This window comes from Stenotrophomonas sp. (genome assembly GCF_032103445.1).
Lineage (GTDB): Bacteria > Pseudomonadota > Gammaproteobacteria > Xanthomonadales > Xanthomonadaceae > Stenotrophomonas.
The window spans coordinates 1-100,982 of record NZ_DAMDFR010000008.1 but is presented as its reverse complement, the minus strand read 5'-3'; the positions used below and the strand labels follow the sequence as shown (position 1 = coordinate 100,982).

94 protein-coding genes and 2 pseudogenes are annotated in these 100,982 nt (G+C 65.4%); 34 read left to right on the top strand and 62 right to left on the bottom strand.

Translation table 11 applies throughout. From position 1 onward, the window contains the following. The 7 genes from RT551_RS05300 to RT551_RS05270 all read right to left on the bottom strand — a co-directional run. On the bottom strand, nucleotides 1-844 hold an 844-nt coding region (locus RT551_RS05300), incomplete at its 3' end, for a septal ring lytic transglycosylase RlpA family protein (RefSeq protein ID WP_313456196.1). Further along, the gene (gene mltB, locus RT551_RS05295; protein WP_313456195.1) at nucleotides 841-1,986 is read right to left on the bottom strand and encodes a lytic murein transglycosylase B; all 1,146 of its coding nucleotides are present in this window, start codon (nucleotides 1,984-1,986) and stop codon (nucleotides 841-843) included. The genes RT551_RS05300 and mltB, both read right to left, overlap by 4 nt. 730 nt (nucleotides 1,987-2,716) lie before the next feature. After that, entirely contained in the window at nucleotides 2,717-3,829 is a 1,113-nt protein-coding gene (gene rodA / locus RT551_RS05290) for a rod shape-determining protein RodA (protein WP_313456194.1), read from the bottom strand. Further along, nucleotides 3,826-5,901 (bottom strand): penicillin-binding protein 2, encoded by a 2,076-nt coding sequence (mrdA, locus tag RT551_RS05285; RefSeq protein ID WP_313456193.1) that lies wholly within the window; start codon nucleotides 5,899-5,901, stop codon nucleotides 3,826-3,828. The genes rodA and mrdA overlap by 4 nt, the downstream gene beginning before the upstream one ends. A 1-nt stretch (nucleotide 5,902) precedes the next feature. Further along, nucleotides 5,903-6,388, bottom strand: a complete 486-nt coding sequence (mreD, locus tag RT551_RS05280) for a rod shape-determining protein MreD (RefSeq protein ID WP_313456192.1) — start codon at nucleotides 6,386-6,388, stop codon at nucleotides 5,903-5,905. Next, nucleotides 6,385-7,464 carry a rod shape-determining protein MreC gene (mreC, locus tag RT551_RS05275; protein ID WP_313456191.1) on the bottom strand — a complete coding sequence of 360 codons (1,080 nt, stop codon included), beginning with the start codon at nucleotides 7,462-7,464 and terminating at the stop codon, nucleotides 6,385-6,387. The genes mreD and mreC overlap by 4 nt, the downstream gene beginning before the upstream one ends. 12 nt (nucleotides 7,465-7,476) lie before the next feature. Next, nucleotides 7,477-8,523: a rod shape-determining protein gene (locus tag RT551_RS05270; protein ID WP_102947251.1), complete on the bottom strand. Its 1,047-nt coding sequence runs from the start codon at nucleotides 8,521-8,523 to the stop codon at nucleotides 7,477-7,479. 275 nt (nucleotides 8,524-8,798) lie between these two features. On the opposite strand from RT551_RS05270, the gene RT551_RS05265 reads away from it, so the two are divergent. Then, complete coding sequence (locus RT551_RS05265; protein WP_313456190.1) at nucleotides 8,799-9,737, top strand: carbohydrate kinase family protein; 939 nt, start codon at nucleotides 8,799-8,801, stop codon at nucleotides 9,735-9,737. Nucleotides 9,738-9,844: 107 nt separating this feature from the next. Here the strand turns inward: RT551_RS05265 and RT551_RS05260 are convergent, their stop codons facing one another. From RT551_RS05260 to ubiE, 3 genes are all read right to left on the bottom strand, one after another. Then, the gene (locus RT551_RS05260) at nucleotides 9,845-10,576 is read right to left on the bottom strand and encodes a hypothetical protein (RefSeq protein ID WP_313456189.1); all 732 of its coding nucleotides are present in this window, start codon (nucleotides 10,574-10,576) and stop codon (nucleotides 9,845-9,847) included. A gap of 94 nt (nucleotides 10,577-10,670) precedes the next feature. Further along, a complete protein-coding gene (locus tag RT551_RS05255) occupies nucleotides 10,671-12,632 on the bottom strand; it encodes a M1 family metallopeptidase (protein WP_313456188.1) in 1,962 nt (653 codons plus the stop codon). 184 nt (nucleotides 12,633-12,816) lie between these two features. Beyond that, on the bottom strand, nucleotides 12,817-13,578 hold the full coding sequence (gene ubiE / locus RT551_RS05250) for a bifunctional demethylmenaquinone methyltransferase/2-methoxy-6-polyprenyl-1,4-benzoquinol methylase UbiE (RefSeq protein WP_282298174.1): 762 nt from the start codon (nucleotides 13,576-13,578) through the stop codon (nucleotides 12,817-12,819). Nucleotides 13,579-13,675: 97 nt separating this feature from the next. Between ubiE and RT551_RS05245 the strand changes: the two genes are divergently transcribed. From RT551_RS05245 to RT551_RS05235, 3 genes are all read left to right on the top strand, one after another. Next, a complete protein-coding gene (locus tag RT551_RS05245; protein ID WP_313456187.1) occupies nucleotides 13,676-14,128 on the top strand; it encodes a nucleoside deaminase in 453 nt (150 codons plus the stop codon). A gap of 59 nt (nucleotides 14,129-14,187) precedes the next feature. Continuing rightward, on the top strand, nucleotides 14,188-14,670 hold the full coding sequence (locus tag RT551_RS05240) for a hypothetical protein (protein ID WP_313456186.1): 483 nt from the start codon (nucleotides 14,188-14,190) through the stop codon (nucleotides 14,668-14,670). Between the two features lie 69 nt (nucleotides 14,671-14,739). Next, nucleotides 14,740-15,129: a low affinity iron permease family protein gene (locus tag RT551_RS05235; RefSeq protein ID WP_313456184.1), complete on the top strand. Its 390-nt coding sequence runs from the start codon at nucleotides 14,740-14,742 to the stop codon at nucleotides 15,127-15,129. A 68-nt stretch (nucleotides 15,130-15,197) separates the two neighbouring features. Here the strand turns inward: RT551_RS05235 and RT551_RS05230 are convergent, their stop codons facing one another. From RT551_RS05230 to smeD, 3 genes are all read right to left on the bottom strand, one after another. Continuing rightward, the gene (locus RT551_RS05230; RefSeq protein WP_313456182.1) at nucleotides 15,198-16,586 is read right to left on the bottom strand and encodes an efflux transporter outer membrane subunit; all 1,389 of its coding nucleotides are present in this window, start codon (nucleotides 16,584-16,586) and stop codon (nucleotides 15,198-15,200) included. A gap of 95 nt (nucleotides 16,587-16,681) precedes the next feature. Continuing rightward, complete coding sequence (gene smeE, locus RT551_RS05225) at nucleotides 16,682-19,804, bottom strand: multidrug efflux RND transporter permease subunit SmeE (RefSeq protein WP_313456181.1); 3,123 nt, start codon at nucleotides 19,802-19,804, stop codon at nucleotides 16,682-16,684. Between the two features lie 12 nt (nucleotides 19,805-19,816). Then, nucleotides 19,817-20,986 (bottom strand): multidrug efflux RND transporter periplasmic adaptor subunit SmeD, encoded by a 1,170-nt coding sequence (gene smeD, locus RT551_RS05220; protein WP_313456179.1) that lies wholly within the window; start codon nucleotides 20,984-20,986, stop codon nucleotides 19,817-19,819. A gap of 234 nt (nucleotides 20,987-21,220) precedes the next feature. On the opposite strand from smeD, the gene RT551_RS05215 reads away from it, so the two are divergent. Further along, entirely contained in the window at nucleotides 21,221-21,889 is a 669-nt protein-coding gene (locus RT551_RS05215) for a TetR family transcriptional regulator (protein ID WP_313456177.1), read from the top strand. A 481-nt stretch (nucleotides 21,890-22,370) separates the two neighbouring features. Here the strand turns inward: RT551_RS05215 and hslU are convergent, their stop codons facing one another. The 7 genes from hslU to RT551_RS05180 form a co-directional block, all read right to left on the bottom strand. Continuing rightward, nucleotides 22,371-23,744: an ATP-dependent protease ATPase subunit HslU gene (gene hslU, locus RT551_RS05210; protein WP_313456175.1), complete on the bottom strand. Its 1,374-nt coding sequence runs from the start codon at nucleotides 23,742-23,744 to the stop codon at nucleotides 22,371-22,373. A 2-nt stretch (nucleotides 23,745-23,746) separates the two neighbouring features. Further along, nucleotides 23,747-24,298, bottom strand: coding sequence for an ATP-dependent protease subunit HslV (gene hslV / locus RT551_RS05205; protein WP_070209155.1), 552 nt, complete (start codon nucleotides 24,296-24,298; stop codon nucleotides 23,747-23,749). Nucleotides 24,299-24,359: 61 nt separating this feature from the next. After that, nucleotides 24,360-25,250 (bottom strand): tyrosine recombinase XerC, encoded by an 891-nt coding sequence (gene xerC / locus RT551_RS05200; RefSeq protein ID WP_313456174.1) that lies wholly within the window; start codon nucleotides 25,248-25,250, stop codon nucleotides 24,360-24,362. Nucleotides 25,251-25,269: 19 nt separating this feature from the next. Beyond that, nucleotides 25,270-25,947, bottom strand: a complete 678-nt coding sequence (locus RT551_RS05195; protein WP_313456172.1) for a DUF484 family protein — start codon at nucleotides 25,945-25,947, stop codon at nucleotides 25,270-25,272. Next, nucleotides 25,944-26,795 carry a diaminopimelate epimerase gene (gene dapF / locus RT551_RS05190; protein WP_311192637.1) on the bottom strand — a complete coding sequence of 284 codons (852 nt, stop codon included), beginning with the start codon at nucleotides 26,793-26,795 and terminating at the stop codon, nucleotides 25,944-25,946. The genes RT551_RS05195 and dapF overlap by 4 nt, the downstream gene beginning before the upstream one ends. Continuing rightward, complete coding sequence (locus tag RT551_RS05185; protein WP_313456170.1) at nucleotides 26,788-27,027, bottom strand: lipoprotein; 240 nt, start codon at nucleotides 27,025-27,027, stop codon at nucleotides 26,788-26,790. The genes dapF and RT551_RS05185 overlap by 8 nt, the downstream gene beginning before the upstream one ends. 92 nt (nucleotides 27,028-27,119) lie before the next feature. Beyond that, complete coding sequence (locus RT551_RS05180) at nucleotides 27,120-29,243, bottom strand: S9 family peptidase (protein WP_313456169.1); 2,124 nt, start codon at nucleotides 29,241-29,243, stop codon at nucleotides 27,120-27,122. A 110-nt stretch (nucleotides 29,244-29,353) separates the two neighbouring features. On the opposite strand from RT551_RS05180, the gene RT551_RS05175 reads away from it, so the two are divergent. Further along, nucleotides 29,354-30,538 (top strand): pyridoxal phosphate-dependent aminotransferase, encoded by a 1,185-nt coding sequence (locus RT551_RS05175; RefSeq protein ID WP_313456167.1) that lies wholly within the window; start codon nucleotides 29,354-29,356, stop codon nucleotides 30,536-30,538. A 141-nt stretch (nucleotides 30,539-30,679) separates the two neighbouring features. Here the strand turns inward: RT551_RS05175 and RT551_RS05170 are convergent, their stop codons facing one another. Together RT551_RS05170 and RT551_RS05165 are read right to left on the bottom strand one after the other, a co-directional pair. Then, on the bottom strand, nucleotides 30,680-32,773 hold the full coding sequence (locus RT551_RS05170; RefSeq protein ID WP_313456166.1) for a prolyl oligopeptidase family serine peptidase: 2,094 nt from the start codon (nucleotides 32,771-32,773) through the stop codon (nucleotides 30,680-30,682). A 34-nt stretch (nucleotides 32,774-32,807) separates the two neighbouring features. Continuing rightward, nucleotides 32,808-33,164 (bottom strand): hypothetical protein, encoded by a 357-nt coding sequence (locus tag RT551_RS05165; protein WP_313456164.1) that lies wholly within the window; start codon nucleotides 33,162-33,164, stop codon nucleotides 32,808-32,810. Nucleotides 33,165-33,325: 161 nt separating this feature from the next. Between RT551_RS05165 and RT551_RS05160 the strand changes: the two genes are divergently transcribed. Next, complete coding sequence (locus RT551_RS05160; RefSeq protein WP_313456162.1) at nucleotides 33,326-33,931, top strand: lipocalin family protein; 606 nt, start codon at nucleotides 33,326-33,328, stop codon at nucleotides 33,929-33,931. A 5-nt stretch (nucleotides 33,932-33,936) separates the two neighbouring features. On the opposite strand, the gene RT551_RS05155 is transcribed toward RT551_RS05160, so the two are convergent. The 5 genes from RT551_RS05155 to RT551_RS05135 all read right to left on the bottom strand — a co-directional run bounded on the left by RT551_RS05155 (nucleotide 33,937) and on the right by RT551_RS05135 (nucleotide 37,390). Further along, nucleotides 33,937-34,239, bottom strand: coding sequence for a HigA family addiction module antitoxin (locus RT551_RS05155; protein WP_313456161.1), 303 nt, complete (start codon nucleotides 34,237-34,239; stop codon nucleotides 33,937-33,939). A gap of 10 nt (nucleotides 34,240-34,249) precedes the next feature. Next, nucleotides 34,250-34,528, bottom strand: a complete 279-nt coding sequence (locus RT551_RS05150; RefSeq protein WP_313456159.1) for a type II toxin-antitoxin system RelE/ParE family toxin — start codon at nucleotides 34,526-34,528, stop codon at nucleotides 34,250-34,252. 137 nt (nucleotides 34,529-34,665) lie between these two features. Further along, on the bottom strand, nucleotides 34,666-35,358 hold the full coding sequence (locus RT551_RS05145) for a methionine ABC transporter permease (protein WP_282297296.1): 693 nt from the start codon (nucleotides 35,356-35,358) through the stop codon (nucleotides 34,666-34,668). Continuing rightward, the gene (locus tag RT551_RS05140; protein ID WP_313456157.1) at nucleotides 35,355-36,362 is read right to left on the bottom strand and encodes a methionine ABC transporter ATP-binding protein; all 1,008 of its coding nucleotides are present in this window, start codon (nucleotides 36,360-36,362) and stop codon (nucleotides 35,355-35,357) included. The genes RT551_RS05145 and RT551_RS05140 overlap by 4 nt, the downstream gene beginning before the upstream one ends. 131 nt (nucleotides 36,363-36,493) lie before the next feature. Beyond that, nucleotides 36,494-37,390, bottom strand: coding sequence for a DMT family transporter (locus tag RT551_RS05135; RefSeq protein WP_313456155.1), 897 nt, complete (start codon nucleotides 37,388-37,390; stop codon nucleotides 36,494-36,496). Between the two features lie 78 nt (nucleotides 37,391-37,468). Between RT551_RS05135 and RT551_RS05130 the strand changes: the two genes are divergently transcribed. Genes RT551_RS05130 through RT551_RS05120 form a run of 3 tightly spaced genes read left to right on the top strand, consistent with a single transcriptional unit; the run spans nucleotide 37,469 to nucleotide 39,307 of the window. After that, on the top strand, nucleotides 37,469-37,951 hold the full coding sequence (locus RT551_RS05130) for a YajQ family cyclic di-GMP-binding protein (protein WP_125360636.1): 483 nt from the start codon (nucleotides 37,469-37,471) through the stop codon (nucleotides 37,949-37,951). Between the two features lies 1 nt (nucleotide 37,952). Further along, nucleotides 37,953-38,516, top strand: coding sequence for a DUF1415 domain-containing protein (locus RT551_RS05125; RefSeq protein ID WP_311192649.1), 564 nt, complete (start codon nucleotides 37,953-37,955; stop codon nucleotides 38,514-38,516). Next, complete coding sequence (locus RT551_RS05120) at nucleotides 38,507-39,307, top strand: SDR family oxidoreductase (RefSeq protein ID WP_313456153.1); 801 nt, start codon at nucleotides 38,507-38,509, stop codon at nucleotides 39,305-39,307. The genes RT551_RS05125 and RT551_RS05120 overlap by 10 nt, the downstream gene beginning before the upstream one ends. A 73-nt stretch (nucleotides 39,308-39,380) precedes the next feature. Here RT551_RS05120 and RT551_RS05115 read toward each other — a convergent pair whose 3' ends face one another. Beyond that, nucleotides 39,381-41,417, bottom strand: a complete 2,037-nt coding sequence (locus tag RT551_RS05115; protein WP_313456152.1) for a M3 family metallopeptidase — start codon at nucleotides 41,415-41,417, stop codon at nucleotides 39,381-39,383. Between the two features lie 147 nt (nucleotides 41,418-41,564). Here RT551_RS05115 and RT551_RS05110 point away from each other — a divergent pair, with 147 nt between their 5' ends. Beyond that, on the top strand, nucleotides 41,565-41,957 hold the full coding sequence (locus tag RT551_RS05110) for a hypothetical protein (protein ID WP_313456151.1): 393 nt from the start codon (nucleotides 41,565-41,567) through the stop codon (nucleotides 41,955-41,957). A 7-nt stretch (nucleotides 41,958-41,964) separates the two neighbouring features. On the opposite strand, the gene RT551_RS05105 is transcribed toward RT551_RS05110, so the two are convergent. Continuing rightward, the gene (locus tag RT551_RS05105; RefSeq protein WP_313456149.1) at nucleotides 41,965-43,077 is read right to left on the bottom strand and encodes a PLP-dependent cysteine synthase family protein; all 1,113 of its coding nucleotides are present in this window, start codon (nucleotides 43,075-43,077) and stop codon (nucleotides 41,965-41,967) included. Between the two features lie 102 nt (nucleotides 43,078-43,179). Here RT551_RS05105 and gloA point away from each other — a divergent pair, with 102 nt between their 5' ends. From gloA to RT551_RS05080, 5 genes are all read left to right on the top strand, one after another. Then, nucleotides 43,180-43,704, top strand: a complete 525-nt coding sequence (gloA, locus tag RT551_RS05100; RefSeq protein ID WP_313456147.1) for a lactoylglutathione lyase — start codon at nucleotides 43,180-43,182, stop codon at nucleotides 43,702-43,704. Nucleotides 43,705-43,856: 152 nt separating this feature from the next. Next, nucleotides 43,857-44,285: a VOC family protein gene (locus RT551_RS05095; RefSeq protein WP_313456146.1), complete on the top strand. Its 429-nt coding sequence runs from the start codon at nucleotides 43,857-43,859 to the stop codon at nucleotides 44,283-44,285. Between the two features lie 259 nt (nucleotides 44,286-44,544). Next, nucleotides 44,545-45,843, top strand: a complete 1,299-nt coding sequence (locus RT551_RS05090; RefSeq protein ID WP_313456145.1) for a putative DNA modification/repair radical SAM protein — start codon at nucleotides 44,545-44,547, stop codon at nucleotides 45,841-45,843. A gap of 1 nt (nucleotide 45,844) precedes the next feature. Next, the gene (locus RT551_RS05085) at nucleotides 45,845-47,278 is read left to right on the top strand and encodes a UdgX family uracil-DNA binding protein (protein ID WP_313456144.1); all 1,434 of its coding nucleotides are present in this window, start codon (nucleotides 45,845-45,847) and stop codon (nucleotides 47,276-47,278) included. Between the two features lie 172 nt (nucleotides 47,279-47,450). Next, nucleotides 47,451-47,666, top strand: coding sequence for a hypothetical protein (locus RT551_RS05080; RefSeq protein ID WP_313456143.1), 216 nt, complete (start codon nucleotides 47,451-47,453; stop codon nucleotides 47,664-47,666). Between the two features lie 93 nt (nucleotides 47,667-47,759). On the opposite strand, the gene RT551_RS05075 is transcribed toward RT551_RS05080, so the two are convergent. From RT551_RS05075 to RT551_RS05065, 3 genes are all read right to left on the bottom strand, one after another. Continuing rightward, nucleotides 47,760-49,922: a TonB-dependent siderophore receptor gene (locus RT551_RS05075; RefSeq protein ID WP_313456141.1), complete on the bottom strand. Its 2,163-nt coding sequence runs from the start codon at nucleotides 49,920-49,922 to the stop codon at nucleotides 47,760-47,762. 765 nt (nucleotides 49,923-50,687) lie between these two features. Continuing rightward, nucleotides 50,688-51,281, bottom strand: a complete 594-nt coding sequence (locus tag RT551_RS05070; protein WP_313456140.1) for a hypothetical protein — start codon at nucleotides 51,279-51,281, stop codon at nucleotides 50,688-50,690. Nucleotides 51,282-51,831: 550 nt separating this feature from the next. Next, entirely contained in the window at nucleotides 51,832-52,263 is a 432-nt protein-coding gene (locus RT551_RS05065; protein WP_313456138.1) for a CBS domain-containing protein, read from the bottom strand. 229 nt (nucleotides 52,264-52,492) lie between these two features. Between RT551_RS05065 and RT551_RS05060 the strand changes: the two genes are divergently transcribed. After that, nucleotides 52,493-53,167 carry a hypothetical protein gene (locus RT551_RS05060; protein ID WP_313456136.1) on the top strand — a complete coding sequence of 225 codons (675 nt, stop codon included), beginning with the start codon at nucleotides 52,493-52,495 and terminating at the stop codon, nucleotides 53,165-53,167. A gap of 130 nt (nucleotides 53,168-53,297) precedes the next feature. Further along, the gene (locus RT551_RS05055) at nucleotides 53,298-53,504 is read left to right on the top strand and encodes a type II toxin-antitoxin system HicB family antitoxin (protein WP_313456134.1); all 207 of its coding nucleotides are present in this window, start codon (nucleotides 53,298-53,300) and stop codon (nucleotides 53,502-53,504) included. 67 nt (nucleotides 53,505-53,571) lie between these two features. Here RT551_RS05055 and RT551_RS05050 read toward each other — a convergent pair whose 3' ends face one another. Then, nucleotides 53,572-53,874 (bottom strand): addiction module antidote protein, encoded by a 303-nt coding sequence (locus RT551_RS05050; protein ID WP_313456133.1) that lies wholly within the window; start codon nucleotides 53,872-53,874, stop codon nucleotides 53,572-53,574. Nucleotides 53,875-54,143: 269 nt separating this feature from the next. Here RT551_RS05050 and RT551_RS05045 point away from each other — a divergent pair, with 269 nt between their 5' ends. Next, nucleotides 54,144-54,461: a hypothetical protein gene (locus RT551_RS05045; RefSeq protein ID WP_313456131.1), complete on the top strand. Its 318-nt coding sequence runs from the start codon at nucleotides 54,144-54,146 to the stop codon at nucleotides 54,459-54,461. A 212-nt stretch (nucleotides 54,462-54,673) separates the two neighbouring features. Here the strand turns inward: RT551_RS05045 and glmS are convergent, their stop codons facing one another. Beyond that, nucleotides 54,674-56,515, bottom strand: a complete 1,842-nt coding sequence (gene glmS, locus RT551_RS05040) for a glutamine--fructose-6-phosphate transaminase (isomerizing) (protein WP_313456129.1) — start codon at nucleotides 56,513-56,515, stop codon at nucleotides 54,674-54,676. A 205-nt stretch (nucleotides 56,516-56,720) separates the two neighbouring features. On the opposite strand from glmS, the gene RT551_RS05035 reads away from it, so the two are divergent. The 7 genes from RT551_RS05035 to RT551_RS05005 all read left to right on the top strand — a co-directional run bounded on the left by RT551_RS05035 (nucleotide 56,721) and on the right by RT551_RS05005 (nucleotide 64,463). Beyond that, the gene (locus RT551_RS05035; RefSeq protein ID WP_313456127.1) at nucleotides 56,721-57,989 is read left to right on the top strand and encodes an efflux RND transporter periplasmic adaptor subunit; all 1,269 of its coding nucleotides are present in this window, start codon (nucleotides 56,721-56,723) and stop codon (nucleotides 57,987-57,989) included. Nucleotides 57,990-58,017: 28 nt separating this feature from the next. After that, nucleotides 58,018-58,737 carry an ABC transporter ATP-binding protein gene (locus RT551_RS05030; protein WP_313456125.1) on the top strand — a complete coding sequence of 240 codons (720 nt, stop codon included), beginning with the start codon at nucleotides 58,018-58,020 and terminating at the stop codon, nucleotides 58,735-58,737. An 8-nt stretch (nucleotides 58,738-58,745) separates the two neighbouring features. Next, a complete protein-coding gene (locus RT551_RS05025; protein WP_313456123.1) occupies nucleotides 58,746-60,047 on the top strand; it encodes an ABC transporter permease in 1,302 nt (433 codons plus the stop codon). Nucleotides 60,048-60,063: 16 nt separating this feature from the next. Continuing rightward, nucleotides 60,064-61,284, top strand: a complete 1,221-nt coding sequence (locus RT551_RS05020) for an FtsX-like permease family protein (RefSeq protein ID WP_313456122.1) — start codon at nucleotides 60,064-60,066, stop codon at nucleotides 61,282-61,284. Next, nucleotides 61,284-61,691, top strand: a complete 408-nt coding sequence (locus RT551_RS05015) for a PDZ domain-containing protein (protein ID WP_313456121.1) — start codon at nucleotides 61,284-61,286, stop codon at nucleotides 61,689-61,691. The genes RT551_RS05020 and RT551_RS05015 overlap by 1 nt, the downstream gene beginning before the upstream one ends. 76 nt (nucleotides 61,692-61,767) lie before the next feature. Beyond that, entirely contained in the window at nucleotides 61,768-63,111 is a 1,344-nt protein-coding gene (locus tag RT551_RS05010) for a sigma-54 dependent transcriptional regulator (RefSeq protein WP_313456120.1), read from the top strand. Next, the gene (locus tag RT551_RS05005) at nucleotides 63,108-64,463 is read left to right on the top strand and encodes an ATP-binding protein (protein WP_313456119.1); all 1,356 of its coding nucleotides are present in this window, start codon (nucleotides 63,108-63,110) and stop codon (nucleotides 64,461-64,463) included. The genes RT551_RS05010 and RT551_RS05005 overlap by 4 nt, the downstream gene beginning before the upstream one ends. Nucleotides 64,464-64,527: 64 nt before the next feature. Here RT551_RS05005 and glmU read toward each other — a convergent pair whose 3' ends face one another. Beyond that, nucleotides 64,528-65,892 carry a bifunctional UDP-N-acetylglucosamine diphosphorylase/glucosamine-1-phosphate N-acetyltransferase GlmU gene (gene glmU, locus RT551_RS05000; RefSeq protein ID WP_313456117.1) on the bottom strand — a complete coding sequence of 455 codons (1,365 nt, stop codon included), beginning with the start codon at nucleotides 65,890-65,892 and terminating at the stop codon, nucleotides 64,528-64,530. An 82-nt stretch (nucleotides 65,893-65,974) separates the two neighbouring features. On the opposite strand from glmU, the gene RT551_RS04995 reads away from it, so the two are divergent. Both RT551_RS04995 and RT551_RS04990 read left to right on the top strand, forming a co-directional pair. Further along, a complete protein-coding gene (locus RT551_RS04995) occupies nucleotides 65,975-66,358 on the top strand; it encodes a GtrA family protein (RefSeq protein ID WP_313456115.1) in 384 nt (127 codons plus the stop codon). Nucleotides 66,359-66,442: 84 nt separating this feature from the next. Then, complete coding sequence (locus RT551_RS04990; RefSeq protein WP_313456113.1) at nucleotides 66,443-67,441, top strand: glycosyltransferase family 2 protein; 999 nt, start codon at nucleotides 66,443-66,445, stop codon at nucleotides 67,439-67,441. 58 nt (nucleotides 67,442-67,499) lie between these two features. Here the strand turns inward: RT551_RS04990 and RT551_RS04985 are convergent, their stop codons facing one another. From RT551_RS04985 to RT551_RS04945, 9 genes are all read right to left on the bottom strand, one after another. Next, on the bottom strand, nucleotides 67,500-67,922 hold the full coding sequence (locus tag RT551_RS04985; RefSeq protein WP_313456111.1) for a F0F1 ATP synthase subunit epsilon: 423 nt from the start codon (nucleotides 67,920-67,922) through the stop codon (nucleotides 67,500-67,502). 2 nt (nucleotides 67,923-67,924) lie between these two features. Then, nucleotides 67,925-69,331 (bottom strand): F0F1 ATP synthase subunit beta, encoded by a 1,407-nt coding sequence (gene atpD, locus RT551_RS04980; RefSeq protein WP_125361402.1) that lies wholly within the window; start codon nucleotides 69,329-69,331, stop codon nucleotides 67,925-67,927. 38 nt (nucleotides 69,332-69,369) lie between these two features. Next, complete coding sequence (atpG, locus tag RT551_RS04975) at nucleotides 69,370-70,233, bottom strand: F0F1 ATP synthase subunit gamma (protein ID WP_125361400.1); 864 nt, start codon at nucleotides 70,231-70,233, stop codon at nucleotides 69,370-69,372. A 71-nt stretch (nucleotides 70,234-70,304) separates the two neighbouring features. Next, nucleotides 70,305-71,852 carry a F0F1 ATP synthase subunit alpha gene (gene atpA, locus RT551_RS04970; protein WP_313456110.1) on the bottom strand — a complete coding sequence of 516 codons (1,548 nt, stop codon included), beginning with the start codon at nucleotides 71,850-71,852 and terminating at the stop codon, nucleotides 70,305-70,307. Nucleotides 71,853-71,896: 44 nt separating this feature from the next. Further along, nucleotides 71,897-72,424: a F0F1 ATP synthase subunit delta gene (locus RT551_RS04965; protein WP_313456108.1), complete on the bottom strand. Its 528-nt coding sequence runs from the start codon at nucleotides 72,422-72,424 to the stop codon at nucleotides 71,897-71,899. A 3-nt stretch (nucleotides 72,425-72,427) separates the two neighbouring features. After that, nucleotides 72,428-72,898 (bottom strand): F0F1 ATP synthase subunit B, encoded by a 471-nt coding sequence (locus tag RT551_RS04960; protein ID WP_125361394.1) that lies wholly within the window; start codon nucleotides 72,896-72,898, stop codon nucleotides 72,428-72,430. A gap of 111 nt (nucleotides 72,899-73,009) precedes the next feature. Next, nucleotides 73,010-73,318: a F0F1 ATP synthase subunit C gene (atpE, locus tag RT551_RS04955; RefSeq protein ID WP_311192676.1), complete on the bottom strand. Its 309-nt coding sequence runs from the start codon at nucleotides 73,316-73,318 to the stop codon at nucleotides 73,010-73,012. A gap of 64 nt (nucleotides 73,319-73,382) precedes the next feature. Next, nucleotides 73,383-74,177, bottom strand: a complete 795-nt coding sequence (gene atpB, locus RT551_RS04950) for a F0F1 ATP synthase subunit A (protein ID WP_125361390.1) — start codon at nucleotides 74,175-74,177, stop codon at nucleotides 73,383-73,385. 36 nt (nucleotides 74,178-74,213) lie between these two features. After that, nucleotides 74,214-74,582, bottom strand: a complete 369-nt coding sequence (locus RT551_RS04945; RefSeq protein WP_311192678.1) for a hypothetical protein — start codon at nucleotides 74,580-74,582, stop codon at nucleotides 74,214-74,216. Nucleotides 74,583-75,057: 475 nt separating this feature from the next. Between RT551_RS04945 and RT551_RS04940 the strand changes: the two genes are divergently transcribed. Continuing rightward, a complete protein-coding gene (locus RT551_RS04940) occupies nucleotides 75,058-75,876 on the top strand; it encodes a hypothetical protein (RefSeq protein WP_313456104.1) in 819 nt (272 codons plus the stop codon). Between the two features lie 66 nt (nucleotides 75,877-75,942). Here RT551_RS04940 and lpdA read toward each other — a convergent pair whose 3' ends face one another. From lpdA to RT551_RS04920, 4 genes are all read right to left on the bottom strand, one after another. Further along, on the bottom strand, nucleotides 75,943-77,742 hold the full coding sequence (lpdA, locus tag RT551_RS04935; protein WP_313456103.1) for a dihydrolipoyl dehydrogenase: 1,800 nt from the start codon (nucleotides 77,740-77,742) through the stop codon (nucleotides 75,943-75,945). Nucleotides 77,743-77,759: 17 nt separating this feature from the next. Further along, entirely contained in the window at nucleotides 77,760-78,401 is a 642-nt protein-coding gene (locus tag RT551_RS04930) for a hypothetical protein (RefSeq protein ID WP_313456101.1), read from the bottom strand. Between the two features lie 26 nt (nucleotides 78,402-78,427). Next, nucleotides 78,428-80,161: a dihydrolipoyllysine-residue acetyltransferase gene (gene aceF, locus RT551_RS04925; protein WP_313456099.1), complete on the bottom strand. Its 1,734-nt coding sequence runs from the start codon at nucleotides 80,159-80,161 to the stop codon at nucleotides 78,428-78,430. A gap of 200 nt (nucleotides 80,162-80,361) precedes the next feature. Beyond that, nucleotides 80,362-80,883: a DNA-deoxyinosine glycosylase gene (locus RT551_RS04920; RefSeq protein WP_313456098.1), complete on the bottom strand. Its 522-nt coding sequence runs from the start codon at nucleotides 80,881-80,883 to the stop codon at nucleotides 80,362-80,364. A 191-nt stretch (nucleotides 80,884-81,074) separates the two neighbouring features. Between RT551_RS04920 and RT551_RS04915 the strand changes: the two genes are divergently transcribed. The 3 genes from RT551_RS04915 (at nucleotide 81,075) to glpK (ending at nucleotide 84,925) form a co-directional block, all read left to right on the top strand. Then, nucleotides 81,075-81,707, top strand: a complete 633-nt coding sequence (locus RT551_RS04915) for an OmpW family outer membrane protein (protein ID WP_313456097.1) — start codon at nucleotides 81,075-81,077, stop codon at nucleotides 81,705-81,707. A 127-nt stretch (nucleotides 81,708-81,834) separates the two neighbouring features. Then, nucleotides 81,835-83,340, top strand: a complete 1,506-nt coding sequence (glpD, locus tag RT551_RS04910) for a glycerol-3-phosphate dehydrogenase (protein ID WP_313456095.1) — start codon at nucleotides 81,835-81,837, stop codon at nucleotides 83,338-83,340. A gap of 85 nt (nucleotides 83,341-83,425) precedes the next feature. Then, nucleotides 83,426-84,925 (top strand): glycerol kinase GlpK, encoded by a 1,500-nt coding sequence (glpK, locus tag RT551_RS04905; protein WP_313456093.1) that lies wholly within the window; start codon nucleotides 83,426-83,428, stop codon nucleotides 84,923-84,925. Here glpK and RT551_RS04900 read toward each other — a convergent pair whose 3' ends face one another. Together RT551_RS04900 and RT551_RS04895 are read right to left on the bottom strand one after the other, a co-directional pair. Then, a complete protein-coding gene (locus RT551_RS04900; RefSeq protein ID WP_313456091.1) occupies nucleotides 84,926-85,720 on the bottom strand; it encodes a MetQ/NlpA family ABC transporter substrate-binding protein in 795 nt (264 codons plus the stop codon). Between the two features lie 76 nt (nucleotides 85,721-85,796). Beyond that, on the bottom strand, nucleotides 85,797-86,762 hold the full coding sequence (locus tag RT551_RS04895; protein WP_313456090.1) for a YafY family protein: 966 nt from the start codon (nucleotides 86,760-86,762) through the stop codon (nucleotides 85,797-85,799). A gap of 95 nt (nucleotides 86,763-86,857) precedes the next feature. On the opposite strand from RT551_RS04895, the gene RT551_RS04890 reads away from it, so the two are divergent. Both RT551_RS04890 and RT551_RS04885 read left to right on the top strand, forming a co-directional pair. Further along, the gene (locus tag RT551_RS04890; protein WP_313456088.1) at nucleotides 86,858-87,463 is read left to right on the top strand and encodes a hypothetical protein; all 606 of its coding nucleotides are present in this window, start codon (nucleotides 86,858-86,860) and stop codon (nucleotides 87,461-87,463) included. 115 nt (nucleotides 87,464-87,578) lie between these two features. Then, nucleotides 87,579-88,355 (top strand): DUF481 domain-containing protein, encoded by a 777-nt coding sequence (locus tag RT551_RS04885; RefSeq protein WP_313456087.1) that lies wholly within the window; start codon nucleotides 87,579-87,581, stop codon nucleotides 88,353-88,355. Nucleotides 88,356-88,436: 81 nt separating this feature from the next. Here the strand turns inward: RT551_RS04885 and hemC are convergent, their stop codons facing one another. From hemC to RT551_RS04825, 12 genes and pseudogenes are all read right to left on the bottom strand, one after another. Beyond that, nucleotides 88,437-89,342, bottom strand: coding sequence for a hydroxymethylbilane synthase (gene hemC, locus RT551_RS04880; RefSeq protein ID WP_313456085.1), 906 nt, complete (start codon nucleotides 89,340-89,342; stop codon nucleotides 88,437-88,439). 46 nt (nucleotides 89,343-89,388) lie between these two features. Further along, on the bottom strand, nucleotides 89,389-90,159 hold the full coding sequence (locus RT551_RS04875; protein WP_313456084.1) for a LytTR family DNA-binding domain-containing protein: 771 nt from the start codon (nucleotides 90,157-90,159) through the stop codon (nucleotides 89,389-89,391). Then, nucleotides 90,128-91,174 (bottom strand): histidine kinase, encoded by a 1,047-nt coding sequence (locus RT551_RS04870; RefSeq protein WP_313456082.1) that lies wholly within the window; start codon nucleotides 91,172-91,174, stop codon nucleotides 90,128-90,130. Before RT551_RS04870 ends, RT551_RS04875 begins: the two co-directional genes overlap by 32 nt. Further along, complete coding sequence (locus RT551_RS04865; RefSeq protein ID WP_313456081.1) at nucleotides 91,171-91,839, bottom strand: alpha/beta hydrolase; 669 nt, start codon at nucleotides 91,837-91,839, stop codon at nucleotides 91,171-91,173. Before RT551_RS04865 ends, RT551_RS04870 begins: the two co-directional genes overlap by 4 nt. A 337-nt stretch (nucleotides 91,840-92,176) precedes the next feature. Next, complete coding sequence (locus tag RT551_RS04860; protein WP_313456080.1) at nucleotides 92,177-92,485, bottom strand: hypothetical protein; 309 nt, start codon at nucleotides 92,483-92,485, stop codon at nucleotides 92,177-92,179. Continuing rightward, nucleotides 92,482-92,844, bottom strand: a complete 363-nt coding sequence (locus tag RT551_RS04855) for a hypothetical protein (protein ID WP_313456079.1) — start codon at nucleotides 92,842-92,844, stop codon at nucleotides 92,482-92,484. The genes RT551_RS04860 and RT551_RS04855 overlap by 4 nt, the downstream gene beginning before the upstream one ends. A gap of 824 nt (nucleotides 92,845-93,668) precedes the next feature. Continuing rightward, nucleotides 93,669-95,576: a glucans biosynthesis glucosyltransferase MdoH gene (mdoH, locus tag RT551_RS04850; RefSeq protein WP_313456078.1), complete on the bottom strand. Its 1,908-nt coding sequence runs from the start codon at nucleotides 95,574-95,576 to the stop codon at nucleotides 93,669-93,671. A 248-nt stretch (nucleotides 95,577-95,824) separates the two neighbouring features. After that, complete coding sequence (locus RT551_RS04845; protein ID WP_313456076.1) at nucleotides 95,825-96,004, bottom strand: hypothetical protein; 180 nt, start codon at nucleotides 96,002-96,004, stop codon at nucleotides 95,825-95,827. 123 nt (nucleotides 96,005-96,127) lie between these two features. Beyond that, nucleotides 96,128-97,594 carry a SulP family inorganic anion transporter gene (locus tag RT551_RS04840; protein WP_313456075.1) on the bottom strand — a complete coding sequence of 489 codons (1,467 nt, stop codon included), beginning with the start codon at nucleotides 97,592-97,594 and terminating at the stop codon, nucleotides 96,128-96,130. Nucleotides 97,595-97,763: 169 nt separating this feature from the next. Continuing rightward, nucleotides 97,764-99,708: pseudogene (locus RT551_RS04835) on the bottom strand (response regulator). Further along, the gene (locus RT551_RS04830; RefSeq protein ID WP_313456197.1) at nucleotides 99,695-100,528 is read right to left on the bottom strand and encodes a HAMP domain-containing sensor histidine kinase; all 834 of its coding nucleotides are present in this window, start codon (nucleotides 100,526-100,528) and stop codon (nucleotides 99,695-99,697) included. Before RT551_RS04830 ends, RT551_RS04835 begins: the two are co-directional and overlap by 14 nt. Before the next feature lie 32 nt (nucleotides 100,529-100,560). After that, nucleotides 100,561-100,982, bottom strand: a pseudogene (locus RT551_RS04825) (ATP-binding protein); the annotation flags it as partial.

Sequence of the window (100,982 nt, the reverse complement as noted above, 5' to 3'; positions counted from 1 at the left end):
GGGGGCGATTGCCGGTGGCCGGCGATGCCGCCGGTAACGCGCCCACCAGCCGGTCCATGTCGCTGGGCCGGGCCGGTGCAGGTGCCGCGGCTGCGGTGGCCTGCGCCGCACGTTGCTCGCGACGCGACGGCCTGGCTGCCAGCAAGGGTTCTTCCCCGGGCTGTAATGCGCGCACTTCGACGTTGCCGGTACCGCGCTGGGTGATGCCCAGGCGCACTGCGGCGGCGTAACTGAGGTCGATCACCCGGCCGTCGTGGAATGGGCCGCGGTCATTCACCCGCACCACCACCGACTCGCCATTGTCCAGGTTGGTGACCCGGGCAAAGCTGGGTAATGGCAGGGTCTTATGCGCGGCGGTGAAGGCGTACATGTCGTACACCTCGCGGTTGGAGGTGAGGCGGCCGTGGAACTTGGACCCGTAGTACGAGGCGGTGCCCTTCTCGGCATAGCCCTTGGTCTTGTCCATCACCTGGTACTGCTTGCCGAGCACCACGTAGGGCGACTTGTTGCCCACCGGCGAGCGCGGCAGATCGACTACATCCGGTTCGGGAATGCAGGCCACGTCGGGCACGTACGTGGGGGTGCTGTCATTGACGCCGGGCTTGTACAGGCCACCGGCGCGATAGTTGCCGCGCGTGCTGGGATCTTCAGTGGCCGCCTGGTAGGGCGAGCCCTCCGGGCAATGGCTGGGCCGATTGCTGCTGCCCTTGCCCTGCACCAGCGCGCCGCTGCTCTTGCCGCTGCCACCGGCGCTGGCCGGCTTTTTCGGCGCGCTGCTGCATGCGGCCAGTGCCAGCACCAGCATCCCGACCATCAGTCCCCTGCTCTGCGCGAAGGTATTCATGCCGGCGGCAGCTCCTGACCGGCGATGGCCTGTGACAGCTGGTACACCGCCATCGCGTACATCTTGGAAAGGTTGTAACGGGTAATCGCGTAGTAGTTCTGGAAGCCCAGCCAGTACTGTTTGCCAGTGCTCGCTTCCAGCGTGACCGGGGTGGCGGTCAGACCGGCCGGCACGCTGCCGATGGGCTGGTAACCGCGCTGGGCCAGGTCGGACAGTGTCCAGGTCGGGGTCCAGTCGGTCGGGTCGAACGATTCACGGCCTGGGGCCAGGGTGGCCTGCACCGCGACCGGGCCGCCACGCACCCATCCGCCCTTCTTGACGAAGTAGTTGGCGATCGACGAGAACACGTCGTCGTAGCTGTTGAACAGATCGCGGCGACCATCGCCGTTGCCGTCCACCGCGAAGTCCTGGTAGCTGGACGGCATGAACTGGCCCATGCCCATCGCGCCGGCATAGCTGCCCTTGATTGCGGTGATGTCCAGCTGTTCGTCGCGGGTGAGTGCGAACAGGCGCGACAGTTCATCGCGGAAATACAGTTCGCGGCGCACTTCGCGTTCCAGCTTGGCCGGGTCGCCGCTGCGCGGGTAGTTGAAAGCCAGCGTGTACAGCGCGTCGAGCACGCGGTAGCTGCCGGTGTTGGCCCCGTAGCTGGTTTCCACGCCGATGATGGCCACGATCACTTCGGCCGGCACGCCGGTGCGTTCCTGCACGCGCATCAGCTCGTCACGGTGCTGGGCGAGGAATTTCTTTCCGCCGTCGATGCGCGCCTGGCTGATGAACATCGGCCGGTATTCGTTCCACGGCTTGACCCGCTCGGCCGGGCGCGACATCGCGTTGATGATGGGCTGGCGCACCTGTGCCTGTGCCAGCGTGGCTTCGATCTGCGCAGCGGGAATGTTGTAGCGGGCCGCGGTATCGCGAACGAAGTTGGCGCGGGCTACCTCAAATGGAACCGGGGTCAGATCCACCGGCGGCGCGGTAGCGGCCGCCGCTTCCGGAGCGGCCTCGGCCGGCCCTTTATGCCCCACCCCCGGCTTGTTGGGAGCACCCGACGCCTGCGGCGGCGGTGGCGGAGAAGACGGTTGGGTCGCGCAGGCAACCAAACCGAGCGTAAGCATGCAGGCCAGAGTGCGTCGAATCATCGCCGCAGGTTAGCAGGTCAAAGATGAAATAAAACCCCTAACACCATGAATCCCAACGAATTGCGTAGACAACCGCCAATTCATGAACCCAGCGTGTAGAAATGCATCCGATCATTCCCCGCCAGCCGGGCGATGTTCGTGTAGATCATTTCCGCGTCAGCCGGGCAAGCCCGGCTCTACGATTTCGCCAACCCTTATCCCGTCTGGTGGAGAGCCCCCCTTTGTTAAGGGGGGCGCGCCGAAGGCGCGGGGGATAGGAAACATGCGTGGACGTACCCGGTGCACCTTATGCGCAAGCGCATAAGGTGCGCCGGTTACGTCCCCATCCCCAACGGACGTAACCGGCGTACCGACCCGGTTGATACCGGTGCGACGTGCAACTCCCCAGCGCACGTCTCACCCCCTGTATCGGTTGAGTCAACTGCTATCCCGTTCGGCTCCCCTTCGCGCTTCGCTTGGCTCGATGCGCGGCTGCTGAACGGGCCGCCATTGTGCGTGCCATTTGCGACATGTCCATTGATCCGGATCAAGCGAATTCATTTTTGTGCACTGCATCGCACTTTATTGCCACTTTGTTGACGCGACATGCACCAAAAGCGACGGTTTGGAGGCGTCCAAACGGGGCCGAATGTTAATTTTGCGCAAATCACACTAAATCACAGACGCCTAAAGGCAGTGATTTGACGCGAGGCTTTGTAACTGTCGGAAAGCCGCCAGCACTGGATTTCGCTCAGCTGTAGCCGCCGTGGACCGGCTGGTGCGCGCGTGCGGCCATGACCAGGCCGAACCCTGCCAGCAGCGAGACCGCCGAGGTGCCGCCGTAGCTGATCAGCGGCATCGGCACGCCCACCACCGGCAGCAGGCCGGAGATCATGCCGCCGTTGACCAGCACATAGACGAAGAAGGCCAGGCCGGTGGCTCCGGCGAGCAGGCGGGAGTAGGAATCACGCGACTGCGAGGCGATCCACAGGCAGCGCCCGATCACCACCAGGTACAGGGTCAGCACCACCGCGACGCCGATCCAGCCAAACTCCTCGCTGAGCACGGAGAACGCAAAGTCGGTGGTCTGTTCGGGAATGAAGTTCAGGTGCGACTGCGATCCCTGCCCCCATCCTTTGCCATCAAGGCCGCCCGATCCGATCGCGATCTTGCTCTGGATGATGTTCCAGCCAGCCCCGAGCGCGTCGCTCTCCGGGTCCAGGAACATCATGATGCGATCCTTCTGATAGGGCCGCAGCAGCCAGATCCAGGCCACCGGTGCCGCAGCGGCCACGCCGCCAACCGCCACGCCGACCCACCACCACGGCAGGCCGGCCAGCAGCAGCACGAAGGCACCGCTGGCGGCGATCAGCACGCCGGTACCAAAGTCCGGCTGCAGCATCACCAGGCCGGTGGGCACACCGATGATCACCGCGCTGACCAGCACGGTGTTGAAGCGCGGCGGCAACGGCATGCGGTGCAGGTACCAGGCCACCATCATCGGCAGGCTGACCTTGAGCAGCTCGGCCGGCTGCAGATAGAACAGCTTCAGGTCCAGCCACTGCCGCCCGTACTTGCCGGTGCCGAGCACGAACACGGCCAGCAGCGGGATCATGGAAATGGCATAGATCAGCGGCGTGGCCGAGCGGATGCGCAGGATCGATATCCGCGAGATCGCCCACATCGCGCCGAGGCCGACCGCAAAACGCGCGCCCTGGGCGAACACCAGGCTGTCGCCCCCCGCGCTCTTCAGCACGGCCAGGCCAATCACCATCAGGCTGCCCAAGGCCAGGCACAGCACCCAGTCGAGGGTGCTGACGAAGCGCACGACCATGTCGGTCGCCCAGCGCAGGAATACTTTCATCGGCTGCGCTCCGGTGCGGGTGCGGACGGGGTCGCAGGGGCAGTGGCCGGCGACGGTGCGCCCGGCACAGGCGCAGGCGGTGCCGCCGGCAACTGGGTTCCGACCATCACCGGCAGAACCTCCAGGGCCAGCGCTGCCACATCACCGGCCTCGCGCGCGGCGGTGTCGCCGCCATCAAACGCGGTCAGGCCGATGGCCGTGGTACCGCGCTCGCTGTCCAGCGGCTCCATGCCGTCGGGCATCTTGCCCAGCAGCCACGCGTCGAACAGTTTGCGCGCGATCGGGGCCGCTGCCGAGCCACCATAACCACCGCCTTCCACCGCGATGGCCACCGCAATCACCGGATTCTCGGCCGGTGCAAAGCCGACGAACAGGGAGCGGTGGCGCAGGTGCATGGGCAGGCTCTTGGGGTTCACCGCGGCAGTGCCTCGGCGGCTGATCACCTGCGCGGTACCGGTCTTGCCGGCAATGGTGTACGGCGCGCCAGCGGCGGCGCGCGCGCCACTGCCACCCGGCTGCATGGTGCCCATCATGCCTTCGCGCACGGCCTGCAGATTGCTGGGCGTGGGGCTGATCGGCTTGCTTTTGCCGGCGGGCATGGGCACCCAGTCGGCATCGAAGCCCTCGCGCGACTGCATCACCAGGTGCGGCGTGCGCAGCTGGCCATCGGCAATGCCACCCACGCCGTGCACCAGTTGCAGCGGGGTCACTTTCCAGTCGCCCTGGCCGATGCTGACGTTCACCGTGTCGCCCGGGTACCACCGCTCCTTGCGCGACTTCGCCTTGTTCTGCGGCGACGGCAGGATGCCGCCGATCTCGCCGGTCAGGTCGATGCCGGTCGGCTCGCCGAAACCGTAGTAGCCCATGTAGTGATCGAACTTTTCGATGCCCATGTCCAGGGCAAGCTTGTAGTAATACGTGTTGACCGACTGGGTGATCGACTTGCGCAGGTCGGTCCAGCCATGTCCGCCACGGTTGGCGTCACCCCAGCCACGCGAGGTACCGGGCAGGTAGAACATGCCGGTGGACAGCACCTTGTCCTCGGGCCTGCGCACGCCGCTGTCGAGGCCGGCCAGGCCGATCAGCGGCTTGATGGTGGAACCAGGAGCCACGCCGCCCAGCACCAGGCGGTTGAACTGCGGCCGCGACGGGTTTTCGTTCAACGCCTTGAAGTCGGTGTGCGAGATGCCGTTGACGAACAGGTTGGGGTCATACGAAGGCAAACTGACCATGGCGAGGATCTCACCGGTGCGCGGATCCATCGCCACCGCCGAGCCTTCGAATTCGCCAAAGGCGGCAACCATGGCGCGCTGCAGGTCGGCGTCGATGGACAGGCGCAGGTCGCTGCCGGACTGCGCGGCCACGCGCCCGATGGTGCGGATGGCGCGGCCCTGCACATTGGTTTCGACCTGCTCGTAGCCGACCTTGCCGCGCAGCTCCTGCTCGTAATAGCGCTCCAGCCCGGACTTGCCGATGTGGGTCAGCGCCGCGTTGCCTTCGCCCAGCATTTCCAGGTCTTTGTCGTCGACCCGCCCGACGTAGCCGATGATGTGGGTGAACAGGTCGCCGTACGGGTAGCGACGGGTCAGGTAAGGCTCCAGCTCGACCCCGGGGTAGCGCCAGCGGTCGACCGCGAAGCGGGCCATCTCTTCGTCGCTGACGCGCAGCTTGAGGGTGACCGGCAGGAAGCTGCGGCGTGCCTTGCGCGATTTGTTGAAGGTCTCGATCTCTTCCGGACTGATATCCAGGATCTTTGCCAACCCGGCCAGGGTGGCGTCCATGTCCTTGACCTTGTCCGGGGTGATGTCGAGCCGGAACGCGGGCACGTTCTCGGCCAGCAGGCGGCCGTTGCGGTCGTAGATCATGCCGCGTCCGGGCACCACCGGGCGCGGCTTGATGCGGTTGGCTTCCGAGCGCGTGGCGTAGACGTCGTGGTCAAGCACCTGCAGCTTGAAGTACCAGCCGCCCAGGCCGATCAGGCAGACCAGCACGCCGAGGAAGCCCAGCGCGGCGCGGCGCCGGAACTGCTCAGCTTCGGCGTGGGGGTTCTTGGCCGGACGGCGCATGTACATGTCAGCGCCCGCGACGCCCGAAGCGCACGGCGTCAAGCAGCACGAACGCCGGCGGCCACAGCGCCATGCCCAGCAGCGGTGCCCACCAGTACGACCACGGCAGGGTCGGTTCGCCCACCGCGATGTGAACCACCGCGCTGACGATGCGGTCGTTGAACAGCAGACCGCCAATGGCGAGCATCTGCTGCGACATCGGGAAGAACCGGATGCGCGCGCGGAACCGCTGCAGGATGAAGGTCAGCATGACCAGCCGCAGTGCCTGCTCGCCCAGCACCCCGCCGTACAGCAGGTCGGCGATGACGCCGCAGCTGAAGGCCACGCCCAGGCCGACGCGTTCGGGGGCTTCGATCACCCAGTAGGCCAGCACCAGCGCCAGCCAGTAGGGGCGCAGCGGCTGCAGCAGTTCAGGCAGCGGCAACAGGCCCAGCAGCAGGGCCAGGATGATGCTGACCGGCAGAACCCAGCCTTTGTCGCGCAGGCGGCTCATCGGGTGGGTTCCTGCGGCGGCGTGGTTTGCGGTTGTGGCGGCGTCTGTGCAGGCCGGCCAACGGCCGGCGCTACCGGTGACACTTCTGGAGGAGAGCCCCCTTGTTGTTCAAGGGGGCGCGCCGAAGGCGGGGGGTTAAGGTGGGATGCGCGGGCCGATTGAGCCGCAGGCGCAATCGGCGGTTCGGCGGGGCCGCCTGGCGCGTCGGCGGGGAGGCGGAGGTTCGGCGGGATTCGAATCGCCGCGCCGGGCCTGAGCAACAACACGTCGCGGCCGCGGTCGAGCTTGGCCGCCGGTTCCAGCGAGCCGACCAGGAAGGCGTGGGTGTCGTCGGGGCGCAGGGCGGTGATCCTGCCGACCGGGAAGCCGGCCGGGAAGCGGCCGCCAAGGCCCGAGGTGACGATCTCATCGCCTACTTCGACCCCGGCACTGAGCGGAATGTCGCGCAGCTCCAGGCTGTCGCCCCGCCCGTACACGATCAGGCGCACGCCGTTGCGGGCCACGGTCACCGGCACGGCATGGTCCGGGTCGGTCAGCAGCAGCACGGTGGCGGTACTGCCGGTGGTGGCGATCACCTGCCCCATCAGCCCGCCGGCATCGATCACGGCCTGGCCCATGTGCACGCCGTCGCGGCTGCCGGCGGCCAGCACCAGGCGCTGCTTCACCGGGTCCAGGTCGATATCCAGGATCGGAGCCAGCTGCACGTCCAGGCCACTGCGCTCGGCCACGTTGAGCAACTCGCGCAACTGGGCGTTGTCCAGCGCGGCAGTCTGCAGGCGGGTCAGGCGGGCATTGGCGATCAGCAGCTGGTTGCGCAGCTCGCGGTTCTCGGCGACCAGCTGGCCGTGGCTGGCGGCGTTGTCCTTGACCTGGGTGCCGAGGCGGCCGGGCAGGCCCGCCAGCGCCCACACCGGCTGCACCAGCACGTTGGCCTGCGCGCGCGCGCGCGCCAGCCAGCCGGCCTGGTCGTCCAGCACGATCAAGATGACGGCCAAGGCCAGGTAGGCCAGCAACCGCAACGGGCTGCTGGCGTCTCCCTGGCGGGAGGCTACGGGAGGTCCGGCATAAGGCGGCACAGTGGGAACCGCTTATTCCGGCGCAAAGAACTCATTGCCGTGCATGTCCACCAGCTCCAGCGCGCGGCCACCGCCACGTGCCACGCAGGTGAGCGGGTCGTCGGCCACCTGCACGTGCAGGCCGGTTTCCTCGGAGATCAGGCGGTCCAGGTCACGCAGCAGCGCGCCGCCACCGGTGAGCACGATGCCGCGCTCGGCGACGTCGGCACACAGTTCCGGCGGGGTCTGCTCCAGCGCCAGCTTCACCGCGCTGACGATGCCCGACAGCGGCTCGTGCAGGGCTTCCAGCACCTCGTTGGAGTTGATCTTGATCATCTTCGGCACGCCCTCGGCGAGGTTGCGGCCGGAAATTTCCATCTCGATGACCTCGGCCTGCGGGTAGGCGCAGCCCAGCTCGACCTTGATGCGCTCGGCCGTGGCTTCACCAATCAGCATGCCGTGGTTGCGGCGCACGTAGTTGGTGATCGATTCGTCGAAGCGGTCGCCGCCGATGCGGACCGAGGCCGAATAGACGATGCCGTTCAGCGAGATCACCGCCACTTCGGTGGTGCCGCCGCCGATGTCGATGACCATCGAACCGCGCGCTTCGGTCACCGGCATGCCGGCACCGATGGCGGCGGCCATGGGTTCTTCGATCAGGAACACGTCGCGGGCACCGGCCTCTTCAGCCGATTCCTTGATCGCGCGGCGCTCGACCTGGGTCGAACCGGCCGGCACGCAGACCAGTACGCGCGGGCTCGGGCGCAGCACGCGCGACTTGTGCACCTTCTTGATGAAGTGCTTGAGCATGGCCTCGGTGTAGGTGAAATCGGCGATGACGCCGTCCTTCATCGGGCGGATGGTGGTGATGTGGCCGGGGGTACGGCCCAGCATCTGCTTGGCCTCGGCACCGACCGCGGCGACCGAGCGGGTGCCGCCGATGGCGCGGTCCTGGCGCACGGCCACGACCGACGGCTCGTTCAGCACGATCCCCTGCCCGCGCACGTAGATGAGGGTGTTGGCCGTGCCCAGGTCGATGGACAGGTCATTGGAGAACATGCCACGCAGTTTCTTGAACATCTGAGGAAGGAGTCCTGAGGGGTGTCGTGCCCGCCGCGGGATGGCGAAAAAATGGGCAGAAATCGAGGTGGACAAGCCTAGCAATCCGCCTGTGCGCGAGCAAGGAGAAATCTGCTGGAAAGCTTGTCTTCACGGCCATTCAGCCGATCCGGGTTACGCGGGGTTCTGGCCCTGAGGCCATTCACCCGTTAACCTTTGCGCCATTGGGTGCCGGACGGCGCCGTTTTGATGCCCGGCTGCCGGGCCCCCAGACCCCTTTCGCATAGGCTTATTCGATGTCCGCTTTGATCTGTGGTTCTCTTGCCTTCGACACCATCATGGTGTTCCCGGACCAGTTCAAGAATCACATCCTGCCGGACAAGGTGCACATCCTGAACGTGTCGTTCCTGGTGCCGCGCATGCGCCGCGAGTTCGGCGGCTGCGCCGGCAACATTGCCTACAACCTGCACCTGCTGGGCGGCACGCCGATCCCGATGGGCACGGTGGGTTCGGACTTCGGCCCGTACCGCGAGTACTTCCAGGGCCTGGGCATCGACCTGAGCCGGGTCAAGGTGATCGACGAACTGTTCACCCCGCAGGCGTTCATCACCACCGACCACGACAACAACCAGATCACCGCGTTCCACCCGGGCGCGATGATGCGTTCGTACGAGAACCACGTGAAGGACGTGCCGGGCGTGACCCTGGGCCTGGTGGGCCCGGACGGCCGCGAAGGCATGATCCAGAACGCCGAGGAGTTTTCCGCGGGCGGCGTGCCGTTCATCTTCGACCCGGGCCAGGCCATGCCGCTGTTCAACGGTCCGGAGCTGCGCACCTTCATCGAACAGGCCGACTACGTGGTGGTCAACGACTATGAGTCGAACCTGCTGCAGGAACGCACCGGCTGGGACGAAAAAGAGATCGTGAGCCGGGTCAAGGCCTACATCACCACCCGTGGCCCGAAGGGCGCGGTGATCCACACCCCGGAAAAGACCTACGACATCCCGCCGGCGCACGAACGCCGCGTGGTCGACCCGACCGGCTGTGGCGACGCGTTCCGCGCCGGCCTGATCTACGGCATCGAGAAGGGCTACGACTGGCTGACCATCGGCCGCATGGGCAATTTGATGGGCGCGCTGAAGGTGGAGCACCCGGGTACGCAGAACCAGCGTTTTACGTTCGAAGAATTCAACGAGCAGTTCAAGCAGCAGTTCGGTTACGCGCTGAACGGTTGATCGAGGTTGTGCGTGGTTGCCGGGCATGGCCCGGCACTACGGGGAATGTCGTGTAGGGACACGCCATGCGTGTCCACGGGGCGCCTGATTCGCGGGTGATTCCCCGCTCAATTCCACCAATTGGGCATGCGGCTGGCGTCTACGCCGCCGGTTTCGAAGACGGCGGTGCGGGTGCCGCCGGCCTTGACCGGGAATTCGATGCTGATGTTCTTGCCCTTGCGGGCCAGCTTCCACAGCGCCTTCTGGTCGGTGATGAACATGGCGATGGCCTCGTCGGTCTTGGGCCGCCAGGCGGCCATGCTGACCGGCTTGCCGTCGTCCACGGTGACCTTGACCGTGCACTGCGGGCAGCGGAAATCACCGGCCTGCAGCACCAGATAGGCGTGGCGCTTCCATTCGGGGTGGTCGCGGAACACCAGCTGCACCGGCTTGGGGCCGCTGCCGTCCACGTCCACCCGCTCCTTGCTGTAGATCGACGCGGAGATCTGGCTGCCCTTGGTGCCCACGGGCACCGTGTTGTACTGCCACAGGCCCTGCATGCGGCGCAGGTCGCGCGCAGCCTCGGCCTTGGCCTTCACCTCGGCGAAGCCCGGCTCGATGCGCGCGGCCACGTCGGTGTCCTTGTAGATGTCCAGCAGTGAGCCACCGTGGATGCGGGCCTTTTCCCAGTCCTGCGCCGCGACCGCCATGTCGTACTGCTTGGCCACGCCTTCCGCCTTCTCCTCCTTCGCGGCCTTGGCCGCGGCAGCCGCGGCTTCCTGGGCCTGGCGCTCCTTTTCCGGGTCGGTGCAGGCGGCCAGCGCCAGTGCGCAGGCGGCGATGAGGATCAATTTTTTCATGGGCAGGTCCGGTTTCAAGGCGTCGATGAAGTGTACCGAAACGAAAAACGGCGGGGTTTCCCCCGCCGTCTTCCTTTGCGCGCTACCGATGTTGTTACGGTGCCGGTGCCGGCGCAGGAGCCGCTGCCGGAGCCGGCGACGCCTTGTCCAGCATGTCCTGCACCGAAGCGGTGGTGATCGGGTGGTAGCCCGGCTTGGCCTTCTCGAACGCGGCCTTGGCAAACGCCAGCCCTTCCGGGGTCTTCACCAGTTCGGCGTAGATCGGCAGGATCAGCTTGCGACGGCCCACTCGCTCGATGAACGCACCGGCAGCTTCATTGGCTTCGGCATAACCGCTGCGGATGGCCAGCGGGTACCAGCGCATCGCGATCTCACCGTTGGGGGTACCGGTGAAGTGGTAGGCACGGTCCAGCGCCGCCAGCTGCTCAACCGGCAGGGTCTTGCCCATACCGTCGATGAAGTGGACCCATTCCTGGGTGCCCCATTCGCTGGTGATCTGCGGGCTGGGCAGCTTCTTGCTGCCTTCCCAGCTGATGCGGGCGGTGTCGACGATGGTGAAGTTGCGCGAACGGGCCTTGGTGGCGAACGCCGGAATACCCGGCTCGTCCAGCCATGCCTTCAGCTCGGCCTCGGTGACCGCACCGGGCTTCTTCGACAGCAGGTTCTTCTTCAGGTACTCGACGAACTGGTCGGTGTTGGCGCTCTGGAACGCATGGTCATCGAACCAGCTGCGCAGGAACGGATCGAACACGTCGCGGCCGAAGCGCTGCTCCAGGAACTGCAGGAACCACGAGCCCTTGACGTAGGCGACGTTGCTCAGCGCCTCGTCCGGGTCACGCTCGGTCAGCGGCGGCAGGGCCAGGGCCTGGTCGGCCGGGCTCATGTCCTTGACCTCGGCCAGCAGGTCGTTCTGGTCGATCTCGCGCTCCATCTCGGCCATTTCCTGGCCGTACAGCGCCTCGGTGATGCGGCCCTGCACGTAGGTGGTGAAGCCTTCGTTGAGCCAGATGTCCTTCCAGCTGGAGTTGGTCACCAGGTTGCCCGACCAGCTGTGCGCCAGTTCGTGGGCCACCAGCGAGACCAGCGACTTGTCGCCGACGATCACGGTCGGGGTGGCGAAGGTCAGGCGCGGGTTTTCCATGCCGCCGAACGGGAACGACGGCGGCAACACCAGCATGTCGTAGCGACCCCAGCGGTATTCGCCGTACAGCTTTTCAGCCGCACCGATCATCTTCTCGGTGTCTTCGAATTCCTTCGCAGCCTTGCCGACCATGGTCGGTTCGGCCCACACGCCGGAGCGGCCGGAGATCGGCTCGAACACCAGGTCGCCCGCGGCGATGGCCAGCAGGTACGACGGAATCGGCTGCGGCATCTTGAAGGTGTAGTCACCGTCACGTGCGGCCTTGGGGTCGTTGTCGGCGCTCATCAGCACCATCACGTCCGGACGCGAGGTCACGTGCGCGCTGTAGGTGAAGCGCACGCTCGGCGTGTCCTGCAGCGGCACCCAGGAGCGGGCGTGGATGGCCTGCGATTGGCTGAACATGAAGGGCAGCTGCTTGCCTTCGGTCATCGACGGCTCCAGCCACTGCAGACCCGAGGCGGTCGGGGCGGTGTGGTAGGTGATCGCGACCTTGGCCGGCTGCTCCGGGGTTTCGATGGTCAGCTTGCTGCCGAACACCTTGTCGGCGGCGGCCAGCGCGAACTGCAACGGCGCGGTCTTGCCGTCGGCACCCACGGCCTCGACCTTCTCAATGGTCAGCTCGCGGGTGTCCAGCACCAGCTGCTTGGCGGCCTTGTCCTTCCAGTCCAGCGTATAGGTGGCGGTGCCACCGATCTGCTTGGTGTCGAAGTCCAGCTTCAGATCCAGCGCCAGGTCCTTGATGACGACCTTGTCCGGCTGGGCGTACGAGCTTTCGTCATGGTTGCGGTTTTCAGCTTTCACGGCGTTGGCGGCGGCAGGTTGGGCGGCGGGCGCGGCAGTGGGCGCGGCCGGCTCTTTCGAGCAGCCGGAAGCCAGCGCAACGGCCAGGGGAATCAACAGGAACGGGGATCGCATGAATCGGGACCGGTCTGGGTGAAACCGCCAGTTTACCCCTGTCGCATGCTGAATACGGAGATAAGCCCTGCTGTCAATGCAGCGGGGCAAGCCCCGCTCTACGACAATTGCGGAATGCACCGTAGTGCCGGGCTTGCCCGGCACCGCATCAACCGCAGCGGGGCAGAGCCCCGCTCTACGGTGGTTACACCTTGTAGCCGGAGTGGATCGAGACGATGCCGCCGGTCAGGTTCTTGTAGTGGCAGCGGGCAAAGCCGGCCTCGCCCATCATGGTCTTGAGCTGTTCCTGCGGCGGGTGCTTGCGGATGCTCTCGGCCAGGTACTGGTAGCTGTCGGCGTCGCGCGCGAACAGCTGGCCCAGCTTGGGCAGGATCTTGAACGAGTGGAAGTCGTAGATCGGCTTGAACCAGTCAGCGGTGACTTCCGAGAACTCCAGCACGCGGGCCTGGCCGCCCACCTTCAGTACGCGGTACATCTCGCGCAGGCCAGCGTCCTTGTCGGTGACGTTGCGCAGGCCGAAGGCAATGGTGACCAGGTCGAAGCTGTTGTCCGGGAACGGCAGCGCCTCGGCGTTGCACTGCACGTACTGCAGGCCCGACACCAGGCCGCGGTTGGTCAGCCGGTCGCGGCCCACCGAGAGCATGCCGGCGTTGATGTCGCCCAGCACCACCTCGCCCTCATCCCCTACCCGCTCCTTGATCAGCGCGGCGATATCGCCGGTGCCGCCGGCCAGGTCGAGCACGCGGTCGCCGGGCTTCACGTGCGCGGTGGCCACGTAGTAGCGCTTCCACGCCCGGTGGATGCCCATGCTCATCAGGTCGTTCATCAGGTCGTAGTTGCGCGCGACCGAGGTGAACACTTCGCCCACCAGCTTCTGCTTGTCCTTGGCGGCAACGTCGCGGAAGCCGAAATGGGTGGTGCCAGTCTTGTAGGGGGATTCGCTCATGGCCCGATTATCGCACTGCCGGGGCATTCGCGGCACCCGGGGCAGCCAACCCGGGCGGTGCCGCCTATCATGGCGGTCACTTTGGACAGGAACCGCCATGATCACCACCCCTGACTACGCCGCCCTGCTGCAGACCGCCATCGCCGAAGCCCGCCAGGGCCTGGCCGAAGGCGGCATTCCGATCGGCGCGGCGCTGTACCACAACGACGGCCGCCTGCTCGGCTGCGGCCACAACCGCCGCGTCCAGGAAGGCGACCCGTCGGTGCACGGCGAAACCGACGCCTTCCGCAAGGCCGGCCGCCAGCGTGGCTACCGCAATACCATCATGGTCACCACGCTGGCTCCGTGCTGGTACTGCAGCGGGCTGGTGCGTCAATTCAACATCGGCACGGTGGTGGTGGGCGAATCCGTCACCTTCCAGGGCGGCATCGACTGGCTGCGTGAGAACGGCGTGCAGGTGATCGACCTGCAGAACCAGGAATGCATCGACCTGCTGGGCGGATTCATTTCCGCGCATCCGGAAGTGTGGGACGAAGACATCGGCGAGTAAGCGGCAAGCGCGCAGTCATGAATTCTTCAGAGTCGCGTAGTACCTGAAGCGCATTGGGAATGAAGGAAACTGCACACGCACGGCCGTGTGCAGACAGCGTCAACGCGATGTCGCCACGCGCGCTGCACATCGCCGTTACGTTGCATGCACTGGTCGTTACGCATGCTTGGCACGCGCCCCTCTCCCTTTGCCGAATCGACGCGACCATGCCCTCAGTACAGTTTTCCGTTCCTGCCGTGATCAATGTGGATGCCGAAGTGAACTACTGGCGGCAGCGACATGCCGACGGTCTCATGGGCGAAAAATCGTTCGGCCAGTACATCACGTGGATCAAATTCGCCTGCGACTCGCTGATCTCGCACCCCCGGCACAGCGACAGTGAGCGTTTGGAGGCCTTCCAGACGTTCTACGCGCTGCAGATCATGCCGCGTCTTACCGAGGCTGAGGCGAGCGCCTTCGTGGACCAGGTCTGGGATCACCTGTACATGAGCAGCCGTAGTGATCGCGCCGAGCGTCCGCGATTGATTGCCGCCAGCGCCTGAGCGCAGCTGCACGGGTTCTACACATCGCGCTGCTGAAGATGCCAGCCATTCTGGCCAGTGGTGCGAGCAATGAATCTGCGTGATCTGTTCAACACGGTAGCCAAGAAGGCCGCGCGGGCAACCGGGCGGCCTTGGACGTTTCTGGCAGCGGTTGCCATCGTGGTGATCTGGGGTTTGACCGGGCCGGTGTTCGGGTTCAACGATACCTGGCAGCTGGTGATCAATACCGGCACCACCATCATCACCTTCCTGATGGTCTTCCTGATCCAGCACACCCAGAACGCGGATGCCGCCGCCGTGCAGATCAAGCTGGACGAGCTGATCCGCGCGGTGGCCGAGGCCAACAATGAGCTGCTGGATCTGGAAGAGCTGGATGAGGACCGGCTGGAGCAGATCCGCCGCGAGTACGAGCAGATGGCGCAGGCGGCGCGCAGCATGCTGGAGAAGAAACGGACCTGACACCGGTAGTGACACGCCATGCGTGTCATCGCGGTGCCAGGTCGAGCGAGGACACGCATGGCGTGTCACTACACCCCTCGCTCATGCCAGCCACCGCCCAGCACCTTGTACAGCGACACCTGGTTGGACTGCTGGGCCAGTTGCGTCGTCACCAGCGACTGGCGCGCGCTGTAAGCGGTTCTGCGCGCATCCAGCAGGGTGAGGAAGCTGTCCAACCCCGCGTCATAGCGCGCCTGCGACAGGGTCTGTGCCTGCTCGGCCGCCGCCACCAGGGCCTGCTGCGCCTCCAGCTGGTCATCCAGACTGTCATTGAGCGCCAATGCATCGGCGGCCTCGCGGAAGCCGGACTGGATCGCCTTTTCGTACTGGGCCAGCGCGATATCGCGGTTGGCATTGGCCACGCCCAGTCCGGCGCGCAGCTTGCCGCCCTGGAAGATCGGAATGCTGATCTGCGGCATGAAGCTCCATACCCGGGTGCCGCTGTCGAACAAGCCGGACAACTCGTCCGACGCCGACCCGATGCTCCCGGTCAGGCGGATGGAAGGGAAGAACGCCGCGCGCGCCGCGCCTATGTTGGCGTTGGCCGCCAGCAGCAGATGCTCGGCCGACATCACGTCGGGGCGGCGCAGCAGCACTTCGCCGGGCACACCGGCCGGAATGGCGCGTACGGCGGCAACGTCGAGCACCGCGCCGTCGGGCAAGGCACTGTCATCGACCGGCCCACCTGCCAGAAGCGTCAGCGCGTTGCGGTCCTGCGCCACCTGCCCTTGGTAACGGGCCACATCGGTACGCGCGGTTTCCACCAGCGTACGGGTCTGGCTGAGTTCCAGCGCCGACGCACCGCCCAGCTGATGGCGTGCTTCGGTCAGGCGCAGCGAATCCTGGTGCGCGGCCAGGGTGTCCTGGGCGATGCGCAGCTGTTCGCGGTCCGCGCCGAGCGTCAGCCAGGCATTGGCCACTTCGGCCACCAGTGACAGCTGTGCGCTGCGGCGATTGGCGGCCTCAGCGAAGTACTGCTGCAGGGCCGCCTCGCTGAGGTTGCGCACGCGACCGAACAGGTCCAGCTCGAACTCGGCCACGCCCAGGTTGGCAGTGAACTGCTCGGCCACCGGGGCGTCGCCGCCGGTACGGGTCATCTGACCCTGCGCGGCGATGCCCGGCACGCGGTCGGCGCGCTGGATGCGGTACTGCGCGCGGGCCTTTTCAACGTTGAGCACGGCAACGCGCAGGTCGCGGTTGTTGTCCAGCGCCTGGTCGATGACGGTCTGCAGGCGCGCGTCGACGAAGTAGTCGCGCCAGCCGATGGCATCGACCTCGACGGCCGGAGCGGTGGATGCAGTCGCCGGCCACTGCGCCGGGATCGCCGGGGCGACCTCGGTGCTGCGCGGCTCGAGCATGCTGCAGCCGGAGAGCGCCAGCACGGCCGCAATGGAGAAGGAAAGCGAAAGGGACTTCATGGAACCTCCGAGGTAGTGCCGGCCGCTGGCCGGCAACCACCGGAATGTTGATCAGGCGTTGTCGAGGTTGCCGGCCAGCGGCCGGCACTACCCGGTTACGTGCGGAGCTTCTTGTTGAAGAGCTTCTGCACGACTACGAAGAACAGCGGAATGAAGAACACACCGAGCAGCGTGCCCACCACCATGCCACCCAGCACGCCGGTACCAATCGCACGCTGTGCGCCGGAACCCGCACCCGAGGCAATCGCCAGCGGCAGCACGCCCAGGCCGAAGGCCAGCGAGGTCATGATGATCGGGCGCAGACGGTCGCGCACCGCATGCATGGTGGCTTCGATCAGGCCGACGCCCTTCTCCAGATTTTCCTTGGCAAATTCCACGATCAGGATCGCGTTCTTGCTGGTCAGGCCCACCGTGGTCAGCATCGCCACCTGGAAGTAGATGTCACGCTCCATGCCACGGAAGGTATTGGCCAGCACCGCGCCCAGAATGCCCAGCGGAGCCACCAGCAGCACCGAGGTCGGCACGCTCCAGCTTTCATACAGCGCAGCCAGACACAGGAACACGATCAGCAGCGACAAGGTGTACAGCAGCGGCGTCTGGGAACCGGCCTGACGTTCCTGGTACGAGAGTGCAGTCCACTCGATCTCGAAGCCCGGCGGCAGATCCTTGGCGATACGCTCGATCTCGTTCATCGCATCGCCAGAAGCGACACCCGACGCGGGTTCGCCCTGGATTTCCATCGCCGACACACCGTTGTAGCGCTCCAGACGGGGCGAACCGTAGTCCCAGCGCTTGGAAGCGAAGGCACTGAACGGCACCATCTCGCCGGCCGTGTTCTTCACCGACCAGACGTTGAAGTCGTCCGGGTTCATGCGGAAATCGGCATCGGACTGCACGTACACGCGCTTGACCCGGCCACGGTCGATGAAGTCATCGATGTAGCTGCTGCCCCACGCGGTGGCCAGGGTGTTGTTGATCGAGCTGATCGACAGCCCCAGTGCATTGGCCTTCTCCACGTCCACGTCGATGCGCAGCTGCGGGGTGTCTTCCTGGCCGTTCGGGCGCACGTTGGCCAGCAGCTTGCTCTGGCCGGCGGCCCCGAGCAGCTGATTACGCGCGTTCAACAACGCCTCGTGACCCTGGCCGCTGTTGTCCTTCAGGAAGAAGGTGTAGCCCGAACCGATGCCCAGCTCCGGCATCGCCGGCGGCGGGAACGCGAAGATGAAGGCGTCCTTGATCCCACCCAGTGCGGCCATGGCACGGCCGGTGATCGGGCCCACGCCCTGGTCGGCGTCGCGCTCCTTCCAGTCCTTGAGCTTGACGAAAGCCATGCCGGCGTTCTGCCCCATACCAGCGAAGCTGAAGCCCTGCACCGCGAAGATCGACTCCACGGCTTCGGTTTCATTCTTCAGGAAGTGATCTTCCAGCTTGCTCATGGCCTCCAGCGTGCGTTCCTGGGTGGCACCGACCGGGGTCTGCACCAGCGCCATCAGGATGCCCTGGTCTTCATTGGGCAGGAACGAGCTGGGCAAACGCGCGAACAGCACGCCCATCACCAGCGCGAGCGCAGCGAACACGGCCATGAAGCGGCCCGGGCGCGCAATGATGCCCTTCACGCCGCGCTGGTAGGTTTCACTGGAACGGTCGAAGCCGCGGTTGAAGCCGTTGAAGAAACGACCGGACCAGCCCTTGTGCGCGGTGTGGTGCTCGCCCTTCTTCAGCGGCTTGAGCATGGTGGCGCACAGCGCCGGGGTCAGCACGATGGCGACCAGCACCGACAGCGCCATGGCCGACACAATGGTGGCCGAGAACTGTCGGTAGATGACGCCGGTGGAGCCGGTCATGAAGGCCATCGGCACGAACACCGCCGACAGCACCAGGCCGATGCCGACCAGCGCGCCGGTGATCTGGCTCATCGACTTGCGGGTGGCTTCCAGCGGCGACAGGCCCTCTTCGGACATGATGCGCTCGACGTTCTCCACCACCACAATGGCATCGTCGACCAGCAGACCGATTGCCAGCACCATCGCGAACATGGTCAGCATGTTGATCGAGAAGCCCAGTGCGGCCAGCACACCGAACGTGCCCAGCAACACCACCGGCACCGCGATGGTCGGAATCAGGGTGGCGCGGAAGTTCTGCAGGAACAGATACATCACCACGAACACCAGCACGATGGCTTCAATCAGGGTCTTGATCACGCCCTTGATAGAGACCTGCACGAACGGCGTGGTGTCATACGGCACCACGGTTTCCAGCCCGGCCGGGAAGTTCGCCTTCATGTCTTCCAGTGCCGCGCGCACGCCATTGGCGGTATCCAGCGCGTTCGCGCCGGTGGCCAGGGTGATCGCGATACCGGTCGACGGCTTGCCGTTGTAACGGGTGACGAAGTCGTAGCTTTCCGCGCCCAGCTCGACCCGGGCCACGTCGCCCAGGCGCAGCTCGCTGCCGTCGGTGCCACCACGAACCAGGATGTTGCGGAACTGTTCCGGGGTCTGCAGGCGGTCCTGTGCGTTGATGGTGGCGTTGAGCTGCTGGCCCTTCACCGACGGCGCACCGCCGAGCTGGCCGATGGCGACCTGGGCGTTCTGTGCGGTGATCGCGGCGGTGACTTCATCCACCGACAGCTTGTAGGTGTGCAGCTTGTTCGGGTCCAGCCAGATGCGCATGGCGTACTTGCCGCCGAACACCTGGATGTTGCCCACGCCCGGCACGCGGCTGAGCGTGTCGACGATGTTGGAGCCCACGTAGTCGGCGATGTCGTTGGCGTCCATGCTGCCGTCGTTGGACACGAAGCCGATCACCTGCAGGAAGCCGCTGCTCGACTTGGCCACATTGATGCCCTGCCGCTGGACTTCCTGCGGCAGCAGCGGCATGGCCAGCTGCAGCTTGTTCTGCACCTGCACCTGGGCGATGTCCGGGTTGGTACCGGCCTCGAAGGTGAGGGTGATGGTGGCCATGCCGTTGGCCGAGCTGTTGGACGAGAAGTAGATCAGGCCATCGATGCCCTTCATGTTCTGCTCGATGATCTGGGTCACCGAGTCTTCCACCACCTTGGCCGACGCACCCGGATAGGTGGCGCTGATCTCAACGGCCGGCGGGGCCACTTCGGGGTACATCGACACGGGCAGCTTCACCACCGCCAGCGCACCGGCCAGCATGATGATGATCGCGATCACCCACGCGAAAATGGGTCGATCAATGAAAAAACGAGCCATGGAATTCTCCGCTTACTGCTTGCCGGCGGCGGCAGCTGCCGGCGCAGCCGGAGCTGCGCCCTTCTCGGTGGCCTGCACGGGCATGCCCGGCTGGATCTTCTGCAGGCCTTCGACGATGACCTTGTCGCCCGGCTGCAGGCCGTCCTCGACCAGCCACTTGTCAGCCAATGCACGGCTGACCTTGACCGGGCGGACTTCCACCTTGTTGTCCTTGCCGACCACCATGGCGGTGGTATCGCCCTTGGCATCGCGGGCAATACCCTGCATCGGCACCAGCAGCGCGTTCTCACGCACGCCGCTGCCGACCACGGCACGCACGTACATGCCGGGCATCAGCACCTGGTCGGGGTTGTCGACCTTCACCCGCAGCGCGTAGCTGCCGGTGCTGGGATCAACGCTGACTTCAGAGAACTCCAGCGTACCCTTGTGCGAGAACTCGCTGCCGTCTTCGAGCAGGATGGTGACCGGCAGGGTCTGGTTGTCCTTGAGGCGACCGGCGGCCAGCTCGCGGCGCAGTTCCAGCAGTTCGGCGGCGGACTGGGTCAGGTCGACGTAGATGGGGTCGAGCTGCTGCACGGTGGCCAGCGCGTCAGCCTGGCCGGCGCTGACCAGCGCACCCTGGGTGACGCTGGACTTGCCGATGCGGCCGGCGATCGGCGCGGTGATGCGGGCATAGCCGAGGGTGACGTTGGCGGCGTCCAGCGCGGCCTTGGCGGCACCGACATCGGCGTCGGCCTGCTTCTGTGCGGCGACGGCGTTCTCCAGATCCTGCTGGCTGACCGCGTCGACCTTGGCCAGCTCGGTGATGCGCTTGGCGCTCAGGCGCGCGGCGTTGGCGGTGGCCTCGGCGCGGACCAGCTGGGCGCGGGCGCTGTTGGCCTGGGCGCGGTAGCTGGCGTCATCGATCTGGTACAGGGGCTGGCCGGCACTGACCAGGCCGCCTTCGGTGAACAGGCGCTTGGCCACGATGCCGCTCACCTGGGGACGCACTTCGGCGACCAGGAAAGCGTTGGTACGGCCGGGCAGTTCGCGGGTCAGGCCGACCTGCTCGCTCTTGAGGGTGGCAACGGTGACCTGGCCGGGACCGCCCTGCTGGCCTTCCTGCTCACCGCCGCCACAGGCGGACAGGCTCAGGGCAACCGCCAGGGACAGTGCGAGGTAACGATAACGGGTGGATGACATGGTGGGGGCTCGCAGCAAACAGAAAAAGGAAGGGGCCGGTCTGGGCTCGACGCGCCAGGGCGCGTCAGAACGACAGCTGGACCGCAAAAGGTTGGGATCACCCGCCGGGCCCGCTCTCGTGAAAACGGGCAGACCTCACCGAGGATCAGTGGGGCGTAAATATACATACATGCATGTTTGTTTGTAAACGGGTACAATTCAGGCCGGTTTCATCCAGCACGTGCACAGAGCGCAATGGCCAGAAAAACCAAAGAAGAGGCCATGGCCACCCGCGAGGGCATCCTCGACGCGGCCCAGGCCTGTTTCCATGAGTTCGGGGTCGCCGGCACCAGCCTGGCGATGATTGGCGAGCGCGCGGGTTACACCCGGGGCGCGGTTTACTGGCACTTCAAGAACAAGACGGAAGTGCTGACCGCGATGATCGACCGCGAGCGCATTCCGTTCATCGAGCGCCTGCGCCGCACGGCGTCCTCCAAGCGCACGACGCCGGTACTGGACCTGCGCTCAGCGCTGCTGGTGTCATTCCAGGAGCTGGCCGAAGACGAGCGCCTGCGCAACATGATGGAGATCATGCTGCGCAACGATCTATCGGTGGAAAGCCAGGCCATGCAGGAGCTGCAGCGCGAAGCCTCGCGCGAGGAGCTTGGCATCATCGCCGCAGCGATGCAGCGCGCGCGCGACCTGGGCCAGCTGCGCCCGAACGTGGATGTGGACACGGTGGCGCGCATCATCAGCACCAGCCTGACCGGCGTGCTGTACAGCGCAATGCTGGAACCGGAGCTGTTCGACCTGCAGCGCGACGGTGCCGAGACCCTCGATGCGATCTTCAGCGCCTTCGTGCTGCCGGGCGTGTTCGTGCCGGGCTCGCCGCCGGAAGCCTTGCCGACTGAGGACGAGGCGTAGTACCCAATTTTCGGCACTTGCGTGGGCTACGTAGAGCCGGGCTTGCCCGGCTGCTGTTGGATTCGTGCGAACAGCCCTCGGTTCACGGCATCCTTGGCTTGGCGGATCGGGATGGGCGTTCCGGGGGACGCTGCAAGTACGTCCATGTAAGCTCGATCGCCGCATCCATGCGGCTCACGCCCCCTCCAGCCCATCCAGACCCGCCATCGACAGTGGGTCGGTGGCCATCGGAAATCAAAAGCATGTGGCTGTGGCATTTCCCATGGCCACCGGCCAACTGTCTGGGGCGTGCCGGGGTGGGTTTGCGGGACCGTCAAAAACATGGATGTTTTTGACGAGCCTACAGGGATGTATTCACGGCGTGTCCCGCAAACCCACCCCGGCACGCCCAAACACGGAAACCAGTGACCCCCGGCTGTTCGCCAAAAAGCATGAAGCCGGGCAAAGCCCGGCCCCACGTAATGCATGCAATCCAAGCGGATTACAGGATGTACCGGCTCAGGTCCGGGTCCTTGACCAGCTCGCCGAGGTGCTTGTCCACGTATGCGGCATCGATGGCGATGGTTTCGCCGTCGCGGTCCGGGGCCTCATAGCTGAGCGAATCCAGCAGGCGTTCGAGCACCGTGTGTAAACGGCGGGCACCGATGTTTTCCTGGCGCTCGTTGACCTGGAAGGCGATCTCGGCCAGACGGTCCACTGCGTCGGCAGTGAAGTTCACCGACACGCCTTCGGTCTGCAGCAGTGCTTCGTACTGCTTGGTCAGCGCTGCCTTCGGCTCGGTCAGGATGCGGACGAAATCCTGCTTGCTCAAGGCACCCAGCTCCACCCGGATCGGGAAGCGCCCCTGCAGCTCCGGAATCAGATCGCTGGGCTTGGCCAGGTGGAACGCGCCCGAGGCGATGAACAGGATATGGTCGGTCTTGATCGTGCCGTACTTGGTCGATACGTTCGAGCCTTCCACCAGCGGCAGCAGGTCGCGCTGCACGCCTTCGCGCGAGACGTCACCGCCACCGACGTTGTCGCCGCGCTTGGCCACCTTGTCGATTTCGTCGATGAACACGATGCCGTGCTGTTCGCACGCTTCAATGGCAGCGGTACGGATGTCGTCTTCGTTGACCAGCTTGCCGGCTTCTTCTTCCACCAGCAGCGGGCGCGCGGCCTTGATCGTCAGCGTGCGCTTCTGCGCCTTGCCACCGCCCAGGTTGGAGAACATCTGGCGCAGCTGCTGGCCCATTTCCTCCATGCCCGGCGGGGTCATGATGTCCATGCTGACGTTCGCGGCCAGATCCAGCTCGATCTCGCGCTCGTCCAGCTCGCCATTGCGCAGCATGCGGCGGAACTTGATGCGGGTTTCGTTGTCCTGCGACGATGGCTCGTTGCGTGCGGCTTCCGGATCGAAGCCGATGCCGCCACTGCGGCGCGGCAGCAGCGCGTCCAGGATGCGGTCTTCGGCACGCTCTTCAGCCTGGGTGCGCACGCGCACCTTGGCCTGCTCGCGGTACAGCTTGACCGCGGTGTCGGCCAGATCACGGATGATCTGCTCCACATCCTTGCCCACATACCCCACTTCGGTGAAGCGGGTGGCTTCGACTTTCACGAACGGTGCGTTGGCCAGGGTAGCGAGACGGCGCGCGATTTCGGTCTTGCCGACGCCGGTCGGGCCGATCATCAGGATGTTCTTCGGCATCACTTCATTGCGCAGCGCATCCGGCAGCTGCATGCGCCGCCAGCGGTTACGCAGCGCGATGGCGACTGCGCGCTTGGCGTCGTGCTGGCCGACGATGTGACGATCCAGCTCCTGCACGATTTCGCGCGGGGTCATGGTCGACGAGGAGGAATCATGGGAATGCGGCATGCTCAAAGCTCCTCAACGACAACGTTGCGGTTGGTATAGATGCAGATATCGCCCGCGATGTTGATCGCCTCGCTGGCAATCGTGCGCGCGTCCAGTTCGGTATGCGCCATCAAGGCGCGAGCGGCCGACAGCGCGTACGAACCACCGGAGCCGATGGCGATGATGCCGTCTTCCGGTTCGATCACATCGCCGGTGCCGCTGATGATCAGCGAGGTTTCCTTGTCGGCCACGGCCAGCAGCGCTTCGAGCTTGCCCAGGCGACGTTCGGTACGCCAATCCTTGGCCAGCTCCACCGCCGCACGGGTCAGCTGGCCATGCTTTTCCAGCTTGGCTTCAAACAACTCGAACAGGGTGAAGGCATCGGCGGCGGCACCGGCAAAACCGGCCAGCACCTGGCCATCGCGGCCGAGGCGGCGCACCTTGCGCGCGTTGCCCTTCATCACGGTGTGGCCCAGTGTGACCTGGCCGTCGCCGGCAATGGCCACGTGCTCGCCGCGGCGAACGCAGACGATGGTGGTGGCGTGGAATACGGTGGGGTTCTGACTGGGGTCCATGGAGCCTCCGGGGTGACAAAGACTGAGGTGGGGTCGTTGCCGGAGGCTTCAAGCGCTCGGTTCAGCTTTCGTTGCCACCGCTGCGCCGCTTGGCGCGGGGATGAGCGGCGTCGTACACCTTGGCCAGGTGCTGGAAATCCAGGTGGGTATAGATCTGGGTGGTGGCGATGTCAGCATGCCCCAGCAGCTCCTGCACGCCGCGCAGGTCGCCAGACGATTCAAGGATGTGGCTGGCAAAACTGTGCCGCAGCATGTGCGGGTGCACATGTTTGAACAGGCCTTGGCGCTGGGCCAGCTGACGGATGCGGATCTGCACCGCACGCTGGGTGATGGGGCCGCCCTTGCGCCCCGGGAACACAGGCTGCGCCTCGCCCGCCCCGCTCTCCGCACGCCAGCCCTGCAGGGCTTCACGCGCATGCCGGCCGAACGGCACCCGGCGCTGGCGGTTGCCCTTGCCGAGCACATTGACCAGACCGGTGGCGAAATCGAGGTCGCGCCACACCAGCGCACACAGTTCACTCAGTCGCAGGCCGGAGGAATAGAACAGCTCCAGCAGCGCGCGGTCACGCAGCCCCAATGGCGCATCGGTGGGCAGTTCCACCAGCTGCACGGCTTCGTCAGCGTCGAGCACCTGCGGCAGTTTGCGCGGTGCTTTGGGGGCTTTAAGCGTAGCCGCTGGACTGACGTCAATGCGGTGGTGCTTGAGCAACCAGGCGTAGAAACTGCGGCAGGCCGACAGCCGCCGCTGCAGTGACTTCGGGGCCAGCCCGCGTCGATGCTCAGCCGCAATGAACTGACGCAGGTGCTCAGCGTCCAGACCTTCAGGCTGTGAACCCTGCGCGTCCGCCCACCCGCTCAGGGCCTCCAGATCGCGGCGGTACGCATCCAGCGTGTGCGCCGAGGCGCGGCGCTCCACCTGCAGATGCCCCAGGAACTCCTGTACCGCGCTCATGAGGGCTGCCCCGTGACGTTCAGGCCGGATCGAAGCGCGACAACGCCACGGCCAGCGCCTCGCCCATCATGCGCAGGAACAGCGTGCCCATGCCGGGATAGAAGCGATTGCCGTCATGACTGCCGACCGCGATCAGGCCGATGCCCGGCAGCGGCAGCAGCGCGCTGGACTGCACTTCGTCCACGCGTTCGCCGTACAGCACCGCGTTCTTTTCCGGATGCAGGCGGCCGCAGATCGGCTCGCCATCCTTGAGGCAGTCGCGGAACGCTGCCAGCTTCGGGTTGTCTTCGGCCAGCACCTGCAGCCACGGAGCCTGCTCCAGGCCTTCCACCGGGCGCAGCACCACCAGTCGCACAAGATCGCCGGCGAAATCTTCTTCCAGAGACGCGGCCATTGCCCGCAGCGTGTCAGCGGCCGTGCGCTGCTTCATCAGCGCCAGGGTCAGCTGATGGGTGCGCACCGCCAGCCGCTCATTGATCTGGGCGTTGGCAGCCAGATCGGCGAGCCGCCGCGACAGCTCGCGGTTCTTGTCGCGCAGCACTTCCAGCTGGTAGCTGGCCAGCGACGCGGTGGGGCCATCATCGCGCGGCACCACCAGGGTCAGCGAAAGGTCGGGAAACTGCTTGAGGAAGGTCGGGTGCCGGCGCAGCCAGGAGGCCACTTCATGCGCACCGATCTTCTCGGCGGTGTCACTCATGCGATCCACTCCCCTTCAAAGACAAAGGCGGCCGGGCCGGACATCACCACCGGGGCGTCGTCAGCCGGCCAGCGCAGGCGCAGGTCACCACCGGGCAGCGACATCACGGCGTCACGCTGCAGACGGCCGCGCTGCATCATCACCACCGCCGCGGCGCAGGCACCACTGCCGCAGGCCAGGGTTTCGCCGACGCCACGTTCGTAAACGCGCAGACGTGCATGCTGCGGGTCCAGCACCTGCACGAAGCCCACGTTGACCGACTGCGGGAAACTGGCGTGCTGTTGCAGCAGCGGCCCGAGCCGTTCGACCGGGGCAGCGTCGACCAGACCGACCTCGACCACGGCATGCGGGTTGCCCATCGACACCGCGCCGAAACGCACCTGGTCGCCCTGCAGCGGCAGCAGGTATTCCTCGCGTGCACGGGCAAAGCCCAGCAGCGGCACCTGGGCCGGTTCGAAGCGCGGCACGCCCATGGCCACCGCGTACTGGTCATCGCCAATGCGCTCGATGGCGTGGGTGGTCAGCGGGCTGTCAATGTTGAAGGTGCTGCCTTCGGCGGCACCGTCGCGGACCAGCCACGCGGCGATGCAGCGCGCGCCATTGCCACACTGTTCGGACTGCGAACCGTCCGAATTCCAGATGCGGTAAGCGGCCACCGAACCGGCTTCACGCGGCGGTTCAATGGTGAGGATCTGGTCGCAGCCAACGCCGGTGTGGCGGTTGGCCAGCTGGGCGGCCAGTGCCGGGGTCGGCGCGGGGGTGCCGTCGCGCAGATCCAGCACCACGAAATCGTTGCCGGCACCGTGCATCTTGGTGAAGCGCAGGGCGGAGGAAGCCGACTTACTCATTGCCGTCATCGTCATCCAGCTGCGGTTCGACCGGGTCCGGCACCACCGGCGGGTCCTGGGTGGCGTCGGTGTCGGCCGGCACGGCTTCTTCGGTCGGATCGACCACCTGCTCTTCCACCGGGACCGGCTTCTGCGGCATGACCAGCGGGCCCTTGTTGCCACAGGCCGAAAGGGACAGCAGCGCAAGCGCTGCCAGCGGGATCAGGAGGATTCTGCGATGGGGGATGCTCATGCCCCGAGTATAGCGAGGGGCCGCCGGACCGGTGTGCCGATTGCATGAACGGGCAATGCCGGGGTGCCGGCCAGCGGCCGGCACTACCGTCGTCAGTGGGCCGCAGGCACGGTCACGCCCAGCTGGTCCAGCACGAAGGCATAGGACTCGGCCAGCTCGTGGTAGCGCTGGAAGCGACCGGACTTGCCGCCGTGCCCCGCCTCCATGTTGGTGCGGAACACGATGGGGTGGCTGCCGGTGTTGTCGTCACGCAGCCTGGCCACCCACTTGGCCGGCTCCCAGTACTGCACCTGCGAGTCCCACAGCCCGGTGCCGACGAACATGGCCGGGTAGGCCTGGCGGCTGACGTTGTCGTACGGCGAGTACTTCAGCATGTAGTCGTAGTACTCGCGCTGCTCCGGATTGCCCCACTCGTCGTACTCGTTGGTGGTGAGCGGAATGCTGGCGTCCAGCATGGTGGTGACCACGTCGACGAACGGCACCTGCGCCACCATCACCCGATAGTCCTGCGCGGCCTGGTTGGCCACCGCCCCCATCAGCAGGCCGCCGGCGCTGCCGCCAGAGGCAGCGACACGATCCTTGGCGGCATACCCCTGGCGGACCAGTTCACGGGTGACATCGACAAAGTCGTTGAAGGTGTTCTGCTTGTGCAGCAGCTTGCCGTTCTCGTACCACGCGCGGCCCATTTCCTCACCGCCGCGGATGTGCGCGATGGCGTACACCACGCCGCGGTCGAGCAGGCTGACCACGCTGGAACTGAAGCCCGGGTCCATCGACATGCCGTAGCTGCCGTAGGCGTACTGGTACAGCGCCGCGGTGCCGTCCTTCTTGAAGCCGTTCCGGTAGACCAGCGATACCGGCACCTTGGCACCGTCACGCGCGGTCACCCACACGCGCTCGGTGGTGTACTGCGACGGGTCGTAGCCCAGCACCGGCTGCTGCTTGAGCTGGCGACGCTCACCGGTGGCGGTGTTGAGCTCATAGGTGGTGGTGGGCGTGGTCATCGAATCATAGGCGTAACGCAGCCACACGCTGTCCGCTTCCGGATTGGCGGCAATGCCCATGGAGTACGCCGGCTCGTCGGCCTTCACGTACTCCTGGCGGCCGTCGGCGAACAGCAGCTTGATCCGCTCCAGGCCATTGGAGCGCTCGGCAATCGCGCTGAAGGTATCGAACAACTCGAAGCCCTCCACCAGCACGCTGTCATCATGCGCCACCCAGTCGGTCCACTGGCTGCGGGCGGTACTGTCGGTCGGCGCGGTGACGACCTTGAAGTTCTTCGCGCCGGCGTCATTGGTGCGGATCACCCAGCGGCCGCCGAAATGATCGGCGCTGTATTCCACGTCGCGTGCGCGCGGTGCCAGCACCTTGAAGGTCTGCGGATCGGCAGCCGGGGCGAAACGGGTTTCCGAGCTGACCGTGCTGTCCAGTTCGATGGTCAGGAAGCGGTCGTCGCGGGTGCGGCCGATGCCCATGTAGAAGCTGTCGTCCTTTTCCTCGTAGACCAGCACGTCGCTGCCAGTTGGCGTACCCAGTACGTGCTTCTTCACCCGCACGGTGAGCAGGGTTTCCGGGTCGTTCTCCACGTAGAACAGGGTGCGGTTGTCATCGGCCCAGACCACGTTGGGGGACACATTCTCGATCCGGTCCGGCAACACTTCACCGGTGCGCAGGTCCTTGAAGCGGATCACGTACTGGCGGCGACCGACGTCATCTTCGGCCCAGGCCAGCAGGTGGTTGTCCTGGCTGACGTCGGCGTCGCCGACATTAAAATAGTTCTTGCCTTCGGCCATCTGGTTGACGTCCAGCAGAATCTCTTCCGGTGCGTCCATGCTGCCCTTGCGGCGCGCCTGGATGGGATAGTCCTTGCCGGTCTCGAAACGCGTGTAGTACCAATAGCCGCGATCACGCGCCGGCACGCTGGAATCGTCCTGCTTGATGCGTGCAACGATCTCTTTGTACAGCGTGTCTTCCAGCGGCTTGAGCGGGGCCATCACCTGGTCGGTGTAGGCGTTTTCCGCATTCAGATAGGCCAGCATCGCCTTGTCTTCGCGCTTGTCGTCACGCAGCCAGTAATAGTCATCGCTGCGGGTGGCGCCAAACGGAGCCTTCACCGTGTGCGGGCGCTTCTCGGCGTCAGGCGGGGTCAGCACGGGGGCGGCGTTCGCGGTGGAGGTCATCAGACTGGCTACCAGTAAGCAGAGGGCAGGTTTCACAAGATTGGGGCCTTTCGGGTGATTGCAATGGCATCCCTGTCCCCCGAGTGTGGTTGCACGGACAGCGCGGGGCAAGCCGCGGGCAGCGGCATGCGCCTATCATCACCGGCATGAGCACCTCTTTGCCCCCGGCAGGCTTCAGCCGACGCAGCCACGACATCGCCCCGTTCCACGTCATGTCCCTGTTGGCCCGCGCGCAGGCGCTGGAACAGGCGGGCCACGATGTGATCCACCTGGAAATCGGCGAACCGGACTTCACCACCGCTGAGCCGATCGTGCGTGCCGGCCAGGCCGCACTGGCCGCCGGGCACACCCGCTACACCGCCGCGCGCGGCTTGCCGGCATTGCGCGCAGCCATCGCCGGCTTCTACCGCCAACGCTACAACGTGGACCTGGACCCGGAACGCGTGCTGGTCACGCCCGGCGGCTCAGGCGCACTGCTGCTGGCCAGCAGCCTGCTGGTGGACCCCGACCGGCACTGGCTGCTGGCCGACCCGGGCTACCCGTGCAACCGGCATTTCCTGCGCCTGGTGGAAGGCGCTGCGCAGCTGGTGCCGGTCGGCCCGCAGACCGCCTATCAACTCACCCCGGAACTGGTCGACACGCACTGGAACGCGGCCAGTGTCGGCGCGCTGGTGGCATCACCGGCCAACCCGACCGGCACCGTGCTTGATGCCGCACAGCTGACCGGGCTGTCGCAGGCGTTGAAGGCACGCGGCGGGCATCTGGTGGTGGATGAGATCTATCACGGCCTCACCTACGGCATGGACGCGCCGAGCGTGCTGCAGGTGGACGACGACGCGTTCGTGCTGAACAGTTTCTCCAAGTATTTCGGCATGACCGGCTGGCGGCTGGGCTGGCTGGTGGCTCCGCCGCAGGCCGTGCCGGAGCTGGAGAAGCTGGCGCAGAACCTGTACATCAGCGCGTCCAGCATTGCCCAGCATGCGGCGCTGGCGTGCTTCGAGCCGGAGACGATGGTAATCTTCGAGCAGCGCCGACATGCCTTCCAGGCACGGCGTGATTACCTGCTGCCGGCGTTGCGGGAGCTGGGCTTCCGCATCGAGGTGGAGCCGCAGGGCGCGTTCTATCTGTACTGCGATGTGAGCGCGTTCACCGATGACGCGCAGGCGTTCTGTGCGCACTTCCTGGAAACCGAGCATGTGGCGTTCACGCCGGGGCTGGATTTCGGGCATTACCGCGCGAACCAGCATGTGCGGTTGGCGTACACGCAGGAGATTCCGCGGCTGCAGGAAGCGGTGGCGCGGATCCGGCGTGGCTTGGAGCGTTTGGGTTGACGTAAAAAAACGCCGCGCATCGCTGCGCGGCGTTCAAAATGGGGTGGAGCCAACGTAACGCCCCACCACCCGGAGATGTCCACCGACCAACGGTCGGTGGCTACCCGCCGGTAGGTGCCGACCGTTGGTCGGCACGCGGGTTTATTTCAGGCGTTCCCACAGGAAGCTGTACGCCAGTGCCGACATGTGCGCGGCCTGTGCATTGTTGGCCGCACCGCCGTGACCACCCTCGATGTTCTCGTAGTAGGTCACGTCCTTGTTAGCCTCGATCATCTTCGCCGCCATCTTGCGGGCGTGGCCCGGGTGGACGCGGTCGTCGCGGGTCGAGGTGGTGAACAGCACCGGCGGGTACGACTTCTTCGGGTCAAACAGATGGTACGGCGAGAAGGTCTGGATGTAGGACCAATCCGCCGTGTCCGGGTTCCCGTACTCGGCCATCCACGAGGCACCGGCCAGCAGGTGGCTGTAGCGCTTCATGTCCAGCAGCGGCACCTGGATCACCACCGCACCGAACAACTCCGGATACTGGGTGAGCATGTTGCCGGTGAGCAGGCCCCCGTTGCTGCCACCCTGCACGCCCAGGTGCTTCGGCGAGGTGATCTTGCGGGTGACCAGGTCGCGGGCGACCGCGGCCATGTCCTCATAGGCCTTGTGGCGGTTCTGCTTCAGCGCCGCCTGGTGCCAGCGCGGTCCATATTCGCCGCCGCCACGGATGTTGGCGACGACGTACACACCGCCCTTTTCCAGCCAGGCCCGGCCCATGCCGCCGGAGTACGACGGGGTCAGCGAGATCTCAAAGCCGCCGTAGCCATACAGCAGGGTCGGGTTGGAGCCATCGAGCTTCATGTCCTTGGCATGCACCACGAAGTACGGCACGTGGGTGCCGTCCTTGCTGGTGGCGAAGTGCTGCTCGATCACCTTGCCCTCGGCATCGAAGAACGCCGGCATGGTCTTCAGCACTTCCGGCTGCTTGCCGATCTCGGCCAGCGCCAGCGTGGTCGGGGTCAGGTAGTCGGTGACGGTCATCCACACCGCATCGCTTTCGTCGGCGTCGACCGCGCCCACGGCGACGGTGCCAAACGACGGCGCGCCCACGAAGTCGCTCTTCTCCCAGCCGGTGGCGGTGGGGGTGAGCACCTGCAGGCGGCTCTTGACGTCCTCCAGCACGTTCAGCACCAGATGATTTTTGGTCCAGCTCGAACCGGCCAGCGAGGTGGTGTCGGTCGGGGCGAACAGGACCTCGAAGTCGCGCTTGCCGGCAATGAAATCGTCCAGCTTGGTGATCAGCAGCGAACCGGCGGTGTAGGTCTTGCCCCCCACGGTCCACGGCTCGCGTAGTTCCAGGGTCAGCCACTGCTTGCGCAGGCCCTTTTCCGCCGAGTTCGGCGCGTCGATCTTGGTGAGCTTGCCGTCGTCGCCACGCAGGTACAGTTCGTTGTTGTAGAACGCCAGGGTGCGGCTGACCAGGTTGCGCTCAAAGCCCGGGGTGTCGTCATGCAGCGCGGCGATGTACATGTCATCGGCCTTGCCTTCGTACACCACGCTGGCACTGCTCATCGGCGTGCCGCGCTTCCACAGCTTGGCGATGCGCGGGTAGCCGGAGGTGGTCATGCTGCCGTCGCCGAAATCGGTGTATACGAACACCGTGTCACGGTCGATCCAGCCCAGCCCGCCCTTGGATTCAGGGCGGAAGAAGCCGTCCTTGATCCAGGTCTTGCTGGTCAGGTCGAACTCACGGGTGACGTCGGCGTCGGCCCCGCCGCGCGACAGCGCGATCAGGCAGCGGCTGTAGTCCGGACGCAGGCACTCGGCCCCGTGCCACACCCAGTTTTCGTTCTCGGCCTTGTTCAGCGCGTCCAGGTCCAGCACGGTTTCCCACTTCGGGGCCGGCTTGCGGTACTCGTCCAGCGTGGTGCGCCGCCACAGGCCGCGCTCATGCTGCTTGTCCTTCCAGAAGTTGTAGTAGTAGTCGCCGATCTTCTGCACGCCCGGAATCTTGGCGTCCGAATCGAGCACCTCGCGGATGCTGGCTTCCATCTGCTTGAACGCCGGAGTCTGGGCCAGGCGACCCTCGGATTTGGCGTTCTGCTGCTTTACCCAGTCCAGCGACTTCTCGCCGGTGACGTCTTCCAGCCAGGCGTATGGATCAGCGGGGGATTCAGCGGCCATGGCGGCTCCTGCCGCACCAGCGGACATCAGACCTGCCACCAGGCAGGCGGAAGCGAATCGGGACATTGCGGCTCCAGGCGGTCATATCCCCCCGACGCTATCACACCGCCTGCCCGGCTCCCCCCTGTCGAAGGTCAGGGCGCGCCCGTCGCGCCAGCGTACGGCTGCGACGGCGCGCCTGCGGGCCGCGGCGACGGGTGTTCTGCCGGGCCAGCAGCGCGGCCGGCAGGCGGAACCGGTACAAGGCCCACCAGGCCAGAAGCGGCATGCCGACCAGCCACATCGGCAGCCAGCCCAGCCACTGGCTGTAGCCGCGCGCGGCCGGCCATACCAGCACCAGCGCGAGCCCGGCCAGCGCGACCTGCTGGACCGCCCGCAGGACCTGGGGGTGCGGTGCGTCGAGATGCCGCGCCGTGGAGGGTGAACGCGGGGAACGACGCGAAGAAGACAGGGACATGACACGGCTCCGTGCGAAAGTGATGCGTCACCTTGCCCTGCCCTGATCTCACAGACTGCGACCTTTTTGCGCAATCGGCCACATTGATGCAACAACCGCCATTGACGTTCTCCGCTGTCTTACCCACCATGCCCCTGCACGCCTCTGGAGCCCGCCACCGCATGTCCTCGAACCGCCCGCTTCGCGCTGTCCTGCTGATCTCGCTGGTGTCGTTGTTGTCCGCCTGCGCGTTCGGCGACGCCAAGCCGACGCCGCCGGCGGAGGTCGCCACCACCGGGCCTGGCGCGCCGATCGACCTGCAGCGCTTCATGGGCACCTGGTATGTGATCGGGCGGGTCCCGAACCCGGTCGAGCGCGGCCATGTGGCCAGCGTCAACGAATACGCCCTGCGCGGCGACCAGAAGGTCTCGATCACCTACCGTTATCGCGACGGCTTCTCGCAGCCGCTGCAGGAACTGACCGTGCGCGCCTCGGTGGACGAGAAGAGCGGCAACCACAACTGGCGCACCTGGTTCTACAAGGTCGTGCCCACCCACACCCGCGTGCTGGAAGTGGCCCCGGACTACTCCTGGGCGATGCTGGGCTACCCCGGCCGCGAAATGGCATGGATTTTCGCCCGCCAGCCGGACATGGACAAAGAGCTGTACAAGGAACTGGCCACCCGCCTGCGCGACCAGTACGGGGTCAACACCGACAAGCTCAAGCGCGTGCCGCAGCACAAGGAACAGGTGGACCGGCTGGGCTTTGAGGTTCCGAACGTCCGTTGAGCGGCTCAGGCCGCCACGCGCGGCTGTACGCGACTTTCGATTTCGGCCCAGGTGGCCAGCGTCTTCAGGTCGTACTCGGCTTGCAGCGCCAGCCATGACGCTGCGTCACCGCCAAAGTGACGCGCAAGGCGGGCCGCCGTATCGGCGGTGATGCCACGGGTCTCATGCACGATGGCGTGCAGACGCGTGGCGGGCACATCCAGCGCCCTTGCCAGCGCATTGATGCTCAACTCCAGCGGCAGCAGGAATTCTTCCCGCAGCACCTCGCCCGGATGAATGGCCCGTAGCTTGTTGGTAGGACGGCTCATGGTGGGCACCTCAGTGGTAGTCAACGATCTCGACATCGCAGGCACCGGCATCGGTCCATACGAAGCACACCCGCCATTGCGCATTGATACGGATGCTGTACTGTCCGCGCCGATTGCCTGACAACGCCTCCAGCCGGTTTCCTGGCGGACTGCGCAGAAAGTCCAGGGTCTGCGCCGAATCGAGCATCTGCAGCTTGCGCTCGGCCGCCGCGCGGAAGTTGCGGAACGGCCGAGGGCACCGGCCTTCGAACAAAGATTGCGTATGGCGGCAGCGGAACGACTGGATCATTCCGAATAACGTATTACGTGAAACGGAATATAACACGGACGGCGGTCACGGTATAGACAACATCAATCGCCAATCCCGATAGGGCCGGCCGCTGGCCGGCATATCCACAGCAGCCACGCAGGGCGTGGCTCTACGGGTTATTTGCGGGTGTAACGCGTCACCAGCCAGTCGCCCAGCATCTGCAGGACCTGCACCAGCACCAGCAGCAGGACCACGGTGACCAGGGCCACGTCGGTGTGCGAACGCTGGTAGCCGTCGCGGAAGGCCAGGTCGCCCAGGCCGCCGGAGCCGATTGCACCGCCCATCGCGGTGAAGCCGATCAGGGCGATCACGGTCACCGTGGCACCGGCGATCAGGCCGGGCCGGGCCTCGGGCAGCAGCACCCGGGTGACCAGCTGCCAGGTGGTGGCCCCCATCGCCTGGCTGGCTTCAATCACGCCGCGATCCACTTCACGCAGCGCGGTTTCGACCAGACGGGCGTAGAACGGCGCAGCGCCGATCACCAGCGGCACGATCGCGCCGCGCACGCCCAGCGAGGTGCCCATCATCCACAGGGTGATCGGAATCAGCACGATCATCAGGATGATGAAAGGCACCGAGCGCAGCAGGTTCACCACCAGTGCCAACGCGCCGTACAGCACCGGCTTGCGGTGCAGCTGCGGTGAGCCGGTGAGGAACAGCAGAACGCCCAGCGGCAGGCCGATCAGCAGGGTCAGCGGCAGCGAGCCGCCCAGCATCAGCAGGGTGTCGATCGTGGCCTGGCCGATGTCGCCCCACTTGGCGGCATCCAGATGACGGAAGAAGCCGTCGGCAGCAGCAACAGGGTTCATCGGCGCAGTTCCTCCACGTGAACGCCCGCGGCCACGAAGCCGGCCTGCGCGGCCTGCACGTCACCACCGACAAGCGACACCGTGAGCTGGCCGTACGGGGTGTCCTTGATGCGGTCGATGCGCCCGGACAGGATGTTGTAGTCCACGCCGGTGTCGCGCGCGATGCGCCCCAGCAGCGGTTCGTAGGTGTCGCCGCCGAGGAAGGTCAGGCGCACGATGCGCCCGGCCACGGCTTCGAAGTCCTTGTGCAGCACACCTTCGTCAATGTGTTCGGACTCGCTGACGAAGCGGCGCGTGGTCGGGTGCTGCGGGTGCAGGAACACCTCGGTGACCGGACCGGTTTCCACCAGCGCGCCGGCGTCGAGCACGGCCACGCGGTCGCAGACGCGGCGGATCACGTCCATCTCGTGGGTGATCAGCACGATGGTCAGGCCCAGCTCGCGGTTGATCTGGCCCAGCAGGTTCAGCACCGAGGCGGTGGTCTGTGGATCCAGCGCGCTGGTGGCCTCGTCACACAGCAGGATCTGCGGGCGGGTGGCCAGGGCGCGGGCAATGCCGACGCGCTGCTTCTGACCGCCGCTCAGCTGCGCCGGGTACTTGTTTGCATGTGCTTCCAGGCCGACGGTGTGCAGCAGTTCGGCCACGCGGGCATCGATCTCCGCGCGCGGGGTACCGGCCAGCTCCAGCGGGAACGCCACGTTGCCCGCCACCGTGCGCGAGGACAGCAGGTTGAAGTGCTGGAAGATCATGCCGATGCGCCGGCGCAGCGCGCGCAGCCCGTCGGCGTCCAGCGCGGTGACGTCCTCGCCATTGATCAGCAGGCGCCCGCCACTGGGCTCTTCCAGCCGGTTGATCAGGCGGATCAGGGTCGACTTGCCTGCCCCGGAATGGCCAATGATGCCGAACACCTCACCGGCCTCGATGGTCAGGTCCAGCGGCTGCAGCGCGGCGATCGCGCGGCCGCCGACGGCATAGGATTTGTGCAGGCGCTGGAACTCGATCACGTGGCGATCAACCGGGCATCGATGGGAGGGGGCGTGCAGCCTACCAGCGCAAGACGGTCCTGGCCCGCGTGGCATTGAGGAATCATATTCCGTTTGCTTATAAGGTGACGTCTTCGCCTGTCCGACGGGGCCTACGGGTGGTCCAGCGGGGCCGGGGCGGCCACCTTGCGGACCCGCTCGCGGTGCAGCAGGTACAGCCCGGAGGCGACGATGATGGCCCCGCCCAGCCAGGTATAGCCGTCCGGCAGCACGCCCCAGAACAGCACGTCCCAGCCAATCACCCAGACCAACCCGGTGTATTCCAGTGGCGCGATCAGCGAGGCCTCGCCCAGCTGGAAGGCCCGGGTCAGGGCCACCTGCCCGGCCGCACCGGCCAGCCCCATCCCTGCGATCAGGCCGGCGTGGCCCCACTGCAGCGGCTGCCAGTCGGTGATCGCCAGCAGCCCTGCCCCCAGCGCCAGCAGGGCCAGGAACCAGACCACCATCGACTGCGGGGTATCGGTACGGGTCAGCATGCTCACCGTGATCGCAGCCACGGCATAGGCGGTGGCTGCCAGCAGCACCATCAGGCCGGGGACGGAGATGAAGCCGTCCACGCCTGGGCGCAGCACCACCAGCACCCCGACCAGGCCGATGCCGATCGCCACCCAGCGGCGCGGGCCGACGGTTTCACCCAGCAGCGGCACCGACAATGCGGCGATCAGCAGCGGGGCCACGAAGTAGATGGTGTACGCAGTGGACAACGGCAGGCTGCGCAGCGCGAACACGAAGCAGCCGATCATGGTCATGCCGAGCACGCCGCGCAGCAGGTGCAGGCCCCAGCGCACCGGAATGAGCGAGCGCGGGCCGGCCGTGGCCAGCACCCACACCAGCACGAACGGCAGCGAGGCGGCCCCGCGCAGGAAGGTGACCTGCAAGGTGGCGTAGCTGCCGGACAGCTGCTTCATGCCGGCGTCCATCAGGGAAAAGCAGGCCACCGCGGCCAGCATCCAGAAGACGGCCCGGGTCGGGGATTTGAGCGTGTTCATGGCCCATTATCGCCGGCCTTGGCGGGCCGTCCATGCCCGGGCGGTTAGAATGGCCGCTTCTTCTGCTGGAGTATGCCCATGCCGTCATTTGACGTCGTTTCCGAAGTCGACACCCACGAGCTGACCAATGCCGTCGACCAGGCCAACCGCGAGCTGTCCACCCGCTTCGACTTCAAGGGCGTGGACGCCAAGTTCGTGCTGGAAGACAGCGTGATCAAGCAGAGCGCGCCGAGCGAGTTCCAGCTGGAGCAGATGACCGTGATCCTCCGCCAGCGCCTGACCGCCCGTAAGATCGATGCCGGCTGTCTGGAGTTTGGCGACATCCTCACCAACCTCGGCGGCGCGCGCCAGGACGTCACCGTCAAGCAGGGCATCGAACAGAAGATCGCAAAGAAGATCGCGGCCAAGCTCAAGGAAGCCAAGCTCAAGGTGGAAAGCCAGATCAACGGCGACAAGCTGCGCGTGACCGGCAAGAAGCGCGATGACCTGCAGGATGCAATTGCACTGCTGAAGAAGGAAAACTTCGAGATTCCGCTGCAGTTCGACAATTTCCGTGATTGAGATGAACGACGCCTCCGATCCCATTGCCGACACCCGCAAGTGGCTGGAAAACATCGTGATCGGGCTGAACCTGTGCCCGTTCGCCAAAGCGGTGTACGTGAAGGAACAGGTGCGCTTCGTGCTCAGCGACGCCACCACGCCCGAAGCGCTGCTGGAAGAGCTCGCCGAGGAGCTGGTGCTGCTGCGTGACACCCCGGCCGAGCAGATCGACACCACGCTGATCGTGCATCCGGAGGTCCTGACCGACTTCCTGGACTACAACGACTTTCTGGACAACGCCGACGCCGCCATCGAAGCGCTGGACCTGCAGGGCATCCTGCAGGTGGCCAGCTTCCATCCGCAGTACCAGTTCGCCGGTGTGGCCGCAGACGATGTGAGCAACTACACCAACCGCGCGCCCTACCCCACCCTGCATCTGCTGCGCGAGGACAGCGTGGAGCGTGCGGTCGCAGCGTTCCCGGACCCGGATGTGATCGTGGAGCGCAACATCGCCACGCTCGACAAGCTGGGCGTGGAGGGCTGGACGCGCCTGCTCGGCCGCAAGGACACCCCGCCATGCCACTGACCCCGCCCATTGCCGATTGGCCCGCACAACCGCTGCGCGACCGCGTGGTGGTGGTCACTGGCGGTGCACAGGGTGTGGGCCGTGGCATTGCGCAGGCCGTGCTCGGTGCAGGCGGCAGCGTGATGATTGCCGACCTGGATGCCGATGCCGGCAAGGCCTGCCTGAAGGAGTGGAACCTGCCCGAACGCGCTGCATTCCAGCGCGCGGACGTGGCCAGCGAACGCAGTGTGCAGGCATTGATCAAGGCGACGCTGAAGCGTTTCGGCCGCATCGACGGACTGGTCAACAACGCGGGCATCGCCAGCGCGCACGGCACGCCGCTGGCCGGGATGAGCATGACCGAATGGCAGCGCCGCCTGTCCAGCCTGCATGGGGCGTTCCTGTGCAGCAAGCACGCCCTGCCCGCCTTGAACGCGCAGGGCGGTGCGATCATCAACATCGCCTCGACCCGCGCGTGGCAGTCCGAGGCGAACAGTGAAGCCTATGCGGCCGCCAAAGGTGGGCTGGTGGCGTTCACGCATGCGCTGGCGATCAGCGCCGGGCCGAAGGTGCGGGTGAACAGCATCAGCCCCGGCTGGATCACCACCGATGCATGGCAGGCACCCTCGCGCCGACGCACGCCGAAGCTGTCCAAGCGCGACCACGCGCAGCATGCGGTGGGACGCGTCGGGCAGCCGGAGGATATCGGCGCACTGGCGGTGTTTCTGCTGTCGGACCTGGCCGGCTTCATCACCGGTCAGGACCATATTGTGGATGGCGGCATGAGCCGCACGATGATTTACGAAGAATAGGTAGCGCCGGCCGTTGGCCGGCCCAGACATTGCATGGGCCGGCCAACGGCCGGCGCTACCGGATGCGGTACCGTTACCCCGCCATCCCGTTGTGGCGCAGCAGCGCATCCACCGTCGGTGCACGCCCACGGAACGCAGCGAAGTTCTCCGCCGCACTACGACTGCCACCGCGCGACAGCACCTCGTCGCGGAAACGCTTGCCGGTCTCTGCCACCTCGCCGGGCGTTTCTTCGAACGCGGCGTACGCATCCGCGCTCAGCACTTCAGCCCACTTGTAGCTGTAGTACCCGGCCGCGTAACCGCCGGCGAAGATGTGGCTGAACTGATGCGGGAAGCGATTCCATTCCGGCGGACGGTTTACCGCCACCTCATCACGCACACGCTCCAGCAGCTGCAGCACGCTGTCCTGCGCAGGTGCATATTCGCTGTGCAGCTGCATGTCGAACAGTGCGAATTCCAGCTGACGCACGGTGAACATGCCGCTCTGGAAATTACGCGCGGCCAGCATGCGATCAAACAGCGCGCGCGGCAGCGGTTCGCCGCTGTCCACGTGTGCGGTCATCGCCTGCACGCGATCCCACTCCCAGCAGAAGTTCTCCATGAACTGGCTGGGCAGCTCGACCGCATCCCATTCCACGCCATTGATGCCGGCCACACCCAGCTCGCCCACGCGGGTCAGCAGCTGATGCAGGCCATGGCCCATTTCATGGAACAGGGTAGTCACTTCATCGTGACTGAAAGTGGCGGGCTTGCCGTCGCTGCCGCGCCCGAAGTTGCAGACCAGATACACCAGCGGGGTCTGCACGCCCTGCGCGGTGTCGCGGCGGTTGCGGCAGTCATCCATCCAGGCCCCACCTCGCTTGCCTTCGCGTGCGTACAGGTCCAGATAGAACTGACCGACCAGCCCACCCTGCGCGTCCACCACGCGATAGAAGCGCACGTCCGGATGCCACACCGGAGCCACGTCCGGCTGCACCTCCAGCCCGTACAGGCCACGGATGACGCTGAACAACCCCTCCAGCACCTTCGGTTCGGTGAAGTACTGCTTCACCTCCTGCGCGGAATAGCTGTAGCGGGCCTGCTTCAGCTTTTCGCTGGCATAGGCCAGGTCCCAGGCTTCCAGCGTTTCCAGACCCAGTTCTTCGCGGGCAAAGGCTTCCAGTTCCGCGCGGTCGCGCTGCGCGTAGGGCTTGGCGCGGGCGGCCAGATCCCGCAGGAAGGTCAGCACCTGGGCTGCGTCGTCAGCCATCTTGGTGGCAATGGAATACTCGGCGTAGTTGGCAAAGCCCAGCAGCGATGCCAGCTCGGCGCGCAGCGCCAGCACCCGGTCGATGTTGCCGCTGTTGTCCAATGCGGCATCGCCGAACTCGGAGGCGCGCAGTGCATTGGCGCGGTACAGCGACTCACGCAACGGGCGATGCGACGCATAGGTCTGCACCGGCAGGTAGCACGGCATCTGCAGGGTGAGCTTCCACCCGGCCTTGCCGTCCTTTTCCGCGCCGGCACGGGCCGCAGCCACCACGTCCTCCGGCAGGCCCGCCAGTTCGGCGGCGTCTTCGACGATCAGCGACCACGCGTCGGTGGCATCCAGCACATTCTGTGAGAACTTCGCCGACAACGCCGACAGTTCCTCGCGGATGGCGCTGTAACGGGCCTTGCCAGCGTCATCCAGCTCGGCACCGCCCAGACGGAAATCGCGCAGCGCGTTGTCCAGCACCTTGCGCTGGGCAACGTCGAAGTGCGCGGCTTCGGCACTGGCTGCCAGCGCACGGTACTGCTCGAACAACTTCAGGTTCTGGCCCAGCGCGCTGCCGAAGCGGGTCACCTTGGGCAGATTGGCGTTATAGGCTTCACGCAGTTCCGGCGTGTTCACCACGCCCTGCAGGTGCCCCACCTGGCCCCAGGCCCGCCACAGGCGCTCGGTGGCATCGTCCAGCGGCACCACGAACGTCTCCCAGGTGACCGGGCTCACCGCTTCTGCCTCCTTCACCGCCGCTTCGGCCTGCTCCAGCAAGGCATCGATCGCCGGGCCAATGTGCGCGGGCTGGATGGCATCGAAACGCGGCAGGCTCGAAAAGTCGAGCAGCGGATTGGCGGGGGTCACAGGCATCTCCAGACAGCGGGTCAATGCACACGATATGGCACTGGCTGCGGGCAGGCACAAGGCCCGGATGCAACCTTTTCACATTCATTCACGCCCGGACCACGGCGCGCGGACGACGCTGGAGTCCCAACGAACGCTTTCCCTGGAGGGTTCATGGACGCGGTTCAGGCCATTGCACCGCCTTTCGCCCTGCTTGCCACCGCCAGCCCGCGCGAGCTGGACTGGATTGCCGCCCTCGGCAGAAGCGCCGAGCACGCGCGACACCGCGAGGCGCTGGAACAGGTGCTGGGCGCGCAGCACGGAAGGCTGCACGAGGACCAGATGTGGTTCCCGTATGAGGTGATCGAACGTGGGGCCATGCAGTGCGAAAAGGGACATGAGCGCGAGTTCGTCCTGTGCACGCTGCTGGTGTTCATTGCCGCGCAGGCGGACCAGGCGGACGTGAATCTGGACCTGCATTTCGATGATCACGCGACGGCCTATGAGGATCTGCCGCCGGTGCTGCGGGATGTGGTGCTGGATGCCTACGAGGCCAGTCGGGCGTGATACGGCATCAATACAACGGCTGCAACGACGCCTCCGCCAGCGACGGCAACACCTGCCCGTTCACCGCACCCGCAATCACCGCATCCGACGTGTCCACATCAATGCCCTGCCGCGAGTACCACTCCGGGTTGTAGTAGCTGTGCGCATAGCGCTCGCCGCTGTCACACAGAATGGTGACGATGGAACCACTGCGTCCAGCCCGGCGCATCTGCTGCGCCGCATGCAGCACGCCGATGAAGTTCGTGCCGGTGGATCCTCCCACGCGGCGACCCAGCTGACGGCTGACATGGCGCATGGCCGCCAGGCTCAGCGCATCCGGCACCTTCACCATGGCATCCACGCAGGTCGGAATGAAGCTGGATTCCACGCGTGGGCGGCCAATGCCCTCCACCCGCGAACCGCCGGCACAGGTGAGGTCGCGCCACGGCTCGCCGGCGAGTGCCGCACAGTAGCCGTCGTAGAACACCGAGATCTCCGGGTCCGCACACAGAATGCGGGTGTCATGCCGACGGTAGCTCACGTAACGACCCAGCGTCGCCGCGGTACCGCCGGTGCCGGGGCTGCAGACGATCCATTCCGGCACCGGGTGAGGTTCCTCGGCCATCTGCTTGAAGATGGACTCGGCGATGTTGTTGTTGGCACGCCAGTCGGTGGCGCGCTCGGCGTAGGTGAACTGGTCCATGAAGTGGCCGCCGGTTTCGCGCGCCAGCCGCTCCGATTCGCAGTTCAGATCGCAGGCGCGTTCCACCAGGTGGCAGCGGCCACCATGGAACTCGATGGCGGCGATCTTTTCCGGCGAGGTGCTGGCCGGAATCACCGCGATGAACGGCACCCCCAGCAGGCGGGCGAAATACGCTTCGGACACGGCCGTGGACCCGCTGGAGGCCTCGATGACCGGCCGCCCTTCCCGCAGCCAGCCATTGGCCAGCGCGTACAGGAACAGCGATCGCGCCAGGCGGTGCTTCAGGCTGCCGGTGGGGTGGCTGGATTCGTCTTTGAAGTACAGCTCGATGCCCGGGTAGCCCGGCAGGTCCATCGGGATCAGATGGGTGTCCGCCGAGCGGTTGAAATCGGCTTCGATCTTGCGGATGGCTGCGGCCACCCATTCACGCTGCGACATGTCGACGAACAGTCAAGGAGATGCTGCATTCTACGTCGCCTTGCCGCCGGGCCGCTAAACTGAACGGCCTGACGTTCCGTTTTCATGCACCCGAGGACCCCCATGACCCTTGCCTTCCAGTCCCAGCCCGGCGTGGCCCCCCAGCCGCCGGCCGAAACCACCGGTTTCGTTTTCAACCACACCATGTTGCGGGTGAAGGACATCACCGCCTCGCTGGACTTCTACACCCGAGTGCTGGGCTTCCAGCTGCTGGACCAGCGCGACTTCCCGGAAGCGCAGTTCAGCCTGTACTTCCTGGCCCTGCTGCCCGCCGGCACCGCCATTCCGGAGGGCGATGACGCCCGCCGCGTGTGGATGGCCGGCATTCCCGGCGTGCTGGAGCTTACCCACAACCACGGCACCGAGAAGCAGGACGGCCCGGTGTACCACGACGGCAACTCCGACCCGCGCGGCTTCGGCCACATCTGCGTGTCCGTGCCGGACATCAAGGCGGCCTGCAAGCGCTTCGACGACCTGCAGGTGCCGTACCAGAAGCGCCTGGAAGACGGCCGCATGAAGCATCTGGCCTTCATCAAGGACCCGGACGGCTACTGGGTGGAGATCATCTCGAACACGCCGCTGGCCTGATTGGCACCGCAATGGAGGGCGACGACCAACGGTCGTCGCCTACCGGGCACCCCAACGCCGGTAGATGACGACCGTTGGTCGTCATCCGAACCGCACGTCACCACAACTCGCCCGATGTTATACATGCCCCTCCTCATCACGAAGGACCCGGCATGGAAACCATGGAACTGCATCGCGGCCGCCTGATCGACCATATCCAGCTGGTGGTGCGTGATCTTCCCGCCAGCCGCCGCTTCTACCAGGCGGTGTTCGACACCATCGGCATCCCGATTGCCGGCGAAGGCGACGACTACTTCTGGGCCGATGAATTGTTCATCTCCACCGCCAGCAGTGAGGCGGCCGCCGGCGAGCTGACCGGTCGGCATCATCTGGCATTCCAGGCGCGCGATGCGGCGACGGTGGATGCGTTCCATAGGGCGGCGATTGCAGCAGGCGGGAAGGACAATGGTGCGCCCGGTGAGCGGCCGTATCATCCCGGGTATTACGGCGCGTTCGTGCTGGACCCGGATGGAAACAACATTGAAGTCGTGTATCACGGGCCGGCGACGTACAGCGCGGATTCGGTGAAGGTCAGTTTTTGAGGCACGTGTTGGGCGCTGCCTCGTTTGGGGTCATGCCCCAATGAACGTGGCGGCGCTATCGGCAGTCGACTGTCGTGCGACTCTACCGATCCCATCCCACCGTGCATGCTGGGGCGGTAGCGTCGGTCGACAGACGACGGCCGATAGCGCCCATCGCCCCTTTAACGCATGGACCCACACCGAAGCGACTGCCTGAACCCTTCAGCCACTCACACCCCCAATCTCACACATTGAGACTGAACACCCCTACCGTTTCCATATGGAAACGCTGCGCAAACTCGCCATCCTCGCCGACGCCGCAAAATACGATGCTTCCTGCGCCTCCAGCGGCGCAGGCAAGCGCGACTCGCGCGCCAGCGGCGGCATCGGCAGCACCGATGGCCCGGGCATCTGCCACAGCTACACCCCCGATGGCCGCTGCGTCTCCCTGCTGAAGATCCTGCTCACCAACTTCTGCATCTACGACTGCGCCTATTGCGTGAACCGTGTCTCCAGCAACGTGCAGCGCGCCCGTTTCACGGTCGAAGAGGTGGTCGCCCTGACCATGGACTTCTACAAGCGCAACTACATCGAAGGCCTGTTCCTTTCCAGCGGCATCATCCGCAACGCTGACTACACCATGGAGCGGATGGTCGAAGTAGCACGCCAACTTCGCGAAGAGCACCGCTTCAACGGCTACATCCACCTCAAGACCATCCCCGAAGCCTCGCCCGAGCTTCTGGCCGCGGCCGGTCGTCATGCCGACCGTCTGTCGATCAATGTAGAACTTCCGACCGAAGCGGGGCTGGCCAGCTTTGCGCCAGAGAAGTCGATGCCCTCGATTCGCAGTGCGATGGGTGAACTGCGCTGGCGCATCGAGGAAGCCAAGGAAGCGAAAACAGCGGCCCCGGCCACCGTCGCACCAAGTGCCACGCCGGCCGCCAAAGGCCCCCGACGCCGCCCCCGCGCGCCCCGCTTCGCCCCTGCCGGCCAAAGCACGCAGATGATCGTCGGGGCCGACGGTGCCAGCGATCAACAGATTCTCACCGCCGCCGACAGCCTGTACGGCAACTACCGCACGCGCCGGGTGTACTACTCGGCCTTCAGCCCGATTCCCGACGCCAGCCGCATCCTGCCGGTGCAGGCCCCGCCCCTCGCACGCGAGCACCGGCTGTACCAGGCGGACTGGCTGCTGCGCTTCTATGGCTACGGCGTGGAGGAGATCACCGACACCACCCAGGGCGGCATGCTCGACCTGGACATCGATCCGAAGATGGCCTGGGCGATCCGCCATCCCGAACGCTTCCCGGTGGACCTCAATCGTGCGCCGAAGGAAATGCTGCTGCGGGTGCCCGGCCTGGGCGTGCGCAACGTGAAGCGCGTGCTGATGGCGCGTCGCCACGGCCGCCTGCGCGTGGCTGACGTGGCCCGCCTGCGCGCGCCCATGAGCAAGCTGCTGCCGTTCGTACAGCTCGCCGATCATCATCCACGCAACGCGCTGGACAACCCCGGTGCACTGCGCGCCCGCCTCGCCCCGCCGCCGAAGCAGGCATCTCTGTTCGACGCGTTGGCCGGCTGAGATGAACCGCTGGAGTGTGCGGGTCGATCCGCCGTGGTCGCTGGAGGCGTGGCGCAGCGCCGCGCGTATGGCGTTGCAGTGTGACGTGGCTCCCGAACAAATGGACTGGCTGCAGGGCGACGCAGGCGGGTTGCTGGACGCACCCTCGCTGACGCAGGCCACGCCTTCCCCATCGGCATCCACCGTCGCCGTGCCAAAGGACTTCGTCGAGCTGGCCGCCACCTGCCTGTGCCACCGTGACCCGCAGCGCATGCCGCTGCTGTACCGCATGCTCTGGCGGATCACCCATGGCGAGCGCGCCCTGCTCTCGAACCCCGCCGACCCGGACGTGATCCGCGCGATGGCGCTGGCCCAGGCCGTGCGCCGCGACAGCCACAAGATGAAGGCGTTCGTGCGATTCCGCGAGGTTCCCGGCGAGCCGGACGCTTTCATTGCCTGGTTCGAGCCGGACCATCACATCGTGGATCGGGCCGCCTCGTTCTTCCAGCGTCGTTTCACCGGCATGCGCTGGTCGATTCTCACGCCGTATCGCAGCGTGCATTGGGATGGGCAGCAGCTCGCTTTCGGGCCGGGCGCGCAGCGCAGTGATGCGCCTGCCGAAGACGCGCGCGAGGAGCTGTGGCGGACCTACTACGCGAACATCTTCAATCCCGCGCGTCTGAACACCCGAATGATGCAGCAGGAGATGCCGGCGAAGTACTGGAAGCACCTGCCGGAAGCGTCGCTGTTACCCACACTGGTACGTGACGCCGGCGACCGCGTGCAGGAGATGCACGACCGTCAGGCGCAGGCCCCGCAGCGCCGGATTCCCGCCCACCCTGTTCCGCAGCGCCAGCCCGTCACGGCGCGTGGCGATGACCTGGACCGCCTGCGCACCGCGGCGGCGAGTTGCCGCCAATGCCCGTTATGGGAGCCCGCCACCCAGACGGTGTTCGGCGAAGGTCCGCGCGATGCCCAGATCATGTTGGTGGGCGAGCAGCCCGGTGATAGCGAGGACCTGAGCGGTCATCCGTTTGTCGGCCCAGCCGGCCAGTTGCTCAACCGCGCATTGCAGGAGCTGGGCATTGATCGCAGCACGCTTTACCTCACCAACGCGGTGAAGCATTTCCGATTTGAGCGGCGAGGCAAGAAGCGTATCCATTCGAAACCACAGGTCACTCACATCAATGCCTGCCGCCCCTGGCTGCTCGCCGAGATCGAGCAGGTAAGTCCGAAGGTGATCGTGTGCCTGGGAGCGAGTGCTGCGCGGGCGGTTTTTGGCAGCGGGTTCAACCTGAGCCGTGACCGGGGGCGTTGGCATACGTTGGAAGATGAAACGCGCGGGTTCGCTACCGTGCATCCGTCATGGGTACTGCGACAGGAGGCTGGGAAGCGGGAGGAGGCGTATCGGCTGCTGGTGGATGACCTGATGGCCTTGCGTACGCAGTCGACCTAGCCATCGTCCTGTCATTCGCGACATCACCTGCCCGCTGTTCATGGACCCAGCGCATCATCAGAAATAGTTGTTCGCGTCAGTGAACACCGCCTTTCACACCAAACGGGCTGTAGCTCGTGAACGCGGGTTTCCGAAGACGAATCCAGTCATCCGACTCTCGTATGCTCAGTCCATGACTACCCGAAAGCCCAACCCCAAAGAACGTGCCAACGCCAAGTTGGATGCTCCTCGACAGAAGGGCTATCCGCTGATCGGGCGCTTCAATACAGAGACACCGGAAGAGGAGATCCGACGGATCTACACCATGACGCCGGAGGAAGTAGACGAGGTCATACGCATGTCTGGAATCCTCACTTACTCCGGCAAACTGAAACGCGGCTACCGATGAACGTTGGTCGCCCTCATATCGGCCATTACCGTCGACGCAGAAGCAAAAGCGCCGGGCAGATGCCCGGCGCTTCTAACTCTGTTGACGCTCTGATCAGAACCGGGCGCGCACGCTGAACATCACATTGCGCGGATCTGCATAGTACGTATTGAAGGTGTTCGGACCGTACTTGCGGAAGTAGCTCTTGTCGAACAGATTGTTGACGTTGAGCTGCAGGCTGATCGCTTCGGACAGGTCATAGCCGGCCATCACGCCGTAGACCGCGTAGCCGCCCTGACGCGAGGTCACCCCACGCGAGGTCACGTAGGTCTCGCTCTGGGCCTGCACCGACGCGCCTGCGCGGAGCTTGTTGAGCACACCCGGGAACCGGTAGCTGGTGGACAGGCGCAGCAGGTGGCGGGGATCGGCCGAACGCAGCGGCTGGCCGAGATTCGCTGCGCTGGGGTCGCGCAGGTACTCGGTGCGGGTGTTGGTGTAGCCGGCCATCATCTGCCAGCCCTCGGTCAGCTGGCCGCTGACTTCCGCTTCCCAGCCCTGGCTGCGGGTCTTGCCGCCGTCCACCTTGCAGTAGCCGGTGGTGTAATACGGCAGGCACGGATTGGCGCTGGAAGCGTCGTCCATCGCGCGACCGACGTTATTGATGCGGAACGCCGACAGCGCCGCATTCAACCGGCCGGCGAAGAACTCGCCCTTGATGCCTGCTTCGTAGTCCTGGCCGGTGATCGGCTTCAGCAACTGGCCGTCGGCCTGGTAGGCATTCTGCGGAACGAAGATCTCGCTGTAGCTGGCATACAGGCTCAGCGTGGAGCTCAGGTCGTACACCAGGCCCGCATACGGCATGAACTCACGGTCCACACTGTAGTTGCTGGACGGGTTGGTCGGCACGCTGTATTCCCACCAGTTCAGGCGCGCGCCCACCAGGGCGGTCAGCGGATCGGTGATCGACACACGCGCTACCGCGAACACGCCCTTCTGCTGCGTCTCGTTGTTGATGCCGGCATAGTACGTGCCCACGTCGCCTTCCTGCGGCGGAGCGTAGCTGGTGTACGGGTCCCAGGTGCGCGCGTCGACATTGCGCATGCGGTTGATGCCCCAGTAGCCCGACGAGTTGGCCGTCTTCACGTTGCGGCCTTCCGCGCCCACGGTCAGCTGATGGGTACGCCCGAACAGCTCGATCGGACCTTCAGCGACGAAGTTGACCGCGTTCTGGTGGCTGCCCGCAGGACCGTAGATGGCCGTATCAACGTCGACCAGGTACGGATTGCTGGTGTTCGAACGCGAGAACGAGGTCTGGATGAAGGGGCCGTTGTAGCCGAAACGGGTGAACGCATAGCTGAGCGCCGTGCGCCAGCCGTTGTCAAAGCGGTGCTCCAGCGACAGGAAGGCCTGCTGGTTGTAGCGGTTCCATTGATTCCACGACGCGCCCAGGTAGGTGCTGCGCGGCAGGTCCAGCGCGCGACCGTCGAAATCGCTGGGCATGCCGCCCCAGGAGCCGGTGGCGTCGAGGTCGGTCTGCTGCAGGCTGGCGGTGAGCAGCGTCGAGTCGGTCAGATCGGCCTCGATCACGCCGTACACCGTGCGCTTCTCTTCCTCGCGTGCCTTCTGGAAGAAGTCCTTCTCGTCATAGGCGGCCACCAAGCGGCCACGCACCGTGCCGGCGCTGTTGAGCGGGCCGGACACATCGGCCTCGGCGCGGCGACGGTCCCAGCTGCCCACGCTCAGCGCGCCGCTGGCCTGGAAGGTCTCGGTCGGACGCTTGCGCGCCATGTTGACCGTCGCCGACGGGTTGCCCGCACCCTTCAGCAGGCCTGCGGCACCGCGCAGGATTTCGACGCGGTCGAGCACAGCGGTATCGGGCTGGATGAACACCGAGCCGGACTGGTCGATCGACAGGCCATCGATCTGCAGCGCGTCGATGGAGAAGCCGCGCGAGAAGTAGGTCACGCGCTCGCTGTCGACGTAGTCGACGGTGACGCCGGGGGTGTTCTGCAGCACGTCGTGCAGGTCCAGCAGGGCACGGTCATCCAGCAGCTGACGGGAGATCACGGTGACCGGCTGCGGGGTCTGGCGGATGCTCTGCACGCCCTTGAACAGCGTGGTGGCCTTCGCACCATAGTTGCCCGAGCCTTCCGTATTGGCATCGCGGTCGGCGCGCACGTTCAAGGTGTCCAGGGTCTGGGCCTGGTCAACGCCAGCGGCCACTTCGTCTGCGAAGGCCGGCGTGGCAGCAAGCAGGGCCAGGGACAGCGCGCTCATGCGCAGGACCGGCAGACGCGTGAAGGGCACGCGGGCCGGGTTTAACGTGGGGGAAGGCATCGAACGTAACTCCTGACGGGAAAGCGGTGACCGCATTGGCCAGCGCTGCGTCAGTCGGACGGCCACCAATGCAAATGAGTTGCAATTGCAGGCATTATCGGGTTGCCTTCAGGATTGTGCAAGTTTTGTTAAGGCGCGGTGCCGCCACTTGCTGCGCGTTCGCGCGAGGAGCCAAAACGTAGAGCGGGGGCTCTGCCCCGCTCCCCGCAATCTAGAAGTCGCAGCCGCCTACAGGCACCCAGCGAATGGCATCGCCAAACTTGCAGGGCTCCATCGGCGGCGCCACCGGAGTACCGGGCCCAACCGTTACCACACCGGTTGAACCTCCTCCTCCTCCGCCTCCACCCACGACGCCACCCGGTCCACCGCCGCCGCCAATCGGTGACGCATTGCTCATTGTCCCCCCACCCCAGAAGTCGCCTGTGTCAGTGATGGTGTAAGTAGTGCAGAAGCCGCGGCTGCAAACACTTATGCTGTCGCCAGTGAACAATCGGTCCCGGTTCTCCAGCATTTTTTTCCGATACTGATTCAGGAATGCCAGTGTAGAAGGGTCGGGCATACGTGGCTCGAGCAAGCAGGTGCCGCAGTAGTAAGGCCCAAAGTGGCGCGGCGGTATGACGTTGGTTGCGGCTGCAATCCCTATGCCAAGCGCGGCAATGCCGACGAAAATTATGATTCCATTCCTTTTGACCATTTTTTCTCTCTTCAAGGTTCGCAACAGGACGAGTAGATCCGGCGCGAAAGGGCGATCGCCGATTCCCGCTGCTTGATCGATAGCCCTTCTTCAAGGTCCCGCATCGTGATTGGCGCGGACAAACCGGGTTGAATCCTGTTTGCAGCTAACGCATACGCGTAGGCCATTTCCCGGTTCTTCTGGACGATCAAGCCTCTGTCATAGGCATCGGACAGCCGCAGAACGGCGTCGAGATTGCCTGTTGCAGCAACGTCATGAAGGTAGGTCGCGGCGTTCTCCTTCCACGCGATGATCGACTCGGGGTTGTTCAACCTCTCGAAAGGGTCGCCGAGCACCGTTGCTGTATCGATCGTGTAATAGAGCTTTGCTTCGATGGAGCCTTGTTGTGCGGCGAGCGCCAGCCATTTCCCCTCCATGAACCCCGCATCGCCATAGAGCTCGCTGCACTCTTGAAGTTTTCGCTCCATGGTCCGCAGATCCACCATGCCTAGTGCTGGTGTCCCAACGCCAACTGGCCCGTGGGTTGATCTGACGAGTTGACTCCTGCAATCCATTACGGTCAGGTAGATATCGAAGGTCGCCAGTCCGTCTCCACTGTCCGACATGGCAAGACGTTCCTTCACGTATGCCAACGCGTCCCCAGGAGGGCGGATATCCCCCACCCTGGCGATCTGATATGACTTGGCTCCAAGGCTCTGGAATACCTCAGAATGGATCCGTTCCCGAACCTCCTCCATCGAGAGCCGACGGTCTGGGAGCTGGCGGCTTGGGCTAGGAGGTATTGCCGCAAGGCGTGACCGAGGGTCGTCCCTGCAACGCTCGGCATGGCAGGCCGCGCCTCCAGTTGTACTCATCAGCGCCGGTAGCGCTGCTGTAGCGATGAACCCGACAGCCAGGACTGCTACTACGATGGTCTTGCGGTGCTGCATCCGTGCACTTCCTCTCCGGGGTTCGAAACAGCGCTCGTTCGCCGAGAGCCGATCTTCATCCTGCCGGGAAGAGCGTCGCACCACTTCAAGAAATCAATCAGCTCCGCCAGGATTCACTGCCACGCACCCGTCGCGGGTGCTGACGCATCTACACACCTTGATCAGCAACGCAGACTGGCGGATTCGTAGAGCGGGGCTTGCCCCGCTCCCACGACCGAAGCCGGCGTCAGTGAGCCGCCATGTAAATATCCTGGAGAACCGCCTTCTCCAGCTCCAGCTCCCCAAGCAGGTTCTTGACGATATCGCCCAGACTGAGGATGCCAACCAGACGGTCACCCTCGGTGACCATCAGATGCCGATGCCGCGAGTACGTCATCAACGCCATCGCCTGCTTCAGCGTCGCCTCGGGCGAGATGCCTTCCAGCCCGGCAGACGGTAACGACGAGATGACCCGTCGACCGGCCTGCGGGCCGTCGTCGGCAAGGCTGCGCACGATGTCTTTCTCGGAAATGATCCGGACCGGCACATCGTCGCGGGTGACCACCAGCGCGGCGATCTTGTTTGCGCTCATCTTGTGCGCGGCGGCACCGATGGTGTCCTCCACGTCGATGGTGATGACGGCTTGTTTCTTCAGCTGCAGAAGTTCACGAGCGTTCATTCTGGTTCCTGTTGCAGGGTACTGAGTGAGTCAAGTGACAGTTCGTCGCAGAACTGGTTGACGACTCTGAGAATGGCACCGGGCGTAGAACCGGCGCTGAATGTTCCGGGCAGAGAGGGCTAAAGTTTTTCGAGCAGCCAGCTTTGGCACAGGAGATGCCTATTCATCATTTCCCGAAATGCTTGACCTGCCTCGATCAAACGGGAAATGATCCAGCACCGTCCCGTCAATGGAATTGACCGTGTACCTTCGTGATGTCATGGTGTTGCCTACCGAGCACGGCAGGGAAGGCATTGGTCGCCTTCGCGCCGCCAGCGACCACGTACTGAATACCCTTCGCCATTACCTGCCGAAGAAGTACGACTTCAACGGCATGTGGCGACTGGTCATTTACCTCGGCCCGAACACGGACGGCAAGCGGTTATGGTCGCCAGAGGCCACCGGTGGTGTCGGCGAGTTTCTCGCTGAAAGCTTCGATCTGGATGGCTGGTTCGATGCCCCGCAGGACGAGCAGGACGTGCGCATACTGCAGTGCGTGCAAGACGCGTTGGTCGACCGCGCCGCTGAGTTTGGTACCGATGCAGAGCCGCTACGCACGGCAGCACAGAGCGTCCGCGACGCAGGCTATCGCCTGGACACCGAATTGCCCTGCTCCCGCACCCACCCCAGCCGGAAGTTCCGGGTCCGACTGATCCGGCGTTTCGCACCAGGCGGTACGTTCGTCATTGCCCGGGTGACCACGCCGAAGGGTGAAGTCCTGTACGAAGAGGAACTACTGGCCGGTGAATGGGTGGTCACGGTTGGAGACGACTATCGCGGCGGCCGATGGAACGGAGATACGCTGGAAATACTGGGCGTATCAGGAAAGATGACTGCGAGTGTCCCGTGTGTGCGGTATCTCTAGATCTGTTCTGCGTAGCTCACCGGCAATGTTGTACCGAGCTCTGTACGCGGATGACCGAAAATCGAAATCTCTATTCACGGGTCTGTTCTAGCGTTACCTCGGCTCCCTTCCTCAAGAACGCAGACAAGAAATGAACATCATCAAGTACGCTGGCTACGAGGGCACTGGCGAACTGGATCAGGAGAGCTTGGTCTGCCGGGGAAGGATTCTCTTCATTGACGATCTGGTGACCTATCAGGCCGACTCGCCAAAGGATTTGCAGGCGGCCTTTGAAGAGGCAGTGGATGACTATCTGGCGACCTGTAAGGCGCTGGACCGTCGCCCACAGAGCCATTGAGCGGAACCTTAGAAGTCCGTATCAGGCCCGCACTTCAGAGAGCGGCCCATCTGCGCGAGCTCTCTGCTCACATCGCATTGACCTGAAGTTTCAGGCACAACGCCCTTGTCACTTTCAGAATGGTCGAGAAGTCCGGGCTACGCTCACCCGACAATGCGCGATACAAGATATCACGCGACACACCCGCCTCGCGCGCGACTCTGGTCATGCCTTGTGCACGAGCGATATCGCCCAACGCCCTGGCGATGAACGCGGCATCACCCTCGCTCTCTTCAATGCAGGCATCCAGATAGGCCGCCATCTCCTCCGGAGTACGGAGGTATTCGGAGACGTCGAATGTGCTAAACCCTCTGGCCTTCTTTGACTTCATGAACTCAACTACCGCCTTGGCTTGAAATGATCGAAACCGCACCATCGATCTTGCCATCCGCATGCGAATCCGAGCCAATCAAGACATCAAGCGTCTGATTAGGCACAAAAATATGCCGGTCGACGAACTGTCTATTAGGCTACAGGCGTAGTAGCAATCCTCGCCACGATCTGTGTGAGGAGTGCTCTGGAGCCTGATCTCTCCTCGAACGCGTTTCAACCCAGCTTTCCCGTCGCCCTGACCGGAAGCAATCCAAGAGGAGATTGATGGTGCGCAAGAAGACTGATGGCTCGCTCAACATTAACGCTGCAGACACTGCAGAAGACCAAGAAAGCAAGAAGCCCAGCGCCGGCTGGTACCGACCCAGATATGTACGCGTTGGCGTACTGAATGGCCCGGATGGTCGGCCCGTCATCGTGGACGGAACTTACGTGCCCTACTTCAAGATGCGTGGGATGTGGATACATCGAATGGGTGGCACGGTGCGTAGTCGTCTTCGTATCGATGAAGAGCCTGGGCGGATCATTCTGTCGGTGGATGAGCCGGTGGTTAAGGTGAAGAAGGTTCGGGGGAAGGTGTCGGCGTAGTTGGAGGCGTGGGGCCGGCGCGGAGTGCGGACATGCATGGCGTGTCCGTACGTGCGCGAACGAAAAATGGCCGGTCATTGACCGGCCATTTGCGCGAAGAGCAGCGGGGCAAGCCCCGCTCTACGGGATTTCCATCAGTGCCGGCGTCCCCGACGGCGATGGGATTTCGATCACCATCCACGCAGACATGCGTGGCGGGATCGAGAAGAGCGTTATTCGACGGTGACGCTCTTGGCCAGGTTACGCGGCTTGTCCACGTCGGTGCCGCGTGCGAGTGCGGTGTGGTACGCCAGCAGCTGTACCGGGATGGTGTGCACCACCGGGCTGAGCACGCCGGCGTGGCGCGGGGTGCGGATGACGTGCACGCCTTCGCTTTCGGAGAAATTGCTGTCCTGGTCGGCGAACACGAACAGCTCGCCGCCGCGGGCGCGCACTTCCTGCATGTTCGACTTCACCTTTTCCAACAGGCTGTCGTTGGGGGCGATCACCACCACCGGCATGTCTTCGTCCACCAGCGCCAGCGGGCCGTGCTTGAGCTCCCCGGCCGGGTACGCTTCGGCGTGGATATAGGTGATTTCCTTCAGCTTGAGCGCGCCTTCCAGTGCAATCGGGTAATGCAGGCCACGGCCGAGGAACAGCGCGCTGCTCTTGCGTGCGAAACGTTCCGCCCACGCGGCAATCTGCGGTTCCATGTTCAGCGCATGCTGCACGCTGCCCGGCAGGAAGCGCAGCTGTTCCAGGTACTCGGCTTCCTGCGCGGCATCAACGCGGCCATGCAGCTTGCCCAGCACCACAGTCAGCTGGAACAGCGCAGCCAGCTGGGTGGTAAAGGCCTTGGTCGAGGCCACGCCGATCTCGGCACCGGCACGGGTGTAGCAGACCAGTTCGCTGGCGCGCGGAATAGCGCTTTCCGGCACGTTGCAGATCGACAGCGTGTGCTTGTGACCCAGGCTCTTGGCGTACTTCAGCGCCTCCATGGTGTCCAGGGTTTCGCCGGACTGCGAGATGGTGACGATCAGATGCTTGGGGTTGGCATAGGCGGCGCGGTAGCGGTACTCGCTGGCGATTTCCACGCTGCACGGCAGGCCGGCAATCGCTTCGATCCAGTAGCGCGCGGTCAGGCCGGAGTAATAGCTGGTGCCGCAGGCGAGAATCTGCACGCCTTCAATGCCGGCCAGCACGCTTTCGGCATTCTTTCCGAACAGCTCGGCCGGGAAACCACCGGCGTCGATCGCCGCTTCGATGGTGTCGCCCAGCGCGCGCGGCTGCTCGTGGATTTCCTTCTGCATGAAGTGGCGGTACGGGCCGAGTTCCAGCGAGGCCAGCGACACATCCGACAGGTGCACGTTGCGGACAACCGGCTGGTCGTGCTCGTCGTACACCTGCACGCCGTCGCGGCTGACCTCGGCGGTGTCGCCCTCTTCCAGGAAGATCACCTTGCGGGTGGCCGAAACGATGGCCGACACGTCCGAGGCGACGAAGTTCTCGCCCTCGCCCAGGCCGACCAGCAGCGGGCAGCCCATGCGGGCGCACACGAAGTGGTTGGGTTCGGCGCGGCTCATCACGGCCAGTGCATATGCACCGGTCAGTTCCTTTACGGTGCGCTGCAGGGCAGTGAGCAGGGAATCGCCACCCTTCAGGTGATAGTGCATCAGGTGGGCGATGACTTCGGTGTCGGTCTGCGACTCGAACACATAGCCCAGCGCGCGCAGCTTCTCGCGCTGCTCCTCGTGGTTTTCGATGATGCCGTTGTGCACCAGGGCCACGCCGTGGCTGATGTGCGGGTGGGCATTGGCCTCGGTGACGCCGCCGTGGGTGGCCCAACGGGTGTGGCCGATGCCCAGCTGGGCGTCGAAGCCTTCACTGGCGGCGGCCTTTTCCATTTCGGCCACGCGACCGGTGCGGCGCACGCGGCGCACGTCCGGCTGGGCCTGGGTCTTGTCGATGACGGCAATGCCGGAGGAGTCGTAGCCGCGGTATTCCAGGCGCTTCAGGCCTTCGATCAGAACTGGAACCACATCGCGATCGGCGATCGCACCCACAATGCCGCACATAGCGTCGTATCCCTGCTGTAGAGGCCCGCATTCTAACGTGGCCGCCCGGAAGGCTTGGTGCGTGTCCGCTTAACAAAAGTGTCCGGCACAGTGTCCGCGGACACCCGGACAACCTTGAGGGTTACGCAAGCCATTGTTTTCCAAGGGCTCAAAGTTGGCACGAAGTCTGCTTTGTATTCACGCAGACCCAACGCGAACGAGCCCGATGATCCGCGACACTTCCGCCCAGGACCAATCCTTCGCCCCGACGGCCACCGCCGCGCCCTGGAAACGCTGGCTGTGGCCGGGCCTGGCTGCCCTGGTGGTACTGCTTGCCATCGGCTTCGCGGTGCGCGCCTGGCTGGGGGCCAGCCGCTCGGTGGACAGCAGCCGCGTCCGCATTGCAGAGGTGACCAAAGGCGACCTGGTCCGCGACATCGCCGCCGACGGCCGGGTGATCGCCGCCAACAGCCCGGTGCTGTACGCGATCTCGGCCGGCACCGTGGACCTGAAAGTGGTGGCCGGTGACGTGGTGAAGAAGGGGCAGGAACTGGCAATCATCGACAGCCCGGAACTGCGCAGCAAGCTGGCCCAGGAACAGGCCACCCTGGCCGGCCTGGAGGCCGAAGCCAGTCGCGCCCAGCTCGACGCCACCCTGGCCCGGGCCAAGGCACGCAAGGACACCGACCAGGCCAGCATCGAGCGCCAGGCCGCCGAGCGCGACCTGCAGCGCTATCAGCGCGGCTATGACGGCGGCGCGGTGCCGCAGATCGACCTGGCCAAGGCCAACGACACCTTGAAGAAGGCGGACATCTCGCTGGCCAACGCCCAGACCGACGCGCGCCTGCAGGGCCAGGGTGCGGACCTGGACGCCCGCAACAAGCGCCTGCTGGCCGACCGCCAGCGCGCGGTAGTGGACGAAGTGCAGCGCCAGGTGGATGCGCTGACCCTGCGCGCGCCGTTCGATGGCCAGGTCGGCCAGGTGCAGGCCACCCAGCACACTCAGGTGCCGGCCAACGCACCGGTGCTGGGCGTGGTCGACCTGTCGCGCTTCGAGATCGAGATCAAGGTGCCGGAGAGCTTCGCCCGCGACCTGAGCATCGGCATCCCGGCCCAGCTCACCAGCGGCAACGGTCAGCCGTTCCCGGGCGAGATCAGCGCAGTGTCGCCGGAAGTGGTGGCTGGCGAAGTGAATGCCCGCATCCGCTTCACTGACAAGCAGCCCCAGGGCCTGCGCCAGAGCCAGCGCATGCAGGCCCGGGTGGTGCTCGACACCCGGCGCAATGTGCTGAAGGTGGAGCGTGGCCCGTTCGTTGAACAAGGCAATGGCCAGGCGTACGTGATGGACGGCAGCGTCGCCATCCGTCGTCCGGTGCAACTGGGCGTGAGCAGCCTGGGCGAAGTGGAAATCCTTTCAGGCCTGCAGCCCGGCGAGCGCGTCGTGGTCTCAGGCAGTGATCTGTTCGGCGATGCCGAGCGCGTGTCCGTCAACTAACCCTTACGACTTCCAGAAGGAAACTGTCATGCTTGAGATGCGCTCGGTTGCCAAAGTGTTCCGCACCGAACAGGTGGAAACCCACGCCCTGCGGTCGCTTGACCTGCACGTGAAAGAAGGCGAGTTCGTCGCCGTGACCGGTCCGTCCGGCTCCGGCAAGACGACCTTCCTCAATATCGCCGGCCTGCTGGAGACCTTCACCAGCGGCACCTACCTGCTCGACGGCCAGGACGTGAGCAAGCTCGGCGATGACGCCCGCAGCAAACTGCGCAACCAGAAGATCGGCTTCATCTTCCAGGGCTTCAACCTCATCTCGGATCTGAACCTGTTCGACAACGTCGATGTGCCGCTGCGCTATCGCGGCATGCCGGCGGCCGAACGCCGCCAGCGCATCGAACACGCACTCAAGCAGGTGGGTCTGGGCTCGCGCATGAAGCATTACCCGTCGGAACTGTCCGGCGGCCAGCAGCAGCGCGCCGCGATTGCCCGCGCCCTGGCCGGCAGCCCGCGCCTGCTGCTGGCCGACGAACCGACCGGCAACCTGGACAGCCAGATGGCACGCGGCGTGATGGAACTGCTGGAGGAGATCAACGCGGCCGGCACCACCATCGTGATGGTCACCCATGATCCGGAACTGGCGGCGCGTGCGCAGCGCAACGTGCACATCGTCGATGGCCAGGCCACCGATCTGGTGCGCGAACCGGTGCTGGCCACCCCGCGCCCTGTTGTTGCTTCGGTCAACGAGTGAGGCCTGCCATGATCGCCTACTACTTCCGATTGGCCCTGCGCAGTTTCCGGCGCAACAAGGTGCTGACCGCGCTGATGGTGATCGCCATCGCGCTGGGCATCGGCGCGTCGATGACCACGCTCACGGTGTTCCACGTGCTTTCCGGCGACCCGATTCCGCAGAAGAGCGACCGTCTGTTCAACGTCCAGCTCGACCCGCGTCCGATGATCGGCTACCAGCCCAGCGAGGAACCGGAGGAGCAGGTCACCCGCTTCGACGGCGAAACCCTGCTGCGCGAGAAGAAAGCCAAGCACCAGGCACTGATGACCGGTGGCGGCGTCACGGTGGAGCCGGATAGCAGCACGCTGCGTCCGTTCACCACCGATGCGCGCTACACGTCGACCGACTTCTTCGCGATGTTCGATACGCCATTCCTGTATGGCCAGGGCTGGAAAGCCGACCAGGATGAAGGTCGCGGCCGCGTGGCGGTGATCTCCAAGACCCTCAACGACAAGCTGTTCAATGGACAGAACAGCGTGGGCCGCCCGCTGCGCATGGATGGCCACACCTTCAACGTGGTCGGCGTGCTGGATACCTGGAACCCCAACCCGCACTTCTACGACCTGGAAACCGGTCGCTACGGCGACAGTGAAGACATCTACGTGCCGGTCTCCACCGCGCTGGACCTCAAGTTTGGCCGCAACGGCAACATGAACTGCTGGGGCAATGCGAACGGTGAGGAAACCGCACTCAACGCGCCCTGCGTGTGGATGCAGTACTGGGTGGAGCTGGACTCGGCCAGCGATGCCGCCGACTACCGTGCGTACCTGGAGAACTACTCCGCCCAGCAGAAGGCGGCCGGTCGCTTCCAGCGTCCGTCCAACGTGCGGCTGCGCAACGTGATGGAGTGGCTGGACTTCAAGCAGGTGGTGCCCAGCGACGTGCGGCTGCAGCTGTGGCTGGCACTGGGCTTCCTGGCGGTGTGCCTCATCAACACCGTCGGGCTGCTGCTGGCCAAGTTCCTGCGTCGCAGCGGCGAGATCGGCGTGCGCCGTGCGCTGGGGGCCAGCCGCGGGCAGATCTTCCTGCAGTCGCTGGTCGAGGCCGGCACGGTGGGGCTGGCCGGCGGCATCCTGGGCCTGGGGCTGGCCATGCTGGGCCTGTATGCCGTCCGCCAGCAGCCCGTCGACTACGCCAAGTTGGCCACCTTGGACGGGTCAATGCTGCTGCTCACGTTCGGTCTGACCCTGGCGGCCAGCCTGCTGGCAGGCTTCCTGCCGGCGCTGCGCGCGATGCAGGTCACCCCCGCCATCCAACTCAAGTCGCAGTAAGTATCCGGAGCACACCATGGATATCCGTCCCATTCTGACCACGCTGCGCCGGCACAAAACCGCTGCTGCCCTGATCGTGCTGGAGATCGCCCTCACCTGCGCCATCGTCTGCAACGCACTTTTCCTGATCGGGCAACGGCTGGAGAAGATCAACCAGCCCAGCGGCATCGCCGAGAAGGAATTGCTTGAAGTGCGCCTGGGCGGCATCGGCACGCAGGTGAACGCCACCGCCCGCACCCGTGAAGACCTCGCCGCGCTGCGTGCCATTCCGGGCGTGAAAAACGCGGTTCCACTCAACCAGCTGCCCTTCCGCCGCAACTCGTGGAACACCAGCGTGTCGCTCATTCCCGACCAGGAGCGGCCCAATTTCAATGCCGCGCAGTACATGGTCAGCGAAGGCACCGTCGATACCATGGGACTGGAGCTGGTCGCAGGCCGCGACTTCCAGGCCGACGAGTACGCGGATCTGGAAGACGTGGAAAAGGATCCCACCATCGAACAGCGCGGTTCGGCGGTGATCCTGAGCAGCCGCGCCGCGCTGAAGCTGTTCCCGGACGGGCAGGCGGTCGGCAAGACCATCTACAGTGGCAAGATGCCGCTGCGCATTGTCGGCGTGGTGAAGGAGCTGGCACGCCCGGTGACGGTCGAGTCGGACACTGGCTACTCCATCATGCTGCCGGTGCGGGTGAACTATGACCTGGGCCTCTACCTGATCCGCGTCACCGACCCGTCGCGTCGCCAGGAAGTGCTCAACGCGGCCGTGGCCGCACTGGAAAAGGTGGACACCAACCGCATGGTGCGCGGCAAGCTCACCTATGAAGAACAGCGCGAAAAGTACTTCCAGAACGACCGCGCCATGGTTGGCCTGCTGATCACGGTGTGCGTGGCCCTGCTGGTGGTGACTGCACTGGGCATCGTCGGTCTGGCCAGCTTCTGGGTGCAGCAGCGGACCAAGCAGATCGGCATCCGCCGGGCGCTGGGGGCGACGCGCGGGCAGATCCTGCGCTACTTCCAGACCGAGAACTTCCTGCTCGCCACGGTGGGCATCGTGCTGGGCATGCTGCTGGCCTACTCGATCAACCTGTGGCTGATGAGTGCGTATGAATTGCCGCGCATGCCGGCCAGCTACCTGCCCATCGGTGCGGTGCTGCTGTGGCTGCTGGGTCAGATCGCCGTGTTCGGCCCGGCCCACCGTGCGGCGGCGGTACCGCCTGCGGTTGCCACCCGGAGCGCCTGATGAACACATGCTTCTTCCGCATCGGACTGGCGGCCCTGGCGCTTGCCACCGCCGCCTGCTCGCCGGGCGGACGCACCGAGACCTCGCGCATGGATGTGCGGAGCAACGGCAACCATCTGAGCCTGGAGGCGAGACAGGGCGTGGTCAGCGTACTGGCGGCCAGCCCGGCGGGACGCTTCGGCGTGAATGCGGGCGACCGCGTGCTGCGCGTTGACGGAAAGCCCGTCAGCAGCGTGACCGCATTGACCTCCGCACTGACCGGCAGCCGCGCGCCAACGGTACCGGTGGTGGTGCAGCGCAACGGGAGCGAGCAGACATTGACGGTCAGCACGGCTCCGTGGCTCGCCATTCGGCCCCCCGAGCCGCCCCGCCCGCCCTCTCCGCCCTCTCCGCCCGACCGGCCGTGACCGGTGGCCGGGCCGCACTGCCATGCGGCCCGGCGCTCCGGTACTCTCTGCATTCTGTCCCGTCTTCCGCTGCCGCATGCCTTCGATCCTGATCATTGACGACAATGCCAGCGTGGCCACGGCATTGGACGTGCTGTTTTCGCTGCACGACATCGACACCGCACATGCGCTGTCGCCGGAAGCGGGCCTGGCCCTGCTCGAAGAGCAGCCGGTGGACCTGGTGATCCAGGACATGAACTTCACCGAAGACACCACCTCCGGCGAAGAGGGTGAGGCGCTGTTCCAGCAGATCCGTGCGCGTCACCCGGACCTGCCGGTAATTCTGCTGACCGCGTGGACGCACCTGAGCAGCGCGGTGGACCTGGTCAAGGCCGGTGCGGCCGATTACCTGGCCAAGCCGTGGGACGACCGCAAGCTGCTGACCACGGTCAACAACCTGCTGGAGCTTTCTGAAACGCGGCGCGAACTGGATCGTCGCCGCGAGCGTGAGCAGCGCGCACGCAATCAGCTTGAATCACGCTATGACCTGCGCGGTGCCGTAGTCGCCGACCCGGCCAGCGAGCGCGTGGTCAGCCTGGCCTGCCAGGTGGCACGCTCGGAGCTGCCGGTGCTGATCACCGGCCCGAACGGTGCCGGCAAAGAGAAGATCGCCGAGATCATCCAGGCCAACTCGCTGGTCGCCAAGGGGGCATTTGTCGCGTTGAACTGCGGCGCGATTCCGGCCGAACTGATCGAGGCGGAGTTGTTCGGCAGCGAGGCCGGTGCCTACACCGGCGCGAACAAGGCACGCGAGGGCAAGTTCGAGGCGGCCGATGGCGGCACGCTGTTCCTCGACGAAATCGGCAATCTGTCACTGGGTGGACAGATGAAGCTGCTGCGCGTGCTGGAAACCGGTCGCTTCGAGCGGCTGGGTTCCAATCGCGAACGACAGGTCAAGGTCCGGGTGATCAGCGCGACCAATGCCGACCTGCCGGCGATGATCCGCGATGGCCAGTTCCGCGAAGATCTTTATTACCGGCTCAACACGGTTGAACTGAGCCTGCCGCCATTGGCGGAACGGCCGGGTGACATCCTGCCGCTGGCCGAGCGCTTCCTGGGCGACGGCAAGCCGCTGTCCAGCGCAGCGGCTTCCGCACTGCAGCGTCATCCATGGCCGGGCAACGTGCGCGAACTGCGCAATGTCATCCAGCGTGCCGGCCTGCTGGCGCAGGGCGAGCGCATTGAAGTGGCCGATCTGAATCTGCCACGCGCCGCAGCTGCGCCTCGTGCCGCCGCGCCGACGGTGGACCCCGACCGCAGCCGAATTGAGTCGGCGCTGGCCCACAGCCACGGCATCATTGCCCAGGCCGCCGCGGAACTCGGGCTGAGCCGACAGGCGCTGTACCGGCGCATGGATCGTTACGGTATTCCCCGCGAATGAGCCGGCGCTCGTTCACCCTACGGCTGTTCCTGCGGCTGCTGCCGGTGCTGGCGCTGGCTGCCGCCGGGCCGTGGCTGCTGGCCTACTGGATGGACCACGGCTGGGCGGTGACGCTGATCTCCACCGTCGTGCTGCTGGCGCTGATGTGGTGGACCCTGCGCCGCGCCACCGCGCCGGTGCGTTCATTGCTGCGCGCACTGTCGGGCACCACCAGCAGCTATCGTGACGGCGAGTACAACTTCAGCGTGTACTGGCCCGGCGATGATGAGCTGGGCGACCTGGTGAAAGCGCATCGCGAGCTGGGCGACGTGCTGCGCGAACAGCGCCAGGGACTGGTGCAACGCGAGCTGCTGCTGGACACCATGGTGCAGAACACCCCTGTCTCGATGCTGCTGCTGGCCAATGGCGGCGACGGCATCCAGCGCGTGGTGTTCTCCAACCTGGCCGCGCGCAAGCTGCTGCACAACGGCTGGAAGCTGGAAGGCCAACGCATGGACGACGTGCTGGAGACCATGCCAGTGGAACTGCGCGATGCGATCATGCGCGGCGGCGACAGTCTGTTCGCGGTACGCATGACCGAGGACGACGGGCAGGAGCCGGATGAGGACGACGAACAGGTCTATCACCTGTCACGGCGCAGCTTCCATCTGAACGGCCGCCCGCATGACTTGTTGCTGGTGCGGTTGCTCACCGCCGAGCTGCGCCGCCAGGAGGTGCAGACCTGGAAGAAGGTGATCCGGGTGATCAGCCATGAGTTGAACAACTCGCTGGCACCGATCGCCTCGCTGGCGCACTCCGGCGGCGAACTGGTGCGGCGCGGCAAGACCGAGCGGCTGGAGAATGTGTTCTCCACCATCGAGGAGCGAGCACGGCACCTGGAAGGCTTCATCCGCGGCTACGCACGCTTCGCCAAACTGCCGCAGCCGCAGTTGCAGAACGTGCAGTGGGCGCAGTTCCTGGGTGGGCTGCAGATGCAGATTCCCTTCCAGATGGCAGAGGTGCCGGAAGACCTGCAGGGCCGGATCGACATTGCACAGATGGGCCAGGCGCTGCTGAACCTGCTCAAGAATGCACATGAGGCGTGTGGTGAGGCCGACCCGCCGAATGACGATGTGGAGCTGCGGCTGACGCGCCTGCCGCAGTGGCTGCGCATCGAAGTGCTGGACCGTGGTAAGGGCATGAACGAGGCGGTGCTGCAGAACGCACTGATGCCGTTCTATTCGACCAAGCGCAATGGCACCGGGCTTGGCCTGGCGCTGACGCGCGAGATTGTCGAGGCACACGGTGGGCGGGTGGCGCTGCAGAACCGCCGCGAAGGCGGCCTGTGCGTGTCGATTCTGCTGCCGGGTTGAAGGGGTAACGACCAATGATCGTTACCTACCGAATGGTGGGTGACGACCGCTGGTCGTCACGCCCTCACTTCTTGACCGGACGGTGCCAGCCTTCAATCACCTGCTGGCGTGCACGCGCCACGGTCAGCTGCCCTTCGGGCGCATTGCGGGTGATCACCGAACCGGCGGCAATGGTTGCTCCCGCCCCCACCGTCACCGGAGCCACCAGCGAGCTGTTGGAGCCCACGAACGCGTTGTCGCCTATGGTGGTCTGCGACTTGTTCACGCCGTCGTAGTTGCAGGTGATGGTGCCGGCACCGATGTTGACCTTGCTGCCGATCACTGCGTCACCCAGGTAGGTGAGGTGATTGGCCTTGCTACCCGCCCCCAGGTGCACCTTCTTGGTTTCCACGAAGTTGCCCACGTGCGATCCGTCCTCGAGCACCGTACCCGGGCGCAGCCGCGAGAACGGACCAATATCCGCCGCGCCTTGGCTGACCACGCCGTCCAGATCGCAGTGCGGCTTCACCACCGTGCCGGCGGCCAGCTTCACGTCCTTCAGGCGGGTGAACGCCCCAATGCTGACGCCGTCGCCCAGCTCGACCTCTCCCTCCAGAATGACGTTGACGTCGATCTGCACATCGCGCCCAACACGCACGGTGCCGCGGATATCCAGGCGCGCAGGATCCAGCACGCGCGCGCCCTGCGCGCACAACGCCTTCGCCTCCCTCAGCTGCCACGCCCGCTCCAGCTGCGACAGCTGCCACGGGTCGTTGGCACCTTCGGCCTCCTGCGCATCGTCCACGAACGCCATGTCGGCAGGGGTGTACTCCGCCGCTGCAGATGCAAACACATCGGTCAGGTAGTACTCGCCCTGGGCATTGCTGTTGGACAGCTGGGAGAGCCACATGCGCAGCGCGGTACCGTCGGCGCTGATGATGCCGGTGTTGATGGTGCGTATGGCGCGCTGTTCATCGTTGGCGTCCTTCTGCTCGACGATGGCGGCCACCCGGCCTTCGGCATTGCGCACGATGCGACCGTAGCCGGTGGGATTGGCGACTTCAGCCACCAGCACCGCCAGCCGGCCCGGCTGGGAGAGCAGGTGACGCAGGGTATCGGCGCGGATCAGCGGCACGTCACCGTACAGCACCAGCACCTTGGCATCGTCCGGCACCTGCGGCATGGCCTGTTGCACGGCATGGCCGGTGCCCAGCTGCTCGCGCTGCTCGGCCCACTGCAGGTCGGGCTGGTCGGCAAAAGCGGCGCGCACCGCCTCACCGCCATGTCCATACACCACATGGATGGCGGCCGGCTGCAGGGCGCGCGCGGCATCAATGACGTGCGCCAGCATCGGGCGGCCGGCGATCGGCTGCAGCACCTTGGGCAGATCGGACTTCATGCGCTTGCCAGCGCCGGCGGCGAGGATGATGACGTGCAGGGCTTGGGTCATGGGGCAGCAGGAGTTCAGGGGTGTGACTGCGATTCTAGAACGCATGCAGTTAACATGCTGCGTTTCCCACCCCGGACCCCATGTGAGCCTGATCCGACAAGGCAGCAGCTACCTGATCATCGGCCTGGTGCAGCTTGGCGTGGATTCGGCGCTGTTTGTCGGTGCCACCGCGCTGGGCATGCCGGTCGCGCCGGCCAACCTGCTGGGACGCCTGTGCGGCATGCTGCTTGGCTTCTGGCTCAACGGCCGGCATACGTTTGCTCAGGACGGGCAACACCGCCTGGGCTGGAAGCGCTTTGGCCGCTTCCTGGCATTGTGGGCGGTGATGACCACGCTGAGCACGGTGCTGGTCAGCGCCGTCGCCGATCAGCTCGGGCTGACCCACGCCTGGCTGGCCAAACCCCTGGTCGAGGGTGGGCTGGCCGCGCTCTCGTTCCTGCTGATGCGCTACGTGGTGTTCCGCTGAATGACGGACGATCGCATGCCCGTGCAATTGCGCTGCCGCGCGCATCGACTAGCATGGTCGCCTGTACCTCCAAGGACCTCGACCATGTCACCTGACGCCGCAGACCCGCCACGGATAGCCGTGGTCATCCCCTGCTATCGGGTGCGCGCGCACGTGCTGCAGGTGATTGCGTCGATCGGACCGGAGGCAGGCTGGATCTTCGCGGTGGACGATGCCTGCCCGGAGCAGAGCGGCGCGTGGATCCGCGCGCACTGCGACGACCCGCGGGTCCAGGTGATCGAACACGGCATCAACCAGGGTGTCGGCGGAGCGACCCTGACCGGCTATCGTCACGCGTTGGACAGCGGTGCCGAAGTGGTGGTGAAGCTGGACGGAGATGGTCAGATGGACCCCGCCCTGCTGCGTCGGTTTGCCAGCCCGTTGTTGTCGGGGCACGCCGATTACGCAAAAGGCAACCGCTTCCATCGCATCGGCTTCCTGCGTGGCATGCCCTGGGTACGCCTTGTCGGCAACGCGGCGCTTTCGTTCCTGACCAAGCTGTCCAGCGGTTACTGGCAGGTGACCGATCCAACCAACGGCTATACCGCCATCCGCTGCGAGGTGATACGCGAGCTGGAACTGGAACGGATTGCGCGGCGGTACTTCTTCGAGTCGGACCTGCTGTATCACCTGAACCAGGTGCGTGCGGTAGTCGCCGATGTGCCGATGCAGGCGCGTTACGAGGACGAAACCAGCAGCCTGAGTCCGGCACGGGTGCTGGCACCTTTCCTGGCCGGGCACCTGCGCAACACGGTGCGCCGCCTTGGATACAGCTACCTGGTTCGTGGCTTCTCACTGGCGAGCGTTGAACTGCTGCTGGGAACGCTGCTGCTGCTGGGTGGCACTGCTTTCGGTGTCTTTCACTGGTGGAGCTCGGCGCACACGGGCATTCCAGCGACCGCAGGCACGGTCATGGCAGCCGCACTGCCGGTGATCATTGGCTTCCAGATGCTGCTGTCCTGGCTCAACTTCGACGTCGCCAGCGAACCGCGGCAACCCGTACATCGGCTGTTGGCGGACGAGCAGGCTTTGCGCGCGCGTTGAGGCGCAGCAAAACGCCGGCACTTGGCCGGCGTCTTGAGGTGCACGGTTGAGCCGGGGCTCAGTGCTTGAGGGTCTTGCGCAGGCGCTCAAGCGCCTGCAGCTGGACCACGGCCTCGGCCAGCTTCTGCTGGGCTTCGGCCACGTCCATGGCTTCGCCACGGTTGGCAAGCATGCGCTCGGCTTCTTCCTTGGCCTTGCGGACCTTGGCTTCGTCGATGTCTTCGGCACGGATGGCGGTGTCAGCCAGCACGGTCACGACCTGCGGCTGCACTTCCAGAATGCCGCCGGAGATGGCGAAGTCCAGCTGCTCGCCATTCGGGGTGGTGACCACGACCTTGCCGGGCTTGAGTCGGGTGATCAGCGGGGCGTGCTTGGGCGCAATGCCCAGCTCGCCCAGCTCACCGGTCGCCACGACCAGGGTCGCTTCGCCACGGAAGATTTCCTGTTCAGCGCTGACGATGTCGCAACGAATGGTGCTCATGATCAGGCCTTCTCAGCCATCTTCTTGGCCTTCTCGACCGCTTCTTCAATGCCGCCGACCATGTAGAACGCCTGCTCCGGCAGGTGGTCGTACTCGCCATCGACGATGGCCTTGAAGCCACGGATGGTGTCCTTCAGCGACACGTACTTGCCCGGCGAGCCGGTGAACACTTCGGCCACGTGGAACGGCTGGCTGAAGAAGCGCTCGATCTTGCGGGCGCGCGACACGGCCTGCTTGTCTTCTTCGGACAGTTCGTCCATGCCCAGGATGGCGATGATGTCCTTCAGTTCCTTGTACTTCTGCAGGGTCTGCTGGACGCGCTGGGCGGTGTCGTAATGCTCGGTGCCGATGACCAGCGGGTCCATCTGGCGGCTGGTGGAGTCCAGCGGATCGACGGCCGGGTAGATACCCAGCGAGGCGATCGAACGCGACAGGGTCACGGTCGAGTCCAGGTGGGCGAAGGTGGTCGCCGGCGACGGGTCGGTCAGGTCGTCCGCGGGCACGTACACGGCCTGGATCGAGGTGATCGAACCATTCTTGGTCGAGGTGATGCGTTCCTGCAGAACGCCCATTTCCTCGGCCAGGGTCGGCTGGTAACCCACCGCCGACGGCATACGACCCAGCAGTGCCGACACTTCGGTACCGGCCAGGGTGTAGCGGTAGATGTTGTCGACGAACAGCAGCACGTCCTTGCCCTTGCCGTTTTCGTCCTTCTCATCGCGGAAGTATTCCGCCATGGTCAGGCCGGTCAGGGCCACGCGCAGACGGTTGCCCGGCGGCTCGTTCATCTGGCCGTACACCATCGCCACCTTGTCGAGGACGTTGGAGTCCTTCATTTCGTGGTAGAAGTCGTTGCCCTCACGGGTACGCTCACCCACGCCGGCGAACACGGACAGACCGCTGTGCGCCTTGGCGATGTTGTTGATCAGTTCCATCATGTTGACGGTCTTGCCGACGCCGGCACCGCCGAACAGGCCGACCTTGCCGCCCTTGGCGAACGGGCACATCAGGTCGATGACCTTGATGCCGGTTTCCAGCAGCTCGGTGGCCGGGGACTGGTCTTCGTACGACGGGGCTTCGCGGTGGATTTCCCAGCTGTCGCTGGCGGCCACCGGGCCGGCTTCGTCGATCGGACGGCCCAGCACGTCCATGATGCGGCCCAGGGTGCCCGGACCGACCGGCACCGAGATGGCGCGGTTGGTGTTGGTGGCAACCAGGTTGCGCTTCAGGCCGTCGGTGGAACCGAGGGCGATGGTACGCACCACGCCGTCACCCAGCTGCTGCTGGACTTCGAGGGTGATTTCGGTGTTGTCGACCTTCAGTGCGTCGTACACCTTCGGCACCGACTCACGCGGGAATTCGACGTCGACGACCGCGCCGATGATCTGAACGATCTTGCCCTGACTCATTGCTGCATCCTCTAATTTAAATGCTTTGACTGTGCGCGTCAGACTGCTGCCGCGCCGCCGACGATTTCGGAAATTTCCTGGGTGATCGCTGCCTGGCGGGCCTTGTTGTAGACCAGCTGCAAGGTTCCGATCAGCTTGTTGGCGTTGTCGCTTGCCGCCTTCATCGCCACCATGCGTGCCGCATGTTCGGAAGCGACGTTCTCCAGCACGGCCTGGTACACCAGCGATTCCACGTAGCGGGTCATCACGTGCTCAAGCACGGTGGCCGCGTCGGGTTCGTACAGGTAGTCCCAGTCATGGTGCGCCACCTGCTTTTCAGCCGGCGGCAGCGGCAGCAGCTGATCGAAGCTGGCCTTCTGCACCATCGTGTTGATGAAGCGGTTGTAGACCAGGTAGACGCGGTCGACCTTGCCTTCGGTGAAGGCGTCGAGCATCACCTTGATCACGCCGATCAGCTGTTCCAGGTGCGGCACGTCACCCATGTGGGTCACGCTGCCGACCATGTTGACCTTGATGCGACGGAAGAAGGTCGATGCCTTCTGGCCGATGGTCACCACGTCGATCTCGGCACCCTTTTCCTGGTACTGGCGGACTTCGCCCAGCATCTTGCGGAACAGGTTGTTGTTCAGGCCACCGGCCAGACCACGGTCGGAGGAGATCACGATGTAGCCGACCCGCTTGACCTCGTCACGCTGGACCAGGAACGGGTGCTGGTAATCGGTGCTGGCCTGGGCCAGGTGACCGATCACCTGCTTCATCGCCTGCGCATACGGACGCGAGGTCTTCATGCGATCCTGCGCCTTGCGGATCTTGGAGGCCGACACCATCTCCAGCGCGCGGGTCACCTTGCGGGTGTTCTGCACGCTCTTGATCTTGGTTTTGATTTCGCGACCGCTTGCCATCTCTTATTCCCGTATCGCGGGGCGGGCCCCGCGGTTGTTCGTCGAAGCGGGGCAAGCCCCGCTCTACGCGCTTACCAGCTGCCGGTGGTCTTGAACTCGGCGATGCCCTTCTTGAAGGCACCTTCGATGTCGTTGTCCCAACCGCCGGTGGCGTTGACCTTGCCGATCAGCTCGCCCTGGGTATTGGCGAAGTGCGCGTGCAGGCCTTCTTCGAAGGCCAGCAGCTTGGCGACCGGCACGTCGTCGAGGTAACCCTCGTTGACGGCGTAGATCGACAGCGCCTGGTTGGCGATCGACATCGGGGCGTACTGCTTCTGCTTCATCAGCTCGGTGACGCGCTGACCGCGTTCCAGCTGCTTGCGGGTGGCTTCGTCCAGGTCCGAGGCGAACTGCGCGAACGCCGCCAGCTCACGGTACTGGGCCAGCGAGATACGGATGCCGCCGGACAGCTTCTTGATGATCTTGGTCTGGGCTGCACCACCGACGCGCGACACCGAGATACCGGCGTTCACGGCCGGGCGGATGCCCGAGTTGAACAGGTCGGTTTCCAGGAAGATCTGGCCGTCGGTGATCGAGATCACGTTGGTCGGCACGAACGCCGAGACGTCGCCGGCCTGGGTTTCGATGATCGGCAGTGCGGTCAGCGAACCGGTCTTGCCCTTCACTTCACCCTTGGTGAACTGCTCGACGTACTCTTCCGAGACGCGGGCCGCACGTTCCAGCAGACGGGAGTGCAGGTAGAAGACGTCGCCCGGGTAGGCTTCACGGCCCGGCGGGCGCTTCAGCAGCAGCGAGATCTGGCGGTAGGCCACGGCCTGCTTGGACAGGTCGTCGTACACGATCAGGGCGTCCTGGCCGCGGTCCATGAAGTACTCACCCATGGTGCAGCCCGAGTAGGCGCTGATGTACTGCATGGCAGCCGATTCGGAGGCGGTTGCAGCGACGACCACGGTGTGGGCCAGCGCGCCGTTTTCTTCCAGCTTGCGCACGATGTTGGCGACGGTCGAAGCCTTCTGGCCGATCGCGACGTACACGCACTTGATGCCGGTGTTCTTCTGGTTGATCACCGCGTCGATGGCCAGGGCGGTCTTGCCGGTCTGGCGGTCACCGATGACCAGCTCGCGCTGGCCGCGGCCGATCGGAATCATGGCGTCGACGGACTTGTAACCGGTCTGCACCGGCTCGTCGACCGACTTGCGCCAGATCACGCCCGGAGCCACGCGCTCCACCGGCGCGGTCAGCTGGGCCGCGATCGGGCCCTTGCCGTCGATCGGCTCACCGAGCGCGTTCACGACGCGACCCAGCATTTCCGGGCCGACCGGCACTTCCAGGATGCGGCCGGTGGTCTTGGCCACGTCGCCTTCGCGCAGGTGCTCGTAGCTGCCCAGGACCACGGCGCCGACCGAGTCGCGCTCCAGGTTCAGGGCCAGGGCGAAGGTGTTGTTCGGCAGTTCGATCATTTCGCCCTGCATCACGTCGGCCAGACCGAAGATGCGCACGATGCCGTCGGACACGCTGGTCACGGTGCCTTCGTTGCGCGATTCCGCGGCCAGCTTGACCTTCTCGATGCGGTTCTTGATCAGTTCGCTGATTTCGGAGGGGTTGAGCGTGGTTGCCATCGTCAAGTCCTAGTGCCGGCGGTCAGGCCGGACGTTAAATGAATTCAGTTAGCGAGCGCGGTCTGCAGGCGCGACAGCTTGCCCTTGAGCGAGCCATCGATCACCACGTCGCCGGCGTCGATCACGGCACCGCCGATCAGCGAGGCGTCGACCGCCGTGGTGACGTCCACCTCACGGCCGAAGCGCTTGCGCAGCGCGGCCTTGATGGCGTCCAGTTCAGCGGAGGACAGCTCGGCGGCCGAGGTCACAGTGGCCTTGACCACGTGTTCGGCTTCGGCGCGAAGCTGGTCGTACATGCCAGCGATTTCCGGCAGCAGCGGCAGACGGTGCGCCTCAGCCAGCAGGCTCAGGAAGCGACCGAAGGTTTCGCTGGCCGAGGCCGGAGCGAGCAGCGCGACGGCATCGTCGCGGCCCAGTTCCGGGTTCGACAGCAGGGCCGACACGCGCGGATCGGCGGCCACGTGGGCGGAGAACGCAAGTGCGTCCGACCACGGCGCGAACGTGCCTTCGTCGCGCGCGGTCGCGAACGCGGCGCGGGCATACGGGCGTGCAAGCGTGAGGGCCTGGCTCATCGTTTAGATCTCCGAGGCCAGCTCGTCGAGCAGCGCCTTGTGGGCGTTGGCGTCGATTTCGCGCTTGAGCAGCTTTTCAGCGCCGGTCACGGCCAGAGCGGACACCTGCTTGCGCAGATCTTCGCGGGCACGGTTGGCAGCAGCATCAATCTCGGCCTGGGCCAGTTCTTTCTGGCGGGTGGCTTCGACGATGGCTTCGTTCTTGGCGGCTTCAACGATCTGGTTGGCGCGCGCGTGGGCCTGATCGATGATCTCGTTGGCCTTGGTGCGGGCGTCCTTCAGTGCTTCGTTGACCTTTTCCTGTGCCTGGGCCAGATCCTTCTGGCTGCGGTCAGCAGCGGCGAGGCCTTCAGCGATTTTCTGCTGGCGCTCTTCGATGGCATTCATCAGCGGCGGCCAGATCTTGGTCGCGATGATCCAGATCAGACCGGCGAACGCCAGTGCCTGGGCAACGAGGGTAAAACCGATTTCCATGGGGTTCGCTCAATCTGGGGTGACGGGGTGGATGCGCCACCAAAGCGGCGCATCCGGTCCTTCATCCGCGAGCGGGTGCCGTGTGGCACCCGTTCGTTTCAATCCGCTGGATCAGCCGGCCAGAGCCTTGGTGACGGCTTCGGCGAAGACCGAGCTCAGCGGGTTGGCGAAGGCCAGCAGCAGGCCGACGGCGACCGAGATGATGAACGCGGCGTCGATCAGGCCGGCGGTGATGAACATACGGACCTGCAGCACCGGGATCAGTTCCGGCTGGCGGGCGGCCGACTCCAGGAACTTACCGGCCATGATGGCCAGGCCCAGACCGGCACCCAGCGCGGCCAGGCCGATCATGATGCCGACGGCGAGGGCGGTGGAGCTCTGAATCTGCGCGAAGTTGGTCAGGACGGCGGCAAAGTACATGGTTATCTCCTGGAACTAATTAGTAGCTAAGGGTAATGAAACGGATGAAGGGTGAAGCGAAAACTCAGTGAGCGTCTTCCGACAGGCTCAGGTACACGATGGACAGCATCATGAAGATGAACGCCTGCAGCGGAATCACCAGCAGGTGGAACAGCATCCAGCCCAGGCCGAATGCACCGCCGGCGATGGCACCGACGATACCTGCACTGCCCAGCACCCAGATCAGCAGGAAGACGATTTCGCCGCCGAACATGTTGCCGAACAGTCGCATCGCCAGCGAAATCGGCTTGCTCAGCCATTCGACGATGTTGAGGATCAGGTTGAACGGCATCATCCACTTGCCGAACGGCGCGGTCAGGAATTCCTTGGTGAAACCACCAAAGCCCTTGGCGCGCAGCGAGAAGAACAGCATCAGGAAGAACACGCTGATCGACATGCCCAGGGTGGCATTCACGTCAGCGGTGGGCACCGGCTTCCAGTACGGGATGCCCAGGGCTTCCAGCGGCAGCGCGATGAAATCGGCTGGAATCATCTTGACGAGGTTCATCAAGAGGATCCAGAAGAAGATGGTGATGGCGATCGGGGTCACCAGCTTGCTGGTGCCGTGGTAGGTGTCCTTGGCCTGACGGTCAACGAACTCCAGGCAGATTTCCACGAACGCCTGCCACTTGCCCGGCACGCCGGCGGTGGCCTTGCGGGTGGCCAGCCAGAAGCCGAACACCATCAACAGACCCAGCGCGACCGAGGTCACGATGGTGTCCACGTGGATCGCCCAGAAACCGCCTTCCTGCATGTGGAAGGTCAGGTTGTGCAGGTGATGTTGGATGTAGGAGGTGGGTGTAAGCGCCTCGCCTGCCATGTGTCCGGAACCTTGAGTTAAATAAATAAAGAGGGATCAGAGCCTGGCCATTGCCAGGGCCTGGAACATCAGTCCAACGGCGACTCCGGCCAGCAGCGCCAATGCAGGCAGCTTGAAGACCACGAAACACACCGCCAGGACACCAAAAACCAATACCAGCTTCACCACCATGCCCAGGATCAGGCGCAGCAGCGCCGAACCGGCCGCCTGCACACCGCCCGTGAGCGCCATCCGCGCCGCGATCGAGCCACCAATGGCGATCGCAACACCCGGGGCCAGCGCTCCAAGCGCGGCTTTCGGGCCTGCCAGCAGCAGGAAGATCAGCGCCAGGACAGCCACTGCGGCCAGCGGGTAGACCGCAGCGCGCAGCATCAGTCGCCGACCCGCATCAACGGAGTTCAGCACACGAAGTCCTGCATGTTTGTGAGAAGGATGACCGGGACCAGAACAAGTGCCCCGTCGAGCCGCCAAATTATAGCAACGGGACAATTTGCGAGACAACCGCCCCCTGTTCATCCCGGAAGGCCGCAAGTTGCTGCATCGCCACAGTTTTTGGGGCCTCTGGCGGGCCAATCCCGTCATCCGGTGACGCTTCCGATGCCGCATCGCAGCATATTGAACTTTGGTCGCAGGCGGCGGTCTGTTCAATCGGCCTGTCGCTTCATCCTCGTCGACGCCCTGTTGCAGGCCACATGGGTGGCCCCGAAGCTCTCTCCGGGGCCACCCTTTTGTCAAAGATGCCAAAACGCGGACCCGGTCACATCCCGGCCGCCCGCGACTGAACGGTACACGCCCCGTCCACCATACGTTCACGAATGGTGGACGTCGTCGCAGCGCACAGTGATTCCACTTCTTCGAATCACTTCAAGGATCCTTCCTCATGCGCCTGTCGCTCTCGTTGCTCGCCCTTCCCCTCGCCCTGGCCACGCTGGCACATGCCGGCACTGCGCATGCCGCTGAAGGCGATGACCGTTTCGCGCTGCGCCTGGGTGCGATGAACATCGACTCGGACAACACGATCCGCGGCAGCACCACCATCGCCGGACAGGACCTGAGCTTCTCGGAAGACTTCAAGCTGGGCGGCAAGGAATGGGAGCCGCGCGTGGACGGCCTGTTCCGGATCAGCGACCGTCAGCGCCTGATCTTCAACTACTTCAAGTACGACAAGGACCGCCGTGAAACGCTGGATGAAGGCATCAGCTTCGGTGATGAGAGCGTGCCAGCCGGCAGCTTCATCAAGGGCGAACTGAAGTACCAGGTGGCCAGCCTGGTGTACGACTACTCGGTGGTCGACACCGACACCTTCGATCTGGGCCTGCAGCTGGGTGCTGAGTACGCCAAGGTCAGCACCAAGGGATACGCCTCGGTGGGCACGCTGTATGAAGGCCAGTTCCTGGATGAAAGCACGGACGGTGTGGCACCGGTGGTGGGCGCACGCTTCACCATCACCCCGTCGGAGAAGTGGATGATCACCGCGCAGGGCCAGTACCTGAATACCGACTGGGGCAACTTCGATGACTACGAAGGTGACCTCACCCGTGCCAACGTGATCGTCGACTACCGCATGACCAAGAACTTCGGCCTGTTTGCCGGCTACGACTGGTTCCGTCTGGACGTGGACCAGAAGGGCAGCGACGGCATCATTGGCCTGAAGCAGGAGTTCAAGGGCCCGGTGGCGGGTATCAGCGTGATGTTCTGATCGCGCGTGAAGAGCAGCCGGGCAAGCCCGGCTCTACGAAAAAGCCCGGCTTTCGCCGGGCTTTTTTTACTTCTTCTTCGGAATGTACAGGTCGGTGATGGTGCCGTCGTAGATCTCCGCCGACATTGCCACCGACTCGCTCAGGGTCGGATGCGCATGGATGGTGTGGCCGATGTCTTCTGCTTCCGCACCCATTTCAATCGCCAGGCCGATTTCCGCCAGCAGGTCACCGGCATGCACGCCGACAATGGCACCACCGATGATGCGGTGGGTTTCTTCGTCGAAGATCAGCTTGGTGAAGCCCTCGGTGCGCCCGATGCCGATCGCGCGACCGCTGGCCGCCCACGGGAACTTGGCCACGCCGACCTTCAGGCCCTTGGCCTTGGCTTCGGTTTCGGTCACGCCGACCCAGGCGATTTCCGGGTTGGTGTAGGCCACCGACGGAATCACGCGGGCCACCCACTCCTTCTTCTCGCCCGCCGCCACTTCCGCGGCCAGCTTGCCCTCGTGCGTGGCCTTGTGGGCCAGCATCGGGTTGCCGACGATGTCGCCGATGGCAAAGATGTGCGGCACGTTGGTGCGCATCTGGCGGTCAACCGGAATGAAGCCACGTTCGGTGACCTGCACACCAGCGGTTTCAGCAGCGATCTTCTTGCCGTTCGGCGAGCGGCCCACGGCCACCAGCACGCGGTCGAAGGTGCCCTGCGCCAGCGCCGGGGTTTCGCCTTCAGCAGCGGCTTCGAAGGTCACGGTGATGCCCTTCTTGTCGGCGCTCACGCCGGCTGCCTTGGTCTTCAGGTGCACTTCGATGCCCTGCTTCTTCAGGCGGTCGGCCAGCGGCTTGACCAGATCCTTGTCGGCACCCGGCATCAGCTGGTCCATGAACTCGACCACGGTGACCCTGCTGCCCAGCGCGGCATACACGGTGGCCATTTCCAGGCCGATGATGCCGCCGCCGACGACCAGCAGCGAACCCGGCACTTCGGCCAGTTCCAGCGCGTCGGTGGAATCCATCACGCGCGGGTCGTCCCACGGGAAGTTCGGCAGCTTCACCGCCTGCGAACCGGCGGCGATGATGCATTGTTCAAAACGCAGCAGCTGGGTCTTGCCGTCGTCGCCGACGATCTCCAGCTCGTTGGCCGACACGAAGGTGGCCACGCCCTGCACGGTGCGCACCTTGCGCTGCTTGGCCATGCCGGCCAGGCCCTTGGTCAGCTGGGTGACCACCTTTTCCTTGTAGCCGCGCAGCTTGTCCAGGGTAATGGTCGGCTTGCCGAACTCAACGCCGAAGTCACCCGCGTGGGCCACTTCGTCGATGACGGCGGCCGCGTGCAGCAGCGCCTTGGACGGAATGCAGCCGACGTTGAGGCAGACGCCGCCGAGGCTGGCGTAGCGCTCGATCAGCACGGTGTCCACGCCCAGGTCGGCCGAGCGGAATGCAGCGGTGTAGCCGCCCGGGCCTGCGCCCAGCACCACCATCTTGCACTCGATATCAGCCGGCTTGCCCGACGACAGCGCCGGCTTCGGCGCGGCCGGTTCGGCGGGAGCGCGATGCGACGGAGTCACCGGCGGCTTGCTGGCCGGCGCGGCGGCCTTCGGCGCTTCGGCGGCCGGAGCCGCGGCAGCGCCTTCGGCTTCCAGCACCACCACCACGTCGCCTTCAGACAGGGTGTCGCCCAGCTTGACCTTCAGTTCCTTGACCACGCCGGCGGCCGAGGACGGCACTTCCAGGGTGGCCTTGTCCGATTCCAGCGTGACCAGGCCCTGGTCCTTCTTTACCGTGTCGCCCACGGCAACCAGCAGCTCGATGACCGGCACGTCGCTGTAATCGCCGATGTCGGGAACCTTGATTTCAATAGTGGCCATTCGTCTTCTCCTGGTGCTCAGCCGGCCTTGCCGGCGAGCAGTTCCTGCAGTTCGTCGAGCGACTCGTCCAGATCATTCCAGCGACGGTCGAGCTTCTTTTCCTTGGTGTCGCTGGCTTCGATCAGCAGCGCCACCTGTTTCATCATCAGCTTGCCGGCCCCGCACTCCCAGGGCGAACCGCTGTAGCGCTCGCCGTCCACCTGGAACGACAGCACATCGCCTTCGCTGACCGGAGCCTTGCGCTCGGCGGGCACGGCCGAGTCCAGCGCAGAACGCCAGCTGCGGACCAGGCGCTGCGCCAGCGCGGCCGGGATGCTGACCTGGTACTGGTCCGGCTCCTGGTCCACGCGCAGTTCCAGGCCGCCGCTGCGGGCGCTGTTGTTCCAGTTGTAGACGCGCTTGTCGGCCTTGCTGTAACGCAGGGTCCATTCCTGGTCCTGGGTGCCGGGCAGCAGCACCACGCCGGTTTCCACGCCACTCTTGGGCAGGGTCACCAGCGACAGCATCGGCTGGGCCTGGCCGGTGAACAGCGTTTCCACGGCTTCGCCATAGTTGCTCACCGCCGGCGGCCAGCCATGGCCGAGATCGGTGGTGCATGCCGCCGAAGCGCCAGGGGCAACCACCAGACCCAGCAGCATCACCATGTAGAGCCGGGCCATGCCCGGCTGCACAACCCGCCGGAGCCTCACAGCAGCACGCGCCGCATGTCGGCCAGCACCTGCGACAGGTAGGTGGTGAAGCGTGCGGCCAGCGCGCCGTCAATGACGCGGTGGTCGTAGCTCAGCGACAGCGGCAGCATCAGCTTGGGTTCGAATTCCTTGCCGTTCCAGACCGGCTGGATCGACGACTTGGACACGCCCAGGATGGCCACTTCCGGCGCATTCACGATCGGGGTGAACGCGGTGCCGCCAATGCCACCCAGCGAGCTGATCGAGAAGCAGCCGCCGCTCATGTCGGCCGGACCCAGCTTGCCGTCGCGCGCCTTCTTGGCCAGTTCGCCGGTTTCCTGCGCGATCTGCACCACGCCCTTCTTGTCGACGTCGCGGATCACCGGCACGACCAGGCCGTTCGGGGTGTCGGCAGCGAAGCCGATGTTGAAGTACTTCTTCAGGGTGAGGTTCTCGCCGGCCGCATCGAGCGAGGCGTTGAACTCGGGGAACTTCTTCAGGGCCGCGGCACTGGCCTTGATCAGGAAGGCGAGCATGGTCAGCTTGATGCCGGCCTTCTCGTTTTCCTTGTTCAGGGCCACGCGCAGGGCTTCCAGGTCGCTGATGTCGGCCTGTTCGAACTGGGTGACGTGCGGAATCATGGCCCAGTTGCGGGCCAGGTTGGCACCGGAAATCTTCTTGATGCGCGACAGCGGCTGGGTTTCGACTTCACCGAACTTGCTGAAGTCGACCTTCGGCCACGGCAGCAGGTTGAGGCCACCGCCGGCCGCCACCGGGCCGGCACCGGTGGCCGCGCCACCGCTGGTCAGCACCGACTTGACGAACTTCTGCACGTCGGACTTGGTGATGCGACCGCCCTTTTCCGTGCCGGTCAGCTGGTTCAGGTCGACGCCCAGTTCGCGCGCGAACACACGCACCGCCGGGGTGGCGTACGGCACCTTGGAGGGCAGCACGCTGTCGGCATTGAACTGCACCGGCGGGGTGGCGGGCGCGCCGGCCGACGGGGCGGCGGCGATCTCGCGCGCGGCCAGCTTGTCCGGCTGGGCCGGAACGGCCACCGGCTCGACCTTGGTGGCGGTTTCGGCAGCGGCCGGCGCAGCAGCCGCTGCGGCCTGGGTCGGAGCCGGCGCAGCAGCGCCTTCGGCTTCGATGATGGCCACGACCTTGCCCTGCGACAGGGTGTCGCCGACCTTGACCTTGATTTCCTTGACCACGCCGGCAACCGACGACGGCACTTCCATCGTGGCCTTGTCCGACTCCAGGGTCACCAGGCCCTGGTCCTTCTTGACCGTGTCGCCAACGGCAACCAGCACTTCGATCACCGGAATGTCGGTGTAATCGCCGATATCCGGCACGGTGGCTTCCACCGGTCCTGCCGAGGCAGCCGGGGCAGCGGCCGGAGCCGGAGCGGCGGCGGGTGCAGCCTGGGTCGCCGGGGCCGGGGCGGCAGCCGCAGCGGCCTTGGCCGGCGCGGGGGCTGCGGGAGCCGGGGCCGGCGCAGCTTCGCCTTCGGCCACTTCGATCAGCGCCACGACCTTGCCCTCGGACAGGGTGTCGCCGACCTTGACCTTGATCTCCTTGACCACGCCGGCAACCGACGACGGCACTTCCATCGTGGCCTTGTCCGACTCCAGGGTCACCAGGCCCTGATCCTTCTTGACGGTATCACCAACGGCGACGAGCACCTCGATTACCGGGATATCGCTGTAGTCACCGATATCGGGGACAAGTGCTTCCTTGATTTCGGCCATGGGGATAACTCCGGCAATCTGGTGTAGGGAATCGCCTATTGTGGGGGCAGGAGGCGTCAGCGCCAACTAGATGCGGCAATTTTCAACGCCGCTGTCCCGGGACAGGCTGTTGCAGGTGCCGCCCCTCATGGCCTTTGCCCGGAAATCGGCGGCGCTGCGGATTTTCCAGTCGGTACCGTATTGTCCCGTGCCCAGCGCGGCTACTGCGCCAAGGCGGCCGCCACCGGTTGCCAGGCGGCGGTCAACCGCTGCAGCGACCAGCCGGCATTGGCTGGGCTGGTGGAGGGCAGCGACCACACCGGCAGCGCGGCGGCACGGGGGTCCTGCAATGGCTGCACGTGCCGGCTCCACGACGCGAACGCGGTGCCGCCGTTGCAGGCGATGCCGCGCAGCTGGGGCAACTGTCGGATCAGCGCCGGCAGTGGATTGACCACCTCGCTGCCGCGCACGATGTCCGCATCCAGGCTGCCGCGGCGGTCGCACTGACCGATCACGTCCCAGAGGCCGATCCCGTGTTCGCGCAGCGATTGCAGCCGCTGCAGGTAGGGCAACGTGGGATCCAGCCCACTCAGGGCCGCCATCAGCGGCCAGAAGCGATTGCGTGGATGCGCGTAATACTGCGCTGCCTGCAGCGAGGCCACACCGGGCATGGAACCGAGCACCAGCACGCGGCACTGCGTGTCGGTCTGCGCAGGCAATCCGATGCAGCGGGTGGTTTCCATCACATCTTCTCCAGCTGCGTGAACGTCACTGCAGGCGCCAACGCGCGCCACAGCACGGGCTGCGAACTGCTCGCTGAACAATCACAACTATTTTTTAACGTGCGTCGGATTCGATTCATGTTGCGGGGAATACGTTTGCCTCACCCCGAAACACGGGGCCAAGAACAGAAAATACCTGAGGAGATTCCCCCATGCGCTCCATCCGCACTCTGACTCTGGCTACGCTGACTGCCCTCGCCTTCGCCCCGGCCGCATTCGCGCAGGATTCCACCGCTGACGACACCGCTTCGGGCAAGCATTTTGCCGTGGTGGGCGGCGTGTCGCTGCTGCAGCCGAAGAATGATCCGATTGACGGCATCAAGAAGGTCGATGGTGGCCCGGCTCCGACCGTGAGCTTCAGCTACTACATCAACGACAACTGGGCGGTGGAGATGTGGGGTGCCGCCGACAAGTTCGATCACCGCGTGCGCGGCAATGCCGGCAACCTGGGCACCGTCGAGCAGCAGCCGATCGCACTGAGTGGCCAGTATCACTTCGGCCAGGCTGACAACGTGTTCCGTCCGTTCGTCGGCGTGGGTTACTACGAATCCAACTTCAGCAACGAGAATCTGGCCAGCGATGTCGGCCACGTCGGCCTGGAAACCGCCAAGGGCGCGATCGGTACCGTCGGTGTGGACATGAACATCAACAGCACCTGGTTCGCCCGCGCCGATGCGCGCTACATGCACGCGCGTCCTGACCTGACCGTCAACGGCCGCAGCACCGGCGAAGAAGCCAAGCTGGACCCGTGGACCGTGGGCTTCGGTATCGGTGCCCGCTTCTGATCCAACGCACCTGCGCACACAACGGGCTCCTTCGGGAGCCCGTTGTCGTCTGGGCGGTCTTCATTTGTCCTTGCCTCAGCGCCCCGCATAGTGACTGCAACGACCCCACCGCACCGGGGAGGTGCCGATGGAAGACATGCTGGACCTGCTGGTGGTGGGGGGAGGCATCAACGGGGCGGGCATTGCCCGCGACGCGGCTGGACGGGGCTGGTCTGTATGCCTGTGCGAACAGGACGACCTGGCCGCACATACGTCCAGCGCCAGCACCAAGCTGATTCATGGCGGGCTGCGCTATCTGCAGTACGGACAGTTCGCGCTGGTGCGCAAAGCGCTGCGCGAACGCGACGTGGTGCACCGGCTGGCCCCGCATCTGGTCACCCCGACGTCGTTCATCGTGCCGCAGGCATCGCCGGGACGACCGGCGTGGATGGTGCGCGCCGGGCTATGGCTTTATGACCATCTGGCCGACGCAGGCCCGGCGTTCCCGCACGCGCGGCGACTGGATCTGCGGCGCGACCCGCGCGGCGCGGTGCTGCGGGAGCCCTTGCGCACCGCCTTCAGCTATAGCGATGCGCGCGTCGATGACGCACGGCTGGTGCTGTTGAACGCGCTGGACGCGCAGGAACGCGGCGCGCAGATCCGCACCCGCACCCGCTGCGAACAGCTGATCCGCCATCGAGACCATTGGTATGCGGTACTTCGACAACAGGACGGCCAGATGATCCGGCTGCGCGCCCGCGCCGTCGCCAATGCCACCGGCCCATGGGCCGGCAATCTGATCGAGCGCGCTGGCATGGATGCACCGATCGGCCTGCGTCTGGTCCAGGGCAGCCACATCGTGGTGCCACGCCTGTACGACCATGACAGCGCCTACCTGCTGCAGCAGCCGGACAAGCGCGTGGTGTTCGTGCTGCCTTTTGAGGACGACTACAGCCTGATCGGCACCACGGACGTCGACTATGACGGCGATCCGGCCGAGGTTCGCACCAGCGCGGACGACGTGGACTACCTGTGCGCCGCCGTCAGCCGATGGCTGCGCAGGCCGGTGACGCCTGCGCAGGTGATCTGGCAGTTCAGCGGCGTGCGTCCGCTGCTGGCCGACCATCACCAGGACGCCGCGGCGGTCACCCGCGATTACCGGTTGCAGCTGGATGCCCAGCAGGCCCCCATCCTCAACGTGCTGGGAGGCAAGCTCACCACGTTCCGGGTGCTGGGCGAGGAAGCGGTGAACCAGTTGGCCACGGCGCTGGGCCGCACTGAGCCGGCGTGGACCGCGCAGGGTGCGGTGCTGCCGGGGGGTGAGGACGGTGACTTCAGCACGGTGCTGGCCGCGCTGCAGTCGCGTTACCCGCAGCTGCCGGCTGCGCTGCTGCGCGGGTTGGCGCACCGGCATGGCAGCCGTGCAGTAAGCGTGCTGGGCGAGGCGCAGCGCGTTGATGCGCTGGGTACGCATTTTGGGGCGCAGCTATACCAGCGCGAGGTGGACCATATGGTGGCGCATGAGTGGGTATGCGAGGCGGATGATCTGCTGTGGCGGCGTAGTCATCTGGGGTTGAAGCTGGATGGCGTGCAGCAGGCGGCGCTGGCCGATTACATTGGTGGCCGGACGAAACGGATCGTTGACCCATCGTGAGGGCCGGCCAACGGCCGGCGCTACCGACCACGACCGACCAACCCTCCGGTAGCGCCGGCCGTTGGCCGGCCCACGAGAACCTGGAATGAACCCGAACTACATCCTCGCCATCGACCAGGGCACCACCAGCTCCCGCGCGATTCTGTTTGATCGCGCCGGCCACATCGTGGGCAGCGCGCAACGCGAGTTCACCCAGATCTTCCCGCAACCGGGCTGGGTGGAACACGACCCGCGCGAGATCCTGACCAGCGTCTACACCACGATCACCGAACTGCTCAACCGCGAGCAGATCGATGCCCGCCAGATCGCCGCGATCGGCATCACCAACCAGCGCGAAACGACCGTGGTGTGGGACAAGACCACCGGCCAGCCGATCCACAACGCGCTGGTCTGGCAGTCACGGCAGAGCCACGCGATCTGCGAACAGCTCAAGGCAGACGGCCATGAAGCGCTGATCCGCGAGCGCACCGGCCTGCTGGTGGACGCCTACTTCTCTGCCACCAAGATCCGCTGGATCCTCGACCACGTGGACGGTGCCCAGGCGCGCGCCGAGCGTGGCGAACTGCTGTTCGGCACCATCGACAGCTGGCTGGTGTGGAACCTCACCGGCGGCGCGGCGCATGTGACCGACATCAGCAACGCCGCGCGCACCCTGCTCTTCAACATCCACACCCGGCAATGGGACCCGGAATTGCTGGCACTGCTGGACATTCCGGCAGCGTTGCTGCCGGAGGTGCGCAGCTGCAGCGAGGTGTATGGCACCACGCGTGCGCAGTTCTTCTTCGACCAGCACATTCCCATCGCCGGCATGGCGGGCGACCAGCAGGCGGCACTGTTCGGCCAGGCCTGCTTTGCCCCGGGCATGGCCAAGAACACCTATGGCACCGGCTGTTTCATGCTGATGAACACCGGCGCGCAGGCGGTGACCTCACGCAACGGCCTGCTGACCACGGTGGCCTGGGAGGTGGACGGCCAGGTCGAGTACGCACTGGAAGGGTCGATCTTCGTCGCCGGGTCGGTGGTGCAGTGGCTGCGCGATGGCCTGCGCCTGTTCTCCCGTTCCAGCGAATGCGAGGCGTACGCCGAGCGCGTGCCCGATACCGGTGGCGTGTACATGGTGCCCGCGTTTGTCGGGCTGGGCGCGCCCTACTGGCGCAGCGATGTGCGCGGGGCGATGTTCGGCCTGAGCCGGGGCACCACCCGCGAGCACTTCATTCGCGCGGCGGTGGAGTCGATGGCCTATCAGACCCGTGACGTGCTGGCGGCCATGCAGGCCGATGCCGGGATTGAACTGACTGAGCTGCGCGCTGATGGCGGGGCCATGGCCAACGACTTCATGGCCCAGTTCCAGAGCGACCTGCTGGGGGTGCCGGTGCTGCGGCCGCAGGTGGCCGAAACCACCGCCCTCGGCGCGGCCTACCTGGCCGGGCTGGCGGTGGGTTTCTGGGAAAGCCGCGACGAGATCGCGCGGCAGTGGGCGGTAGACCGCCGCTTCATTCCGAAGATGGAGGCCAGCCGGCGTGAAGCGATGTATGCCGGCTGGCAGCAGGCGGTGGAAGCCACCATGGGGTTCCGGGTGCCGTGATCAGAACGCCGGCAACACCGCGCCCTTGTATTTTTCCTGGATGAAGGCCTTCACTTCCGGGCCGGTCAGGGCCTTGGCCAGCTTCTGCACGCGGGCATCGTCCTTGTTGTCCGGGCGCGCGACCAGGAAGTTCACGTAGGGCGAATCCTTGCTTTCAATCGCCAGCGCGTCCTGGGTGGGGTTGAGCCCGGCATCCAGCGCGTAGTTGGTGTTGATCAGGGCCAGGTCGACCTGGTCCAGCACGCGCGGCAGCATCGCCGAATCCAGCTCGCGGAACTTCAGCTGCTTGGGGTTGGCGGTGATGTCGCGCTGGGTGGCCAGGGCGTTGGTCGGGTCCTTCAGGGTGATCACGCCAGCCTTGTGCAGCAGGATCAGCGCGCGGCTGTTGTTGCTGGGGTCGTTGGGAATGACCACGTCCGCGCCGGTGGGCAGTTCATCCAGCGACTTGATGCGGCGCGAGTACGCACCGAACGGTTCGATGTGCACGCCGGTGACGGTGACCAGATCGGTCTTGCGGTCGCGGTTGTAGGCATCCAGGTAGGGTTCGGTCTGGAAGTAGTTCACATCCACCTGCTTCTGCACCAGCTGGTCGTTGGGCTGCACGTAGTCGTTGAACACACGCACATCCAGTTCCACGCCTTCCTTCTCGAGGATCGGCTTGACCACCTGCAGGATCTCGGCGTGCGGCACGGCGGTGGCGGCCACCACCAGCTTCTGGGAATCGGCGGAGGGCTTGCCGCAGGCGGCCAGGGCCAGAGTGGCAGCCAGCAGCGGGAGCAACAGGGTCTTTTTCATGGGGGAGGGTCCGAGGGGGCCAATAGCCGTCAACCTTACCGCACGCACCGCCCCGTGCGGTATCAGGTCCCCATGATCATTCGTAATTGCTCAGCGCCAGCTCCAGCAGCGCCTTGGCCTGCTCGCGCAGTACCGCCGGCTCGATGATCTCGGCGTCCGAACCATAGTGCAGCACGTCCATCAGCAGTTCGCGCGACACGCTGTAGGGCACCTTCAGCTCGTAGCGGCCATCCGGCAGGAAGCGCCCCTGCTGGCGCGAATGCCAGTGCTCATCGGCCACCCAGCGCGCGGCCTTGGCGCTGAACAGAATGGTGGCCCAGCCCTTCGGCGGGCCCGAGAAGATGCCGTAGCTGGCCCCCAACTGCTCTTCAACCTCGCTGTCATCCACGTCGCGGGCGGCGGTGTCGACCACCCGCGCCTTGTAGATGCGGTCCACGGCGAAGCTGCGCAGGCCCTCGCGGCCATGGTCCCAGGCATCCAGGTACCAGTTGTCGCGGTAGTGCGTCATGCGCTGCGGCGACACCGTGCGCTTGGTCGCTTCGTCGGTGGAACGGGCGCGGTATTCAAAGGCCAGCTGCTTGCGCTCCAGCACCGCCGAAGCGACGGCGCGGAAGCTGGCTTCATCGAACTTGCGGCCACGGTGCGGAATCACCCGGACCCGGTCGACCGGCCAGCTGGAAACGCCGGCCTGGGCCGCCAGCAGGCCTTCAATGCGCTGCTGCAGCGGGGCCAGCACCGACGAGAGCACGCCGCCGCCGGTCCGTGACAGCAGGTGCTGCGAGGCCAGCAGGGCATACAGTTCTTCCGAACTGAGCCACAGACCCGGCAGCTCGAACCGGTCGCTTTCGTCTTCCTGGTAGCGGAAACCGGCTTCGCCATCGCCTTCCACCGGGGCCATCAGCGCATCGCGCAGGAAGGCCAGGTCGCGATAGACGGTGGCGCGGGAACACTCCAGTTTTTCCTGCAGGGTACCGACCGTCACCGGGTAGCGGGCGGACTTGAGCAGACGATGCAGGGCGTTGATGCGTTCATATCGGTCCATGCCCCTGATTATGTCCGAGTCGCCGCCGTTGTGGCGGTCCTGGCCCGCATCTTCGGCTATGGTGGGGCCCCTGCCCCGCCCGCCACCGCTCTGCCATGCGCCTGTTACCTGCCGCCGCCCTGCTCTGCCTGCTGATGTCCGCCTGTTCGCAGCCCAGTGAGCCCACCGCATCCGCGCCGGCCATTCCCGCAGCAGCGGCGAGTCCGGCCCAGGCGGTGCTCGAGGCCAGCCAGCGCTTCGGCCAGCTGCGCAGCTTCCAGGCCCATCTGCAGCTGCGCGGCCCGCGCACCGTGGAAGCCGGCATGACCTTCGTCGCCCCCGACCGCTACCGGCTGGAGACCGAGGCCGGTGCGCAGACCATCATCAACGGCACCTTCTTCCTGCAGCAGGCCGGTGAAGTCCGCCAGGTGCCGGTGCCGCCGGAGCTGCTGGCGCAGTGGCGCAGCCCGATTCCCGCCGACACCGCCGCGGCGGAGCTGCAGGTGGAAGACCTGGGCGCGGAGACCGTGGGCGGCCAGACCACCCGCAAATACCGCGTGCGCCACGCCAGCGCCGCACCGGACGGGATGCTGTACTGGATCAACGCCGCCGGCCTGCCGGTGCGCATTGAGCGCCAGGGCCAGAGCAACGGCCAGCCGTTCCAGGCCACCGTGACCTACACCCGTTTTGACGACCCGACGTTGCAGGTCGCGCTTCCCTGAACAGGGGAAAGCCCAAACCCCTGCTAAAGCGGGGCCCGGCAAATGCAAAAAGCGCGTGAAGGCTTCCAGTATCATCGGGTGTTGCTCCTCCCCCGCCTGATCTGGAGAACTGTTGATGTCTGTGCGTGTGACGCTGCTTGCCACCCTGCTGCTCAGTGCCCCGGCCGCCTTTGCCCAGGACACCTCTGAACTGGCCGCCATGACCTCGCCGTGGAGTGGAAGCGGCGGCGAACTGGGCTTCGCCTCGGCGCGCGGCAACAGCAACACCGAAAGCGCCAACGGTCGCCTTCGCCTGCGCTACACCGATGATGACTGGGTCCACAGCATGGACCTGTTCGGCCTGCGTTCGCGCTCGGAATACACCGAAACCGCGGAAGATGGCACCACCACGCGCAAGCGCAACACCACCGCCAACCGCTACACCGGCAGTGCCGGCAGCGCGCTGCAGCTGGGCGAGCACCGCCAGCTGACCGCCACGGTGCGTTACGAGCGCGACGATTTCGCCACCTACGACCGCCAGAGCTCGTTCGGTCTGGGTTACGGCACCCGGTTGATTGACGGCGACCGCTTCTACATGGACGCGCAGATCGGCCCCGGTGTGCGCCGCACCCACAACACCGAAGACGACGAAACCCGCACCGGTCTGATCGGCCGTGGCCTGTTCGACGTGAAGTACTCGCTGACCCCGAACACCGACCTGATCAACACCCTGCTGGTGGAATCGGGTTCGTACAACACCTTCGGCCAGAACGATTTCGGCGTGTCGGTCAGCATGAACGAGCACCTGGCGCTGAAGGCCGCCTGGCAGGCGCGTTACAACAGCGACGTAGCCGTGGACAAGCGCAAGACCGACACCCTGACCACCATGAACGTGGTGTACAAGTTCAAATGAGGTAGTGCCGGCCGCTGGCCGGCAACCAGGCATGTCCTGATCGAAGCGTACGGGGTTGCCGGCCAGCGGCCGGCACTACCGTCATAGCATCGCCGCGGCACCACCATCGAGCAATTCGCGCGCAACACGCTTCCCCAACGCCTCCGGATCATTCCCCGGCCCACGCGCCTCAGCGCGCACCAGCCGCCCATCGGCCACGCTGCCCACCAGGCCCTGCAGGAACAGATCTTCCCCTTCCCACTGCGCGAACCCGGCCACCGGCACGTGGCAGCTGCCATGCAGCGCACGATTCATCGCCCGCTCGGCTTCCACGCAGCTGCGCGTCGGCGCATGGTCGAGCGCGGCAAACAGCGCCATCACCTGCGCGTTGCTGCCATCGCACTCCACCGCCACCGCGCCCTGCGCCGGGGCCGGCAACCATTCCGGGGCGCGCAGCCGGGCGACGATGCGCTCACCCAGTCCCAGCCGCTCCAGCCCAGCCACTGCCAGCACGATGGCGTCGTAGCCGCCGTTATCCAGCTTCGCCAGGCGCGTATTGACGTTGCCACGCAGGTCCAGCAGTTGCAGGTCCGGGCGCAGCGCGCGCAGCTGGGCCTGGCGGCGCAGCGACGAGGTGCCCACGCGTGCGCCGATCGGCAACGCGTCCAGCGAGGCATACAGGTTGGAGATGAAACCGTCGGCCGGGTCATGCCGCAGCAGCATGGCCGGCAGCGCGAACGGAGCGTCCAGCTCCATCGGCACGTCCTTGAGCGAATGCACCGCGCAGTCGGCCTCACCCCGCAGCATCGCCAGCTCCAGCTCTTTCAGGAACAGGCCCTTGCCGCCGATGGCGGCCAGCGAGCGGTCCAGTACTTCGTCACCGCGGGTGCTCATCGGCACCAGCACCACGTTCAGGCCGGGGTGCGCCTGACGCAGGCGGTCGGCAACGTGTTCGCTCTGCCACAGGGCAAGCGGGCTCTTTCGGGTGGCAATGCGCAGGGTGTCCATGTCGCCATTATCGCCGCAACCGGTGCGGCGACCAACGGCCACGGTGTCACAGGTGCTTCAATTCCTGCTTCAGGCTGGCCACACAGCGCCGGCTGACCTCCAGGGGTGCCTTGCCATGCCGCAGCACCGCCTGCACCTGGCCACCGCCATTGCGGCGCAGTTCCACCAGTTCATGCCGGGCCACCAGACAGTTGCGGTGGATGCGCACAAAGCGGCTGGCGAACTCTTCTTCCAGCGACTTCAGCGATTCTTCGATCAGGTCTTCGCCGCGTGCGTGGTGTACCACCACGTACTTTTCCTCGGCCTGCAGGTAGTGGATGTCCTCCACCGGAATCAGCCGCAGGCTGCCCCGCAGGCGCGCGCATAACAGCGTGCGGGCCTGCTGGCTGGGCGTGCTCGGTTGCCCGTTGCGACCGGCCAGGAAGGTGCGCGCACGTTCCAGAGCCGCCGCCAGCCGTTCGGCGCGCACCGGCTTCATCAGGTAATCGATGGCCGCCGCTTCGAACGCCGACAGGGCGTGGGCGTCGTAGGCAGTGCAGAACACCACCGCCGGGCGCGGATCGAAGGTGGCCAGATGGCGCGCGGCCTCCAGCCCGTCCAGCCCCGGCATGGCGATATCGAGCAGCACCAGGTCCGGCTGCAGCTCGGCGCAGGCATGCAGGGCCTGCTCGCCGTTTTCCGCTTCGGCCACGACCTCCACTCCCGGCAGTTCACCCAGCAGGCTGCGCAACCGCTCGCGCGCCAGCGGCTCATCGTCGGCAATCACCACTCTCAAGCAGTCTTCCTCACGGCAGGGGCACTGTGATGTCACAGGCATAGTAGCCGTCGTTCCAGTCCCCCGTCATCCGCGCGCCGGGGCCGTAGCGCCAGGCCAGGCGGTGCGCGATGTTGCGCTGCGCGTGGCCGGCCCCATGCGCCAGCGGCAGGGCCCGCGCCTGCGGGTCCGGCGCGGGATTGCGCACGGTGATGCGCAGCTGGTTGCCCTCGCAGCGCAGTGAAATGACGATGGTGCCGCCGGCCGGCAGGCGCGAGATACCGTGCAACACGGCATTCTCCACCAGCGGCTGCAGCACCAGCCGCGGCATCGGCAGCGACCACGGCAAGGGCTCTTCGCGCTGCCACTGCACCTGCAGGCGTTCGCCCACGCGCAGAGATTCAATCGAGAGGTAGGCTTCGGCCAGCTCGCATTCGGCCTGCAGGGTGGAGTCCCCCTCGCCCGCCCCCAACGCTGCGCGGAACAGATCGGACAGGTCCAGCACCGCGCGCTCGGCCACCACCGGGTCGCGCCGGACCAGGCTGGCGATGAGGTTCATGCTGTTGAACAGGAAATGCGGGCGGATGCGCGCCTGCAGGGCATCGGCCTGGGCACGGGCGTTGGCCACGGTCTGCGCGCTCCAGCGATCAGCCACGTAGAAGTAGCGCAAGGCGAGCGCCACGATCAGCGCGGTCACCGTGGCACAGCCCAGGGTGAAGCGCCAGAAACCCACATCGGTGGTGAAGCCGGACGTGCCCAGCGCGTCATACAGCGCGTGCACGATGCCGGTGCATACCGCCGCGATCAATGCCGCGGCCGCCACCACCACCACGGTGCCCAGCGCTTCCGGTAATCGCGAAAGCGGCTGGCGTGCCGCACACAGCGTGACCGTCACCGCCAACGCCAGCCACAAGGCCAGGCCGCTGGCAGACAGGAAGTCCGACAGCCCCCACTGGCGGCTTCCATCCGGTGCCAGCGCCACCACCACCACCACCAGTTCGGCCAGCCCCAGCATCGCGCCCAGCCGCGGCAGGCGGCACAGGTCGGGCAGCCAGGACTGCTGGCGCGGGTCGCTCATCGGAAGCGCGCGTCCAACCAGTCGCCCAGCGCCTGGATTTCTTCGGCGCAGACCTGGTGGGCCATGAAGTAGGAATGCCATTCCAACGGGAAGCCGAGCTCCTTGAGCGCCTTGGCGCTGTGCACGGCCACGTCCTGCGGAATCACTGGATCCTTCTGCCCATGCGCCATGAACACCGGCGGCAGCGGACCGTCCGTCGCGGCGGCCGCCGCAGCGGCCTCGGCATCGGGCAGGTAGGTGGACAGGGCGATCAGCCCCGCCACTGGCCAGCGGCGGCGCAGCGCGCTGCTGAGCACGACCGCCCCGCCCTGGGAGAAGCCGGCCAGCAGGATGCGCTCTGCTGGAATGCCGCGCGCGATCTCCGCCTCGATCAGGCCGTCGAGCAGCTGCACCGAAGCCGCCACGCCGGCACTGTCGGCGCGCGAGCGGAAGTCCATGCCGACGATGTCGTACCACGCGCGCATCGGCAGGCCGTTGTTGATGGTGATTGGCTGCACCGGCGCATGCGGGAACACAAAGCGGATCGCCGGCCAGTGTTCGCGCACCAGCTCGGGCACGATGGGCGCGAAGTCATGGCCGTCGGCCCCCAGGCCGTGCAGCCAGATCACCGACCACTGCGGATCGGCACCGGTTTCGTTCACCACGGTTTCCAACGCTTGCGACATCGTGCGGCTCCAGGGGGGATGGGGCCATTATGCGGGAACCTCGCACCCTCCGGGATACGGGACCGGGGGTAGGGTCGGTCGACAGACGACCGCCGATAACAAACCAAGGTGCGGTAACGCATGACCTTCGAACGCAGGCGCGCTTCTTCGTTGAAGGTCATGCCCTACCGCGCCGATCACCTGTATCGGCGGTCGACTGTCGTGCGACCCTACCGGTGACATCCCGCCCCGTTGTGACACGCCATACGTGTCACCGCTGACATCCCCCCGAAGTGACACGCCATGCGTGTCAACGCCATCGCGGCAGCCCGTGCCCCCATGATGTGGCATGCACCCGTCAGTCGCGCCCAAACCCCGGGCTGGCCCAACCTTCTCTTCGCGCTCGCTGCACTTCATCCTCCTCGCCGTACGGCGGCTCCGGCTGACCGATGCACATGTCATCCGCCACATCGTCGGCCGCATCGCGGATCGCGTTGCTCCACAGCGTGAGGTCCACTCGGTTCCGGTTCTCGCTGCGCTCCACCACGCGCTCCATGAACATCCGGATGGCTTCCGCCGGCGCGTAATCCTCCTCCATCACCGCGCCTTTGAATCGGCAGCGCAGGTCGTCTTCCACTTTTGTCTTTATCCAGACCGGCTTTCTCATCGGCGCACCCTCCTGCGGCGGCCCGGCCGCGGGTTGTGACGATGCTCACGCACCTGCGTGTAATGCACCTCGCGCAGCACTTCGGTGGGCATGTGCAGCATGCGGAAGCCCGGGGAATACACCGGCGTTGAAATGATGCGCGTGCCGTCGAATTCCACTCTGAACCATGTGCCCTTACCCAGGCCCATGTAACGCAGCCAGCGGCCGCGCATCATCAGGTATTCGACACCGCCGAGGTCATCGTCGTCAGGCGGTGGAAACGGCGGCGGCGGTGTAGGAGCACCGCATATGGCGCAGCAATGCGCGGGTGCAGTGTTGTTGAACGCTTCTTCGAGTATGTCCGACCGTTGCGGTTTCATTGCAAACCTCCTGCAGAGTGCGACCCCTGCCGGAGTGGCAAGGGGTCGGGAGGTTAGAACCGCACAACGAATGCAGAAACGGCGGGCGTATTCCCCCTTTGCAGGGGTGTTTTATTAGCCACCCTCCCGACGCAGGACATACGTTTCCCACGCAGGACAACATGTTGCAATCGCTGTGGAGATTCTACGCTCCGGGGCCTACCCTGCAGGAATCGAACGGCAACTGACATAGCCAATTGCGGCACAAGCGTGGCGGGTTTTGCACGCACGGGCAAATGGTGCGACGCAATTGGCGCGGTTGTTTTGCGGAAGGCTTGTGGCAGTAGTGGCGTGCGGATGACGGTGAAACAGGTGGCGCGTGTGGCCGATGTTTCAATGTGTGACGTGCGTGCGTGTTTCTGGAGCCGTGGGATTACGGGGCAGCCGTTGTGTTTGGGTCGCGTGCGTCAGTTGGGTGATGCGAAGGGCGCGCTTCGATCATGGGTTCATGCGTTAAAGCACGTTGGCCATTTCACGGCGATCGTCTGTCGACCGATCCCACCAAAGCAGGACCACCCCAAGCAGGTTCAGCGCACGGACAAGTGATGAGTTGGTTTTGATTGCCCGTGGCCACCAACCATCTGTCGGGGCGGGTCGGGGTGGGCTGGAGGGGGCGTGAGCCGCATGGATGCGGCGATCGAGCTTACATGGACGTACTTGCAGCGTCCCCCGGAACGCCCATCCCGATCCGCCAAGCCAAGGATGCCGTGAACCGAGGGCTGTTCGCACGAATCCAACAGCAGCCGGGCAAGCCCGGCTCTACGTAGCACGTCGACAGTCCGCAGTCAGTGGGACGACGCGCGCTCTGCGGCGGCGCGGCGCAGTTCGGCGGCGCGTACGAGGATGGTGGGCGGGTTGATCTCTTCGGGGATGTCCATCAGACCCAGGCGGCGCAGGAACGTGCCCGCGCGGCGGTCCGAGGTCAGCGCCACCACCGGAATGGCCAGCACCATGCCGATCACCACCGGGGCCATCCAGGCCGCCAGCGACGGCGACACCGCATATGCCAGCACGCCCATGAACAGACCGAACACGCTCAGCCCGCCGTAACCGCGGATCAGCGCCGGCCAGGAAACGCCACCGTCGTCGCGCTGCTGTGCATCCCAGCCCGAATCTTTGCCCGCCAGCACTTCGGCCACGCCGCGCGACTGCACGTACATCACCACCGGGGCCATCAGCGCCGCCAGCAGCGTTTCCAGCAGCATCGAAATGAACGCACGGATCGCACCGCCACAGCCCCGGCGTTCCACCGGATCCAGCAGCATCGCCAGATAACCCAGCACCTTCGGCAGCAGCAGCACCGCCATGGTGATCGCGAACATGCGGATCACCTTTTCCTCATCCTGCGCGCGCCAGTACAACTGCGGAGAGATGTGCAGCACCTCGTTGAAATCGATGCCGCCCTGGAACAGCGGAATGGCGATGCCGATCAACATCAACATGCCCCACATCGGTGCCGTGAAGTAATGGCCGATGCCGATCATCATGTGCATGCGGCTGACCCAGTGCAGCCCCTTCGAGGCCACCACCTTCGCATGCTGCAGGTTGCCCTGGCACCAGCGACGATCACGCACCAGCATGTCGGTCAGGGTCGGCGGGCCTTCTTCGTAGCTGCCCTTCAGGTACGGCACCATGTGCGTGGCCCAGCCACCGCGCCGCATCAGCGCCGCCTCGACAAAGTCATGGCTGAGCACGTGGCCGCCGAACGGCTGCCGGCCCGGTAACGGCGGCAGGCCCGCGTTCTCGGCGAACGCCTGGGTGCGGATCACCGCGTTGTGGCCCCAATAGTTGCTTTCCGCACCGTGCCACCACGCCACGCCACGGCCGATCACCGGGCCATACACGCGGCCGCCGAACTGCTGCATGCGGGCAAACAGGGTGCGCCCGCCGATCACTGCCGGCAGCGTCTGGATCAGGCCCACGTCCGGGTTGAGTTCCATGCCGGCGACCAGCCGCACGATCGTGTCGCCGGTCATCAGGCTGTCGGCGTCCAGAATCAGCATCTGCGGGTAGCCGCCACCGAAGCGTCGTACCCAGTCGGCGATGTTGCCGGCCTTGCGCCCGCTGTTGTCGCCGCGACGGCGATAGAACAGGCGATCATGCCCGTTGACCGCATCGCACAGTTCGGCGAACGCCTGCTCCTCGGCCGCCCCGATGTCCTCGCGGCGGGTATCGCTGAGCACGTAGAAATCGAACTGTTCCAGCTGCCCGGTTTCCGCCACCGACTCATAGATCGCCTGCAGACCAGCCAACAGCCGGCGCGGGTCTTCGTTGTAGGTGGGCATCAGCAGCGCGGTGCGGGTATGCACCTGCGGCAGCGGTTCGTCCGGGTCGATGCCCAGCTTGTAGCCACGGTCGAACACGGCGGTGAGGAAACCCGCCACCGCGCCGGCAAATGACAGCGCGATCCAGGCGAACAGGGCCACGAACAGCACCAGCAGGCACGCTTCCAGCACGGTGATGCCGTTGGCGGCCAGCACCTTCCACATCATCGCGGTCGCCGCCGCGGTCATCCCCGCGGTGCCCCCCAGGATATAGAAGCGGCGCAGCGCCATCATGCGTGGCGCGGTTCGCTGTTTCGGCACCTGCAGGCGGCCTTCGCGGAAGCTCTGCTCGGGCATCGCCATCGGCACTTCGGGCGGCAGCACGGAGCGGCCCGCGTCGATCACGACGTTGACGGTCTGCACACTCATGCGCGGCTACCCTGCGCGGGTTCTGTCAGGTCGCTGCCGGAAACGGCACGCCGTTTGTGTCTGTCACTACCGGAACCCACGTACTCTCCACGCCACTGAGCCGAAAAATGCGGCCCAGCATAGGGGGGCAAATGTAAGGTGGGCGCGAAGAGGCGCGGGCGGCCTTGCCGCCCATTCAGGTTTGATCGCGGCCGGTGGGCGTCAGCCCTTGTGGCACAAGGGATCCCTATTCAGGATGGGGCCGCCGATCAGGCGGCCGGACGCGCCACGGCGACATCGGTCGCCACCGGCGGGCGCGCCAATGCGCGCGAAGCGGCCAGGGAGAACTGCTGCTGGGCGAGCAGGTGCTGGGCCTGGGTGGCTACGGGACAAGGGGCGATGCACGGGCCGGCCTGGGGCCGCTCGGGCGACGTCACTACGCTGGACATGGTCTGACTCTCGTTTCCTTTCAATGTGCAGCCGCCGGGCTCCCCGCCCGACGGAATGCGCACCCTATAGGAAATTCGGGACGAATGTGTGACGACCGGTTGCACCTCGCCCTGTAAGCGCTTTCAGTGCAGGCTGGCGCTGCCGCTGGGCCGTCCCACCCGGTCGATCAGTGTCTGGCTGGCGGCATTGAGGCCGATGACCTCCACCGTGGCCCCATGCCGGCGCAGCTTCTCTGTCACCTGCTCCAGCGCGCCGACCGCGCTGAGGTCCCAGAAGTGCGCGTGGGTGAGGTCGATCACCACCCGGGGTGCGGCGTGCTGCAGGTCGAAGCTGGCGGCGAACTGTCCGGCCGAGGCGAAGAACACCTGGCCGCGCACGGTGTAGACCTGGGTGCCGTCATCACGCGTTTCTTCGTCGATCTGCAGCATGCGCCCGACCTTGCGCGCAAAGAACAGCGCCGACAGCAGCACGCCCGTCAGCACGCCCTTGGCCAGGTCGTGCGTGAACACCGTGACCAGTACCGTGGCCAGCATCACCACCGACGAGCTCTTCGGGTGCGTACGCAGCTCAGCGAACGAACGCCAATGGAAGGTACCGATGCTCACCATGATCATCACCGCGACCAGCGCGGCCATCGGGATCTGCCGCACCCATTCCGAACCGTAGACCACCAGCAACAGCAGCAGCACGCCGGCGACCAGGCACGACAACCGTCCGCGCCCACCGGAAGAGACGTTGATGACCGACTGACCGATCATCGCGCAGCCACCCATGCCGCCAAAGAAGCCCGCGGTGATGTTGGCCAGCCCCTGCCCTGCACATTCGCGGTTGCGCTGGCTGGGGGTGTCGGTCATGTCCTCGACGATCTGCGCGGTCATCATCGACTCCAGCAGGCCCACCACCGCCAGCGTGGCCGACACCGGCAGCAGCAGGCGCAGGGTGTCCCAGGTCCAGGGCACGTCAGGCAGGAAGAACGTGGGCAGGCTGTCGGGCAGCGCGCCCATGTCGCCCACCGTGCGGATGTCCCAGTGCAGTCCGATCGACAGCGCGGTGAGCACCACGATGGCGACCAGCGCCGACGGCACCGCGCGGGTGACGCGCGGCAGCAGGTAGATGATGGCCAGACCAGCAGCGCACACTGCCCAGACCTGCCAGGAGCGCCCGATCAGCTCGGGCATCTGCGCCAGGAAGATCAGAATGGCCAGCGCGTTGACGAAGCCGGTGATGACCGAGCGCGACACGAAGCGCATCAGCGCACCCAGCTTCAGCGCGCCGGCGATCACCTGCAACACGCCGGCCAGGATGGTCGCGGCCAGCAGGTATTGCAGGCCGTGGTCCTTGACCAGATCGACCATCACCAGCGCCATGGCCCCAGTGGCGGCCGAGATCATGCCCGGGCGGCCACCGGCAATGGCGGTGACCACGGCGATGCAGAAGGAGGCATACAGGCCGACCTTGGGGTCGACACCGGCGATGATCGAGAAGGCGATGGCTTCGGGAATCAGGGCCAGCGCGACCACCGCGCCGGACAGCAGATCACCACGGACATTGCCGAGCCATTGCTGGCGCAGCGGATAGGAAACAGACATGTGAAGACTCCCGCGCCGGCGTCACGCACGGCGCTTGTGTGATGGAAACAACCCTTTCCTGGCCCCGTGGCTGGCTGCTACACGGGCACGTCGTCGACGTGGTTTCAGGGTGGGGTCATCACACGGTTCCGGGGAGCATCAGGGCGCGCAGGATAGCGCACCCATGGAATCAATGCACCGGCCCGAACATCGCCCCGACACTGCGCAGCAGCTCATGCACGTTGAACGGCTTGGGCAGCAGCGCCATGCCCGGGCCCAGGAACGCACCGCGCTCGGCCGCCTGCTCGGTGTAGCCGGTGACGAACAGCACCGGCAGATCCGGGCGCAGCGCGCGCGCCGCATCGGCCAGGTCACGCCCGTTCATGCCGGGAAGCCCGACGTCGGACAACAGCAGGTCCACGCCACGCGGGGAATGCAGTTCCAGCAGGGCCTGCTGTGCATTGGCGGCTTCCACGACCTGATAACCGGCTTCGGTCAGCATCTCACGCACCATCATCCGCACCGCTTCGGTGTCATCCACCAGCAGGATGCGCTGCGCGCTGCCCAGGCGGGTGGGTTCGTGGTGTGCGCCGTGCTGGCTGGCCGACGCCGACCCCTGTGGCAACAGCAGTTCGATCTCGGTGCCCTCGCCGGCTTCACTGGCAATACGGGCGACGCCGCCGGACTGGCGCGCGAAGCCGTAGGTCATCGACAGCCCCAGCCCGGTGCCTTCGCCCTGCGGCTTGGTGGTGAAGAAGGGCTCGAACACCTTGCTCAGCAGTTCCGGCGCAATGCCACTGCCGTTGTCGAGCACCTTCACGCTGATGTAGCGGCCCGGGGCGAGATCGTGGTCGCGCTCAACGGTGACCGGATTGGCGCGGATGCGAATCAGGCCATTACCGGCCAATGCATCGCGCGCGTTGATGACCAGATTGAGGATCACGTTCTCGAACTGGTTCGGATCGGCCACCGCCAGCAGTTCGTCGGGACCCAGCTCCAGTTCCAGCTCGACGTTCTCACCGATGGAGCGACGCAGCATGTCCTCCAGCGAGTTGACCCGTGCCACGATGTCGAAGGTCTGCGGATCCAGCGGCTGCTTGCGCGCAAATGCGAGCATGCGCTGGGTCAGGGCCGCAGCGCGATGCGCCGAGGCCGTCGCCAGTTCGGCATAGCGCGAGGCCTTCTCCCAGCGGCCGCTGCCGGCGGCGATTTCGATCATGTCCAGACCGGCGATGATCGTGGTCAAGAGATTGTTGAAGTCGTGCGCGATGCCGCCGGTGAGCTGGCCCAGCGCATCCATCTTCTGCGCCTGCAGCAGCTCACCTTCGGTCCGCTCGCGCTCGGAGATCTGGAAGGCCAGCTCGGTGTTGGCGCTTTCCAGTTCCTGGCGCTGCGCGTTTTCGCGGATGTGGTGCGCGGTCGTGTCCTCCACCAGCACCAGGCCGGTGCCCGGAGGACCATAGGGCGTGACCCGCCATTCCGTCATGCGCGGCAGGCCCTGCACCTGTACCGTGAAGGTGCCCTGCCAGCGCTCGCCGGCCGCCAACGCGGCCTGCAGTCCGCTCAGCTGTTCCAGCTGGGTGCCGAGCACCTGACGCACCCGGTTCGGGGCCACGGCATCGCCGAGCAGGCGCTGGAAACGCAGCGTTGGCGTCCTGGATGCGCAGGTCGCCATCGAGCACGGCAATGGGGGCATTGATCTGCCGGAAGATCTCACCGAAACGTGCCTCTGCCTCGCGCAGGGCTTCTTCCGCACGACGCGCGCGCAGCAGGCTGCGCAATGTAGCCAGCAGTACATCCGGGTCGACCGGGTGGATCAGATAGCCATCCGCACCCGCGTTGAGCCCGGTGATCAGGTCACCACTGGCAACGGCCGCAGCGGATACGTGAATCACCGGCAGCAGCTGCGTGCGGGGTTCAGCACGGAGTTGCCGCACCACGTCGAACCCGCTCATGTCCGGCAGGTTGACGTCCAGTACCATCGCGCCGTATTCGGTGCCCTGCAGGCGCACCAAGCCTTCGCTGCCGGTGCCGGCTTCGTCCACCGAAAAACCATGGTGCTCCAGCACCCGGCGCACGGAATAGCGGGTGGCGGCGTTGTCATCCACCACCAGGATGCGGTCACGGGTGGCCATCGGCGCGCTCCCGTTCCGGGTCCAGCTTGAGCGGCAGGGTCACGTAGAACTCCGAGCCCTCGCCCGGCGCGCTGTGCACGCCTACTTTGCCGCCCAGCAGCTCGGCAAATCGCTTGCACAGCGACAGCCCCAGGCCGGTACCGCGCAGGCCGCGCTGCAGGGGTGTATCCACCTGCACGAAGTCCTTGAACAAGGTGGACAGCACTTCAGATGGAATACCAATGCCGGTGTCGCGCACGCTGAAACGTACGCACTCTTCATTTTCCAGATGCGCCGACACGACGACGCGACCATTCGGCGTGAACTTGAGCGCGTTGGAGATGAAGTTGCGCAGGATCTGCGCCAGCTTCTTGTCATCGGTGTACAGCATCGGCAGCGGCGGCGGGTCTTCGAAGATCAGATCCACCTGGCTGTTGTCATCCACCAGCGGGCGGAACATGCCGCGCAGCGCCGAGAACAGATCCATCAGGTCGAACCACGCAGGCGAGATGGTGATGCGCCCCGCTTCAATCTTGGCCAGATCCAGCAGGTCGTCGACCATCTCGCGCAGTTCCGAGGTGGACGCGCTGATGAAACGCACCTGGCGCAACTGTTCGTCGTTGAGCTGCCCGTCCATGCCGTCTTCGAGCAGGCGGGTCATGCTCAGGATCGACCCCAGCGGGGTGCGGAACTCATGGCTCATGTAGGACAGGAAGCGGCTCTTGAGATCAGAGACCTCGCGCAGCTGTTCGGCCTGCTGGTCCAGTTCGGCATACAACGCGAGCACGCCCTGGTTGGTTTCCTCCAGCTCCGCGCGCAGAGATGCAGCCTGCTCGCGCAGCTGCTAGATTTCCTGTTCGGGGGGCAAGGCGTTCAATGCAGGTCTCCGAGGCGCAGGGCCACAATGCTGGCGTCATCACGGCCGCGATCAAAATCACGCTGCAGCACCGCCACCACCAGTGCCGGGTGACGATGCTGCAGGCCGGGGTAGTCACGCAGGTTCCAGCGCGCCTGCAGGCCATCACTGTGCATGATCAGCAGCGTGCCTGCGGCCGCGTGAAAATGGAATGGTTGTGCCTTGCGGTACTGCACACCGACGATGCCCGGCAGCGAGGCCATGCCCCGGTTGCTGGTGGGCTCGCACAGCGTGGCGGCGATGTTGCCGACCCCGGCAAACGACAGGTTGCCGGACTCCACCTCGACGCTGGCCACGGCCGCCGCCCCGCCCCGCGTGCCGGACATGCCGGCATGCAGTGCGGCGATCACCTCGACCGGGCCGGCGGCACCGCGCTGCG

Excerpts from the sequence above, each read along its gene's own strand:
- RT551_RS05240 (WP_313456186.1), top strand. The coding sequence starts at position 14,188 with ATGAAGGAAACTGCACACGCACGGCCGTGTGCAGACAGCGTCAACGCG.
- RT551_RS05215 (WP_313456177.1), top strand. The coding sequence starts at position 21,221 with ATGGCCAGAAAAACCAAAGAAGAGGCCATGGCCACCCGCGAGGGCATC.
- RT551_RS05120 (WP_313456153.1), top strand. The coding sequence starts at position 38,507 with ATGCCACTGACCCCGCCCATTGCCGATTGGCCCGCACAACCGCTGCGC.
- RT551_RS05145 (WP_282297296.1), bottom strand. The coding sequence starts at position 35,358 with ATGAACCCTGTTGCTGCTGCCGACGGCTTCTTCCGTCATCTGGATGCC.
- RT551_RS05010 (WP_313456120.1), top strand. The coding sequence starts at position 61,768 with ATGCCTTCGATCCTGATCATTGACGACAATGCCAGCGTGGCCACGGCA.
- mreD (WP_313456192.1), bottom strand. The coding sequence starts at position 6,388 with ATGAGCCGCCTGCGCGACAAAGGCTGGGTTCTGCCGGTCAGCATCATC.
- RT551_RS04930 (WP_313456101.1), bottom strand. The coding sequence starts at position 78,401 with ATGGCCCGGCTCTACATGGTGATGCTGCTGGGTCTGGTGGTTGCCCCT.
- xerC (WP_313456174.1), bottom strand. The coding sequence starts at position 25,250 with ATGAGCGCGGTACAGGAGTTCCTGGGGCATCTGCAGGTGGAGCGCCGC.
- RT551_RS05005 (WP_313456119.1), top strand. The coding sequence starts at position 63,108 with ATGAGCCGGCGCTCGTTCACCCTACGGCTGTTCCTGCGGCTGCTGCCG.
- RT551_RS04960 (WP_125361394.1), bottom strand. The coding sequence starts at position 72,898 with ATGGAAATCGGTTTTACCCTCGTTGCCCAGGCACTGGCGTTCGCCGGT.
- atpA (WP_313456110.1), bottom strand. The coding sequence starts at position 71,852 with ATGGCAACCACGCTCAACCCCTCCGAAATCAGCGAACTGATCAAGAAC.
- RT551_RS04860 (WP_313456080.1), bottom strand. The coding sequence starts at position 92,485 with ATGAGAAAGCCGGTCTGGATAAAGACAAAAGTGGAAGACGACCTGCGC.
- RT551_RS04920 (WP_313456098.1), bottom strand. The coding sequence starts at position 80,883 with ATGGAAACCACCCGCTGCATCGGATTGCCTGCGCAGACCGACACGCAG.
- RT551_RS05125 (WP_311192649.1), top strand. The coding sequence starts at position 37,953 with ATGAACGACGCCTCCGATCCCATTGCCGACACCCGCAAGTGGCTGGAA.
- RT551_RS05160 (WP_313456162.1), top strand. The coding sequence starts at position 33,326 with ATGTCCTCGAACCGCCCGCTTCGCGCTGTCCTGCTGATCTCGCTGGTG.
- RT551_RS04845 (WP_313456076.1), bottom strand. The coding sequence starts at position 96,004 with ATGTCCAGCGTAGTGACGTCGCCCGAGCGGCCCCAGGCCGGCCCGTGC.
- RT551_RS05065 (WP_313456138.1), bottom strand. The coding sequence starts at position 52,263 with ATGAACGCTCGTGAACTTCTGCAGCTGAAGAAACAAGCCGTCATCACC.
- hslU (WP_313456175.1), bottom strand. The coding sequence starts at position 23,744 with ATGCCGCATTCCCATGATTCCTCCTCGTCGACCATGACCCCGCGCGAA.
- RT551_RS05020 (WP_313456122.1), top strand. The coding sequence starts at position 60,064 with ATGGATATCCGTCCCATTCTGACCACGCTGCGCCGGCACAAAACCGCT.
- RT551_RS05130 (WP_125360636.1), top strand. The coding sequence starts at position 37,469 with ATGCCGTCATTTGACGTCGTTTCCGAAGTCGACACCCACGAGCTGACC.
- RT551_RS05150 (WP_313456159.1), bottom strand. The coding sequence starts at position 34,528 with ATGATCCAGTCGTTCCGCTGCCGCCATACGCAATCTTTGTTCGAAGGC.
- RT551_RS05025 (WP_313456123.1), top strand. The coding sequence starts at position 58,746 with ATGATCGCCTACTACTTCCGATTGGCCCTGCGCAGTTTCCGGCGCAAC.
- mrdA (WP_313456193.1), bottom strand. The coding sequence starts at position 5,901 with ATGTACATGCGCCGTCCGGCCAAGAACCCCCACGCCGAAGCTGAGCAG.
- RT551_RS05060 (WP_313456136.1), top strand. The coding sequence starts at position 52,493 with ATGGAATTGACCGTGTACCTTCGTGATGTCATGGTGTTGCCTACCGAG.
- RT551_RS05115 (WP_313456152.1), bottom strand. The coding sequence starts at position 41,417 with ATGCCTGTGACCCCCGCCAATCCGCTGCTCGACTTTTCGAGCCTGCCG.
- RT551_RS05080 (WP_313456143.1), top strand. The coding sequence starts at position 47,451 with ATGACTACCCGAAAGCCCAACCCCAAAGAACGTGCCAACGCCAAGTTG.
- RT551_RS05260 (WP_313456189.1), bottom strand. The coding sequence starts at position 10,576 with ATGAAAAAATTGATCCTCATCGCCGCCTGCGCACTGGCGCTGGCCGCC.
- RT551_RS04985 (WP_313456111.1), bottom strand. The coding sequence starts at position 67,922 with ATGAGCACCATTCGTTGCGACATCGTCAGCGCTGAACAGGAAATCTTC.
- RT551_RS05235 (WP_313456184.1), top strand. The coding sequence starts at position 14,740 with ATGAATCTGCGTGATCTGTTCAACACGGTAGCCAAGAAGGCCGCGCGG.
- RT551_RS04865 (WP_313456081.1), bottom strand. The coding sequence starts at position 91,839 with ATGTCGCAAGCGTTGGAAACCGTGGTGAACGAAACCGGTGCCGATCCG.
- RT551_RS05015 (WP_313456121.1), top strand. The coding sequence starts at position 61,284 with ATGAACACATGCTTCTTCCGCATCGGACTGGCGGCCCTGGCGCTTGCC.
- hemC (WP_313456085.1), bottom strand. The coding sequence starts at position 89,342 with ATGGACACCCTGCGCATTGCCACCCGAAAGAGCCCGCTTGCCCTGTGG.
- RT551_RS05050 (WP_313456133.1), bottom strand. The coding sequence starts at position 53,874 with ATGAAGTCAAAGAAGGCCAGAGGGTTTAGCACATTCGACGTCTCCGAA.
- RT551_RS05245 (WP_313456187.1), top strand. The coding sequence starts at position 13,676 with ATGATCACCACCCCTGACTACGCCGCCCTGCTGCAGACCGCCATCGCC.
- RT551_RS05230 (WP_313456182.1), bottom strand. The coding sequence starts at position 16,586 with ATGAAGTCCCTTTCGCTTTCCTTCTCCATTGCGGCCGTGCTGGCGCTC.
- RT551_RS04885 (WP_313456087.1), top strand. The coding sequence starts at position 87,579 with ATGTCTGTGCGTGTGACGCTGCTTGCCACCCTGCTGCTCAGTGCCCCG.
- RT551_RS04875 (WP_313456084.1), bottom strand. The coding sequence starts at position 90,159 with ATGCCTGTGACATCACAGTGCCCCTGCCGTGAGGAAGACTGCTTGAGA.
- aceF (WP_313456099.1), bottom strand. The coding sequence starts at position 80,161 with ATGGCCGAAATCAAGGAAGCACTTGTCCCCGATATCGGTGACTACAGC.
- RT551_RS05195 (WP_313456172.1), bottom strand. The coding sequence starts at position 25,947 with ATGAGTGACACCGCCGAGAAGATCGGTGCGCATGAAGTGGCCTCCTGG.
- RT551_RS05265 (WP_313456190.1), top strand. The coding sequence starts at position 8,799 with ATGTCCGCTTTGATCTGTGGTTCTCTTGCCTTCGACACCATCATGGTG.
- RT551_RS05075 (WP_313456141.1), bottom strand. The coding sequence starts at position 49,922 with ATGAGCGCGCTGTCCCTGGCCCTGCTTGCTGCCACGCCGGCCTTCGCA.
- RT551_RS04900 (WP_313456091.1), bottom strand. The coding sequence starts at position 85,720 with ATGAAAAAGACCCTGTTGCTCCCGCTGCTGGCTGCCACTCTGGCCCTG.
- RT551_RS05035 (WP_313456127.1), top strand. The coding sequence starts at position 56,721 with ATGATCCGCGACACTTCCGCCCAGGACCAATCCTTCGCCCCGACGGCC.
- RT551_RS05165 (WP_313456164.1), bottom strand. The coding sequence starts at position 33,164 with ATGTCCCTGTCTTCTTCGCGTCGTTCCCCGCGTTCACCCTCCACGGCG.
- RT551_RS05135 (WP_313456155.1), bottom strand. The coding sequence starts at position 37,390 with ATGAACACGCTCAAATCCCCGACCCGGGCCGTCTTCTGGATGCTGGCC.
- RT551_RS05105 (WP_313456149.1), bottom strand. The coding sequence starts at position 43,077 with ATGTCGCAGCGTGAATGGGTGGCCGCAGCCATCCGCAAGATCGAAGCC.
- mdoH (WP_313456078.1), bottom strand. The coding sequence starts at position 95,576 with ATGAGTGTGCAGACCGTCAACGTCGTGATCGACGCGGGCCGCTCCGTG.
- RT551_RS05055 (WP_313456134.1), top strand. The coding sequence starts at position 53,298 with ATGAACATCATCAAGTACGCTGGCTACGAGGGCACTGGCGAACTGGAT.
- hslV (WP_070209155.1), bottom strand. The coding sequence starts at position 24,298 with ATGGACCCCAGTCAGAACCCCACCGTATTCCACGCCACCACCATCGTC.
- RT551_RS04840 (WP_313456075.1), bottom strand. The coding sequence starts at position 97,594 with ATGTCTGTTTCCTATCCGCTGCGCCAGCAATGGCTCGGCAATGTCCGT.
- RT551_RS05095 (WP_313456146.1), top strand. The coding sequence starts at position 43,857 with ATGGAAACCATGGAACTGCATCGCGGCCGCCTGATCGACCATATCCAG.
- ubiE (WP_282298174.1), bottom strand. The coding sequence starts at position 13,578 with ATGAGCGAATCCCCCTACAAGACTGGCACCACCCATTTCGGCTTCCGC.
- smeE (WP_313456181.1), bottom strand. The coding sequence starts at position 19,804 with ATGGCTCGTTTTTTCATTGATCGACCCATTTTCGCGTGGGTGATCGCG.
- RT551_RS05255 (WP_313456188.1), bottom strand. The coding sequence starts at position 12,632 with ATGCGATCCCCGTTCCTGTTGATTCCCCTGGCCGTTGCGCTGGCTTCC.
- glpK (WP_313456093.1), top strand. The coding sequence starts at position 83,426 with ATGAACCCGAACTACATCCTCGCCATCGACCAGGGCACCACCAGCTCC.
- gloA (WP_313456147.1), top strand. The coding sequence starts at position 43,180 with ATGACCCTTGCCTTCCAGTCCCAGCCCGGCGTGGCCCCCCAGCCGCCG.
- lpdA (WP_313456103.1), bottom strand. The coding sequence starts at position 77,742 with ATGGCCACTATTGAAATCAAGGTTCCCGACATCGGCGATTACAGCGAC.
- RT551_RS04940 (WP_313456104.1), top strand. The coding sequence starts at position 75,058 with ATGCGCCTGTCGCTCTCGTTGCTCGCCCTTCCCCTCGCCCTGGCCACG.
- dapF (WP_311192637.1), bottom strand. The coding sequence starts at position 26,795 with ATGAGTAAGTCGGCTTCCTCCGCCCTGCGCTTCACCAAGATGCACGGT.
- atpE (WP_311192676.1), bottom strand. The coding sequence starts at position 73,318 with ATGTACTTTGCCGCCGTCCTGACCAACTTCGCGCAGATTCAGAGCTCC.
- atpG (WP_125361400.1), bottom strand. The coding sequence starts at position 70,233 with ATGGCAAGCGGTCGCGAAATCAAAACCAAGATCAAGAGCGTGCAGAAC.
- atpD (WP_125361402.1), bottom strand. The coding sequence starts at position 69,331 with ATGAGTCAGGGCAAGATCGTTCAGATCATCGGCGCGGTCGTCGACGTC.
- RT551_RS04915 (WP_313456097.1), top strand. The coding sequence starts at position 81,075 with ATGCGCTCCATCCGCACTCTGACTCTGGCTACGCTGACTGCCCTCGCC.
- RT551_RS04890 (WP_313456088.1), top strand. The coding sequence starts at position 86,858 with ATGCGCCTGTTACCTGCCGCCGCCCTGCTCTGCCTGCTGATGTCCGCC.
- glmU (WP_313456117.1), bottom strand. The coding sequence starts at position 65,892 with ATGACCCAAGCCCTGCACGTCATCATCCTCGCCGCCGGCGCTGGCAAG.
- RT551_RS05155 (WP_313456161.1), bottom strand. The coding sequence starts at position 34,239 with ATGAGCCGTCCTACCAACAAGCTACGGGCCATTCATCCGGGCGAGGTG.
- RT551_RS04895 (WP_313456090.1), bottom strand. The coding sequence starts at position 86,762 with ATGGACCGATATGAACGCATCAACGCCCTGCATCGTCTGCTCAAGTCC.
- atpB (WP_125361390.1), bottom strand. The coding sequence starts at position 74,177 with ATGGCAGGCGAGGCGCTTACACCCACCTCCTACATCCAACATCACCTG.
- RT551_RS05175 (WP_313456167.1), top strand. The coding sequence starts at position 29,354 with ATGAGCACCTCTTTGCCCCCGGCAGGCTTCAGCCGACGCAGCCACGAC.
- mltB (WP_313456195.1), bottom strand. The coding sequence starts at position 1,986 with ATGATTCGACGCACTCTGGCCTGCATGCTTACGCTCGGTTTGGTTGCC.
- rodA (WP_313456194.1), bottom strand. The coding sequence starts at position 3,829 with ATGAAAGTATTCCTGCGCTGGGCGACCGACATGGTCGTGCGCTTCGTC.
- RT551_RS05110 (WP_313456151.1), top strand. The coding sequence starts at position 41,565 with ATGGACGCGGTTCAGGCCATTGCACCGCCTTTCGCCCTGCTTGCCACC.
- RT551_RS05030 (WP_313456125.1), top strand. The coding sequence starts at position 58,018 with ATGCTTGAGATGCGCTCGGTTGCCAAAGTGTTCCGCACCGAACAGGTG.
- RT551_RS05185 (WP_313456170.1), bottom strand. The coding sequence starts at position 27,027 with ATGAGCATCCCCCATCGCAGAATCCTCCTGATCCCGCTGGCAGCGCTT.
- RT551_RS04870 (WP_313456082.1), bottom strand. The coding sequence starts at position 91,174 with ATGAGCGACCCGCGCCAGCAGTCCTGGCTGCCCGACCTGTGCCGCCTG.
- RT551_RS05090 (WP_313456145.1), top strand. The coding sequence starts at position 44,545 with ATGGAAACGCTGCGCAAACTCGCCATCCTCGCCGACGCCGCAAAATAC.
- RT551_RS05270 (WP_102947251.1), bottom strand. The coding sequence starts at position 8,523 with ATGTTCAAGAAACTGCGTGGCATGTTCTCCAATGACCTGTCCATCGAC.
- RT551_RS05070 (WP_313456140.1), bottom strand. The coding sequence starts at position 51,281 with ATGTCGGACAGTGGAGACGGACTGGCGACCTTCGATATCTACCTGACC.
- RT551_RS05170 (WP_313456166.1), bottom strand. The coding sequence starts at position 32,773 with ATGTCCCGATTCGCTTCCGCCTGCCTGGTGGCAGGTCTGATGTCCGCT.
- RT551_RS04990 (WP_313456113.1), top strand. The coding sequence starts at position 66,443 with ATGTCACCTGACGCCGCAGACCCGCCACGGATAGCCGTGGTCATCCCC.
- RT551_RS04855 (WP_313456079.1), bottom strand. The coding sequence starts at position 92,844 with ATGAAACCGCAACGGTCGGACATACTCGAAGAAGCGTTCAACAACACT.
- glmS (WP_313456129.1), bottom strand. The coding sequence starts at position 56,515 with ATGTGCGGCATTGTGGGTGCGATCGCCGATCGCGATGTGGTTCCAGTT.
- smeD (WP_313456179.1), bottom strand. The coding sequence starts at position 20,986 with ATGTCATCCACCCGTTATCGTTACCTCGCACTGTCCCTGGCGGTTGCC.
- RT551_RS05085 (WP_313456144.1), top strand. The coding sequence starts at position 45,845 with ATGAACCGCTGGAGTGTGCGGGTCGATCCGCCGTGGTCGCTGGAGGCG.
- glpD (WP_313456095.1), top strand. The coding sequence starts at position 81,835 with ATGGAAGACATGCTGGACCTGCTGGTGGTGGGGGGAGGCATCAACGGG.
- RT551_RS04965 (WP_313456108.1), bottom strand. The coding sequence starts at position 72,424 with ATGAGCCAGGCCCTCACGCTTGCACGCCCGTATGCCCGCGCCGCGTTC.